Origin of the sequence: Bradyrhizobium sp. 41S5 (assembly GCF_011516665.3) — a bacterium.
In the GTDB taxonomy this organism is placed as follows: Bacteria; Pseudomonadota; Alphaproteobacteria; order Rhizobiales; family Xanthobacteraceae; genus Bradyrhizobium; species Bradyrhizobium quebecense.
Window position 1 is genome coordinate 4,798,691 of record NZ_CP083721.1, and the last position, 111,892, is coordinate 4,910,582.

Annotated in this window: 110 protein-coding genes, 2 tRNA genes and 2 pseudogenes (2 of these 114 cut by a window edge); 45 read left to right on the forward strand and 69 right to left on the reverse strand. The window is 64.5% G+C overall.

Annotation, left to right across the window (positions count from 1 at the left end):
• On the reverse strand, nt 1-708 hold the 5' portion of the coding sequence (locus tag HAP47_RS23395; RefSeq protein WP_173642576.1) for a polysaccharide deacetylase family protein. It extends 321 nt beyond the left edge of the window; only the first 708 of its 1,029 coding nucleotides appear in the window; its start codon is at nt 706-708; its stop codon lies beyond the left edge, outside the window.
• Between the two features lie 168 nt (nt 709-876).
• Between HAP47_RS23395 and HAP47_RS23400 the strand changes: the two genes are divergently transcribed.
• Entirely contained in the window at nt 877-2,070 is a 1,194-nt protein-coding gene (locus tag HAP47_RS23400; protein WP_173642575.1) for a GNAT family N-acetyltransferase, read from the forward strand.
• Nucleotides 2,071-2,073: 3 nt separating this feature from the next.
• Here HAP47_RS23400 and HAP47_RS23405 read toward each other — a convergent pair whose 3' ends face one another.
• The gene (locus HAP47_RS23405; protein ID WP_173642574.1) at nt 2,074-3,012 is read right to left on the reverse strand and encodes a LysR family transcriptional regulator; all 939 of its coding nucleotides are present in this window, start codon (nt 3,010-3,012) and stop codon (nt 2,074-2,076) included.
• 317 nt (nt 3,013-3,329) lie between these two features.
• On the opposite strand from HAP47_RS23405, the gene HAP47_RS23410 reads away from it, so the two are divergent.
• Entirely contained in the window at nt 3,330-4,667 is a 1,338-nt protein-coding gene (locus HAP47_RS23410; protein WP_173642573.1) for an MFS transporter, read from the forward strand.
• 86 nt (nt 4,668-4,753) lie between these two features.
• Here the strand turns inward: HAP47_RS23410 and HAP47_RS23415 are convergent, their stop codons facing one another.
• Nucleotides 4,754-7,087, reverse strand: a complete 2,334-nt coding sequence (locus HAP47_RS23415; protein WP_173642572.1) for a GumC family protein — start codon at nt 7,085-7,087, stop codon at nt 4,754-4,756.
• 175 nt (nt 7,088-7,262) lie between these two features.
• Between HAP47_RS23415 and HAP47_RS23420 the strand changes: the two genes are divergently transcribed.
• The 4 genes from HAP47_RS23420 to HAP47_RS23435 all read left to right on the forward strand — a co-directional run bounded on the left by HAP47_RS23420 (nt 7,263) and on the right by HAP47_RS23435 (nt 12,040).
• On the forward strand, nt 7,263-7,901 hold the full coding sequence (locus HAP47_RS23420) for a polysaccharide biosynthesis/export family protein (protein ID WP_173642571.1): 639 nt from the start codon (nt 7,263-7,265) through the stop codon (nt 7,899-7,901).
• A gap of 3 nt (nt 7,902-7,904) precedes the next feature.
• A complete protein-coding gene (locus tag HAP47_RS23425) occupies nt 7,905-9,044 on the forward strand; it encodes a glycosyltransferase family 4 protein (RefSeq protein WP_173642570.1) in 1,140 nt (379 codons plus the stop codon).
• 115 nt (nt 9,045-9,159) lie between these two features.
• Nucleotides 9,160-10,695, forward strand: a complete 1,536-nt coding sequence (locus HAP47_RS23430; RefSeq protein WP_173642569.1) for an undecaprenyl-phosphate glucose phosphotransferase — start codon at nt 9,160-9,162, stop codon at nt 10,693-10,695.
• 76 nt (nt 10,696-10,771) lie between these two features.
• Nucleotides 10,772-12,040: an O-antigen ligase family protein gene (locus HAP47_RS23435; protein ID WP_173642568.1), complete on the forward strand. Its 1,269-nt coding sequence runs from the start codon at nt 10,772-10,774 to the stop codon at nt 12,038-12,040.
• On the opposite strand, the gene HAP47_RS23440 is transcribed toward HAP47_RS23435, so the two are convergent.
• Nucleotides 12,012-12,506, reverse strand: a complete 495-nt coding sequence (locus HAP47_RS23440; RefSeq protein WP_173643160.1) for a MarR family transcriptional regulator — start codon at nt 12,504-12,506, stop codon at nt 12,012-12,014. The genes HAP47_RS23435 and HAP47_RS23440 overlap by 29 nt on opposite strands.
• A gap of 124 nt (nt 12,507-12,630) precedes the next feature.
• Here HAP47_RS23440 and HAP47_RS23445 point away from each other — a divergent pair, with 124 nt between their 5' ends.
• On the forward strand, nt 12,631-13,830 hold the full coding sequence (locus HAP47_RS23445) for an FAD-dependent monooxygenase (protein WP_173642567.1): 1,200 nt from the start codon (nt 12,631-12,633) through the stop codon (nt 13,828-13,830).
• 132 nt (nt 13,831-13,962) lie between these two features.
• Here the strand turns inward: HAP47_RS23445 and HAP47_RS23450 are convergent, their stop codons facing one another.
• The 3 genes from HAP47_RS23450 to HAP47_RS23460 form a co-directional block, all read right to left on the reverse strand.
• Nucleotides 13,963-15,138, reverse strand: a complete 1,176-nt coding sequence (locus tag HAP47_RS23450) for a saccharopine dehydrogenase family protein (RefSeq protein ID WP_173642566.1) — start codon at nt 15,136-15,138, stop codon at nt 13,963-13,965.
• 81 nt (nt 15,139-15,219) lie between these two features.
• Nucleotides 15,220-16,005 (reverse strand): DUF169 domain-containing protein, encoded by a 786-nt coding sequence (locus tag HAP47_RS23455; RefSeq protein WP_173642565.1) that lies wholly within the window; start codon nt 16,003-16,005, stop codon nt 15,220-15,222.
• A gap of 92 nt (nt 16,006-16,097) precedes the next feature.
• A complete protein-coding gene (locus tag HAP47_RS23460; protein WP_173642564.1) occupies nt 16,098-16,892 on the reverse strand; it encodes a YdcF family protein in 795 nt (264 codons plus the stop codon).
• A 66-nt stretch (nt 16,893-16,958) separates the two neighbouring features.
• On the opposite strand from HAP47_RS23460, the gene HAP47_RS23465 reads away from it, so the two are divergent.
• From HAP47_RS23465 to HAP47_RS23480, 4 genes are all read left to right on the forward strand, one after another.
• Nucleotides 16,959-17,900, forward strand: a complete 942-nt coding sequence (locus HAP47_RS23465; RefSeq protein WP_173642563.1) for an acetamidase/formamidase family protein — start codon at nt 16,959-16,961, stop codon at nt 17,898-17,900.
• An 87-nt stretch (nt 17,901-17,987) separates the two neighbouring features.
• Nucleotides 17,988-19,814, forward strand: coding sequence for an AMP-binding protein (locus HAP47_RS23470; RefSeq protein WP_173642562.1), 1,827 nt, complete (start codon nt 17,988-17,990; stop codon nt 19,812-19,814).
• A gap of 173 nt (nt 19,815-19,987) precedes the next feature.
• Complete coding sequence (locus HAP47_RS23475; protein WP_016844973.1) at nt 19,988-20,188, forward strand: hypothetical protein; 201 nt, start codon at nt 19,988-19,990, stop codon at nt 20,186-20,188.
• Between the two features lie 107 nt (nt 20,189-20,295).
• Nucleotides 20,296-20,775 (forward strand): GcrA family cell cycle regulator, encoded by a 480-nt coding sequence (locus HAP47_RS23480; RefSeq protein ID WP_173642561.1) that lies wholly within the window; start codon nt 20,296-20,298, stop codon nt 20,773-20,775.
• Between the two features lie 73 nt (nt 20,776-20,848).
• Here the strand turns inward: HAP47_RS23480 and HAP47_RS23485 are convergent, their stop codons facing one another.
• The 3 genes from HAP47_RS23485 to HAP47_RS23495 form a co-directional block, all read right to left on the reverse strand.
• Nucleotides 20,849-21,811 carry an SDR family oxidoreductase gene (locus HAP47_RS23485; protein WP_092114716.1) on the reverse strand — a complete coding sequence of 321 codons (963 nt, stop codon included), beginning with the start codon at nt 21,809-21,811 and terminating at the stop codon, nt 20,849-20,851.
• A gap of 493 nt (nt 21,812-22,304) precedes the next feature.
• On the reverse strand, nt 22,305-22,484 hold the full coding sequence (locus HAP47_RS23490; RefSeq protein ID WP_173643159.1) for a hypothetical protein: 180 nt from the start codon (nt 22,482-22,484) through the stop codon (nt 22,305-22,307).
• 440 nt (nt 22,485-22,924) lie between these two features.
• Complete coding sequence (locus HAP47_RS23495) at nt 22,925-24,460, reverse strand: porin (protein WP_173642560.1); 1,536 nt, start codon at nt 24,458-24,460, stop codon at nt 22,925-22,927.
• A gap of 451 nt (nt 24,461-24,911) precedes the next feature.
• On the opposite strand from HAP47_RS23495, the gene HAP47_RS23500 reads away from it, so the two are divergent.
• Nucleotides 24,912-25,424: a MarR family winged helix-turn-helix transcriptional regulator gene (locus HAP47_RS23500; RefSeq protein WP_173642559.1), complete on the forward strand. Its 513-nt coding sequence runs from the start codon at nt 24,912-24,914 to the stop codon at nt 25,422-25,424.
• A gap of 63 nt (nt 25,425-25,487) precedes the next feature.
• Here the strand turns inward: HAP47_RS23500 and HAP47_RS23505 are convergent.
• The 7 genes from HAP47_RS23505 to HAP47_RS23535 form a co-directional block, all read right to left on the reverse strand.
• A tRNA-Pro gene (locus HAP47_RS23505) sits at nt 25,488-25,565 on the reverse strand.
• 98 nt (nt 25,566-25,663) lie between these two features.
• Nucleotides 25,664-26,257, reverse strand: a complete 594-nt coding sequence (locus HAP47_RS23510) for a MerR family transcriptional regulator (protein ID WP_173642558.1) — start codon at nt 26,255-26,257, stop codon at nt 25,664-25,666.
• A 123-nt stretch (nt 26,258-26,380) separates the two neighbouring features.
• Nucleotides 26,381-26,716, reverse strand: a complete 336-nt coding sequence (locus HAP47_RS23515) for an integration host factor subunit alpha (protein ID WP_021079083.1) — start codon at nt 26,714-26,716, stop codon at nt 26,381-26,383.
• Nucleotides 26,717-26,846: 130 nt separating this feature from the next.
• Nucleotides 26,847-27,824: a beta-ketoacyl-ACP synthase III gene (locus HAP47_RS23520; RefSeq protein WP_173642557.1), complete on the reverse strand. Its 978-nt coding sequence runs from the start codon at nt 27,822-27,824 to the stop codon at nt 26,847-26,849.
• Nucleotides 27,821-28,882: a phosphate acyltransferase PlsX gene (plsX, locus tag HAP47_RS23525; protein WP_173642556.1), complete on the reverse strand. Its 1,062-nt coding sequence runs from the start codon at nt 28,880-28,882 to the stop codon at nt 27,821-27,823. The genes HAP47_RS23520 and plsX overlap by 4 nt, the downstream gene beginning before the upstream one ends.
• A gap of 325 nt (nt 28,883-29,207) precedes the next feature.
• The gene (locus tag HAP47_RS23530) at nt 29,208-29,795 is read right to left on the reverse strand and encodes a YceD family protein (RefSeq protein WP_173642555.1); all 588 of its coding nucleotides are present in this window, start codon (nt 29,793-29,795) and stop codon (nt 29,208-29,210) included.
• Nucleotides 29,792-30,343 carry a ubiquinol-cytochrome C chaperone family protein gene (locus tag HAP47_RS23535; protein WP_173642554.1) on the reverse strand — a complete coding sequence of 184 codons (552 nt, stop codon included), beginning with the start codon at nt 30,341-30,343 and terminating at the stop codon, nt 29,792-29,794. The genes HAP47_RS23530 and HAP47_RS23535 overlap by 4 nt, the downstream gene beginning before the upstream one ends.
• Nucleotides 30,344-30,534: 191 nt before the next feature.
• On the opposite strand from HAP47_RS23535, the gene HAP47_RS23540 reads away from it, so the two are divergent.
• Nucleotides 30,535-30,960 (forward strand): outer membrane protein assembly factor BamE, encoded by a 426-nt coding sequence (locus HAP47_RS23540; RefSeq protein ID WP_224924451.1) that lies wholly within the window; start codon nt 30,535-30,537, stop codon nt 30,958-30,960.
• 152 nt (nt 30,961-31,112) lie between these two features.
• Nucleotides 31,113-32,120 (forward strand): Bug family tripartite tricarboxylate transporter substrate binding protein, encoded by a 1,008-nt coding sequence (locus tag HAP47_RS23545; RefSeq protein WP_176396288.1) that lies wholly within the window; start codon nt 31,113-31,115, stop codon nt 32,118-32,120.
• Nucleotides 32,121-32,225: 105 nt separating this feature from the next.
• On the opposite strand, the gene HAP47_RS23550 is transcribed toward HAP47_RS23545, so the two are convergent.
• The 9 genes from HAP47_RS23550 to glyA all read right to left on the reverse strand — a co-directional run bounded on the left by HAP47_RS23550 (nt 32,226) and on the right by glyA (nt 40,809).
• On the reverse strand, nt 32,226-32,378 hold the full coding sequence (locus tag HAP47_RS23550; RefSeq protein ID WP_173642553.1) for a hypothetical protein: 153 nt from the start codon (nt 32,376-32,378) through the stop codon (nt 32,226-32,228).
• 167 nt (nt 32,379-32,545) lie between these two features.
• Nucleotides 32,546-34,666, reverse strand: a complete 2,121-nt coding sequence (locus HAP47_RS23555) for a sodium-translocating pyrophosphatase (protein ID WP_173642552.1) — start codon at nt 34,664-34,666, stop codon at nt 32,546-32,548.
• Between the two features lie 223 nt (nt 34,667-34,889).
• Complete coding sequence (gene thiL / locus HAP47_RS23560) at nt 34,890-35,891, reverse strand: thiamine-phosphate kinase (protein ID WP_173642551.1); 1,002 nt, start codon at nt 35,889-35,891, stop codon at nt 34,890-34,892.
• A gap of 135 nt (nt 35,892-36,026) precedes the next feature.
• Nucleotides 36,027-36,521 (reverse strand): transcription antitermination factor NusB, encoded by a 495-nt coding sequence (gene nusB, locus HAP47_RS23565; protein WP_173642550.1) that lies wholly within the window; start codon nt 36,519-36,521, stop codon nt 36,027-36,029.
• A gap of 2 nt (nt 36,522-36,523) precedes the next feature.
• Nucleotides 36,524-37,015 carry a 6,7-dimethyl-8-ribityllumazine synthase gene (gene ribH, locus HAP47_RS23570; protein ID WP_173642549.1) on the reverse strand — a complete coding sequence of 164 codons (492 nt, stop codon included), beginning with the start codon at nt 37,013-37,015 and terminating at the stop codon, nt 36,524-36,526.
• Between the two features lie 213 nt (nt 37,016-37,228).
• Nucleotides 37,229-37,837 (reverse strand): riboflavin synthase, encoded by a 609-nt coding sequence (locus HAP47_RS23575; protein ID WP_173642548.1) that lies wholly within the window; start codon nt 37,835-37,837, stop codon nt 37,229-37,231.
• Nucleotides 37,837-38,997, reverse strand: coding sequence for a bifunctional diaminohydroxyphosphoribosylaminopyrimidine deaminase/5-amino-6-(5-phosphoribosylamino)uracil reductase RibD (gene ribD, locus HAP47_RS23580; protein WP_173642547.1), 1,161 nt, complete (start codon nt 38,995-38,997; stop codon nt 37,837-37,839). The genes HAP47_RS23575 and ribD overlap by 1 nt, the downstream gene beginning before the upstream one ends.
• A complete protein-coding gene (gene nrdR / locus HAP47_RS23585; RefSeq protein ID WP_173642546.1) occupies nt 38,994-39,476 on the reverse strand; it encodes a transcriptional regulator NrdR in 483 nt (160 codons plus the stop codon). The genes ribD and nrdR overlap by 4 nt, the downstream gene beginning before the upstream one ends.
• A gap of 31 nt (nt 39,477-39,507) precedes the next feature.
• Nucleotides 39,508-40,809 (reverse strand): serine hydroxymethyltransferase, encoded by a 1,302-nt coding sequence (gene glyA, locus HAP47_RS23590; RefSeq protein ID WP_173642545.1) that lies wholly within the window; start codon nt 40,807-40,809, stop codon nt 39,508-39,510.
• Between the two features lie 599 nt (nt 40,810-41,408).
• On the opposite strand from glyA, the gene HAP47_RS23595 reads away from it, so the two are divergent.
• Entirely contained in the window at nt 41,409-43,682 is a 2,274-nt protein-coding gene (locus HAP47_RS23595) for a TonB-dependent siderophore receptor (protein ID WP_173642544.1), read from the forward strand.
• A gap of 206 nt (nt 43,683-43,888) precedes the next feature.
• Here HAP47_RS23595 and HAP47_RS23600 read toward each other — a convergent pair.
• Nucleotides 43,889-44,068 (reverse strand): annotated as a pseudogene (locus tag HAP47_RS23600) (tripartite tricarboxylate transporter permease); the annotation flags it as partial.
• 174 nt (nt 44,069-44,242) lie between these two features.
• Between HAP47_RS23600 and HAP47_RS23605 the strand changes: the two are divergent.
• Nucleotides 44,243-44,338, forward strand: a pseudogene (locus HAP47_RS23605) (helix-turn-helix domain-containing protein); the annotation flags it as partial.
• Between the two features lie 233 nt (nt 44,339-44,571).
• Here HAP47_RS23605 and HAP47_RS23610 read toward each other — a convergent pair.
• Nucleotides 44,572-44,814 carry a hypothetical protein gene (locus HAP47_RS23610; RefSeq protein WP_173642543.1) on the reverse strand — a complete coding sequence of 81 codons (243 nt, stop codon included), beginning with the start codon at nt 44,812-44,814 and terminating at the stop codon, nt 44,572-44,574.
• 488 nt (nt 44,815-45,302) lie between these two features.
• Here HAP47_RS23610 and HAP47_RS23615 point away from each other — a divergent pair, with 488 nt between their 5' ends.
• Nucleotides 45,303-45,527: a PRC-barrel domain-containing protein gene (locus tag HAP47_RS23615; RefSeq protein WP_231168344.1), complete on the forward strand. Its 225-nt coding sequence runs from the start codon at nt 45,303-45,305 to the stop codon at nt 45,525-45,527.
• Nucleotides 45,528-46,460: 933 nt separating this feature from the next.
• Entirely contained in the window at nt 46,461-46,778 is a 318-nt protein-coding gene (locus tag HAP47_RS23620) for a hypothetical protein (protein WP_173640771.1), read from the forward strand.
• Between the two features lie 790 nt (nt 46,779-47,568).
• Here HAP47_RS23620 and HAP47_RS23625 read toward each other — a convergent pair.
• From HAP47_RS23625 to HAP47_RS23640, 4 genes are all read right to left on the reverse strand, one after another.
• The gene (locus HAP47_RS23625; RefSeq protein ID WP_092114742.1) at nt 47,569-47,790 is read right to left on the reverse strand and encodes a hypothetical protein; all 222 of its coding nucleotides are present in this window, start codon (nt 47,788-47,790) and stop codon (nt 47,569-47,571) included.
• Nucleotides 47,791-47,810: 20 nt separating this feature from the next.
• The gene (locus tag HAP47_RS23630; RefSeq protein WP_050627401.1) at nt 47,811-48,041 is read right to left on the reverse strand and encodes a hypothetical protein; all 231 of its coding nucleotides are present in this window, start codon (nt 48,039-48,041) and stop codon (nt 47,811-47,813) included.
• Between the two features lie 186 nt (nt 48,042-48,227).
• Nucleotides 48,228-48,746 carry a transcriptional regulator LdtR gene (gene ldtR, locus HAP47_RS23635; RefSeq protein WP_018271925.1) on the reverse strand — a complete coding sequence of 173 codons (519 nt, stop codon included), beginning with the start codon at nt 48,744-48,746 and terminating at the stop codon, nt 48,228-48,230.
• Between the two features lie 665 nt (nt 48,747-49,411).
• The gene (locus HAP47_RS23640) at nt 49,412-49,873 is read right to left on the reverse strand and encodes a DUF6163 family protein (protein ID WP_176396287.1); all 462 of its coding nucleotides are present in this window, start codon (nt 49,871-49,873) and stop codon (nt 49,412-49,414) included.
• Nucleotides 49,874-50,080: 207 nt separating this feature from the next.
• On the opposite strand from HAP47_RS23640, the gene hemB reads away from it, so the two are divergent.
• The 3 genes from hemB to HAP47_RS23655 all read left to right on the forward strand — a co-directional run bounded on the left by hemB (nt 50,081) and on the right by HAP47_RS23655 (nt 52,746).
• Nucleotides 50,081-51,145 carry a porphobilinogen synthase gene (gene hemB, locus HAP47_RS23645; RefSeq protein ID WP_173642542.1) on the forward strand — a complete coding sequence of 355 codons (1,065 nt, stop codon included), beginning with the start codon at nt 50,081-50,083 and terminating at the stop codon, nt 51,143-51,145.
• Nucleotides 51,146-51,325: 180 nt separating this feature from the next.
• The gene (locus HAP47_RS23650; protein WP_173642541.1) at nt 51,326-51,883 is read left to right on the forward strand and encodes an RDD family protein; all 558 of its coding nucleotides are present in this window, start codon (nt 51,326-51,328) and stop codon (nt 51,881-51,883) included.
• Nucleotides 51,884-51,969: 86 nt separating this feature from the next.
• Nucleotides 51,970-52,746 carry an arginyltransferase gene (locus HAP47_RS23655; protein WP_092114746.1) on the forward strand — a complete coding sequence of 259 codons (777 nt, stop codon included), beginning with the start codon at nt 51,970-51,972 and terminating at the stop codon, nt 52,744-52,746.
• A gap of 11 nt (nt 52,747-52,757) precedes the next feature.
• Here the strand turns inward: HAP47_RS23655 and HAP47_RS23660 are convergent, their stop codons facing one another.
• Nucleotides 52,758-54,140, reverse strand: a complete 1,383-nt coding sequence (locus HAP47_RS23660; RefSeq protein WP_173642540.1) for an Nramp family divalent metal transporter — start codon at nt 54,138-54,140, stop codon at nt 52,758-52,760.
• A 121-nt stretch (nt 54,141-54,261) separates the two neighbouring features.
• On the opposite strand from HAP47_RS23660, the gene HAP47_RS23665 reads away from it, so the two are divergent.
• The 4 genes from HAP47_RS23665 (at nt 54,262) to HAP47_RS23680 (ending at nt 59,489) form a co-directional block, all read left to right on the forward strand.
• Nucleotides 54,262-55,392 carry a PspA/IM30 family protein gene (locus tag HAP47_RS23665; RefSeq protein ID WP_173642539.1) on the forward strand — a complete coding sequence of 377 codons (1,131 nt, stop codon included), beginning with the start codon at nt 54,262-54,264 and terminating at the stop codon, nt 55,390-55,392.
• The gene (locus HAP47_RS23670) at nt 55,389-56,051 is read left to right on the forward strand and encodes an OB-fold-containig protein (RefSeq protein ID WP_173642538.1); all 663 of its coding nucleotides are present in this window, start codon (nt 55,389-55,391) and stop codon (nt 56,049-56,051) included. Before HAP47_RS23665 ends, HAP47_RS23670 begins: the two co-directional genes overlap by 4 nt.
• 3 nt (nt 56,052-56,054) lie before the next feature.
• Nucleotides 56,055-57,806 carry a flotillin family protein gene (locus HAP47_RS23675; RefSeq protein WP_173642537.1) on the forward strand — a complete coding sequence of 584 codons (1,752 nt, stop codon included), beginning with the start codon at nt 56,055-56,057 and terminating at the stop codon, nt 57,804-57,806.
• A gap of 441 nt (nt 57,807-58,247) precedes the next feature.
• Nucleotides 58,248-59,489, forward strand: a complete 1,242-nt coding sequence (locus tag HAP47_RS23680; RefSeq protein WP_173642536.1) for an MFS transporter — start codon at nt 58,248-58,250, stop codon at nt 59,487-59,489.
• Between the two features lie 105 nt (nt 59,490-59,594).
• Here HAP47_RS23680 and HAP47_RS23685 read toward each other — a convergent pair whose 3' ends face one another.
• Entirely contained in the window at nt 59,595-60,848 is a 1,254-nt protein-coding gene (locus HAP47_RS23685) for an adenylate/guanylate cyclase domain-containing protein (RefSeq protein ID WP_173642535.1), read from the reverse strand.
• Between the two features lie 175 nt (nt 60,849-61,023).
• Here HAP47_RS23685 and HAP47_RS23690 point away from each other — a divergent pair, with 175 nt between their 5' ends.
• Nucleotides 61,024-61,215, forward strand: a complete 192-nt coding sequence (locus tag HAP47_RS23690) for a hypothetical protein (protein ID WP_173642534.1) — start codon at nt 61,024-61,026, stop codon at nt 61,213-61,215.
• Between the two features lie 140 nt (nt 61,216-61,355).
• Here HAP47_RS23690 and HAP47_RS23695 read toward each other — a convergent pair whose 3' ends face one another.
• The 11 genes from HAP47_RS23695 to rpoZ all read right to left on the reverse strand — a co-directional run bounded on the left by HAP47_RS23695 (nt 61,356) and on the right by rpoZ (nt 73,084).
• A complete protein-coding gene (locus HAP47_RS23695; protein WP_173642533.1) occupies nt 61,356-62,333 on the reverse strand; it encodes a cation diffusion facilitator family transporter in 978 nt (325 codons plus the stop codon).
• A gap of 115 nt (nt 62,334-62,448) precedes the next feature.
• Nucleotides 62,449-64,704 carry a DNA topoisomerase IV subunit A gene (gene parC / locus HAP47_RS23700; RefSeq protein ID WP_173642532.1) on the reverse strand — a complete coding sequence of 752 codons (2,256 nt, stop codon included), beginning with the start codon at nt 64,702-64,704 and terminating at the stop codon, nt 62,449-62,451.
• A 72-nt stretch (nt 64,705-64,776) separates the two neighbouring features.
• Nucleotides 64,777-65,526: a DNA repair protein RecO gene (gene recO, locus HAP47_RS23705; RefSeq protein WP_173643157.1), complete on the reverse strand. Its 750-nt coding sequence runs from the start codon at nt 65,524-65,526 to the stop codon at nt 64,777-64,779.
• Between the two features lie 175 nt (nt 65,527-65,701).
• Nucleotides 65,702-66,082: a hypothetical protein gene (locus tag HAP47_RS23710; RefSeq protein ID WP_173643156.1), complete on the reverse strand. Its 381-nt coding sequence runs from the start codon at nt 66,080-66,082 to the stop codon at nt 65,702-65,704.
• Between the two features lie 44 nt (nt 66,083-66,126).
• Nucleotides 66,127-67,050: a GTPase Era gene (era, locus tag HAP47_RS23715; RefSeq protein ID WP_173642531.1), complete on the reverse strand. Its 924-nt coding sequence runs from the start codon at nt 67,048-67,050 to the stop codon at nt 66,127-66,129.
• Nucleotides 67,043-67,864: a ribonuclease III gene (gene rnc, locus HAP47_RS23720; RefSeq protein WP_173642530.1), complete on the reverse strand. Its 822-nt coding sequence runs from the start codon at nt 67,862-67,864 to the stop codon at nt 67,043-67,045. Before rnc ends, era begins: the two co-directional genes overlap by 8 nt.
• Nucleotides 67,861-68,622 (reverse strand): signal peptidase I, encoded by a 762-nt coding sequence (gene lepB, locus HAP47_RS23725; RefSeq protein ID WP_173642529.1) that lies wholly within the window; start codon nt 68,620-68,622, stop codon nt 67,861-67,863. Before lepB ends, rnc begins: the two co-directional genes overlap by 4 nt.
• 282 nt (nt 68,623-68,904) lie before the next feature.
• Nucleotides 68,905-69,321 carry a holo-ACP synthase gene (acpS, locus tag HAP47_RS23730; protein WP_173642528.1) on the reverse strand — a complete coding sequence of 139 codons (417 nt, stop codon included), beginning with the start codon at nt 69,319-69,321 and terminating at the stop codon, nt 68,905-68,907.
• A complete protein-coding gene (locus tag HAP47_RS23735; RefSeq protein WP_173642527.1) occupies nt 69,318-70,091 on the reverse strand; it encodes a pyridoxine 5'-phosphate synthase in 774 nt (257 codons plus the stop codon). Before HAP47_RS23735 ends, acpS begins: the two co-directional genes overlap by 4 nt.
• Nucleotides 70,092-70,184: 93 nt before the next feature.
• Nucleotides 70,185-72,476, reverse strand: coding sequence for a RelA/SpoT family protein (locus tag HAP47_RS23740; RefSeq protein WP_173642526.1), 2,292 nt, complete (start codon nt 72,474-72,476; stop codon nt 70,185-70,187).
• A gap of 215 nt (nt 72,477-72,691) precedes the next feature.
• Nucleotides 72,692-73,084 carry a DNA-directed RNA polymerase subunit omega gene (gene rpoZ, locus HAP47_RS23745; protein WP_016844003.1) on the reverse strand — a complete coding sequence of 131 codons (393 nt, stop codon included), beginning with the start codon at nt 73,082-73,084 and terminating at the stop codon, nt 72,692-72,694.
• A 360-nt stretch (nt 73,085-73,444) separates the two neighbouring features.
• On the opposite strand from rpoZ, the gene HAP47_RS23750 reads away from it, so the two are divergent.
• A complete protein-coding gene (locus tag HAP47_RS23750; protein WP_016844002.1) occupies nt 73,445-74,077 on the forward strand; it encodes a LabA-like NYN domain-containing protein in 633 nt (210 codons plus the stop codon).
• Nucleotides 74,058-74,717 carry a uracil-DNA glycosylase gene (locus tag HAP47_RS23755; protein WP_173642525.1) on the forward strand — a complete coding sequence of 220 codons (660 nt, stop codon included), beginning with the start codon at nt 74,058-74,060 and terminating at the stop codon, nt 74,715-74,717. Before HAP47_RS23750 ends, HAP47_RS23755 begins: the two co-directional genes overlap by 20 nt.
• Nucleotides 74,718-74,758: 41 nt before the next feature.
• Here HAP47_RS23755 and HAP47_RS23760 read toward each other — a convergent pair whose 3' ends face one another.
• The 5 genes from HAP47_RS23760 to HAP47_RS23780 form a co-directional block, all read right to left on the reverse strand.
• Nucleotides 74,759-75,355, reverse strand: a complete 597-nt coding sequence (locus tag HAP47_RS23760; RefSeq protein ID WP_173642524.1) for a peroxiredoxin — start codon at nt 75,353-75,355, stop codon at nt 74,759-74,761.
• Between the two features lie 48 nt (nt 75,356-75,403).
• On the reverse strand, nt 75,404-75,877 hold the full coding sequence (gene smpB / locus HAP47_RS23765; protein WP_173642523.1) for an SsrA-binding protein SmpB: 474 nt from the start codon (nt 75,875-75,877) through the stop codon (nt 75,404-75,406).
• 1 nt (nt 75,878) lies between these two features.
• Nucleotides 75,879-76,292 (reverse strand): large conductance mechanosensitive channel protein MscL, encoded by a 414-nt coding sequence (mscL, locus tag HAP47_RS23770; RefSeq protein WP_173643155.1) that lies wholly within the window; start codon nt 76,290-76,292, stop codon nt 75,879-75,881.
• 84 nt (nt 76,293-76,376) lie between these two features.
• Complete coding sequence (dapA, locus tag HAP47_RS23775; protein WP_173642522.1) at nt 76,377-77,267, reverse strand: 4-hydroxy-tetrahydrodipicolinate synthase; 891 nt, start codon at nt 77,265-77,267, stop codon at nt 76,377-76,379.
• 245 nt (nt 77,268-77,512) lie between these two features.
• A complete protein-coding gene (locus tag HAP47_RS23780) occupies nt 77,513-78,139 on the reverse strand; it encodes a hypothetical protein (protein WP_231168345.1) in 627 nt (208 codons plus the stop codon).
• 4 nt (nt 78,140-78,143) lie between these two features.
• Here HAP47_RS23780 and HAP47_RS23785 point away from each other — a divergent pair, with 4 nt between their 5' ends.
• The 5 genes from HAP47_RS23785 to HAP47_RS23805 all read left to right on the forward strand — a co-directional run bounded on the left by HAP47_RS23785 (nt 78,144) and on the right by HAP47_RS23805 (nt 82,745).
• Entirely contained in the window at nt 78,144-80,078 is a 1,935-nt protein-coding gene (locus HAP47_RS23785) for a lytic transglycosylase domain-containing protein (RefSeq protein WP_231168346.1), read from the forward strand.
• A 250-nt stretch (nt 80,079-80,328) separates the two neighbouring features.
• A tRNA-Ser gene (locus HAP47_RS23790) sits at nt 80,329-80,422 on the forward strand.
• 462 nt (nt 80,423-80,884) lie between these two features.
• On the forward strand, nt 80,885-81,274 hold the full coding sequence (locus HAP47_RS23795) for a DUF3606 domain-containing protein (protein ID WP_231168347.1): 390 nt from the start codon (nt 80,885-80,887) through the stop codon (nt 81,272-81,274).
• Between the two features lie 375 nt (nt 81,275-81,649).
• Entirely contained in the window at nt 81,650-82,330 is a 681-nt protein-coding gene (locus HAP47_RS23800) for a hypothetical protein (protein ID WP_173642521.1), read from the forward strand.
• 133 nt (nt 82,331-82,463) lie between these two features.
• Entirely contained in the window at nt 82,464-82,745 is a 282-nt protein-coding gene (locus tag HAP47_RS23805; RefSeq protein WP_173642520.1) for a hypothetical protein, read from the forward strand.
• A gap of 177 nt (nt 82,746-82,922) precedes the next feature.
• Here HAP47_RS23805 and HAP47_RS23810 read toward each other — a convergent pair whose 3' ends face one another.
• A complete protein-coding gene (locus tag HAP47_RS23810; protein ID WP_371821648.1) occupies nt 82,923-83,147 on the reverse strand; it encodes a hypothetical protein in 225 nt (74 codons plus the stop codon).
• A gap of 353 nt (nt 83,148-83,500) precedes the next feature.
• Nucleotides 83,501-84,436 carry a DMT family transporter gene (locus HAP47_RS23815; RefSeq protein ID WP_231168348.1) on the reverse strand — a complete coding sequence of 312 codons (936 nt, stop codon included), beginning with the start codon at nt 84,434-84,436 and terminating at the stop codon, nt 83,501-83,503.
• Nucleotides 84,437-84,517: 81 nt separating this feature from the next.
• Between HAP47_RS23815 and HAP47_RS23820 the strand changes: the two genes are divergently transcribed.
• The gene (locus HAP47_RS23820; RefSeq protein WP_231168349.1) at nt 84,518-85,291 is read left to right on the forward strand and encodes an AraC family transcriptional regulator; all 774 of its coding nucleotides are present in this window, start codon (nt 84,518-84,520) and stop codon (nt 85,289-85,291) included.
• Nucleotides 85,292-85,309: 18 nt separating this feature from the next.
• On the opposite strand, the gene gcvA is transcribed toward HAP47_RS23820, so the two are convergent.
• Nucleotides 85,310-86,212, reverse strand: a complete 903-nt coding sequence (gcvA, locus tag HAP47_RS23825) for a transcriptional regulator GcvA (protein ID WP_210285376.1) — start codon at nt 86,210-86,212, stop codon at nt 85,310-85,312.
• Nucleotides 86,213-86,407: 195 nt separating this feature from the next.
• Here gcvA and HAP47_RS23830 point away from each other — a divergent pair, with 195 nt between their 5' ends.
• From HAP47_RS23830 to HAP47_RS23845, 4 genes are all read left to right on the forward strand, one after another.
• Complete coding sequence (locus HAP47_RS23830) at nt 86,408-86,914, forward strand: PaaI family thioesterase (RefSeq protein WP_173642518.1); 507 nt, start codon at nt 86,408-86,410, stop codon at nt 86,912-86,914.
• Nucleotides 86,911-88,173, forward strand: coding sequence for an MFS transporter (locus HAP47_RS23835; protein WP_231168351.1), 1,263 nt, complete (start codon nt 86,911-86,913; stop codon nt 88,171-88,173). The genes HAP47_RS23830 and HAP47_RS23835 overlap by 4 nt, the downstream gene beginning before the upstream one ends.
• A gap of 68 nt (nt 88,174-88,241) precedes the next feature.
• Nucleotides 88,242-88,964, forward strand: a complete 723-nt coding sequence (locus HAP47_RS23840; protein WP_173642517.1) for an AraC family transcriptional regulator — start codon at nt 88,242-88,244, stop codon at nt 88,962-88,964.
• Nucleotides 88,965-89,037: 73 nt separating this feature from the next.
• Nucleotides 89,038-89,802 carry a sulfite exporter TauE/SafE family protein gene (locus HAP47_RS23845; RefSeq protein WP_173642516.1) on the forward strand — a complete coding sequence of 255 codons (765 nt, stop codon included), beginning with the start codon at nt 89,038-89,040 and terminating at the stop codon, nt 89,800-89,802.
• 96 nt (nt 89,803-89,898) lie between these two features.
• Here HAP47_RS23845 and HAP47_RS23850 read toward each other — a convergent pair whose 3' ends face one another.
• From HAP47_RS23850 to gatC, 7 genes are all read right to left on the reverse strand, one after another.
• Nucleotides 89,899-90,165: a hypothetical protein gene (locus tag HAP47_RS23850; RefSeq protein ID WP_173642515.1), complete on the reverse strand. Its 267-nt coding sequence runs from the start codon at nt 90,163-90,165 to the stop codon at nt 89,899-89,901.
• Between the two features lie 1,518 nt (nt 90,166-91,683).
• Nucleotides 91,684-93,171, reverse strand: a complete 1,488-nt coding sequence (gatB, locus tag HAP47_RS23855) for an Asp-tRNA(Asn)/Glu-tRNA(Gln) amidotransferase subunit GatB (protein ID WP_173642514.1) — start codon at nt 93,169-93,171, stop codon at nt 91,684-91,686.
• Nucleotides 93,172-93,300: 129 nt separating this feature from the next.
• A complete protein-coding gene (locus HAP47_RS23860) occupies nt 93,301-94,662 on the reverse strand; it encodes a patatin-like phospholipase family protein (RefSeq protein WP_173643148.1) in 1,362 nt (453 codons plus the stop codon).
• A gap of 177 nt (nt 94,663-94,839) precedes the next feature.
• Complete coding sequence (locus tag HAP47_RS23865; RefSeq protein WP_173642513.1) at nt 94,840-95,121, reverse strand: hypothetical protein; 282 nt, start codon at nt 95,119-95,121, stop codon at nt 94,840-94,842.
• A gap of 3 nt (nt 95,122-95,124) precedes the next feature.
• Nucleotides 95,125-96,600, reverse strand: a complete 1,476-nt coding sequence (gene gatA / locus HAP47_RS23870) for an Asp-tRNA(Asn)/Glu-tRNA(Gln) amidotransferase subunit GatA (protein WP_173642512.1) — start codon at nt 96,598-96,600, stop codon at nt 95,125-95,127.
• Nucleotides 96,597-96,839: a hypothetical protein gene (locus HAP47_RS23875; protein WP_173642511.1), complete on the reverse strand. Its 243-nt coding sequence runs from the start codon at nt 96,837-96,839 to the stop codon at nt 96,597-96,599. Before HAP47_RS23875 ends, gatA begins: the two co-directional genes overlap by 4 nt.
• Nucleotides 96,840-96,862: 23 nt before the next feature.
• Nucleotides 96,863-97,150 carry an Asp-tRNA(Asn)/Glu-tRNA(Gln) amidotransferase subunit GatC gene (gatC, locus tag HAP47_RS23880; protein ID WP_092114784.1) on the reverse strand — a complete coding sequence of 96 codons (288 nt, stop codon included), beginning with the start codon at nt 97,148-97,150 and terminating at the stop codon, nt 96,863-96,865.
• Between the two features lie 373 nt (nt 97,151-97,523).
• Here gatC and HAP47_RS23885 point away from each other — a divergent pair, with 373 nt between their 5' ends.
• A complete protein-coding gene (locus HAP47_RS23885) occupies nt 97,524-97,700 on the forward strand; it encodes a hypothetical protein (protein ID WP_173642510.1) in 177 nt (58 codons plus the stop codon).
• A 68-nt stretch (nt 97,701-97,768) separates the two neighbouring features.
• On the opposite strand, the gene HAP47_RS23890 is transcribed toward HAP47_RS23885, so the two are convergent.
• The 3 genes from HAP47_RS23890 to HAP47_RS23900 all read right to left on the reverse strand — a co-directional run bounded on the left by HAP47_RS23890 (nt 97,769) and on the right by HAP47_RS23900 (nt 100,252).
• Nucleotides 97,769-98,083 carry an NIPSNAP family protein gene (locus tag HAP47_RS23890; RefSeq protein WP_173642509.1) on the reverse strand — a complete coding sequence of 105 codons (315 nt, stop codon included), beginning with the start codon at nt 98,081-98,083 and terminating at the stop codon, nt 97,769-97,771.
• Nucleotides 98,084-98,176: 93 nt separating this feature from the next.
• The gene (locus tag HAP47_RS23895) at nt 98,177-99,253 is read right to left on the reverse strand and encodes an NAD(P)H-dependent flavin oxidoreductase (RefSeq protein ID WP_173642508.1); all 1,077 of its coding nucleotides are present in this window, start codon (nt 99,251-99,253) and stop codon (nt 98,177-98,179) included.
• Nucleotides 99,254-99,271: 18 nt separating this feature from the next.
• Nucleotides 99,272-100,252, reverse strand: a complete 981-nt coding sequence (locus HAP47_RS23900; protein ID WP_173642507.1) for an NAD(P)H-dependent flavin oxidoreductase — start codon at nt 100,250-100,252, stop codon at nt 99,272-99,274.
• A 105-nt stretch (nt 100,253-100,357) separates the two neighbouring features.
• Here HAP47_RS23900 and HAP47_RS23905 point away from each other — a divergent pair, with 105 nt between their 5' ends.
• The 3 genes from HAP47_RS23905 to HAP47_RS23915 all read left to right on the forward strand — a co-directional run bounded on the left by HAP47_RS23905 (nt 100,358) and on the right by HAP47_RS23915 (nt 102,736).
• The gene (locus tag HAP47_RS23905; protein ID WP_173642506.1) at nt 100,358-101,248 is read left to right on the forward strand and encodes a LysR family transcriptional regulator; all 891 of its coding nucleotides are present in this window, start codon (nt 100,358-100,360) and stop codon (nt 101,246-101,248) included.
• 76 nt (nt 101,249-101,324) lie between these two features.
• Nucleotides 101,325-101,807: a Holliday junction resolvase RuvX gene (gene ruvX / locus HAP47_RS23910; RefSeq protein ID WP_173642505.1), complete on the forward strand. Its 483-nt coding sequence runs from the start codon at nt 101,325-101,327 to the stop codon at nt 101,805-101,807.
• Nucleotides 101,808-101,809: 2 nt separating this feature from the next.
• Entirely contained in the window at nt 101,810-102,736 is a 927-nt protein-coding gene (locus tag HAP47_RS23915; protein WP_173642504.1) for an AEC family transporter, read from the forward strand.
• 46 nt (nt 102,737-102,782) lie between these two features.
• Here HAP47_RS23915 and HAP47_RS23920 read toward each other — a convergent pair whose 3' ends face one another.
• The 5 genes from HAP47_RS23920 to HAP47_RS23940 form a co-directional block, all read right to left on the reverse strand.
• Nucleotides 102,783-103,994 carry an ABC transporter substrate-binding protein gene (locus tag HAP47_RS23920; RefSeq protein ID WP_173642503.1) on the reverse strand — a complete coding sequence of 404 codons (1,212 nt, stop codon included), beginning with the start codon at nt 103,992-103,994 and terminating at the stop codon, nt 102,783-102,785.
• A gap of 228 nt (nt 103,995-104,222) precedes the next feature.
• Nucleotides 104,223-104,594 carry an Imm1 family immunity protein gene (locus HAP47_RS23925; protein ID WP_173642502.1) on the reverse strand — a complete coding sequence of 124 codons (372 nt, stop codon included), beginning with the start codon at nt 104,592-104,594 and terminating at the stop codon, nt 104,223-104,225.
• A gap of 76 nt (nt 104,595-104,670) precedes the next feature.
• Nucleotides 104,671-105,441, reverse strand: coding sequence for a CPBP family intramembrane glutamic endopeptidase (locus HAP47_RS23930; RefSeq protein WP_173642501.1), 771 nt, complete (start codon nt 105,439-105,441; stop codon nt 104,671-104,673).
• A gap of 10 nt (nt 105,442-105,451) precedes the next feature.
• Nucleotides 105,452-107,095 carry an acyl-CoA dehydrogenase family protein gene (locus HAP47_RS23935; protein WP_173642500.1) on the reverse strand — a complete coding sequence of 548 codons (1,644 nt, stop codon included), beginning with the start codon at nt 107,093-107,095 and terminating at the stop codon, nt 105,452-105,454.
• Between the two features lie 24 nt (nt 107,096-107,119).
• Complete coding sequence (locus HAP47_RS23940; RefSeq protein ID WP_231168998.1) at nt 107,120-107,791, reverse strand: M15 family metallopeptidase; 672 nt, start codon at nt 107,789-107,791, stop codon at nt 107,120-107,122.
• A 331-nt stretch (nt 107,792-108,122) separates the two neighbouring features.
• On the opposite strand from HAP47_RS23940, the gene HAP47_RS23945 reads away from it, so the two are divergent.
• The 3 genes from HAP47_RS23945 (at nt 108,123) to plsY (ending at nt 111,206) form a co-directional block, all read left to right on the forward strand.
• Complete coding sequence (locus HAP47_RS23945) at nt 108,123-109,076, forward strand: aspartate carbamoyltransferase catalytic subunit (protein ID WP_173642499.1); 954 nt, start codon at nt 108,123-108,125, stop codon at nt 109,074-109,076.
• A gap of 4 nt (nt 109,077-109,080) precedes the next feature.
• Nucleotides 109,081-110,382 carry a dihydroorotase gene (locus HAP47_RS23950; RefSeq protein ID WP_173642498.1) on the forward strand — a complete coding sequence of 434 codons (1,302 nt, stop codon included), beginning with the start codon at nt 109,081-109,083 and terminating at the stop codon, nt 110,380-110,382.
• 227 nt (nt 110,383-110,609) lie between these two features.
• Nucleotides 110,610-111,206, forward strand: coding sequence for a glycerol-3-phosphate 1-O-acyltransferase PlsY (plsY, locus tag HAP47_RS23955; RefSeq protein ID WP_173642497.1), 597 nt, complete (start codon nt 110,610-110,612; stop codon nt 111,204-111,206).
• A gap of 115 nt (nt 111,207-111,321) precedes the next feature.
• Here plsY and HAP47_RS23960 read toward each other — a convergent pair whose 3' ends face one another.
• On the reverse strand, nt 111,322-111,892 hold the final stretch of the coding sequence (locus HAP47_RS23960; RefSeq protein ID WP_173642496.1) for an amidase. The gene runs 668 nt beyond the window's last position; 571 of the gene's 1,239 nt are visible here — the last part of the coding sequence; the start codon falls outside the window, past its right edge; the stop codon is at nt 111,322-111,324.

The window sequence follows — 111,892 nt, forward strand, 5'->3', positions numbered from 1 at the left end:
CGCATCGGCATCCCTGAGGCTCGACAGGGCGGAATAGTTCACCGTGGCGCTACCGAACGTCACGTTCGGATCAGCCGCAAGCTTCGCCAGATCCTGCCAGTCGAGCGACGCGCCGCGTGACAATTGCGCCGCATCGGCCGAATAGCGCCGGCCGAGATCGTTCACCGCATAGGACAGATCAGACGGCGACAGCTTGCGCAGCCAGCCGGACAGGAAGTCGAACAGCTCGTATTTGTCCGACAAGCTCGAGACCACGAAGTGTCGTTCCCTGCTGTCGATCATCAGGCTGATGCGGCTCTCGCGCGCGATGATGTCCTCGAGCACCAGCCACCACGCCGTGCCCACGCCGTCCGGGAAAGCCGTCGGCAGATAGAGGGTGAAGGGGACGCCGTGTCTGGCGAGCACGGGATAGCCATGTGTGACGATGTCCTTGGTCGCACCATCGAAGCTCAGGCAGACAAAGCGGCGGCGCTCCGGCAAGGTCACCGCGCGGCGGCAGGCCTCTTCGATCCCGACGATGTCGTACTTCCAGCGCTTCAGCGCGCGGATGGTGCGATCGAGGAATGCCGGCGTGATCTCCTGGGATTTCAGCGGCTGGAACCGGCCCCGGCGCGAAGGCCGGACGCGCGCGAAGCGCAGGATCACTCCGGCGCCCCCGGCCTCGTGTTCCCGCAGCCTGAAGGCGCCGCTGAAATAGGCGAGCTCCATCCGGGCCCGCCGCAAAATCCCGTTGTCCGGCGTCAATATCCCCGCCTCTGCCCGGCGGTTCCCACACCCCGCCGCGGCATTGTTATTACTCTTTGTTGACATTTCCCTGCGAAGGTCGGCCGCAGCCGAGACCTGTAAATCAATACCTTAAAAAATTTGGGCTCCGAAATGATCATGGCGGCGGCAGTTGAAGGCCAGACGGCGGGGACGCGACCATGGCCGAACGCAATCCGCGTCGCCGGCGTCGACATCTTTCATGACCTCACTGCGGCCGAGGCGACCTGGCGCAGTCTCGAGACACCGCAACACAGTTACACGCCCTATCAGCGCTTCGATTTCCTCGCCAACTGGCAGCGCCAGGTCGGCGAGCGCGAGGGCCTGCGGCCCTTCATCGTCGTCGCCCATGACAGCGAACGCTGTCCGCTGCTGCTGTTGCCGCTCGTCATCGAGTCTCGTCTGGGCGCGAACTGCGCGGGCTTCATGGGCGGCAAGCATGCGACCTTCAACATGGCGCTGTACGACAAGGACTTCGCCGCCAACGCAACCGAGGCCGACATCACGGCGCTGACCGGATCGATCGCCGAGCGGTCTCGCGTCGACGCGCTCGTGCTGTGTCAGCAGCCGCTGCGCTGGCAGGATCAGCCCAATCCGCTGGCGTTGCTGCCGCACCAGGCTGCGGTGAACGACTGCCCGCTGCTGGTGATCGAGCCCGACGCAGCACCGGCGGCGCTGATCAGCAACTCGTTCCGTCGCCGCCTCAAGGGCAAGGAGCGCAAGCTGCAGGCGCTGCCCGGCTACCGCTATCATGTCGCGGCCGACAGCGCCGACGTCTGCCGCCTGCTCGACTGGTTCTTCCGCGTCAAGCCGCAGCGCATGGCCGAGCAGAAGCTACCCGACGTGTTCGCCGAGCCCGGCGTCGAGCAGTTCATTCGCAGCGCCTGCCTCGCGCCGCGCGCCGACGGCAAGGGCTACGCGATCGACATCCACGCGCTGGAGTGCGACGAGGAAGTGATTGCGATCTTCGCCGGCGTCTCCGACGGTCATCGGTTCTCGATGATGTTCAACACCTACACGATGTCGGCCAATTCCAAGTTCAGCCCCGGCCTGATCCTGATGCGCGACATCATCGACCGCCATGCCGGCCTGAACTACCGCGCCTTCGACCTCGGCATCGGCTCGGACGAGTACAAGCGGCTGTTCTGCAAGGACGACGAAGCGATCGTCGACAGCTTCATTCCGCTCAGCCTGCGCGGCAAGCCGGCGGCGAGCGCGCTGTCGGCCATCGGCTGCGCCAAGCGCGCCGTGAAGCAAAATCCGGCGCTGTTCGAAATCGCGCAGAACCTCCGCAGCATGTTCCGCTGAGCCTCAGCTCGCCGCTTCACCCTGCTCAGCGCCGCCACTCGGTACGCCGAGCCGCCTCATCGCGTCGAACAGCAGCGCCGCGGCAGGTGACAGCGCACGCTTGCGCAGCTTGATCATGCCATAATTCTCCAACAGGAGCCGGTCGCGAAGACGCAGCATCTTGAACCGCTGCGGGTCGACCAGATCGAACACCAGCATGGGAACCGGCACGATCGCGTCGATGCCGGCGGCGATTCCAACCGAGGCAAAGAACGACTCGGTGTTGATGACCCGGCGCGGCGGCGTCACGCCGCGGCTCATGAACAGCCTCTCCAGCGCCTGGCGCATGAAGGACTCCCGCGGCTGGCAAATCCACTGCTGGTCGGCCATGTCCTCCAGCTCGATGGTCTCGCGGCCGGCCAATGGATGCTCAGCACGAACCAGCAGCACCGCCTCTTCTGCGCCGATCTCATAATAGTCGAATTGGCGGGGGTCGATGCCGGCCGGAATTCTGGCGACGACGAAGTCGAACTCGAGCGCGAGCAGACGCGTGATCAATGGCGGGCTGGTGCTGACATCGAGCGAGATGTTCACCCGGTTCAGCTTCTCGCCGAGATACTGGATCACGTCGACGACCAGGTCGATGCTGGGTTTGGCGACTGTTCCGACGGAGACGGTGCCGAGCTCGCCGGACTTGTAGCCCGCGAACTCGTCGGTGACTTGGTCGAGATCGGCCAGCACGCTCTTGCCGCCGCGAATCAGGATCGAGCCATAGGCGGTGGGCTCGACGCCGCGCGCCGTTCGTTCAAACAGGGGAACCCGCGCCAGCGCCTCGATTTCGGCGAGCATCTTCGATGCCGCAGACTGGGTGATGTTCAACCGCTCGGCCGCCAACTGCAGCTTGCGCTCATTGTCGAGAGCGACCAGCAGGCGCAGCTGGCGTAATTTCAGGTTATTGATCACGGCCTGCTACCATCCTGCCCGGCAAGGGCCTCTTCGTTCCGATTAGATCGGAACGGGGCGCCAGATTCTGTCTTGACGCGCTTTCTTTGCGCGAACCGGTGTCCACTTCGCTGGAAAACGCTCTGGGGTTCCCGCGCTTATACCGCGGTGCATCATGACAGTTTCGCCGTGGCTCCATTCCCAAATGCCATTAGTCACGCGGCTGTCGATTACACAACAATGAATGCAATACTTGCAAGGGCAAGGCGACGGACCGCTGCGGGTGCACCACCCCGGGCAGCGTGATTACCGTGCGCCAAAGCGAAAAACCGGAAGGGATGGGAACGATGAGCGACGATGTCGAGAAGCGCGCAATCGGAAAGATGATGCGGCGGCTGATCCCGTTCCTCATCCTGTGTTACTTCGTGGCCTATCTCGATCGCGTCAATGTCGGCTTCGCCAAGCTGCACATGAACACGGCGCTTGGCCTCAGCGAAGCCGCCTACGGGCTCGGCGCGGGCCTGTTCTTCGTCGGCTACTTCTTCTTCGAAGTGCCCTCCAACATCCTTCTGGAACGGTTTGGCGCGCGGCGCTGGATCGCCCGCATCATGATCAGCTGGGGCATCGTCTCGGCGGCATTCGCGTTCATCCCGCAGATGTCCGCGGCGAGCGGTCTCTCGAGCGAATGGATCTTCTACTTCCTTCGCCTACTGCTCGGCGCCTGCGAGGCCGGCTTCTTCCCCGGCATCATCTTCTATCTGACGCTCTGGTTCCCGACGATCTATCGGGCCCGCGTCATCAGCCTGTTCATGCTCGCGATCCCGATCTCGAGCATCATCGGAGCGCCGATCTCGGGCCTGCTGCTCAACCTGTCCGGAGGGGGTCTGACCGGGTGGCAGTGGCTGTTCATCTGCGAAGCGCTGCCGTCGGTCTTGGTCGGCTTCGCGGTGCTCGCCCTCCTGCCCGACTTCCCGCGTCAGGCGAGCTGGCTGCAGCCCGACGAGATCAAATGGGTCCAGAACACCCTTGAGTTCGAGCGGCAGAAGAAGGAAGCCGTGGAGCACATCTCGGTGTTGCAATCGCTCACCGACTCGCGCGTGCTGGCCTGCGCCTTAGTCTACTTCTGCCTCAACGCCGCCAGCTACGGCGTCGCGTTCTTCCTGCCCACCATCATCAAGGCATTTGGCGTCACCGACACCCAGACCGGCCTGATCGCGGCGCTACCCTTCGTATTCGGCGCGGTCGGCATGGTGCTACTCGGCCGCCATTCCGACAAGACTGGTGAGCGGCGCTACCATGTCGCCGGCGCACTGGTGCTGGCGGCTGTCGGAATAGGCCTGGCCGGACTGGTCTCAAGCCCGGTGCTGATCATCGGCCTGCTCTGCCTCGCGCAGATCGGCGTTTCGGCGGTGCCGCCGATGTTCTGGCCGATGCCGGCCAGCATTCTGAACGGCGCCTCGGCCGCGGCCGGCATTGCCGCGATCAACTCGCTCGGCAATCTGTCGGGCTTCGCGGGCCCGTTCGCGATGGGGTACCTGAAGGACCTGACCGGTGGATTCACCGCAGGCCTGCTGCTGCTCGCGGTCGTCGGATTGATCGGCGCGCTGGTCACGATCAGGCTGCGGATCGATCCGGTCCTCGAGCGATCAATGCGCGAGCCGATGATGGCGCACTGAGGCGCCATCACGAAGCATGTGAAGCGGCCTCCCGAAGCGAAGCGCGATGACGACCCAACTCGGTCCCATCGCACCTTGGAGGCTGGTCAGGCCGCCACGACGCGCGGACCCGCCACGACCGTTTCCGACGGCGCGCAGGGCTTGCTCAGCATCGTCACTTCGGAGAAGCCGACGGCCCTGAGCTGATCGACCATGGAGCGGCGGGCATCCTGCGCCATGCCGGCGTCGGGCACGACGACCGCTTGCGCCTTTGCAGTCAGCAGCTCGGCCGGCAGGTCGACAGCCGTGCCGGCGTCGAGCAGCACGTGGTCGTAGACCCGGAGCAGCGCGTCGATCGCAAGCGCCAGCCGCGGCGATTGCAGATGCGAGCGATCGAAGCCCGGACGCCCCGCGCTGACGATCTGAACCCGCGACTGCCGATCCTTGGTGATGATCTGCCCGAACGTCGCCTCGCCCTGCATCAATTCGGCAAGGCCGGGCGCGCCGGGATCGACCGTGGCCGCCGTCAGCGCCGGCGAGGACGCCACGAGATCGACCACCACGACCTTGGCCTGACGCGCCATCAGACGGGCCAGCGTCAGCGCGGTCAGTGTGACGCTCTCGGCGGCAGCCGGGCCGAGCACCGTGACCTTGTGGGCGGCGGGACCGGCCGCGACCAGACGCTCGGCCAGCTCATCGATCTCATTGGTCGTCCGGGCGGGCGCAGGCTGCGGCTCGCTGACGGCCGGCTCATAGGCAACTGCGGGGTCTGCCCTCAGATCAGGCTCGGGCGACAGGCTGGGCGCGAGCGGCGACGCGAGCTCAAGTTCAGGCGGCAGCGCCGGTGCCGGCTCGTCGACAGTTGCGGTCTCCATGACGGGTTCTCGGCGCCGGATCACTGCGGCGGCCGGCGCGAAGGCACGGCCCACCGCGCCGGGGGCGGAGATGCGCAGCAGCTCGCCGGTGATGATGATGCCGGACGACAGCAGCAGAGTCGCCAGCGTCGCGATCAGCACGATCGGCAGCTTCTTCGGATAGGCCGGCGTGTTCGAGACCGTGGCGCGCGAGATGATGCGGCCGTCGGTCGGCGCGGCCTCGATGTTCTCGCGCGCGGTCGCCTCGCGATACTTGGCGAGATAGGCTTCCAGCAGATCGCGCTGCGCCTTGGCTTCACGCTCGAATCCGCGCAGCTGGACGTCCTGGCTGTTGCTCGACGACGCCTGCTTCTTGGATTGATCCAGGCCCACTTGCAGCGCCTGGACGCGGCCTTCGGCGACGCGGGCGTCGTTGTCGAGCGAGCGCGAAATCTTGCCGGCTTCCTCGCGCAATTGGCGGTCGAGGTCGGCGATCTGCGCCTTCAGTTCCTTGATGCGCGGATGGTTGTCGAGCAGCGTCGAAGACTGCTCGGCGAGTTGTGCGCGCAGCGTGCCGCGCTGTTCGGCGAGCCGGCGGATCAGCTCGGAATTGAGCACTTCCGAGGCCTCGATCGGCTTGCCACCCTGAAGCATCTCGCGGATCAGGCGCGCCTTGGTCTCGGCATCCGCCTTCAGCGCGCGGGCATTGTTGAGCTGCGTGTTCAGCTCGCCCATCTGCTGGTTCGACAGCGGGATGTTGTTGGTGCCGACGAACAGGCTCGACTTGGACCGGAATTCCTCGACCCGCGAATCCGCTTCCGCGACCTTGCTGCGCAGCTTGTCGATCTCGCCCAGCAGCCAGCTGCTGGCCGACTTGGCCTGGTCCTGCCGCGCTGCCTGCTGCAGCACCAGATAGCCGTCGGCAATCGAGTTGGCGACGCGCGCCGCAAGCTCGGGATCCTCCGACTGGAATTCGATCACCATGACGCGCGACTTGTCGACCGCATAGGCCTGGAAGCGCTCGTAATAGGAATCAAGCACCCGCTCTTCCGGAGTCAGGCTGAACGGGTCACGGCCGATGCCGAACAGCGCCAACAGCGACTTCAACGGGGAAAAGCCCCGCAGCACCGGATCGAACTCGGGACGTTCGGCGAGCTTGTTCTTCATAATGATGTCGCGGGCGAGATCGCGCGACAGCAACAGTTGGACCTGGCTGGTCACGGCCTCGGCGTCGAGCGAGGCACGCTCGAGGTCGCGCTCGCCGTTCGGGCGCAGGAAGGCGTTCTCGCGATTGTCGATCAGGATTCGCGCTTCCGACTTGTAGCGCGGCGTCACGACGTTGACGGCGGCAAGCGACACCGCAAACACGATCACGGTCGGCACGATGATCCAGCTTCGCCTGCGCGCCAGCGCGCGTCCGAGCACATTCAGATCGAGATCTGTCGCCTCCGCCGGACGCGCCGGCTTCTCAGGAGCTGATATCGGCGAATCCGGCATCGCAACGGCTTCGGTGGCAACGGGCGCAGACTTCGGCAACGCCCGTTGCACCGCCGTTTCCTTGCCTCTACGCCAGAATGCAAAACGCATAACCAACTCCCGCGGACGCCGCGATTCCATCTCAATGGCGGCGATTACAGTCCATTAAGGTTGCTGCTGGGTTAATCGGCGCGGTTGACGGATGCGGCGGCCACCACCGCTCCGTCATCGTTTGTTAACCATGAGTACCGTTAATCGACGCCGTTATTGTTGCGGGATTCCTCACATGCGCGATCTGCGCGCTCCCCTCGTTTGTCTGATTGCTGCGCTCGCGCTGTCGGGCTGCATGGGCCGGACGTCGCCGGTTGCCGGCGACCCGGCCCTCGATTCGATGGCGTATGAGCAGCCAGCCTTCGCTGCTCCCGCGCCGATGGCCGTGGCCTATGCCGACCCCGCGCCGACCCGCGAGGCCTACAATCTCGGCCCCGGCGACAGACTTCGCGTCGTGGTCTATGGCCAGGAGGGCCTGACCAATTCCTATGCGATCGATGCGGCCGGCGCGATCACGATGCCACTGATCGGCTCGGTGCCGGCACGCGGCCGGACGCCTGCCAGGCTCGCCTCCGAGATTACCGCACGGCTGCGCAACGGCTTCATCCGTGAGCCATCGGTGGCGGTCGAGATCGAGACATACCGGCCGTTCTTCATCCTCGGTGAGGTCGCAGCCCCCGGCCAATATCCTTATGTACCCAACATGACGGTCGAGAGCGCGGTGGCGATCGCCGGCGGCTTCTCGCCGCGCGCCCGGCGCGACCAGGTCACTCTCACCCATACCGATGCATCGGGCGCCGGCCGCTTTATCGTTCCCTTGGGCACGCCGATCGGGCCCGGCGACACCGTCTTCGTCGGCGAACGCTGGTTCTGATCGATGGCACAGGGTCAAAATCAGGAACGGCTGCTTCGCATCCTGCATGTCGTCCGCGCCCCGGTCGGCGGCATCATCCGTCACATCCTCGATGTCGCCAACGGCCAGATCGAACGCGGTCACCATGTCGGCATCGTCGCAGACAGCCTGACCGGCGGCACGCGGGCTGACGCGGTCCTCGCCGAGATCGAGCCGCGCCTCAAGCTCGGTGTCCACCGGGTGGCGATACGCCGCGAGCCGCGTTTCGCCGACTTCACGGTCTGGGCGCATATCGCCGGCCTGATCCGGAAATTGAAACCCGACGTCGTGCATGGTCATGGCGCCAAGGCCGGCGCCTATGTCCGGCTGCGGCGGCGCTCGAACAAGGTGATCCGGGTCTACACGCCGCATGGCGGCTCGCTGCACTATCCGCTCGACACCTGGAAGGGCCGCTTCTACAGCCAGCTCGAGCGCACGCTGATGAACAGCACCGACCTGTTCCTGTTCGAGAGCGCGTTTGCCCGCGACACCTATCAGCGCACCGTTGGCAAGCCCTCAGGCCTCGTCCGCTGCGTCTTCAACGGCGTCACGTCGGAGGAATTCGAACCGGTCGCCAAGGCCGACGACGCCTCCGACGTGGCCTATGTCGGCGAATTCCGGCGCATCAAGGGCGCCGACCTCCTGATCGACGCGGTCGCCAAGCTGCGCGCCGACGGCAAGCCGGTGACGCTGACGCTCGGCGGCGACGGCGAGGAGTTCGAACGGCTCAAGGAGCAGGTGAAGCGGCTATCGCTCGGCGACGCCGTCCGCTTCATCGGCCACGTCAAGGCGCGCTACGGCTTCTCGAAGGGCAGCGTTCTCGTGGTGCCGTCACGGGGCGATTCGATGCCCTATGTGGTGATCGAGGCCGGCGCGGCGGGAATTCCGATGATCGCCGCCAATGTCGGCGGCATCCCGGAGATCTTCGATACCCATACCGACGCGCTGTTTGCGCCCAGCAACGCCAGCGCGATGGCCGACGCCATCAAGGCCGCACTCGACAATCCCGCCGCGACCGCGGCGCGCGCCGAGCAACTGCGCGAACGGATTTCCGAACATTTCTCGCAAAGCGCGATGGTCGAGGGCGTGCTGGCCGGCTATCGCGACGCATTTGCCAAACATTAACCATTTCTTGCACACGTAACCGTTTCTTCCGATTTGTCCCCTTAACTCACGTCCAGGGGAATTTCGCTGCTGCGCGCGGATGCTCATCTGCAAGCACAGGAATGGACGTGGACTCGTGGAACCGTTTAACGCACGCTCGATGCTGGATGCCGCTGCGTCTGCGACGGCCGCTCAGCCGCAGGTCGAACGCCGCCGCCGCCTGTCGCCGGCAGCGCTCGCCATTACCAACCAGAAAGTTCGCAGCGCCTACTCGCCGGTCGTGATCGCCGGCGTGGTTCGCCTTGCCGATTTCGTGCTGCTCAGCCTGGTCGGCGTCGGGCTCTATTTTGCCTATGTCAGGCCGCTCGCCATCCATTGGGGATATATCGCATCGATCCTCGGCATGTCGGCCGCGGCGGTGGTCTGCTTCCAGGCCGCGGACATCTACCAGGTGCAGATATTCCGCGGCCAGCTCCGCCAGATGACGCGGATGATCTCGTCATGGGCGTTCGTGTTCCTGCTATTCATCGGGGTCTCCTTCCTGGTCAAGCTCGGCGGCGAGGTCTCGCGGGTCTGGCTGTCGTCGTTCTTCTGCGTCGGCCTCGCGGTGCTGATCGCCGAACGGCTGGCGCTGCGCTCGATGGTGCGCGCCTGGGCGCATGACGGCCGGCTCGACCGCCGCACCATCATCGTCGGTGCCGACCAGAACGGCGAGAAGTTGATCGAGGCGCTCAATGCCGACGATGATTCCGACATCCACGTGCTCGGCGTGTTCGACGACCGCAATGACGCCCGCGCCATGGAGACCTGCGCCGGCTCACCGAAGCTCGGCAAGGTCGACGACATCGTCGAATTCGCCCGCCGCACCCGCGTCGACCTCGTGCTGTTTGCGCTGCCGATCTCAGCGGAGACCCGCATCCTGGAGATGCTGAAGAAGCTCTGGGTGCTGCCGGTCGACATCCGCCTGTCGGCCCATACCAACAAGCTGCGCTTCCGCCCCCGCTCCTATTCCTATGTCGGCAAGGTGCCGACGCTCGACGTGTTCGAGGCGCCGATCACCGACTGGGATCTGGTGCTGAAATGGCTGTTCGACCGCGTGGTCGGCGGCCTGGCCTTGCTTGCGGCACTGCCGGTGCTCGGACTGGTGGCGCTTGCGGTGAAGCTCGACAGCCCCGGGCCCGTGCTGTTCCGCCAGAAGCGCTTCGGCTTCAACAATGAGCGGATCGACGTCTACAAGTTCCGCTCGCTCTACCATCACCAGGCCGATCCGACCGCCTCCAAGGTGGTGACCAAGAACGATCCGCGCGTTACCCGCGTCGGCCGCTTCATCCGCAAGTCCTCGCTCGACGAACTGCCGCAGTTGTTCAATGTCGTGCTGAAGGGCAATCTCTCGCTGGTCGGCCCGCGTCCGCACGCCGTGCAAAGCAAGCTGGAAGGCCGCCTGTTCGACGAGGCCGTCGACGGTTACTTCGCCCGCCACCGCGTCAAGCCCGGCATCACCGGCTGGGCGCAGGTCAACGGCTGGCGCGGCGAGGTCGACACCGACGAGAAGATCCAGAAGCGCGTCGAATACGACCTCTATTACATCGAAAACTGGTCGGTGCTGTTCGACCTCTACATCCTGCTCAAGACCCCCTTCTCGCTGCTGACCAAGAGCGAGAACGCGTACTGAGATCGATTGCCCTCGCTGATGCTCCTCGCAACGACGAGCGTCAGATTATGTACCTGTTGCGTTGCGTGAGTATCCGATGGCCTATGCGGCGACAGCCGGGACGTCCCATTCCCCGACATCGGCGCCGCCAGGCGTGCTGGCGCTGCAGCGGGCGCTGGTGTGGCTCGCCGGCGCCTCGATCGCCATCGTGTTCATCGAACCGAGCCCGTATGAACTCGTCACGTTGACCGCCTGCGTGCTGTTCTTTGGTACGGGCCTGCGCATGCAGCTCGTGTTCATGCCGCTGTTGTTCGCGCTGATCGTGCTCAATGTCGGCTACAGCATCGGCGCGGTGCCGTTCATCGACAAGCCGGAAGTGGTGAACTGGGTCCTCACCTCCTGGTACATGGCCGTCACCGTCATCTTCTTTGCGATGGTGATGTCGGAGGATACCGAAGCGCGACTCGACATGCTGCGCCGCGGCCTGATCGTCGGCGCGATGATCGCCTCGCTTGCAGGCATCGCCGGCTACTTTCATCTGGTGCCCGGCGGCTATGATCTGCTGACGCTGTATGACCGCGCCCGCGGCACCTTCAAGGATCCGAACGTGCTCGGCGCGTTCCTGATCCTGCCGGCGCTGTTCACGTTGCAAAGCGTGGTCTCCGACCGCTTCGGCAAGGCGTTCCGCAACGCGATCGCCTTTGGCATCATCTCGCTTGCGATCCTGCTGTCGTTCTCCCGCGCCGCCTGGGGCGGCCTGATCGTCACCGCGGCCTTCATGCTGGCGCTGATGGTGTTCACCAGCCGCTCGCAGGCGCAGCGCTCGCGCATCATCGTGATGACCCTGATCGCCGCGATCCTGGCCATTGCGCTGATCGCGGTGCTGCTGTCGATCGGCTCGGTCGCCGACATGTTCAAGCAGCGCGCGAGCTTCGACCAAAGCTATGACGAAGGCCGCTTCGGCCGGTTCGGCCGCCACATCCTCGGCGCCCAGATGGCACTCGAATTGCCGTTCGGAATCGGTCCGCTGCAATTCCACACCTACTTCCCCGAGGACACCCACAACTCCTTCCTCAACGCCTTCATGTCGGGCGGCTGGATCTCGGGCATCTGTTATCCGGCCCTGGTGTTCGTCAGCGCGATCATCGGCTTCCGCTACGTCTACAAGCGGGTGCCGTGGCAGCGCGATTATCTGGCGATCTTCTCGGCATTCCTCGGCATCGTCGGCGAGAGCTTCATCATCGATACCGACCATTGGCGGCACTTCTGGCTGATGCTCGGCACGATTTGGGGCATGTACGCGGCGACCGAGCGCACCCGCGCGACACCGGCCGAGATCAGCGACGAGACTTCGGCGGCAGCTTGAGCTCGGCGCGTTGCTCCGGCGGCATGTCGATCACCGCCTTCAATGCTTCCGTCGCTTCCAGCACGCCCTTGTAGCCGTCATTGGCGAAGCGCAGCAGCAGCCGCAGTTCGTCGTCGGTGTAGCGGCTCCAGAGCTTGAGCATCGCCTCCTGCATCGGGACGTAGAACTTGCCGATCTCCGCCGCCCTTTCCTCCACCACCGAGATGAAGACCTTGCGGCGGTCGCTCTCGTCGCGCTCGCGGCGCACGTAACCCGCCTTCTCCAGACGATCGACCACGCCGGTGATCGCGCCGGTGGTCAGGCCTGTGACTTCGGCGAGACGCCCCGCGGTCACCCGCCCTTCGAGATGCAAGATATCCATGCATTCCATGTCGGAATTGGAAATTCCGGCCATGTTTGCAACGGCTTGGCCGTACATCACGCCCTGCGCGGATGACCGGCGCATCGCCTCCTCAAGTTCCTGCATCAGCGCCGTGCGCGACTTCCCGCTTGACAAGGCTGCTCCCATATCTTACTCACCTTATATCTTATCTTCTAAGATAATTAGCCACTGACCTTTCAGTACCCCATACGGATGCATGGAGCAAGGCATGACCTCACGTCCCCGTAAAGCTCTGATCATCGGCGCCGGCATCGCAGGTCCGGTGACCGCGCTGTTCCTGACCCGCGCCGGCATCGAGGCCGAGCTCCATGAAGCATGGCCCTACTCCACCGGGATCGGCGGCGGCTTGCAGATCGCACCGAACGGCATGCATGTGCTGGCGGAGCTCGGCCTTGCCGACGAACTGATCCGCAGCGGCTCGGTCGCGGAGTCGTTCGATTTCTATTCGCAGGCCGGCAAGAAGCTCGGCTCGCTCAATCAGAACATGCAGCAGCGCTTCGGCCAGCCCGCGGTGAACATGTGCCGTGCGACCTTGAACGAGACGCTGATCGACAAGGCCTGGGCCTCCAACGTCTCGGTGTTCTTCGAGAAGAAGCTGGTGAAGATCGAGGATCGCGGCGACCAGCCGGTCATCGCCTATTTCAACGACGGCACCACCGCCGAGGGCGATTTCGTGATCGGCGCCGACGGCGTGCATTCGGCGGTGCGTCGGCACGTGATCCCGGATGGCCCGACGCCGTTCGACGCCGGGCTGATCGGTTTCGGCGGCTTCGTGCCGCGCGTCGTGATCGAACGTCTGCCGATCGGCCAAAAGATCGCGTCGACGTTCGGGCAAAGCGGCTTCTTCGGCTATGGCCTGTGCAGCCCCGATCCGGAAACTGGTGCGATGTGGTGGAGCACGCAGCCCTCGCACGGCATGACCGCGGCGGCCTACCGACTGCAGAGCCAGGACGCGATCAGGCAGCATCTGCGCGATTTTCACGCCGGATGGCACGCGCCGATCCCCGAGATCATCGAGGCCGCCGAGAACATCGTGGTGACCGATACGCTCGACGTCGCGACGCTGCCGACCTGGTCGCGCAAGCGCACGCTCCTGATCGGCGACGCCGCGCACGCCACCAGCCCGCACGCTGGCCAGGGCGCGTCGCTCGCGCTGGAGGACGCGCTGCGGCTCGGCATGCTGATGCGCGACGGCCAGGAGCTCGGCCTGACGTTCCAGGCCTTCGAGCACGAACGACGCCCGCGCGCCGAGAAGATCGTGGCGATCGCCCGCCGCAACGGCAACAGCAAGCGCGAGTTCGGCCCGACCGGTGCCTGGCTTCGCGATCACATGCTGAAGCTGCTTCTGCCGGTGTCGTCGAAGGGCATGGACTTCATGTATGCCTACAACCCGCGCGCGGCGGCTTAAGCCCTCGCCGTCATCACCCGCGAAAGCGGGTGATCCAGTATTCCAGAGGCGGTCATTATTGAGCCGACGGGCCGCGGCGTACTGGATCGCCCGGACGAGCCGGGCGATGACACCGGGGTAAGCGGCGAAAACCTACTTCTCGACCTCAAACGTCAGCCCGGCGTGATCCACCAGGCGCTTGATCAGCTTGTGTTGCATCGCCGCTCCCGGCGTCCAGAAGCCGGCGGCGACGTCGGGCGTATCGCGCAACAGGCAGATCGCGCATTCCGAGATCATCTTCGAGGTCGAGCCGTAGCCCGGATCGCGATCGCCCTTGATGCCGGCGCGGACCATGCGGCCGTCGGGCGCGACCGCGAGATAGAGCAGATCGTAGCGGCCGTTCTCCCGCTCTTCCTTCGACGGTCCCTCGCCCGGCTTCGGCGCGCTGGGCCCGGTCTTCTCCGAATTCAGTGCCATCACGCGTTTTGCATTGGCTTCGCCCTTCTCGCCGGGACCGGTCAGGACCATCTCGTCGTAGACGAACTCCTTGCCGTAGGGAAAGCCCATCAGCATGTTGGAGCGATGGACGTTGCGCGTGTTGATCAGCGCCATCATGAACGGCGCGGCCCATGAGTGCAGGTCGTCCTCATAGGCCGGCTTGCTGCCGCGCGGCTGCTTCGGGCCCTCGAAGCCCGGCGTCAATGCAAACGGGTTGTTGAGGATCGCGACCAGGCTCAAGTCCTTGGCGACCGCATCGAAGGTTGCCTTGGCGCTCGCGGCCGTGCCGCCGGACAGCGTGCCGCGCATGTCGCGCACCCGGCCCTTGACGCGCTGTGCCGGCGCACCGAATACCCGCTTGGCTTCCTCCTGGACGAAGAAGGCGCCGAGTTCGAACGGCACCGAGTCGAAGCCGCAGGAGAACACGATGCGCGCACCGCTCGCCTTTGCGGCGGCCTCGTGCTTGTCGATCATCTGCCGCATCCAGATCGGCTCGCCGCAAAGATCGAAATAGTCGGTGCCGCTTTCCACGCAGGCCGCGATCAGCTCATTGCCATAGAGCTGATACGGACCGACCGTCGAGATGACCGACTTGGTCTGCGCCAGCATCGCCTTCAGCGATGCGGCATCGCCGGCATCGGCAACGATCAGCGGCGTGTCGGCGGGCGCGCCGATCGCATCACGGACCGAGGCGAGCTTGTCCTTGCTGCGCCCGGCCATCGCCCATTTCAGGCTGCCGTCGCGATAATGCGCCGCGAGATATTCGGCGACGAGCTGGCCGGTGAAGCCGGTCGCGCCATAGATGACGATGTCGAGTTTCGACGAGGACATGGATCGGGCTCCCTGCGCAGCAAAAATGGGCGCTCCTTTTGTCATCGCGGGCGCGGCGACGCAATCAGCTATTTCTTGCAGTTATTTCTTGGCATAGGACACGCCCATGCCGGCGCGGACGTCGGCTTGGATGCCGTAGGGCGCGATCGGGTAGCGCAGGCCGTTCTTGGCAAGCTGCTTCATCCCCGCGATCGCCTTCACCAGATAGGCAGGCGGCAGCGCCATCAGCATCTCCTCGTCGGGCACGCCGCCATAGCGGCGCTCGGCGAAGCACGGCAGCGACAGGCTCGGCTCGCCGGTCTTCAGCGCCCGTCCCCACGAGTCCGCGCACGCGGTTTCGCCGACCACGCCCCACTCGAACTTCTTGTAGCCGGTGTACTGCAGCCCGTTGATCAGGATGATCATCTGTCCCGGCGTCGCATAGACGAGGCAGATGTCGGGCGGATTGAGGCGTCCGCTGGTCAGCGGGCTCACAGCCATCGCCTGGTACCGACCGTAAGGCACCACGTCGAGCGCCTCCTGGCGCTTGCGTGCGTCTTCTGCCGTGCCGTGCCAGACGCCGACATAGTTCTCGCCGGCAAGCCACTTCTCGTCCTGCGGCGCGAGCCCGATCACCGCGCGGCATTGCGCGCCAACCAGATCATCGCCGGTGATGCCGACGGTCCAGCCGAGCCGCGAGGCCATGCTGACGATCTGGTCCGTGGTGTGGACCGCCGACGGGCGGCGGATCTTCGGGATCGCCTCCATCTCCTCGACGCGCGCGAACATCTTGATGCCGATGACCGTGGTCTTCAGCCGCAACAGGTTGTTCAGGTCGGCCACGATTGCGGAGAGGTCGAACTGTTCCGGCGGTGTCTGCTGTTGCATGGCGAAAACTCCCGTGATCGGCGGCTTGGCGCCGCCTGTTGATTTGATGTTAGCCGGATTGGCCGAGGGAAGCGACAAGCTCGTGGCTGACCTCAACGTGCGGCCGGTCCCGGCAGCAAATCGTCGGTCTTGCCCGCCAGATGATAGGCGACCAGCCCGATCCACTCCCGTGTGCCGAGATCGGTGCGCGACAGGCCGTCGATCGCAAGCGTCGCGAAACCCATGACATTGCCGACGCGCCAGTCGACCGGATAGGCCTCGACATTGAATCCCGCCTTGCGGAACAGCCCGACCGACCGCGGCATGTGATAGGCCGACGTCACGAGCAGCCAGCGCTCACCCGGCTTGGGATCGACCAGCGCCTTGGAGAACTCGGCATTCTCCACCGTGTTGCGCGAGCGGCGCTCGATGGTCAATCGCGATTTGGCAATGCCGAGACTCTCGAACATCTCGGCGGCGTAGTCGGCTTCGCGCGCGTCGTTCGAGATCAGGTTCGCGCTGCCGCCGGTGAACACGAGGCGCGCGTTCGGATATCTGCGCGCGAGCGCCGCCGCCGCGATGACGCGATCCGCCGCAGTGCGCACCACCGGCGTGCCATGCGCAACCGACAAATCGGCATCGATCGAGCCGCCGAGCACGATGATGCCGTCGGGCGCGCCGCGCGAGGCGTCCCATGGCGGGAAGCGCTGCTCCAGGACGGAGATCAGGACATTGCCGAGCGGCGAGAAGCCGCAGATCGCGAGCAGCAGCAGCGAGCCAGCCATCAACCTGCGGCCAAGCCGAGCAAACCGCGTCAGCAGCAGAACAGCGCCGATCACGCCGATACCGATCAGGAAATTGATCGGCAGCAGTATGATGCCGAGCGTCTTGGAGAGCACAAAAAACAAGCGAAGCCTCTGCGAAGTTCTGCTACAGCGTCATACGCTGACCGAAGCGCAATCAAAAGCCGTCACATGACCCATCATCATCTGAAATCCAGTCCCGAAACCTGCCATTGGGGCTTCTTCGAAGCAAAGCTGAAACCGGTCCTGACCATCGCGAGCGGCGACGAGGTCACGATCGAGACCGTCAGCGGCGGCCCCGACGTGGTGCCGGACCGCGGCAAGTTTTATGTGCCGCCGGAGCTCGACGACATTCATGCGAAAAGCGAGCGGATGGTGCCCGGGCACATCCTGACCGGCCCGATCGCGGTCAGCGGCGCCGAGCCCGGCGACGTGCTCGAGGTCGATATTCTCGACGTCCAGTTGCGGCAGGACTGGGGCTACAATCTGATCAAGCCACTGTCCGGCACCCTGCCCGACGACTTCCACGAGACCCGCATCCTCAACATCCCGCTCGATCGCGCGCGCATGGTCGGCCGCATGCCGTGGGGGCTCGACCTGCCGCTGAAGCCGTTCTTCGGCGTGATGGGCGTGTCGCCGCCGCCGGCCTGGGGCCGCATCTCCTCGCTGATCCCGCGCGCGATGGGCGGCAATCTCGACAACAAGGAGCTCGGGGCCGGCGCCAAGCTGTATCTGCCGGTGTTCGTGCCGGGCGCGCTGTTCTCCTGCGGCGACGGCCATGGCGTGCAGGGCGACGGCGAGGTCTGCGTCACCGCGATCGAGACCGCGCTCACCGGCCGCTTCCGCCTGACCCTGCGCAAGGATCTCAAGCTCGCCTATCCGCGCGCCGAGACCGCCGACCATTACATGACCATGGCGATGGATCCCGATCTCGACCAGTGCGTAGTGCGGGCGCTGCGCGACATGATCGTGCTGCTCGGCGAGAAGCGCAATCTGTCGCGCGAGGACGCCTATACGCTGTGCAGCCTGGCTGCCGACCTCCGCGTCACGCAAACGGTCAACGGCTCCAAGGGCATTCACTGCATGATCGCCAAATCGGTCGTTCACGGCTGACGTCCGGTCGATAAGCGGCACTTGTGTTCCGCAAGCGCGGCTCGATACAATCCCCGTCCCAACGAACAAAAATGGACGGGGACGGACATGCTCAAGGACAGGCTTTCGCCGGCCGACGAGGCTGCGCGCGACAAGGAGATGCAGGAGACGCTCGCCGCCTGCCCGCGCATCCTCGATCTCATTGCCCGTGGTCCGCAGGGCGCGCCTGAGGCGGAAGCCGCGATCTATCTGCGTTCGCCGCTCGATCCCAATCCGGTCGTGATCTCGAACGATCATCTGATGGGCTGCATCAAGGCCGCCGAGACCTATTTCCGCAGCCAGGGCATCGGCAAGGACGACGCGGTCGCCGTCCTGCTCCCGGCCTGCCCCGCGACCGTGGTCGCGATCTTCGGCGCAGCCGCCTGCGGTGTCGCCGAGCCGCTCAATTTGCTGTTCACACGCGAGGCGATTGTCGCGCAGCTCAACGCCATCAAGGCAAAATTGCTGCTGGCGCCGCCGCCGGGCATGCCGGGCGGGCTCTATGAGCGGGTCGAAGGCTTGCAGCGCGAGGTGCCGTCGCTCCAGCGCATCGTGATCGTGCCGCTCGACGGCAGCATCGCGTTCGACGGCGAGGTGCTGCGGCCCGATCCTGCGTGGCGCGACGACTACGGCAAGTCCACGGACATGAGCGAGGCCGACCGCGTCGCGGTGATGCTGCCGACCGGCGGCACAACAGGTCATCCCAAGGTGGCGCGACTCACCAACCGCGCGATGGTCGCCTCCACCGTGTCCTCACGCATGGCACTCGATTTCCATCGCGGCGAGCGCGCGATGATCACGCTGCCGCTGTTCCATGTCGGTGGCTTGTTCTGCACGACGGCCAATTGCCTTTCCGCCGGCACGACGATTTTCATCCCCGGCCCGGCTGGCGCCCGCGATCCGGCGCTGATCACGCATTTCTGGAAGATCGTCGAGAAATACCGCGTCAACATCTCCGGAAACGTGCCGACCACGCTCGGAGCGCTGGCCGACATCCCGGTCGCGGACAGCGACATCTCGAGCCTCCGCGTCACCGCCACCGGGGCCTCGATCTGCCCGCCGGAAATCGAACGGCGTTACCTCGCGACCTGGGGCGGTGCCTGCGTCCAGCAGCTCTACGGCATGACCGAGCTCGCCGGCGCCATCACGCACGACGTGCACGGCGTGAAGCCGCGCGCCGAGAGCGTCGGCACCCGCAATCCGCTGGTCGAGCTCGCGATCCTCGACGGCGACAAGCTGCACACCGGGCCGTGGCCCTCGCCGGTCGGCGAACTCTTGACCAGGGGCCCGCAGGTGTTCGCCGGTTACGTCGACAAGAAGCAGACCGAAGAGGCGTTCCGCGACGGTTGGCTGCGCACCGGCGACATCTGCCGGATCGACGCCGACGGCTTCGTCTACATTCTGGGCCGCGCCAAGGACGTCATCATCCGCGGCGGCCATAACATCGACCCGCGGGCGATCGAGGATGCCGCGCTGGCGTTTCCGGGCGTGGCGCTGGCCGCGGCCGTCGGGCGTCCCGACGCCTATGCCGGTGAAGTGCCGATGCTGTTCGTCTCGGCGCAGCCCGGCGCCCATATCGATCCGAACGCGCTCGCCACCTTCGTGCAGGACAACATCCTGGAGCCACCGGCACGGCCGCGCATGGTCTCAGTGATCCCGGAGATGCCGGTCACACCGGTCGGCAAGATCTTCAAGCCGAAGCTGCGCGAGATCGCCGCCGGCGAGGCCGCGCGCGAGCTGCTGGTACGGGAAGGCTTGTCCGGCGAGGTCAGTGTCGAGGCCATCACCGACCCCTCCCGCGGGCTGTACCTGAGCGTGAGCGCGCCTGCGGAGAAGGCCGAAACGGCTGAGCGGCTTCTCAAGAAGTTCCCAGTCAAGGTCGAGTTACGATCCTAACACGCTCATTTATCTAACAAATTTTACATCGGCGGCGCGTCGGAACCAGCTTCCGGCGCGCGCGAGCGTACGCGTCCAGTTTCACAGCTCATGGCTTGACGGACTGCCATATCTCTAAATAGACTCTAAATAGATACTTTTCAGTACATGCGTTCAGGGTTAAGCGTTTTCTCATGGCTACAGAAAAGGCCGAAACCGACCGCGTCCCGGTCACGTTGGCACTCTCGACCATTGGTTACCTCGAGAAGCTGGTGAGACAGGGCACCCACGGCACGAGCGTCCCGGGCGTCGCACGGACATTGATCGAGGAAGGCATTCGGCTCGCCATCAAGGACGGGTTGCTTGCAATCCGCGACAACGGACGCACGCCCTGAGAGCATGATCCGGAAAAGTGGAAACCGGTTTTCCGAAAGGATCATGCTCAGGAACCAGGGGCGTGCGTGCCGGCGCGGCGGTTCAACACAGAACGTGGAACCGTCAGATGATTACCATCGAACCGAATCTTCAGCCTACCTGGACGCCGGAGCGCGTCGACCAACTCAAGATCTACTTTGAAGCCGGTCTCTCCTGCCGCGACATCGCCGTCAATATCGGCGTGAGCCGCAATGCGGTGATCGGCAAGCTGTCGCGGCTGAACCTCACGCGCACGACGCCGGACGAACGCCGGGCAAGGCGGAAGAAATCCACCGCGCACGCCGCGCAACGGGCGACCGCGAAGCAGCAGCTCCGGTTGCTGCAGGCGGCCTACGAACAAGAGCCCGACGATGCGCCTATCGTCAGCGCCAACAACTGCTCGCTCTTCGAGCTGAGCGAGCAACGTTGCCGCTGGCCGATCAGCACGCCCGGCGCCGATGATTTCTGCTTTTGCGGCAACACGCCGCTCGGCGGCATGCCCTATTGCTCCGGGCATTACCGCCTTGCGTATCAGGCGGGATCACGCCAGCGCGCGATGCGCGGGTAGCGTTTCGCGCGACGCGCACCGCGTCAAAACGGGAAGCAGGTCCGGTTCTGATCCATCAGAACCGGACCGCTGATCACCCGACCTTCCAGCCGGTCGCCGCCACGATGCCCTGGTAGAACTCCGGCGTATAGGCCTGCTCCGGGGTCTTGCGCACGCGCTCGTCGAGCAGATGCGCGTCGTCGCCGACCAGGATACGCCAGCGATCGGCCTTCACGCCGTCGAGGATGATCTTGGCGGCGGCAGCCGCCGAGGTCGGTGCCTCGTCATGGAAGATGCGAGCGCGGTCGAGCGCGAGCTGCTGGATGTCGGCATCCGACATCTTGGCGACGTCGATGCCCTGCCCTTGCAGACGCTGCCGGACCTGCTTGAGCTCGTCGGGATTGAGCTGGTCGGCGCCATTCTGCACCTTGCGCGAGTTCGACACGATCGAGGTGCCGATGTGACCGGGCATCACGACCGAGCATTTGACATGCGGCGCGTTGAGGCGGAGATCGTTGATCATCGCCTCGGTGAATCCCTTCACCGCGAACTTCGCCGCGCTGTAGGCGGTGTGCGACACACCCATGCCGACCGACGCCCAGAAGCCGTTGACGCTCGAGGTATTGACGATGTGCGCCTCGTCTGCCTTCACTAGCAGCGGCAGGAAGGTGCGAACGCCGAGATAGACGCCGCCCCAGCAGATGTTGAAGGTGCGCTCCCACTGCTCGCGCGTGTTGGTGAACAGGCTGCCGCCACCGCCGATGCCGGCGTTGTTGAACAGCAAATGGATCTTGTCGGTCGCCTGCTGCTCGATCAGCTCATCGCGAAAACGCTTGTAGTGATCCTCGATCGAGACGTCGGCAACGTGGGTGGTGATGCGCAGGCCCTGCGGCAGCTTCTCGACCTCGCAGAGCCGCTTGGTCTCGGCCATCGCCTCGGCCGAGACGTCGCACATCGCGACATTGCATCCTTCAGCAACGAGCTGCCGCGCCAGCTCGCGCCCCATGCCCGTGCCGCCACCGGTGATGACGGCAATCTTTCCGGCGAAATCCTTCATGTGAGATCCGTTCCTTCCTTGATTCTTCTTGCCCTGCTTGTTCTTGGTTCGGCTGGAGCGCGGATCGCAGCCCCAGCCGCTTGGCTGCGGCACTCTACATCACCGAATTATCGCGCAGCAACGGCGCCCGCCCTTCACGCGCAAGTGTGCCGCCAGCAGCAGATCAAGGCAGCCGTCGCTGCAACGACATCATTCCGCGTAGCGAACAATCCGATGTCGACAAGCGGAGACAACGATCGTGCAGATCCTGAACAGATTGGTCGCAACGACGCTGATGGCGATCGCGGCCGGCATTGCCGCTGCAGCCGCTGGCGCCGAGGCCACACCGCCGAAGCCGACAGCTCACGCTGATCAGATCAGACGGGCGCAGAAGCGGCGTGGCACAATACATCGTCATCACATGCGCGCTCTCAGATGCCGGGATAATGTCGCTCGATCTCGAACGCTTCTCCGCGCCCCGTGACGCCAGGTCGGAGCGCGGGACCGCTCCGCGCTATTCGGCCGTCTCAATCCGCACAGGCGCGCGCCGCCGCAGAACGCCGCCGGCGACGCTCAAGGCAAGCTTGAGCAGGCCGCGCCACGAGAAGTCGATGACCACCTCATGGTGCCGCAACCCCTTGCCGCCTTTCACCAGCCCGAGATCCCGGATCAAGCAGTAATGGCCGCTGCTCATCCGAGCCAGGCGGCTGTTCTTGAAGCGTCCCATGAATGACGAGAATGCACTGCGGATCGATTCCGTCAAATCTTGACGACATCGAATCGATGAGACGGTGCGGCCCCTGCTGCGAGCAGCTGTTTGCGACGGCTGCGCGCGCGGCACGATCGTCGAAGGCGGCCTGCGCCTTGAATCAAAAACCTCCGGCAGGGCATTGCCGGAGGTTTGGGAGGCTTAGCATGAGCTAAGAGCCATCATTCAATGTGTTGGCCGCCATCTATATAGTTTAGTAGATCAGGTAAGTAAATAAATTTGCCGCGAATGAATCGCATGGCACGTCTTCGTTGTTCGCCTGGACCGAAATGACGCAGCCAAGCGTCCGCTACCTGCTCCAGTCGAAGAAAAACCCCGGCAGTTGCCTGCCGGGGTTCTGTAGGACGTGATCAGATCAACCGGTATTACCAGTTGCGCTGAGCGCGGAAGAGCATCTGGACAGTGTCCTGATCCTTCAGCTCGTAGGTCGCGACCGGCTTGCCGATACCAGCCGAAGAGGTGGTGATCGTGCCGGCATACTTCTGATCGAGATGGACGTAGGTCACGTCGGCCGAGAAGGTCAGGTTCTTGACCGGGGTCCAACGGGTGATCACGCCGATCTGCGCGATGTTGTAGTCGGGGTTGCAGCTGGTCACGCCAGCGCCGCCACCGAAGGCGGTGCGGAACGTGCCACCGACGCCGCCAACGCCGCAGATGAGCGACTTGGCCGTGTCGTTGTACATGACCGCAGCGTAAGCACCGTAGATGCCGGTGTTCCAGTAGGGATCCCAGTTGTGGGTGTACGCACCGCGCATACCCCACGTCTTGATCGACTGCTGCTGACCGCCGGGGCCGAACACCGTGTCAGGCGCAGTGCCGAAGCCGACGCTGCCATACGCACCCGGGAGGTTCGAACCGCTGTAGATCGCGACCGAGCTAAACTGGCTGGCCAGTTCCTGGATGTTGTAGCGGGTCGCACCGTCGGTGTAGACGCCCTGGATGTTGATGGTGTCGCCGGGTCCGGTCGGGATGTTCTTGATCGACAGGGCCAGTGCACCAGCCCAACCCCACTTGTCGTCGGGATGACCGGTCAACTCGGTGCCGCCGTAGTAGGCAGCATGGTTGTCATGCGCGGCGACCGACGCCTGGAAGATACCCCAAGCCTGGTCGACCTTGAGCGCAGCGACGAAGTCCGGCGCGACCGTGCCGGCATAGTCGCTCGAACCGTAAGCGCCACCGACGCCGAGGTTGTTCACGCCAGCCTGCATGTACGCAACCTGGTCCTGTGCCGACAGGGCCAGCGACACGCCGTTGCCGAACTGCGCGGTGTAGGTGAACTGGTTGATGCCGTTGGTGGTGCTCACGCCACCGACGAGACCGTCGTAGTTGTTGCCCGGATAACCGTTCCAGGGAGCAGCGAACTGCGAGACCGCCTTGCCCATGGTGAAGCCGGCGAACTGGATGAAGGCGTAGTAGACGCCGACCGTACCGGCAGCAACGCCACCAGAGCCAGCGTTGTTCGGCGCAGCAGCGCTGCCGATCGCCGAATAGACCGACGAGCCATTGCCCTGACCGGTGTAGGTGTCCGAGGTCCAGGTGAACACCGCATCGAAATAGGTGCGGACCACGCCGTACTCGGTCGCGGTGCGCGTATCGATGTTTAAGTCTTCACGCGAACGCCAGGTGTAGCCGTTGGTGAAACGGTTGTTGGCACCGCTGGCGCCGTTGACGTTCGGGCCGTAGACGCTGTTGCCATTCACAACGACGTCGGCACGAACGAAGCCGCCCAGCTTGATGCAGGTGTCGGTGCCGGGGATGTAGTAGAAGCCCGGACCATAAAGCGAGCAAACCTTCACGTATTCGACCGCTTTGGCCTTAACGGGAAGATCGGCCGCCTGTGCCCCGCCGACCGCGACCAGCGCAGCGGCCGAGCCCAGAATAAGGCTCTTCGCCAATTTCATATCAAACCTCCAAGTTGCTCATATGCGTAGAGTCCGGGTCGCGAGCGCCCCGTGATCCTCCCGCATTGTCCAAGACCGTTTTCCCCAAACCTCGCACCCTCAGATCAATCTGTGGTGCGACGGACTTGAACGATCACCGCAACGGGACGATCGAGATTCCCCTACCGCCGGGTTCAATATGCATGGGCGAGTTGCCCAATCAAAATAGTTTATAAAGTCAGGAATGCGAATGCGGCCACACTGTGTCTCGCCGGCAACGCTCGACTTAAGCCCCTTACGTGCATGGGCAAATTTGTCGCACCCCCAATAGCCGAACCGTCACATACGCATCATAATTGCTTTACGTTCACTTGCCTTCCTGAGCGACTTACTAGAAAAAAAGTCCCGCCGACGCGGGAATCAAGAAATAAATCAGCACAAAGCTGAGTCGGCACCTAGGGAAGGGGAAGCTGTGTCAGTGACCAGGAAGGATCAGGCGCGCCTGCGCGCCATCGAGAATCTCGACATCATCAAACGCTTTACGCTCGAGATCTCGTCCATCAACTCGCATCTCGAACGGGTCCGCCAGCTCTGGGGCAAGGCGCTTGGCGTCAGCGGTCCGCAATGGATGATCCTGATCGCGATCTCGGACCTCGACAAGGATGACGGCGTGCCGATCAACGTGGTGTCGAAGCTGCTGCATGTCGATCCGTCGTTCGTGACCACGCAGTCCAAGCTGCTCGAGCAGAAGGAGCTGCTGCGCCGCGCGCCCTCTCCGGCCGATGCGCGCGTGGTCCGCCTGTCGCTGACCGACAAGACCCGAAAGCATCTGGCGGGTCTCTCCGGCCAGCACAAGGCGTTCAAGAAGACCGTGTTCGAGGAATTCAGCGAGCCCGAACTCGCCGAGTTCACGGCCAAGCTTGCGATGCTCAACAACCGTCTGGAAAAGGCCTGCCTGATCGCCGCGATGGATTTCGAGACCTGACGGTTGCCGCATCGGGCGGCAAGCAATGCCCGAATGCTCTCAAAAATCGCATGCTTTGAAAAATGGTCGGAGCGAGAGGATTTGAACCTCCGACCCCTAGTCTCCCAGACTAGTGCGCTAACCGGGCTGCGCCACGCTCCGATGCCGTTCCATTAGCTGCGATCCTGCGTTCGCGCAAGGCGGAGCAGGCCCTTTAAGCGCTGCAATCCGGCCCCGGTTCCCATGGCAGCTTCCTTGGCTCAGCCGTCCTTCATCGCCGCATCGATCAGCTGCCGGCAGGCGACCAGCTCCTGCAGCACGCGTTCGAGCCGCTCCCGATCGACTGGCGGAACGGTCGGGCGCACCGGCGGCGCAGCCGACGCCTTGCCCGGGTGGGCGTGCGCCTTGTAGGTCGACAGGATCGGATCCACGTCGGGATCGACGAATCGGTAGTCGATTCCCCCCTCGTCGCCGTCGCCCTCCTCGCCGTCGAAATCGAGGCCGTCATTGCTCTCGAGATCGTCGGGCTCGGCCATGCTGTTGCCGACCGCCTCCTCGACCGCGCCGAACGAGACGGCGGCGGTCTGGTCGGCGATGCCCTGCACCGACTTGATGCCGTGCTCTTTCAGGATCCGCTGCACGCCGCGGATGGTGTAGCCCTCGCCGTAGAGCAGGCGGCGGATACCCTTGAGCAGGTCGACGTCGTCGGGGCGATAATAGCGGCGTCCGCCGCTGCGCTTCATCGGCTTGATCTGCGCGAAGCGCGTTTCCCAGAATCTCAGCACATGCTGGGGAATATCGAGCTCATCTGCGACTTCGCTGATGGTACGGAACGCATCCGGCGCCTTGTCCAAATGCCCGCTCCTCTGGCTTCAATGCCTGGAGCCCTTTCCGTTCCGATCGAAACGGAGCTCCGGATTCTGGTTTTGGCGCGTTTTCTTCACGCGAACCGGGTATCCACTTCGCTTGAAAACGCGCTAGTCGGCCTTGCTGCCGTCGCCATTGGTGACGGCATGGCCATTGATCCGCTGCTTCAGGATCGCCGACGGCTTGAACACCATCACACGCCGCGGCGAGATCGGCACCTCGGTGCCGGTCTTTGGATTGCGCCCGATACGCTGGCCCTTCTTGCGCACCATGAAGGAGCCGAATGAGGACAGCTTCACCGTCTCGCCCTTTTCCAGGCAATCGGTGATCTCCTTCAGCACCAACTCGACAAACGCCGACGATTCCGTGCGCGACAGACCTACCTTTTGGTAGACCGCCTCGCACAAATCGACGCGCGTCACTGTTTTTCCGGTTCCTGTGGTCATCGCCTGCCCCGCACTCTCGGCGAACAATTTCTTGACTGAAATTAAAAGCTTAGCGCGCAATGGTCAACAGCGACCAGCATCCGGGCGCAGGAAAGATGCCGGCAACCTGCCGATACTCTTTGACGATGCGCTACCAGCGCACGAGCGCCGAGCCCCAAGTGAAGCCGCCGCCCATCGCCTCGAACAGCACAAGATCGCCCTTCTTGACGCGTCCGTCCCTCACGGCGACCGACAGCGCGAGCGGGATCGAGGCCGCCGAGGTGTTGCCGTGCTTGTCGACTGTCAAGACCACCTTCTGCGGCGCAATATGCAGCTTGTGGGCCGAGGCATCGATGATTCGCTTGTTGGCCTGGTGCGGAATGAACCAGTTGATGTCGTCGGCGGTAAAGCCGGTGGCGTTGAACGCATCGACGATCACATCGGTGATCATGCCGACGGCGTGCTTGAATACCTCGCGGCCTTCCATCCGGAGATGGCCGACCGTCTTGGTCGAGCCGGGACCGCCATCGACGAACAGCTTCGACTTGTGGCGTCCGTCCGAGCGCAAATGCGTCGTCAGCACGCCGGGATCGTCGGTCGTGCCGGAATGCTGCTGCGCTTCCAGCACCACCGCGCCGGCGCCATCGCCGAACAGCACGCAGGTACCGCGGTCATTCCAGTCGAGGATGCGCGAGAAGGTTTCGGCGCCGATCACCAGGGCCCGCTTGTGGGCACCGGCGCGCAGGAAATTGTCCGCGGTGGTCAGCGCAAAGACGAAGCCGGAGCACACCGCCTGCAGATCAAACGCGACGCCGTGGTTGATGCCGAGCCCGTGCTGGACAGCGACCGCGGTCGCCGGAAACGTGTTGTCGGGGGTCGAGGTCGCCAGCACGATCAGGTCGATCGACTGGGGGTCGATCTTGGCATCGGCGAGCGCGGCGCGCGCGGCATTGATGGCGAGATGCGAGGTGAACTCGTCATCGGCGGCGATGTGCCGCTCGCTGATGCCGGTGCGCTGCACGATCCAGTCATCGGACGTGTCGATTCGGCTCGCCAGTTCGGCATTGGTCAAAACCCGCTCCGGCAGATATGAGCCGCAGCCGAGCACTACCGAACGTATCGCAGTCACGAGACAGCCTCCTGCGCGGTCGGCGCCTTTACCAGGGCGCCGCCATCGCGGTTGAGCATCTGATTGATCTTGGTGAGGAGATCGTAGTGGGCCATCTCATAGCCAACATCCACCGCATAGGCAAAGCCTTCCGCGTTGATGCCGCCATGGCTCTTGACCACCACGCCGTTCAGGCCGAGCAGCAGGCCGCCATTCGACTTGTTGGGATCGAGCTTGTCGCGCAGCTTCTGGAACGCGCCGCGGGCAAACAGATAGCCGATCCGCGCCAGCCAGCTCGACGACATCGCCTCGCGCAATAGCGTGAACATCTGGCGCGCGGTGCCCTCGGCGGCCTTGAGCGCGATATTGCCGCTGAAGCCTTCCGACACGATCACGTCGGCGAGCCCCTTGCCGATCGCATCGCCCTCGACAAAGCCGATATAGTTGAACTGGGGCGCGTTCATCGCGCGCAGCATCTCGGCGGCCTCGCGGATTTCCCCATGCCCCTTGATCTCCTCGGACCCGATATTGAGCAGGCCGACGGTCGGCCGTTCGAGGTTGAACAGCACGCTCGCCATCGCGCTGCCCATCACCGCCAGCGTCGCCAGATGGCGGGCGTCGCCGCCGATCGAGGCTCCGAGATCGAGCACCACCGAATCGCCTCGCAGCGTCGGCCACGCCGCAGCGAGCGCCGGGCGGTCGACGCCCGGCAACGTCCGCAGATTGATGCTGCCCATCGCCATCAGCGCGCCTGAGTTGCCGGCGGAGACCGCAACGTCGGCCTCGCCGTGCTTCACCGCATCGATCGCCAGCCACATCGACGATGCCCTGCGGGTCCGCCGCAGCGCCTGGCTTGGCTTCTCGTCATTCTTCACCGCGACGTCGGTATGGATCACCTTCGATACCGCCTTCAGCGCAGGATGTTTCGCAAGCTCCGGCTCGATCTGGGCCCGGTCTCCGACCAGCAGGAATTCGCTGTCGGGATGACGGCTCAACGAGATCGCGGCGCCGGGAATGACCACCGATGCGCCGACATCGCCCCCCATGGCGTCAAGCGCGATTCGAACCTTATGAGGCATGAACGTCCCGGAAGCCTGCTCTCCCACAGCCCTTCAGATGAAGACCGCGAGCTTGAAGTCACCGCCGTCAACGGCGCGCGGCGAAACGCCGGGCCGCGACAATAGCGTGTCCGCGGTCCGACACAACCTCTTGACCACAAACAAGCGAGGCGCGGAACCGTCACGCAACACATCAAGACATAACAGAAATACATGATATTTCAAACTATTATGACACTTACTTGAAGTAACTGGGAACATCCCTCGCGCAGGCCTGCAGGCAAGCCATCCCCTCAAATGTTGGAGCTGGCTGCCCTCAAGTTTCGTCGGCTTGCCTCAACTCCCCTCAACTTCCCTTGGGCTTCTTGCCATCAGCCTTTTCCTTCAGCGCCTTGAGCGCGGCAAAGGGGTGATTTTCCGGATCAGGCGCTTCAACCCCCTGTTCAAAGACCGCACCCGCCTTGCGCGGATAAGGGTCTATGCCGAGAAACAACGCATCGGTGGCGAGACGGCCGATGTCGATGAAGCCGCCGACGATCGGCTCCGGCGGGTCCGGGGTCTCCTCATCGCCCTGCTCGGCGTCGTCGACGAGGTCGGCCATCTCCGGGATCTGCTCGGGCGGCGCGAACACCACATCGATCGGCTCGTCGATCTCGTTCTCGATCGGATCGAGCGTCACCACGCAGATCTGCCCGACCCTCGCCCAAACCCGGCCGGTGACGTGGCAGCTGCCGTCGCGCTTTGGCTGCAGATCGAACGCCGCCCGCGCAGAGACGACCTCGCGCAACTCGCCGACCTCGGCGATCGCCTTGCGCGTCGCCTCGTCGGCCACGATCTCGCGATGCAGCCCGGTATCCGGGATCTGCGCGATGTTGACGAGAACGCGCCAAGGGTCTCGCGCGGCATCGGGCCGTCCTGTGCTGCCGCCGCTCATGCCGTGGTCCTCGCAGCCTGCGGTGCCGGGAAGCGCCATGCCCCCTGGGTCAGCGCCGCGAGGTCCGCGCGAGCCAGCACCGCGATCGCCTCTCTGGCATAGACGGCCAGTTCGCGGGCCTTGTCGACGTTCTGACCATTGAGGATGTTCTTGCAGAGCGCCTGGGCCAGGGCCTCGTCGCTGTCGGTCAGCGCCAGATCATAGGCCGCGGTGCGGCCGTAGAAGGCCTCGCCGAACGCCTGCATCCGCTTCGGCACCGTGAGATCGCCGACGCCCATTTCCCGGAGATTGTCGTCCATGTCGATGCAGAAATGATCGAACAGGGCCTGCGACAGCCCCACACCGCCTTCCGCGGATTTCAATCGCCGCAGCACCAGCCACAGATGCATCAGAATCAGGTCAAACCGGCCATTAACCGTGTCCGGAACGCCCAAGTCACGGTAAAACAACGGTTCTCGCGCCTGCGTCACGATCATGCCATAGATGGTCTCAATGGTGCTGCGCGCGGGCACCCGGGGTCTTCTGAAGTGATTGAACGGCCAAAGCATGACGGGTTCCGGCTGCCGGCCCCCCAAAGAACGCCTGTTGAGGGTTCGCCCATTGGAGTTCGGCATGATTGCAATTCATTGAGCTGCCCGGTACGTCAATGCTCCGGCCGATGCAAGGGGACGGATCAGTTCCGCCGATGAACCACACTCTTCCAAGACAGTCTCGCACGGCTTCCGCGCGCGGTTTCTTCATGCGCTTCCGCGCCATCGCGGTCGTTGGTCTGTTCTGCGCCGCCGCGCTCGGCGGCTGCGCCGGCGAGCAATTCCAGAAGGGCTACATCCTGCCCGACGGAGCGCTCGAGCAGATTCCGATCGGCGCAAGCCAGGATCAGGTGCTGATCGTGCTCGGCACCCCCTCGACGGTCGCAACGCTGGACGGCGAGGTGTTCTATTACATCTCGCAGCGGACCTCGCGGCCGGTTGCCTTCATGAACCAGCGCGTGGTCGACCAGCGCGTCATCGCGGTCTATTTCGACAAGAACCGCCAGGTGCGCCGGCTTGCCAATTACGGTCTGAAGGACGGCAAGATCTTCGACTTCGTCAGCCGGACCACGCCGACGTCGGGCCAGGAAATGTCCTACCTGACACCGCTCTTCAAGCTGCTGAGCTTCAACTAGAGCATGATCCGGACAAGTGCGAAGCGGTTTTCCGAAAAGATCATGCTCAAAAAATAAGTCCTGAAGGACTGCGCCAGTTTGTCGCTTGCCCCACGGGCAAGCGGTCCCCTACGCTTGCTCGCAAACAAGAAGCCTGAGCAGGGGGTAAGCGCGTGAGTGCCAAGAGACTTTCCCGTCGTACGCTATTGTCGGGCACGACCGCATTGTCTGCGGCGGCGATCCTGCCGCGTGCCAGTCTCGGTGCCGGCGACTGGCGACCGTCCGAGACGGTCCGGATCGTCGTGCCAGCGGCGGCCGGCGGCTCGACCGACGTGATGGGGCGGCTGCTGGCGGCGCATTTGCAGCCGCTCTGGGGCCAGTCGGTCGTGGTGGAGAATCGCTCCGGCGCCGGCGGCACCATCGGCACATCGGAGGTCGCGCGCAGCAAGGGCGACGGCCACACCATCCTGATCGGCAATCCCGGCCCCAACGCGATCGCTTTCAGCATCTTCAGGAACCTGACCTACAAGGCCGACCAGTTGCAGGCGGTCTCCAACATGATCCGGATCCCGAACATCGTCTCGGCGCATCCGTCGACCGGCATCAAGTCGATCCCCGAATTGATCGCCTATCTGAAGAAGAGCCCCGACAAGCTCACCTACGGCTCGTCCGGCACCGGGCAAAGCCCCCACCTCACCGGCGCCTGGTTCCTGCAACTCACCGGGCTGAAGATGACGCATGTGCCGTTCCGCGGCGCCGGCCCCGCGCTGCAGGCCGGGCTCGCCGGCGACATCCAGATCCTGTTCGACAATCTCTATCCGTCGCTGCCGCAGGTGCAGGACGGCAAGCTGAACGGGCTCTGCGTCACCACGGCCGAGCGCAGCGAGTCCGCGCCCAATCTGCCTGTGATGCGCGAGGGCGCGCCGGAGCTCGCCAAATTCGACGTCGCCTCATGGTTCGGCGTGTTCCTGCCGAAGACGGCACCGGCGCCCGTGGTCGACGAGCTGAACCGCCAGATCAAGGCGATGCTGGAGCGCGATGACGTCAAGAGGAACATCAGTGGCATGGGCGCCCGCGCCGACTACGGCACACCGCAGCAATTCTCCGATTTCGTCAGCGCGGAGACCACGAAGTTCGCCGCCATCATCGAGAAGGAAGGCTTGCAGATGGAGGTCAAGTGACGGCGCAGCCGTCATTCCGGGGCGATGCGAAGCAATTGCGCACCTGTGGTTCGGTCCTGCGGACCGCCTCGGAATGACAGGAAGAGCACGGTGCGGCTCATGCTACTATGACTTGTTGATCTTCTTGATCTTGGCGTCGGTTGCTTCCATCGACATCGCCAGTTCCAGGATCGCCTGCGACAACAGCTCGATGGCCTCCTTCTGATCCTGCGACTTGGAGGCGCGGAGCGCATAGTTCCGTGCGGATGAGAGCGACATCGATTGATCTCCGTGTTGTTCGCGTCAGGTTGTCGGCGGATCTCGTTGGCGGAAAGCCGATCAGTTCGGCAGTACACCGAACCAAGTCCCTGCAAAACAAAAACCCCGCGGCTTGCACCGCGGGGTTTTGCATTCGTTCGTTTCGCGCCGCTCGGTGCGCCAAGAACTTAGTGCGCCAGAATCGCCAGCAGCAGCAGCGCCACGATGTTGGTGATCTTGATCATCGGGTTGACCGCCGGGCCCGCCGTATCCTTGTAGGGATCGCCGACGGTGTCGCCAGTCACCGCGGACTTGTGGGCGTCGGAGCCCTTGCCGCCATAGTGGCCGTCCTCGATGTACTTCTTGGCGTTGTCCCAGGCGCCGCCGCCCGAGGTCATCGAGATCGCGACGAACAGGCCGGTGACGATAACGCCGAGCAGCATGGCGCCGACCGCGGAGAACGCCGCCGATTTGCCGGCCGCGCCGCCGCCCGCGATCGCATAGATCACGAAGTAGACGAAGATCGGCGACAGCACCGGCAGCAGCGACGGGATGATCATCTCCTTGATCGCTGCCTTGGTCAGCAGGTCGACCGCCTTGCCGTAGTCCGGCTTGTCGGTGCCCTGCATGATGCCGGGCTTCTCGCGGAACTGACGGCGCACTTCTTCAACGATCGCGCTGGCGGCACGTCCCACCGCCGTCATGCCCATCGCGCCGAACAGATACGGCAGCAAGCCGCCGAACAGCAGACCGACCACGACGTAGGGGTTGTTGAGCGAGAAGTCGGGATTGACCCCCTTGAAGTAGACGTGGTTGGCGGAGTCGCTGATGAAGAATTTGAGGTCCTGATTATAGGCCGCAAACAGCACCAGCGCACCGAGACCGGCGGAGCCGATCGCGTAGCCCTTGGTCACCGCCTTGGTGGTGTTACCGACCGCGTCGAGCGCGTCGGTCGACTTGCGCACTTCCTTGGGCAGACCCGCCATCTCGGCGATGCCGCCAGCGTTGTCGGTGACCGGGCCGAAGGCGTCGAGCGCGACGATCATGCCGGCGAGCGCCAGCATGGTGGCAGTTGCGATCGCGATGCCGAACAGTCCGGCCAGGCTGTAGGTGATCAGGATGCCGGCGATGATGACGAGCGCGGGGAGCGCGGTCGCCTCCATCGAGATCGCGAGGCCCTGGATCACGTTGGTGCCGTGACCAGTAACCGAAGCCGCCGCGATCGACTTCACCGGACGGTAGTCAGTGCCGGTGTAGTATTCGGTGATCCAGATGATCAGGCCGGTGACGACGAGACCGACCACGCCGCACTCGAACAGCGCCATGCCGGTGTAGTCGACGCCATCGAGCTTGCCGAAGCCGATCAGCCAGTTGATCACGGCCGCGACGCCGACCAGCGACAGGACGCCGGTGGCGATCAGGCCCTTGTACAGGGCGCCCATGATCGACTGGCTGGCGCCGAGCTTGACGAAGAAGGTGCCGATGATCGAGGTGATGATGCAGATGCCGCCGATCGCGAGCGGCAGCGTCATCATGTTCAACAGGATCGGTGTCTTGGCGAAGAAGATCGCCGCGAGCACCATGGTGGCGACCGCGGTCACCGCATAGGTCTCGAACAGGTCCGCCGCCATACCGGCGCAATCGCCGACATTGTCGCCGACGTTGTCGGCGATGGTGGCCGGGTTGCGCGGATCGTCCTCCGGGATGCCGGCCTCGACCTTGCCGACGAGGTCGCCGCCGACGTCCGCACCCTTGGTGAAGATGCCGCCGCCGAGACGGGCAAAGATCGAGATCAGCGAGGCGCCGAAGCCGAGCGCCACCATGGCGTCGACCACGGTGCGGCTACCGGCTTCCAGCCCCATGAACTTGACCAGCACGATGAAGTAGATGGTGACGCCGAGCAGCGCGAGACCGGCAACCAGCATGCCGGTGATCGCGCCTGCCTTGAAGGCGAGCTCGAGGCCGCCGGCAAGCGAGGTGGTCGCCGCCTGCGCGGTGCGGACGTTGGCGCGCACCGATACGTTCATGCCAATGAAGCCGGCCGCACCCGACAGGATGGCGCCGATCGCAAAGCCGATCGCCACCAGCAGGCCAAGGAAGTAGGCCAGCACCACGAAGATCACGATACCGACCATGCCGATCGTCGTGTATTGCCGCCGCAGATAGGCTTGTGCGCCCTCGCGCACCGCGCCCGCGATTTCCTGCATGCGGGCATTGCCCGCATCCGCGTTCAAGACCGACTGCGTCGCCCAGATCGCGTAGACGATGGAAAGCGCCCCGCAGAGCACAATCAACCATAAAGCTGTCATTGAATGTTGCCTCAGATCCTTGATGTAACCCCCGCGCCTTCCTTGTGCCGCTAGGGGGCGGCAGGCGCTTATTTTGCGAGGACAATCCTCCCCAAAAACGGATTGCCTCAAATCGGGCGCGACCTTGCCAAAATCGTTACCGCTGTGCAACGCCACCTACGGCCGAAAACGCCGATATCGGCAGCAATTTAGAGGGAAAGTCGGCGCGTTTCGGCCGGACGTTCTAGAAATGGCTGTAGGACAGCCGCTTCAGCGCCAGTTCCCTGCCCTGTCCGTCGAGAAAGCTTGGCGGTGACAAGCCTGCAATGAGGCCGCCGATGGCGGTGACCGCGACCTTGGCCTGCCGTGCCTCGCGCACAAAGGCGTCCGCGCGATCGCCCGGGACCGCGCACAAGAGCTCGTAGTCATCGCCGCCGGCCACCAAGGTCTCGACACCGATCGTCTTGCGCACGAGCAGCCTCGCGGCCGCAGGCGACAATGGGATGCTCGGCACATTGATCACGGCCGTCACGCCACTGGCTGCGCAAAGCTTGGCCAGGTCGCCGGCGAGACCGTCGGACACGTCCATCGCCGCGCTCGCGTAGTTGCGGACGGCCTTGGCAAGGGCGTTGCGCGGCTGCGGAACTCGGTAGCGCGCCGCAAGAAAATCCCGGCCGGCGGCATCGTCGGCCAGTGCCGCCGCAACCGGACCGCCTCGGAGCACATCGAGGCCGAGCGCGGCATCCCCGATCGTACCGGTCACGAACACGCGGTCGCCGGCCTTTGCGCCTGCGCGGTGCACCATCTTGCCCTGAGGCAGTCGCCCGAACGCGGTGATCGAGATCATCAGCGGCCCCGGCGTCGCCACCGTGTCGCCGCCGAGCAGCGGGCAGCCGTAATGGCCGGCGTCCTCACCGAGCGCTTGGGCAAACGGCTTGAGCCAGGCCTCCTCGGCGTGGCGCAGCGCCAGCGTTAGCACGAAGCCGGCCGGTATCGCGCCCTTGGCCGCGATGTCGGACAGGTTCACCCGCAGCGCCTTCCGCGCCAGCGTGTCGGGCGGATCGTCGGCAAGGAAATGCACACCCTCGACGATGGCATCGGTGGTGACGACGATGTCCTCGCCGGCCGCTCTCAGCGCGGCGGCGTCGTCGTCGAGCCCGAACGCACCCGGGTCGGTCGCAAGCGGCTTGAAGAAGCGCGCGATCAGGGAGTCTTCGCCGGATGGACCGTCCTGACGCTCTGCCATATCGCGCGCCTTCCCCTCCGCTGTCATCGCCCGGCTTGACCGGGCGATCCAGTACGCCGCGCAAGCTGTTGGTGCCAATCACCGCCGCGTATTGGATCACCCGCATGCGCGGGTGATGACGGCGGAATACGTGGTTCAGCCCCGCACAAACTCGTCGCCGCGGAACTGACGTGCGATCTGGTCGAGCACAGCGTTGACCATGCCGGTCTCGTCCTTCTCGACAAAGGCGTGCGCGACGTCGACATATTCGGAAACCACCACGCGGCCCGGCACGTCCCGGCGATGCTCGAGCTCGTAGGACCCTGCCCGCAGCACCGCGCGCAGGATCGCGTCGATCCGCTTCAGCGGCCAGCCCTTCGACAGCGCTTCGTCGATCAGCGGATCGAGCTTGGCCTGGTCGCGCACCACGCCGGAGACGACGTCGCGGAAGAACGCGGCTTCCGCCGGCAGGTATTTCTCGCCCTCGACCTCGTTGCCGAGCCAGTGGCTCTCGAACTCGGCGAAGATGTCGTTGATGCCAGCGCCGCCAATGTCCATCTGGTACAGCGCCTGCACGGCGGCGAGCCGTGCAGCGCCGCGCCGGTTGGCTTTCCTGTCGGGGGCTTTCGCAGGCTTCTTGTTGTTAGCCATGGTCAGGCCTTTGCCAGGCGGCGTTTGATCCGCAGCATCGCGATCGCCGCGCGCGCGGCGTCGCCGCCCTTGTTCAACTCGCTGGCGCGCGCCCGCGCCCAGGCCTGCGCCTCGGTGTTGACGGTGAGGATGCCGTTGCCGAGCGGGAATTTCCGGCTCACGGCCAGATCCATCAATCCACGCGAGGACTCCTGCGAGACGATCTCGAAATGGATGGTGTCGCCGCGCACCACGCAGCCGAGCGCGATCGCCGCGTCATAGGGCTTGCCGTTCGCCGCCGCGGCATCGATCGCAATTGCGATCGCGGCCGGAATTTCCAGCGCGCCCGGCACCGTGAGCACGTCATGGGTCGCGCCGGCCGCCTTCAGCTCGGCGAGCGCGCCTTCCAGCAGCGCATCCTGGATATCGTCATAAAACCGGGCCTCGACGATCAGCACGCGTGCGCCGGTGATGTCGGTCTGGTCCTTCAGGGGTGCGCGCCGCGCGTCAGCCATTGCAATACCAATCGGAACCTGGGGAGGAGTTGTGCTGCGTTTTAGGCGCAGCGGACGGTAAAGCCAAGGGCAATACTGGCCCGGATGTCACCGCGATCAGCCCGATTTTTCAGGTCGGCTTGGCGTGCAACGCATGGGCCATCCGGCCGGAAGCCACCCGAGGTGAACAGGCAGATAAGGACGTCTGTCTCGGCCGCAATGCCGAGGCCGGGGCTATTTCATCTCCGACAGCCGCGCGGCATAACGGGCCATCAGGTCGACCTCGATATTGACCTCGCTGCCGGCCTTCCAGCCGCTCAGGGTCGTGACCGAAAGCGTATGTGGAATGATCAGCACCGAAAAGGTGACGTCGTCGACCGTATTCACGGTCAGCGACACGCCGTCCAGCGTGATCGATCCCTTTGCCGCGATGAAACGCGCCAGTTCGCGACTGGTTCGCAGCTCGAAGCGCGCCATGTCGGGCAGATCGTCGCGCTTGACGATGGTCGCGATCCCGTCGGCATGCCCGGCCACGATGTGCCCGCCGAGTTCGTCGCCGATCTTGAGCGCGCGTTCGAGGTTGAGCCGGCCGCCCTGCGCCCAGTGCCTGGCGGTGGTCATGCCGAGCGTCTCGGCCGCAGCATCGACATCGAACCAGGTCTTGCCGCCAGCCGTGCCCGAGGCGACCACGGTGAGACAGACGCCATTGCACGCGATCGAGGCGCCGTCGGCGATCGTGGTCTGGTCGTAGTCGCAGGCAATCCGCATCCGGTGCAGTTGCCCCTGCGCCACCGGCTTCAGGCTTACGATCTCACCGATATCGGTAACAATTCCGGTAAACATTACGCACGCTCGTAGATCATGAGACTGTCGTTATCGAGGATTTCGCTAGCACGAACCCGGAAAGCGGGCGACTGCGTGATTGCGGCAAGCGGCATTGCGTCCAGCGCGGGAACGCCATCGGCACCGATTGGTTCAGGTCCGCGCAACAGCCAGATTTCATCGACAAGGCCGGCTGCCACGAAAGAATTTGCCACGCGTGCGCCGCCCTCGACCATCAGCCGCGTGATGCCCTTCTCGGCCAGTGCATGCAACACCGCCGGCAGATCGAGCCCCGGCTGCGCGCTGGACGCAACGCGGATCACCTCTGCCCCGGCAGCGCCCAGCTTCGTCGCGGCCGGCGCCTCGGCAAGATCCGATGTCATCACCCAGAGCGGCGTCTCGCGCGCCGAATGCACCAGGCGGCTGTCGCCGGAGATCCGCAGTGCGCGATCGAGCACCACCCGCACCGGCGAGCGCGCCGCCATGCCGGGCAACCGGCAGGTCAGGAGCGGATCGTCGGCCTTCACCGTGCCGATCCCGACCAGGATCGCATCGCTCTGCGCGCGCAACAGATGCACGCGCCTCTGCGAAGCCTCCCCGGTAATCGCTACCGGCTTGTGGCCACCCGCTGCAATCTTGTCGTCGGCGGACACCGCGAGCTTGAGGATCACGTGCGGGCGCTTGTCCGTGATACGGCGGAAATGGCCGCCATGGTCGCGCGCGGCCTCCGCCGCGCACAGTCCGACATCGACCGCGATCCCTGCAGCGCGCAGTTTCGCGTGCCCCTTCCCGCCGACATCCGGATTGGGATCCTCGATCGCCGAGACCACGCGGGCAAGCCCGACCGCGACGATGGCATCCGCGCAAGGCGGCGAGCGGCCGAAATGCGAGCAGGGTTCGAGCGTGACATAGAGCGTGGCGCCGCGCGCCGCGTCACCCGCGCGCCTCAATGCCTCGACCTCGGCATGCGGGCGGCCACCGGGCTGGGTCCAGCCGCGGCCGACAATCACGCCATCCTTGACAATGACGGCGCCGACCGCCGGATTGGGCCAGGTGCGCCCAAGCCCGCGGCGGCCGAGCGCGAGCGCAAGCTGCATGAAGCGCAGATCGGCGGCCTTTGCCGTTTCCTTTGCCTCTTTGGCCTTCTGCCCGAGCTGCTCTTCCAGAATGCGGAAGATCATTTTCGCAACGTCGCGATCCGCGGGTCCTCTTCGCCGGTCAGCTCGTCGAGCACGGCCTCAAAGTCCTTGGCCTCGCGGAAATTCCGATAGACCGAGGCGAAGCGCACATAGGCGACGTCGTCGAGCTGGCGCAGATGCTCCATCACGATCTCGCCGATCGCCTCCGAGGAGACCTCCGCCTCGCCGCCGCTTTCGAGTTCGCGGACGATGGTGGACACCATCTTCTCCACCCGCTCGGACTCCACCGGGCGTTTGCGCAATGAGATCTGCAGCGAACGCACCAGCTTGTCGCGGTCGAACGGCACGCGGCGGCCATTGCGCTTGATCACGGTCAGCTCGCGCAGCTGCACCCGCTCGAAGGTCGTGAAGCGGAAGTTGCAAGCGATGCAGACGCGCCGCCTGCGGATAACCGCGGAGTCCTCGGTCGGACGCGAGTCCTTGACCTGCGTATCGAGAGAATTGCAGCTCGGGCAGCGCATCCGATGGGACCTCTAACAGCGACCCTGTACTTTACTGGTAGATCGGGAAGCGATCGGTCAGCGCCTTGACGCGTTCCTTGATCGCGGCCTCGACCAGCGGCGCCTTGCCGTCCGGCGACTGCGCCAGCGCGTTCAGCACTTCCGCGATCATACCACCGACCTGCTTGAACTCGGCGACGCCGAAGCCGCGGGTGGTCGCAGCCGGCGTACCGAGACGCAGGCCCGAGGTGACGAACGGCTTCTCGGGATCGAACGGGATGCCGTTCTTGTTGCAGGTGATCGCAGCGCGCACCAGCGCCTTCTCGGAGATGTTGCCCTTCAGTCCCTTCGGCCTGAGGTCGACCAGCATCAGATGGTTGTCGGTGCCGCCGGACACGATGTCGAGGCCGTGGCCGCGCAGCGTCTCCGCCAGCGCCTTGGCGTTCTCGACCACGTTCCTGGCGTAAATCTTGAAGTCCGGCCGCAGCGCTTCGGCGAACGCGACCGCCTTGGCGGCGATGACGTGCATCAGCGGGCCGCCCTGCAGGCCGGGGAAGATCGCCGAGTTCAGCTTCTTGGCGAGCGTCTCGTCATTGGTGAGGATCAGGCCGCCGCGCGGACCGCGCAACGACTTGTGGGTCGTCGTGGTGGTGACGTGGGCATGCGGCACCGGCGAGGCATGCACGCCGCCGGCGACGAGGCCCGCGAAATGCGCCATGTCGACCAACAGATACGCGCCCACAGAATCTGCGATCTCGCGGAAGCGCTTGAAGTCCCAGGCGCGCGAATAGGCCGAGCCGCCGGCGATGATCAGCTTCGGCTTGACCTGCTCGGCCTGCTTCTGGACTTCGTCCATGTCGATGATCTGGTCCTCGCGGCGCACGGTGTAATGCGCGGCCTTGAACCACTTGCCCGACATGTTGACCGGTGAGCCATGGGTGAGATGGCCGCCGGCGGCGAGGTCGAGACCCATGAAGGTGTCGCCGGGCTGCAGCAGCGCCAGAAACACCGCCTGGTTCATCTGGCTGCCGGAGTTCGGCTGGACATTGGCGAAGCCGGCGCCGAACAGTTTCTTGGCGCGCTCGATCGCCAGGTTCTCGGCGACGTCGACCCACTCGCAACCACCATAGTAACGCGCGCCCGGATAACCCTCCGCGTATTTGTTGGTCATCACCGAGCCCTGCGCCTCCAGCACCGCGCGGCTGACGATGTTCTCGGAGGCGATCAGCTCGATCTCATGGCGCTGCCGACCGAGTTCGCCCTTGATCGCGGCGGCGATCTCGGGATCGGCCTCGGCAAGGGTTGCCGTGAAGAAGGAATCGGGCGCGGAAGCAGTCTTGGAGGACGAGGTCATCGGCGAAATATCTCCACCGCCGCAAGCCTTTACACTGGATGCGGACGGTCACGAGTGGCGGTCGAAGCTGGTTTCAGAGGGTTATCACATCACCCCAAAATGGCCAAGCGGTTGCGGTCCCCGGCGGTCAATTATGCCAGATATGGTGGGGATGGCGGGGATTGCCAGCGGGCGGGGCCGGCCCGCCCGCGGCTCGGTTTCGCCCCCTCCGCTGGGGTATAGCGGCGTCGGCCGGCCGGGGTGACCTCGCGCCCCCCTTCGCGGTCGCGCGCCCGCCTGGGGCTGACGCCTCAAGTCGAGCAGCGCCCTCGAGTTTCGCCAGTGCCAATCCCCCAATCACGTTTCACTCAATTTACCCGACGTCCGTCTCTCTCGATCATCACGAGATGATTTTGAATCGCTCGATCTTTGAATCGTTCAACACTGGATCGATTCAAGCCTCTCACGCGATGCGTGCAATTGTGCGTCGTACTCCGTTGTCTCTCAGTCACACACACCGGCTTTGCGCACAGCTTCGATACATTCTAATGGCGCGCGGGCTGTCCGCGAAATTCACCGTGATAACGACGCCGAAGAAATCTTCTCTTTGGGGGCGTTGAATGACGGACGGACGGATTCGGCCGCAGCGGTTTGCTGCTTCGGCTCTGGTGGTGCTTTCGGTTGCGGGCGCGGACGAGGTCTTCGCGCAGACGCAATTGCCGTCCGTGACGGTCGATGCGCCGCACCGGCAAGCGGCGCGGTCGCAGCAGCCTTCGCAACGAACCACGCGCGCGCGCAGCGCCTCGCGCCGCGCAACAGTTGCGCCCGCGGGAGCGCAGCCACAGGCCGCACAGCAGGCCGCAGGCGGCGGCGGACACGAGCGCGCCAACGGCCCGGTCACCGGCTATCTGGCGCGGCAGAGCGCCAGCGGCACCAAGACCAGCACGCCGATCATCCAGACGCCGCAATCGGTGACGGTCATCAGCGCCGAGCAGATCCGCGACCAGAAGATCGTCAGCAAGTTCGACGAAGTGCTGCGCTACACGCCGGGCGTCATCGGCGGCACCTACGGCGCCGATTTCCGCAACGACTGGTTCATGATCCGCGGCTTCCCCGCGCAGAACGAGTCGCTGTTCCTCGACGGCCTGCAGCTGTTCTACACCTCCTATGCGAGCTGGAAGCTGCAGCCCTTCAATCTCGAGCGCGTCGAGGTGCTGCGCGGTCCCTCCGGCATCCTGTATGGCGGCTCGGCGCCGGGCGGCCTCGTCAACGCGGTGAGCAAGCTGCCGTCCGCCGAGCCCATTCGCTACATCGAGACCGGCGTCAACAATTTCGGCAACGCCTATACCCAGTTCGATATCGGCGGCGCGGCGGCCCAGCCCGGCGGCGGCCAGGTGCAGTATCGCCTGGTCGGCCAGGCCCAGGGCGGCGACACCCAGACCGACTATGTCTACGATAACAATTTCTTCTTTGCCCCGTCGGTGACCTGGCGGCCCGACGCCGACACCAGCCTCACCGTGTTTGGCATGGCCTCGCACAGCAACACCCGCGCGCTGAACTTCCTGCCCTATGTCGGCACCGTCACCAGTGCGCCGTTCGGCCGGATTCCGATCAGCCTGTTCGTCGGCGATCCCAGCGTCGACCAATTCCGCCGCGATCAGGAGATGGTCGGCTACCAGTTCCAGAAGAGCGTGACCGACAACGTCGACTTCCGCCAGAACGCGCGCATGGCGCATGTTGACGTCTATTACGCCGGCCTCTACGGGCTCGGCTACGCGACGACGCCGGCGGCGGCCGACATCACCCGCGGCAATTTCTACACCCGCGGCATCGCCACGCAGCTCAACCTCGACAATCAGCTCGAATATCGCTTCTCAACCGGCGCGCTGCAGCACACCGCGCTGGTCGGCGTCGATCTGAAATATTACGGCATCGACGACCGGCAGGGTTTTGGCATGGGCACGAATCTCAACGTGTTCAATCCGGTCTACAGCAACAACCTGCCGTATGGCGGCCCGCTGTATCAGAACGCCTATCTCTCCCAGGGCATGGCCGGACTCTACCTGCAGGATCAGGTCAAGCTCGATCGCCTGACGATCGTGCTGTCGGGGCGCCAGGACTGGGTCGACCTCACCAACGACAACCGGATCGGCGCTTCCCAGGGCCGCGACGACAGCAAGTTCTCCGGCCGGGTCGGCGCGATCTACAATTTCGACAGCGGTGTTGCGCCCTACGTCTCCTACATGACCGGCTACAATCCTGTCATCGGCACCGATGCCGCCGGCCAGTTGCTGCTGCCGGAGACCTCCGAGCAGACCGAGGTCGGCGTCAAGTACGAGCCGGTTGGCCTCAACGCGCGGTTCGGCGTCGCGCTGTTCGACCTCAAGCGCAAGAACGCGCTGACCACAGATCCGAACAACACGCTGTTCCAGACCCAGAATGGCGAGGTCACCTCGCGCGGCGTCGAGCTCGAGGCGGTGGCGAACATCACGCGGGATTTCAAGCTGGTGGCGAGCTACACCAACTACGAGCTGTTCGTCAGCAAGGACCTCAATCCCGCGCTGATCGGCACCATGCCGACCAACACCCCGCGGCAGCTCGCCTCGGTCTGGACCGACTACACCTTCCGCGACGGCCCGCTGAGCGGCTTCGGCTTCGGCGGCGGCGTCCGCTATGTCGGCGCGTCCTTTGCCGACACCGCGAACACCGCGCGCGTCCCGGGCGTCGTGCTCGGCGACCTCGCCTTGCACTACGAATGGGACAACAACTGGCGCGCGGCGATCAATGTCGTGAACGTCACCGACAAGATCTACGTCGCGAGCTGCGTGACCATCAATTCCTGTTACTACGGCGATCGCCGGCGCATCACGGCAAGCCTCGCCTACAAATGGTGAGCGCACCGCGAAGCATTTCGTTCACAAATCCATCATTTGAGACAGAGAGGCGGCGTTCGGCCGCCTCTCCATTCTTGACCATCGTCAGGGTGGTGTCAGCATATCGCGCTAGGTTCGCGCCGCGGCTACACTTGCCGCGCCCAGACTGGCCCGCTCCGAATTGCGAGCCCCGGAGCGGGCCTTTTACGGTCTGGTGATGACGCGCCCTAAGCTTCATTCGCCTTGAACCGCCCGAGTCCCCAAAGCACGAACGGTACAAGCAGCGCGAACAGCGCGATGCCAAACAGCACAGCCGACATCTAGCTTTCCAGCAGCATGGGATCGCCGAGACTGATCGCCAGCGCGCGGCGCAAATCGCTTTTGGCGATCGGCCGGAGGCGCAATCCGGGAGCTGAAATCGACTCTTGCGGCTCCCTTTCGTCCAGCAGAGTGCCCTGTCCTATTTCCGGATGCTGCTTGATTGGAACGCGGCACCACCGAACGCATGGTTGGCGGACGGCCGGTTCTTGCGACCCTTGGGTTCACGACAGAAGTGCAACACCTGCTAGGGTGTTGTGGCGATGGGACAATGTTATGGCCAGCTCAGCCTTGAAGAGCGCGTTGAGATTTACCGCCTGCATGCAGGCGGTAAATCTCAAAACGATATTGCGTCTGCGCCTCGAGCCTGGACGGCATTACGGCACAAACACGAGCTGCCTTAGATCTACGGGTAGACAGCGGTAGGCCAAGCGCGCGTTATCAGCTATTGCCTGATTGAAATAGACGCATATTTGCGTTCGCCCGGTGCCTAGCAAGCATCGGGTTTTTCGGCGCCATGTGACCCCACTCCAGAGGCTCGTTGCGTTCAGGCGGTTTGGTATCGGCCGCCCAATATGGCGGACGAGCCAGACTACCGCTCCCGATCGCTTTCGGCCTTGTTGGCAGCCTTCAATTTTCCTCGGATATAGTCGGCGATATCGCCAACCTCGTCCCGCATGGCCTCTTCCGTGATGCCTTGCGCCTCGGCGCCGGCAATGAGCCGCCGCGCCAATTCCTCGACGTCCTGCGACGCGCCGGCAGTGCTGGGCTGCTCGGCCGCGTGGACGCTGTTCTCCACCCAAAAGTCGATATATTCGCGCGCGGCTTCGGTCATCTACCCATACCTGTACGCCAGCCTTACTCCGGGTGACTAGCGGCCTTCAATGGATTTCCGGTCTTGCAGACTGGTTCTTTCGTTCCTGGTCGGTCGACCCGTAGTCCGGTCGCTCCCAGTGCTGCGTGCCTGGCTCGCGATAGACCCTACCACCAGGAGCGACATCGCGAAGGGTTCGGACTGAAATCGACCCCAGCTTCGGGCCGCTCTTGTTTTCCAACCGAACAGGGCAAAGCAGTGAAGCCACTACGGCGACTGTTGTCTGACGATCAGATGGCGCCGAGCATAGCGGCTGGCTCGGCTCCAGGAACCTTCGCCATTTTTTTTCGTTTCCGTCGGTCAACATTACAGAAGGCGAGGAGTCCTCTTATGAAAAAGTTTGCTATCGGCTGCATCTTGGCTGCGGCGTTCGCTACCGCTGCGCATGCGGCGACCACAAGCAGAATGTCTATGATCCGAAGGAATCGAAGATCGGGACGATCGACGACGTGCTTGTCGACAAGGCAGGCAAGGTGACCGGCCTCGTCATCGGCGTCGGCGGCTTTCTCGGCGCCGGCGAGAAGGACGTGATCGTGCCGTACACGGCCGTCAAATCGCAGAAGAAGGACGACAAGTGGTGGCTCACGCTCGACGAGACCAAGGACAGTCTGAAGGCTGCGCCGGGCTTCAAGTACGATCGGGCCAGCACGACCTGGACGCCTGAGAACAAGTGACACCGAAAGTCCGTCTGCTCGGCGGTGCATTGCCGATCACGCAGTCGGACGAGCAAAGCGGAAACACCAGCCCCAGCGCATTCCCGCGCTGGGGCTTTTGCTTGAGCCTCCAACTTCGCCGCAGCCGGGTGAACAAGACGCAGTGAAGCTGGATACCCGCGTTGATGACGATACCGCCAGCGGAAGATAACGAACACGAGACAACCGACCAACCAGCCCTTGGGCGTGTTTGGCTTTCAAGATTGCTTGCTTGATCCGCAAACCAACGATCCCCGGGCGCCGGAGGTTTCACAGCGCCGGGGATCGCTACTCCCGGAGGGCTTGGGGGCAAAGGCCGGGAGCTGCGAGTTTACTCTGTCGATTTTCGTTGGTTCCTCGACAGAACAAGGGCCACGGACCGTCAGGGATCAGCGGCTCTGCTGGGTGTCGATCCGTTTGGATATGTGTCCCTCGCCGCTGCTCGGGCCGCATGCATTTCAGTTTTGACTTCGTAGCGACGGCGCGAAGCCCGCCAATATGACGGCGCATCGCATCGACCGTCGCTTTGCCAGGAACCGGAACGGCAAGCTCAGAGTTGTCGTCATAGTCCGGGAGCGCGGAGAGACTTCCGTCCCGGCAAATTTCAATTCGGAAAGCCAGGTCGCTTCATTCATTCGCGCTCGCATCGCGAAGGGACGGTCGTGCATGCCGACGAAGCGGCATCATGGGATAATTGACATGAGCGTTTCGAGATCAAGGGAATCAACCATCAGGCGGCATACAGCCTCGATGGCGCGCGCACTGACTTGGCTGAAGAATACCTGCCCCGCCTATGACGTGCCGGGACCGGAACTCACCGCCACATCGCCGGTGCGCATCTCCACCGATACGCGCCGGAGTGCCCCTGGCGTGAGGACAACCGCCCGATCTCGAACCGGGATCAGGTGAGCCGGATTGCCGGTGAGCTGGCGCGCGGCAACGCTCTTCCCGCGCCAGGGAGCGAAAGAACTTCGCGACCGTGCCGGGCAACTTGCCGCTGGTCGAAACCGTGACGCGCTACTCCAGCGAGCGCAGCATAATGAAGCCGCCGCGCAGATGTCGGAATGGCTGATGTCCCAGGTCAACGGACGCCCATCTAGGAGGGCGACGATGCAGGCGAACCATCACCGCAACCATCACCATTTCGACGGCGTGGAGCTTGCCTTTGTCTGCGCCGCGGTGGTGTCGCTGCTGGCCCTGCTCGCCAGCGTGGCATGGCTCCTGCTGCGGTGAGCAATCGAATCGAAAAGGACCGTCACACGGGCGGTCCTTTTCTGCCGGTTGGAATGGATCTGTAAAAACTCAAAAGTTAAGAAATGCTCTGCAAATAAAGGTAGTGCCAGCAGAGTTGTATTACGACCAGCCTGGCTTCCGATGAAATCCGGGGCAGTACGGTGTTCCGGCGACGGAACCAGACGGGCGGCGTTTCCGGACACACAGAGAGCGCAGAAACCAAGCCGCGTGCTTGCAGGGCCCCCTCCCCGAGAACCGACGTGCGGCGCCGGGGAGAGCACGAAATAAGCCGTAACCCATCGCGCAGGGAAAGCTGGATTGCTCCGGTTACACCTATGGTCCTACCCCCGAACTTCCTATTATTGCTCGGGCCCCATGGGTGCGATCGGCACCCGGCTTTCCCTGCGCCCTGCGAGAAAGGGCCTAATGAAAAGCAAAGCTCGGACGAGACGCGCCGCGAGAAAGCGGACGTATGGCTCGCAGGCGGTCCAACAAACGCGATGTCGTCCCGGCGAAGGCAGGGCCCCACAACCACCGAAGATGATTGTTGCGCGACGCTGGGGCCTCAGCCCTCTTCAACAACACGACCGTGTGGCTATGGGTCCCTGCCTTCGCAGGGACGACGATTGGGATCTAGGCCACGCAACACACTCAGTGTCGTCCCGGCGAAAGCCAGGACCAATTACCCAGATCTCGATCGTTGCGCGACGCTGGGGCCCCAGCCTGCCTCAACAACACAATCCAGTGGTTGTGAGTCCCTGCTTGCGCGGGGACGACAGAAAAGTACGCTTTACAACCCGGTAAACCCGGCCTTCACATGGTCGGTGCTGCCGTCGAGCTGGCGCAGATAGGTCAGCCCGCACACGGTCAACCGATGCGTATCGCGCTCGCCCGCCTCGAACAGCGTCTGCACGTACTCTGTCACCTTCGCCCGTGCTTCGTCGCTTGCAGCGGACGTGCGGTTGAGCAGCAGATCATACGTCTGCATGATCCGATCGATCGCGGCTTCCATTGATGTCTCCGGGTTGACGCTCAGGCGACCACCAGCGTCTCGGCCTCGAACTTCGCGATCGCCTTGTTGGCGAGGCGGAGTCGGTTCAGCTCACCGCGCTGGAACAGCTTCACGATGATGCCGAGCAGGCGCTCATTGGTGGCGAAAGTGTCGGGAATGGCGCCGGATTTGCGCAGATAATTCGAGGCGATCGCGTAGGCGTCACCGACGACCTCGACGTTCAGCACCTCAATCCCACGTTCGACCAGCATATCCCTGCCTCTCCGTTGGCTAACGGATAAGCCGCAAGGAACGCCTTGGTTCCTCGCCGGGACCGGTTTATTTTCGCAAGTGCAGCATGAAAAGCGCATCGGCCGGGCATGACCGATGCGCTGACTGGAGGGAGGCTGCCGGTCTTCTGGGCGGCCGGCTTGGCCATCAGGCGAAGAGAGGGAGGCTCAGAGGCGATACAGGATCTGGTCGGTCCAGAAGCGCTCGAGGCGGTGCAGCGACTTGTTGAGGCTCGCGAACTCCTCGTTCGAGATGCCGCCGACCTGCTCGACCGTCTTGACGTGCTTCTGATAGAGCGCATCGACGATCTTGCGGACTTCCTGGCCCTGCGGGGTCAGACGGATGCGGACCGAGCGGCGATCGACGCGCGAGCGCTGGTGATCGAGGAAGCCGAGCTCGACGAGCTTCTTCAGATTGTAGGAAACGTTGGAGCCGAGATAGTAGCCGCGGGTGCGCAGCTCGCCGGCGGTCAGTTCCTTGTCACCGATATTGTAGAGGAGCAGCGCCTGCACCGAGTTGATGTCGGCGCGGCCACGACGATCGAATTCGTCCTTGATGACGTCGAGGAGCCGACGATGCAGCCGCTCCACCAAAGTCAGGGCTTCGAGATAGAGCGGCTGCACCGGAGCTTGACCGGTAGCGCGATCAGCGGCATCTGCCGCCGTTGTCGCAACGGCTTTCATCATGACACTTCCCCTGTTTGTCGTTTTTATCGACTTTATTTCGACGAAACTTGTGTCCCGCCTGATAGGTCCAACGTAAGGGGGCCGTTTGAATATCCGCTTAAATAAGAGAATAAAGAGATCATGAATTTAAGACAGTGAATCGTGGATTAAGCCCATGGATCAAGGACTTTTCGCAACTGTTCATTGACGGTGGCGGGCCGTTGTTCACGCTTCGTGTGCCTCACCTGTCACATTCGGAAACAGCAGCGTCTGAATTCGAAACGGTGGCGTAACGGGTATGAGGGAACCCTTTACGGTGACCGATCGGTTACCGGAAAATTCTTCGAAAATTTTATGGGAGTGCATCGGGGCGGGACGCGCGTGGTGCGCGCAAGCGGCCGCCGTTCGTCGCCGCAGCCAGATCGGTTCCGCCGTCGACCCGCGCAAAGCCGGCCGGCACACGCGCCGAGATCCGGTAAAATGGGTCCCGACGGCAGGTCCCGCAAAGGCGCTGCCGCGGTGGGACGCCTTAAATGGGGATGCGATCTGCGGCATCCACGTAGCAGAACCAGTGACGCTGTCTTCTCGTTGCGCGCACGACTGCGATATTTTGCCAGTTACCGTGAGCCAATCGCCGCGCTGTCGCAGCCAGGCAACAGTGCATCAAGCCATTGCAGCGTGCGGGCCTATGGCGGGCGTTCGCGCGCCGACATCCAGGCCAGCGCAAGATAGGCTGCGAGCATCAGGGCCTCGAGCCCGACCACGGTGAGGCTGCCGCCATAGATGCCGGGAAACATCAGCTCGATGACCGCCATCGACACCACCGTGGTCAGCCAGACCACGGCGCCCCACGGCGTCGCGAGCCAGAGCCCGACGGCGGCGACGAGCTCGATGACGGCGAAATAGATCGTGGCGGTCTGCCAGGCCATCGACTGGTTCTCGAAGGCCTCCTCCTCACCGCCGACGAAGCCCGTCACCTGGGCCCAGTGATAGAGGCCCTTGGCGACCGAGACGACGGCCATGATGCGCAGGAAGATGACGAGGCGCCGCGTCCACGCATTGTCGTCCGGCTCGATCCGGTCTGACGAGATCGCGGCCACCGAGATGGCGTTATCCCGCGCCTGATCGCGTGCAGAGGTGTCAGACATCCGAATCGCCGAATGGCGGCTGCAAAATGGGGTTCATGGCGCAGTCTTGGCCCGCCGGGGGCCCAAAATCAATCGCCCTTGCGGCAAATCAAGGGCGCCAAGAGTGCAACAGGGGTGCAATAGCGGCGCAATGACGGCGCCCCTGACAGGTGCTAGAAGCACACTTATATCAGGTCTAGACCAGCCGTCCGTCGAGGAGAACAAGACATGGCGATCAAATTCGGGCGCCCGATCGAACTGCGCGATACGCCGCGGCGCCAGACTGATGCCCTCGCCTCCCCCTCGCTCGACCTTACGATCCGGATGCGCCGCAATCGCAAGTCGGAATGGGCCCGCCGCCTGGTGCGCGAGAACGTGCTGACCACGGACGACTTGATCTGGCCGATGTTCGTGGTCGATGGCCACAACACCCGCACGCCGGTGGCCTCGATGCCCGGCGTGGAACGGCTCACGGTCGACCAGATCGTTTGCGACGCCGAGCGCGCCGCAAAACTCAACATCCCCTGCATCGCGCTGTTCCCCTTCACCGAGCCGGCCCTGCGCGACGAGCAAGGCTCGGAAGCGCTCAACCCCGACAACCTGGTCTGCCAGGCGGTGCGCGCGATCAAGAAGGAGTTTCCCGACATCGGCGTGCTCTGCGACGTGGCGCTCGATCCCTTCACTAGCCATGGCCATGACGGGCTGATCGAGGGCGGCAAGATCCTCAACGACGAGACGGTTGCGGTGCTGGTGAAGCAGGCGCTGACCCAGGCCGAGGCCGGCTGCGACGTGATCGCGCCGTCGGACATGATGGATGGCCGGATCGGCGCGATCCGCGAGGCGCTCGACGACAACGGCTTCGGCGACGTCCAGATCATGTCCTATGCGGCGAAATATGCTTCCGCCTTCTACGGCCCGTTCCGCGACGCGATCGGCTCGGCCAAGACGCTGACCGGCGACAAGCGCACTTATCAGATGGACAGCGCCAATTCCGACGAGGCGCTGCGCGAGGTCGAGCTCGACATCGCCGAGGGCGCCGACATGGTGATGGTGAAGCCGGGCATGCCCTATTTAGATATCGTCCGCCGCGTGAAGGACCATTTCGCGATGCCGACCTTCGTGTACCAGGTGTCGGGCGAATACGCGATGATCGCAGGCGCCGCCGCCAATGGCTGGATCGACGGCGAGCGCGCGATGATGGAGAGCCTGGTCGGCTTCAAGCGCGCCGGCGCCGACGGTATCCTCACCTATTTCGCGCCGCGGGCCGCCGAGAAGATCAAGGCGGAGAGCTGAGCCAAACCTCCCTCCCCGGTGCAGCACCAATGGTTTGCTGTGCCACCGCCATGCTTGCAAAGATGGCATAGACCAGCCGCCGAATCGCCGGAATATTTCGGCTAGTTAATGTTCGCGCAGCCTTGGCAGGCACACCTCGTGCTCCCATGTCCTGCGCGGGACTTTCATCGGAGGTTGGTCATGTCCGACGGCAATGACGGTGGCACCTGGCGCAGGGAAGCCTGGCGCAACGACGGCGGCGTTCCCCCGCATGCGTTCGATCCGTTGATGCAGCCGGAGCTGTTCCGCGGCGTGCTGACGCGGCGCGTGTTCGCGTTCCTGATCGACCTCTTCGTGCTGTCGGTGCCGGTGATCCTGGCGGTGATCTTCATTGCGGTGTTCGGCCTCGTCACGCTCGGTCTCGGCTGGGCGCTGTTCTGGCTGGTGTCGCCGGCCTCGATCGTCTGGGCGATCGTCTATTACGGCGCCTCGATCGGCGGCCAGCACTCGGCGACCATTGGCATGCGGATGATGGATCTGGAACTGCGCACCTGGTACGGCGCACGCGGCTATTTCGTGCTCGGCGCCACCCACGCGGTGCTGTTCTGGGTGACGATCTCGTTCCTGTCGCCGCTTGTGCTGCTGGTCGGACTCCTCAACGGCCGCCGCCGGCTGCTGCACGACATCATCCTCGGAACCGTCATTATCAACAGCTCGGTCCGGACCCTGGTCACCCCGGCTGCTCGGACCTCCTATTAGGCCCGCCTAAACCAATTGACCGTTAGCCTCCGGGGGGCGATGCTAACTCGGCTGCCTGTATTGTATGTGGAGCCCGACGATCAGACGTGACCCAGCACTCGCGTGATACCCCCCAGTTCTATCTGACGGCGCCCTCGCCCTGCCCCTATCTGCCGGGCCGGCATGAGCGGAAGGTTTTCACGCATCTGGTCGGCGACAAAGCAGGCGATCTCAACGACTTGCTGACCCATGGCGGCTTCCGCCGCAGCCAGTCGATCGCCTATCGCCCGGCCTGCGACGCCTGCCGGGCCTGCGTCTCGGTCCGGGTGGTCGCCAACGAATTCCGCCCCTCCCGCAATTTCCGCAAGGTGCTGGCCCGCAACGCCGACATCATCGGCGAGCAGCGCACGGCGGTGCCGACCTCGGAGCAATATTCGGTCTTCCGCGCCTACCTCGACCGCCGCCACCGCAACGGCGGCATGGCCGACATGACCGTGCTGGACTACGCAATGATGGTCGAGGACAGCCATGTCGAGACCCGGATCATCGAGTACCGCAAGCGCAATGCCGACAGCGCCATCACCGGCCGCGGCGATGAGCTGATGGCGGTGGCGCTGACCGACGTGCTTAGCGACGGGCTGTCGATGGTCTATTCGTTCTTCGAGCCGGGGCTTGAAGCCCGTTCGCTCGGCACCTTCATGATCCTCGACCACATCGCCCGCGCCCGCCGGCAGGGCCTGCCCTACGTCTATCTCGGCTACTGGATCGAGGGCTCCAAGAAGATGGACTACAAGGGCCGCTTCCTGCCGCAGCAGCGGCTCGCGCCATCGGGCTGGCTGCGCGTCGACGCGTCAGGCGAGGCGCTTGCCGAGCCGCAGGACTAGCGGGTTTTCGGTCAGACGCTCCAGGTGCCGAAGATCGTATCGATCAGCAGCTTCACGTTCAGGATCACGATCAGGCCGGCGACGATCCATGCTGCCACCGCAACGGGGCGCGAAATCGCGAACGCACCCATCTTGCGCTTGTCGGACACGAAGCGCACCAGTGGGATCACCGCGAACGGCAGCTGCATCGACAGCACGACCTGGCTGAACACGAGCAGCTGCGCGGTGCCGCTCTCGCCATAGAGCGCGGCGACCACGATGACCGGAACGATCGCGATGCCGCGGGTCACCAGCCGCTGCAACCAGTCGGGCAGCTTGAGATCGAGAAAGCCCTGCATCACGATTTGGCCGGCCAGCGTTGCCGTCACCGTCGAGTTGAGACCAGACGCCAGCAGCGCCACGGCAAACAGCGTCGAGGCGATGCCGAGCCCGAGCAGCGGCGACAGCAGCTCGAAGGCCTGGTCGATCTCGGCGACGTCGGAATGGCCGCTCTTGTGGAAGGTCGCGGCCGCCAGCACCAGGATCGCGGCATTGACGAACAGCGCCAGCATCAACGCGATGGTGGAATCGGTGGTCGCCCATTTGATCGCGTCGCGCCGGCCCGCCTCGGTGCGCGGATAGGCGCGGGTCTGCACGATCGATGAATGGAGATAGAGGTTATGCGGCATCACGGTGGCGCCGATGATGCCGATCGCGATGTAGAGCATCTCCGGGTTGGTGACGATCTCGCGCGACGGCATGAAGCCGCCGATCACGCCGGCAATCGGCGGCGCGGCGGCGGCGATCTGGACGCCGAAGCAGACCGCGATGACGATCAGGAGCGCAATCACAAAGGCTTCGAGGAAGCGGAAGCCGCGATTCATCAGGAGCAGCATCAGGAATGCATCGAGCGCCGCCAGCAGCGCGCCGCCGATCAGGGGAATGCCGAACAAGAGCTTCAGCGCGATCGCGGTGCCGATCACTTCGGCGAGGTCGCAGGCGATGATCGCGGCCTCGCAGGCGAGCCACAGCAGCAGATTCACCGGCCGCGAATAGGTAGCGCGGCAGGCCTGCGCCAGGTCGCGATCGGTCGCGATGCCGAGCCGCGCCGCGAGCGCCTGCAGCAGGATCGCCATCAGGTTGGAGAGCAGGATGACCGACAGCAGCGTGTAGCCAAACTTCGACCCGCCCGCGAGATCGGTCGCCCAATTGCCGGGATCCATATAGCCGACCGAGACCAGATAGCCCGGCCCGGCAAAGGCCAACAGCCGCCGCCACCACAGGCCGCCGGTCGGGACCGCAACGGTGGCATTCACCTCCGGCAGGCTGCGCGCATGCCCGGCATCGCCCCGCCAGCCACCTGACACGGTATCGGCAACAGAAACGGGAGACATTTGCGGGGTGCGAGCGTCCATCTGAGAAGGATGGCCGATCTCTCCCATTATTGCAACTCATTTGCAACTGCATCTAGGCTCACGAAAATGATACCAGCTATCTGCCTTGTAAAGTACTGAGGAAGTGCTTTACGTTAGATGCATGATCAAGCTGCCCGTCGAGACGCCAACCGCAACGCTGCGCTACGCCCTCGCCCCCGACCCGTCGGGCATCGAGGCGATCGAGGCGACCTTTGCGGCCTATGACCGAATGATGGCGATCCTCGCCGAGGTCGCGCCCGTCGGCGCGAACCTGGTCTCGCTGCACGCCCAGGCCTACGAGAAGATCCGCAAGGAGACGGGGCTGCCCGCGCGACTTGTGACGCTCGGCCTGCGCGACCGCGCCAACTACATCGCAGGCGCCGCCGTCCGCCGGATACCGCTCGACGACAAGTTGTTTGCAATCAAGGGCCCAACTTCACTGACCGTTAGCACTGTCAGCGGGCGCGTCTTGGTGCCGTTCGACGTGCCGGGATATGCCTCGGGCTGGGAAAGCCCCTTCCCCGCGCATTTGATCTCGGATGGACGCGGCTACGAAATCCACATCGCCGTCAAATCGAAATCAGCACAACCGGAGGAGAAGACCATGCTTCACGAAGGTATCCTTGCGCGCATGGGCCGGCTTCTTGCCGCCATTGCAAGCCAGACCATCGACAACGTCGAGAGCAACAACAAGGTCGCCCTGGTCAAACAAGCGATCCGCGAGATCGACGCCGGCGCCGACGAAGCGCGCTATGCGCTCGGCAAGTCGCGCGCCGAGGAATTCCGTTTGAAGAGGCGCCGCGAAGAACTGGATACCGAAACGGCGAACCTCAACGAGAAGATCCGTCTCGCACTTGCGGAAAGTCGCGAGGATCTCGCGCGCGCCGGTGTCGCACGGCAAATTGACCTGGAGTCGCAGGTGATCGCGCTGGAACGCGCGATGGATTTCATCGAGCTCGAGATCGACGAGCAGACCAAGGCGCTGCAAGCCATGCTCGGCGCGCGGCGCGAGGCAGAGGCGCGATTGGCCGATCTCGAACAAAGTCTGATCCGCGAGGCCAAGGACGAAACCAGCCGGGGCCCATCGACGACCAATACATTGAGTGCCGAACGCGCCATGGCGGCGATTGCCCGGGTCACCGGTGTCCCCGCCTCCAGCGTGCTCGGCGACAAGGAGCTTGACGAACTCGATCGCCTGCACCGCGAAAAGGAAATCGCGGCGCGGCTTGAAAGGATCAAGTCAGAAAAATGAGTGCAGTTGGCGACATTCTGCTCGCCCCGGACGTGCGGCCCTTCGCGGTCGCGGCTGCGATCATGGTGGCACTTGGCGGTATCGAGCTGCTGACCACCATGGTCGGACTTTCGATCAGCGAACTCGTCGGCAAGGATTTCGCGGTCGAGGCCGAGAGCCACAACGCTCTCAGTGGCCTGTTTCTCTGGATCAACGCCGGGCGGCTTCCCCTCCTGATCCTGATCCTCCTGATTCTCGGCATATTCTCGATCGGAGGCTTCCTGCTTCAGGGACTGGCGCATGCCGCAGGCACCGCCATCCCGGTCTCGATTGCGGCGGTGGTGGCTGCCGCCGGCAGCGTCCCCGTCATCAGAAATGCGAGCCGCGGCCTCGCCCGCATCATTCCGCGCGACGAGAGCTATGCGGTCAACGACAGCGACTTTGTCGGCAAGGTCGCAACCGTGTCGGTCGGCCCGCTCGATCAGGGCCTGCCCGGCAGGGTCCGTCTCAAGGATGTCTTCGGCAACTGGCACACCGTGTCGGCGCGTGCCAGCGCGGAGTCCGAGGCATTGCCGGTCGGCGCCAGCGTGCTGCTGGTCGACCGCGACGCCAAGGGCTTCATTGCGATTGCCGCTCCTTCCGAGCTCGTCGAACAACAACGATCTTCCAATAGGGCATAACACATGTGGGAACTTGCTGTACCCGTCGTTATTGGCGTCATTGCCATTCTCGTTATCGGTCTGCTCTTCGCAAAACTCTACAAGCGCTCGACGCGCGATGAGGCCTATGTCCGCACCGGCCTCGGCGGCCAGAAGGTGGTGCTCGACGGCGGCTCGCTCGTGCTGCCGATCTTCCACTCCACGGCCGCGGTGAACCTGAAGACGTTGCGGCTCGAGGTCGCGCGCGGCGGCCCCGATTCGCTGATCACCAAGGACCGCATGCGCGTCGACATCGGCGCCGAGTTCTATCTGCGCGTCAAACCCGACTCTTCGTCGATCGCGCTGGCCGCGCAGACGCTCGGCAACCGCACCAATGACGCGGCCGAGCTCCGCGAGCTGGTCGAGGCCAAGTTCGTCGACGGCCTGCGCTCGGTCGCCGCGACCATGAACCTCGAGGAACTGCAGGAGCAGCGCGCAACCTTCGTCAAGGCGGTGCAGGACGCGGTCGGCGCCGACATCCAGAACAATGGTCTCGAGCTTGAATCGGTGTCGCTGACCCGGCTCGACCAGAGCGACATCAAGCACTTCAACCCGAGCAATTTCTTCGACGCACACGGCCTCACCACGCTGACCAAGATCACCAAGGAGCGTGAGCAGGAGCGCAACCAGATCGTCCGCACCACCGAGGTCAATATCGCGCAGCAGGACCTGGTGGCGCGGCAGACCACGCTGACGATTGAGAGCACCAAGCGCGAAGCCGAGCTCGCCCAGCAGCGCGACATCGCCAACAAGACCGCCGCGATGCGCGCGCAGACCGCGCAGGTCGAACAGACCGCGTTGCAAAACGAAGCCGAATACCGCATCCAGCAGGAGCTCGCGGTCGCCAACAAGCAGACCGAGGCCAACCAGGCCCGCGACACCCGCAAGATCGAGGCCGATCTCGCCGTGAAGCGCCGCACCACCGAAACCGACCGCGAGCTGCAGATCGTGGCGCAGGAGGCCGCGATCGCGGTCGCCACCAAGAGCAAGGAGCAGTCGGAAGCCCAGACCATCGCCGAGACGGCACGCGCCCTTGCGATCGCAGCCGAGGAAAAGGTCACTACCGCCCGCGCCACCGAGGTCGCCGAGCGCGACAAGATCATCAACGTGATCGCGGCGCGCAAGGTTGCCGAGACCAACGCAATGCCGATCACCGTTATGGCGGAAGCCGAAAAACAGGCTGCGGCCAACAAGGCCGAGGCCACCAACGTGCTGGCGAAAGCCGACGCCAACGCAGCCACCACCCGCGCCGCCGGCGTCAAGGCGCTCGGCCAGGCCGAAGCGGAAGTCGCGACGTTGAAGGCGGAGGCGCGCAACAAGCTGAGCGCTGACATGATCGCCTACGATCTCAACCTCGCGCGGATCAACGTGATCCCGAGCGCGCTCGCCGAGGCGGTGAAGCCGATCGAGAAGATCTCCGACATCCGGATCTTCGATACCGGCAGCATGCTCGGCCGCGGCGGCAACGGCCATGCCAACGGCAATGGCGGCCTCGGGCTCGGCGACGGCCTCGCCGCGCAGTTGCTGTCGGTCTCGGCGTTCAAGCCGATGATCGACAAGATTCTCTCGGAGGCCGGCTTCCCGGCCGGCCCCGACGCGCTCACCAGCCTGACCAGCGCGCTGGCGCAGCGCAAGACGGAGGTCGTCGAAACACCGGCAGTGAGCGTCGAAAGCGCGCCAACCACTCTGGTCGGGACCATCACCGGCCAACTTACTCCGGCTGCCAAACCGCTGTGAAGCGGTCGGACGGCAAATGCGCTTCACCTCTCCCGCTTGCGGGCAGGGCAATCGCATATGGCAAAAAATTCGGTTGTTCCGAGGAAACGGGCAGAATCGTTCTGCATTCGATTCCACTTCGTTCGCGATCCGATTCAGTTTCGGGCTGCATCTCCGAGCCATATGCGATTGCCCTGCGCTTGCGGGGGAGGTCGGATCGCATCGAAGATGCGATCCGGATGGGGCTCTCTCCACGATGCGACTCGCGGATAGGCTCCCAGCCTGACCCTCCCCCCGCAAGCCGGAGAGGGAATGCACGTCCGATGCGGTTGCCGAGCGAAGCCAATGAAAAGCCCGCCTCTCACGGCGGGCTTTGTTTTGGCGTTGTCGGGAAACGGGTGGGATCGGGCGTCTTCCAACCACACACTATGGCCAGATCGAATGTGCCTCAAGGATTCTGCCATGTCCGCCGATACGCCGCGCCTGCCCGCCACCTTCAATCGCCTGGCCTGGTCCAACCTCGCCGCGCAATCGGCCGAGCAGATCGCGCTTGCGGCCGCGCCCATCGTCGCCGTGCTGGTGCTCGGCGTCGGCGAAGGCCAGACCGGCCTGTTGCAGACCGCACTGACGCTGCCGTTCATCCTGTTTGCGATTCCCGCCGGTCTGCTGGCCGACCGCGTGTCGCGGCGCTGGGTGATGGCGGGCTCCGAGGCGCTGCGCGCCGCGGCCCTTGCCGCGATCCTGCTGTTGCTGTGGTTCGGCGCGATGACCTTGCCGCTGCTCGCCTTGCTTGGCTTCATCGCAGTCTGCGGCACCGTTGCCTATAGCGTCGCAGCTCCTGCGCTGGTCCCGTCCCTGGTGACCTCGCAGCAATTGCCGGCCGCGAATGCCCGTATCGAACTTGCCCGCACCGTCGCTTTCGCCGGCGGACCCGCGCTTGGCGGCGTCCTGGTCGGCTGGGTCGGCGCTGCGCCCGCATTCGGCTTTGCCGCGGCGCTGTCGGCGATCGCGGTCGTCCTGCTCGCGGGCATCTACGAGCCGGCACGCCAGCCTGCCCCGCGACGTCATCCGATGCAGGACATCAAGGAAGGCGCGGCCTTCGTGATGCATCACGCCTTGCTGCGGCCGGTGTTCATCACCCAGCTCATCTTCAACACTGCGTCCTTCCTGCTGCTCGCCGTGTTCGTGCCCTATGCGGTGCGCCATCTCGGGCTCAGCGCCACCGGCGTCGGTACGACGCTTGCAATGTACGGCGTCGGCATGATGGTCGGCGCGCTGTTCGCAACCCGTGTGATGAAGCGGCTGGCGTTCGGCACCGTGATCGGGCTCGGCCCGGTCACCGGCCTCGTCGCCTCACTCGTGATGGCGCTAACCACCTGGATTGCGACGCCGCTGCTCGCGGGCCTCGGCTTCTTCCTGCTCGGCGTCGGCCCGATCCTGTGGGTGATCTCGACCACCACGCTGCGGCAGTCGGTGACGCCGCCGTCGCTGCTCGGCCGCGTCTCCGCGATCAACATCATGAGCTACGGCGCCCGCCCGCTCGGCTCCGCACTCGGCGCCGTCGTCGGTGGCCTCTACGGCGCCGAAGCCTGCCTTTATCTCGCGGCCGCGATCTTCGCTGCCCAGGCGCTGGTGATCCTGATGTCGCCCGCGGTGTCGCTCAGGCGCCAGCCCGACATGGTCGGCGAACCCGCGCGATGCTGAACCGCCCCTCACGTCATTGCGAGCGAAGCGAAGCAATCCATTCCCCCGCTTGTGGGAACATGGATTGCTTCGTCGCTGTGCTCCTCGCAATGACGGGGAGAGAGATCAGCTCGCCAGGTACCGTTCATATTTGCCGCCGACGACCTCGTCGACGGTAACGGCCGGATCCAGCGTATAGAGATCCTGGGCATGGCTGATGCCGCGCAAGACGAAGCGGCCGGTGGAGACCAGATAGTTGCGGCCGGCGGCGTCGATGCCGGTGCGGAAATCGGTCGAGGTCAGCAGTTCGCGGTCGACCGAAGCGCACATCGAGGCGATCCGGCTGACCTCGTTGACGGCGGGCCCGACCACCGTGAAGTCCAGCCGGTCCTCGCTGCCGATATTGCCATAGAAGACCTCACCGACATGGAGGCCGACATAGGCCGTGGTGGTCGGCCGGCCCTCGTTCTCGCGGCGATCGTTCAGCACGCGGATGTTATGGCGGAATCTGTACTCGGCGCGCAACGCCGCGCGCCTGGCGCTTGCCATTTTCTCGCTGGTGAACATCGCCAGCACGCCGTCGCCGATCAGTTTCAGCACCTCGCCACCGGCATCATGGATCGCATCGATCGAGGCCTGCGCGTAGTCGTTGAGGAACGGAATGATCTCGTCCGGGCCGATGCGCTCGCTGATCGCGGTCGAGCCGCGCACGTCGGAATACCACAGCACGGCCTTGATCTTCTCGGTGATGCCGCGCTGCATGCGCCCGCGCAGCACCTGCTCCGCCGTCTCGCGGCCGAGATAGACCCGTCCGAGCGTGCGGGCGATCTCGACCTGGGCGGCCGACTTGATCGCGAGCCCGAGCACCGGCACCAGGTCGCGCAGCGCCGACATATGGTTCTCGTCGAAGCCGTCCGAACGGCGGGTGGTGTAGTAGGAGTAGAAGCAGTCCATCTCGCCGATCGTGCCGGCCTCGCCGAAGCGGTGCACGAACGCGGCGAAATGCTTGTGGCCCTTCTCGGCGAGGTCGCCGATCATCGAAAAATCGTGCGAGCCGTTGAGATCGATCACCATCTCGTCATGGCCGTTTTCGAGCATGTGATGGAACGCCGACCGCCGCCAGTTCTGGCTGGCCTCGCCGCTGCTGGTCGAGCCGTATTCGAAGATGTCGGCCTCGTTGCTCTCGCCGTCGTTCCAGCGGAAGCCGCGTCCCTCGAAGATCGGATGCAGGGTGTCGATGAACACGATCGCCCGCGACAGCGGCATGCCGGCGGCCCGGCAGCGCTCGCAGAAACCGCGCAGCAGGTCGTTTTCCGGCAGCCCGGTCAGACCCTGTCGGACCAGCCAATTCATGAGGCGCAAACGGGGCGTCAGTTCCATGCGTCGGATTATGCCGGGCAATTGGTGCGGGAGGAAGGGCTGGTCGTCGCGTGACAGATGCGGACGCCAATGCAGCATTGCAAGGCCGCCGCGCCCACCATTTTCGGGCGGAACGACGCCACCGAATGCCGGCGATTCCGCTTCCCTTTGCCCCGGCCTTCGCGCAAAAGAGCGCATGGATAACGACGCCGGCCAGCCGAACCCGATCCGACGCCTCATGCGATGGGCGATCACCCCACCGCAATCCTATGGGGTCTATCTGGCCGGCATCATCCTGGTCTATACGCTGTCGTTCTACGCCGGCACGATGAAACCGAAGCACACGCCCGCCCCGCTCGTGACCGCGCCGTCCGCCCCGCACAGCTGATCAGGCCGGTTTGGTCTCCGACGTCGCGATCCTGATTCCAGCGAACACCGCGATCCGACCGACGACCAGATTGGCGCCGATCATGAAAGATGCGGACATGAGTCCATTGATCGAACGCGAGTGAACCCCGCCGCCGGGGGCTAGACCATTTCCGCCGGCGCCAGCCGGCAGGTCTCGCTGCTGATCTCAACCTGCAGGGTCGCGTGGTGGATGCTGAATCGCTCCGACAGCTCGGCGCAGACCCGATGCAGGAAGACATCGTCATGTCCGCCGGGCCGCACCAGGTGTGCGGTCAACGCCGTCTCGCTGGTGCTCATCGCCCAGATGTGCAGGTCGTGCACCTCGGTGACGCCCTCGAGCGCGCCGAGATAGTCCCTCACCCGCTTGAGATCGATGCCCCTCGGCACCGCGTCGAGCGCGAGGTTGACGCTGTCGCGAGCAAGCTCCCAGCCGCTCAGCAGCACCACCACGGCGATGACCAGGCTGATCGCCGGATCGAGCCACTGCCAGCCGGTCGCCATGATCAGCAGCGCGGCGATCACGACGCCGAACGAGACTCCGGCGTCCGCCGCCATATGCAGATAGGCGCCGCGGATATTGAGGTCGCTGTCGCGGCCGCGCATGAACAACAACGCCGTGCCGCCATTGATCAGGATGCCGAGCGCCGCGACCCAGACCACGGTCCAGCTTGCCACCTCGGCCGGCTCGCGGAAGCGGTTGATCGCCTCGACCGCGATGCCGCCGACCGCAATCAACAGCAGCCCGGCATTGAACAGCGCCGCCAGGATCGAGGCACGGCGATAGCCATAGGTGTGGGTGTCGGTCGGGCGCCTGCCGCCCAGCCACGCCCCGCCCCAGGCCAGCAGCAGCGCGATGACGTCGGAGAGATTGTGAACGGCGTCGGAGACCAGCGCCAGCGAGTTGGCGGAATAGCCGAAGATCAGCTCGGCGATGACGAAAGCGGTGTTCAGCGACGCGCCGACCGCAAAGGCCGTACCGAAACTGTCGGGCGCGTGGCTGTGCCCAGCGTGCGAATGCCCGGCGTGTGCGTGCCCGGCATGAGAATGTCCGTAAGAATGACCGCTGTGGTCATGGTCGTGGTCGTGATTGTGCGCCATGGCAACCGTCGCCCGATATCGTCGGCGACGGTTATAGCCCGGCGAAATGTGGATACTATCACACCGCGGCTGTCGAACGGCGGGTTACGGCTTGCGCCTAACCCGCCCACCGCAACTACTCCACGCCGCGATTGAACTTGTTCGACTTCGGCAGGCCATGGGCGAGCCGGCCGGCGTCGGCGCGGTTGCCGCGCCAGTCGGCCAGTTCCTTCAAGGTCATGCTGTGCTCACGGCCGGCGGAGTCCTTCCAGGTCAGGCCGGCCTTGGCATCGAACACCGCGACATCGGACAGTTCCGAGCTGCTGTATTTCTGCAGCCGGACGCCACGGCCCCGCGCCATCTCCGGCACCTGGTCGAGACCAAACAGCACCATCTTGTGGTTGGTGCCGATCACGGCAACGGTGTCGCCGTTCACGGTGGTGATCGCACGGGCCTCGTTCGGCATCTCGACATTGAGCACCTGCTTGCCCTTGCGGGTGTTGCCGACGCAGTCCTCTTCCTTGACGACGAAGCCCTGGCCCTCGCTGCTCGCGATCAGGAATTTGCGCTCGCCCTTGTTGACGAACAGCGAGATGATCGCGGCGTCCTGCTCGAGGTCGATGAACATGCGGATCGGCTCGCCATGGCCGCGGCCGCCCGGCAGCTTGGCGACATCGAGCGAGTAGAACTTGCCGTTCGTCGCGAACAGCAGCAGCTTCGAGGTGGTCTCGGCAAAGAACGAATGCTCGAGCTTGTCGTCGGTCTTGAAGGCGAGCCCCGACAGATCCTCGACGTGGCCCTTCAGTGTCCGCACCCAGCCCTTCTCGGAGATCACGACGGTGCACGGCTCACGCTCGACCAGGGCTTCCTCGATCGCGGCGAGGTCATGTTCGGGCGCATCGGCGAAGGTGGTGCGGCGCTTGCCGAGCGGGGTCTTGGGCCCGAAGATATCGCGGACCTTGCGGACCTGATCGCTGACCTTGGCCCATTGCTCGGTCTCGGAGCCGAGCAGGCCCTCGATTCCCTTCAGCTCCTTGCGCAGCTCCTTGTCCTCGGTGCGGATCTCCATCTCCTCCAGGCGGCGCAGATTGCGCAAGCGCATGTTCAGGATGGCATCGGCCTGGACGTCGGTGAGGTTGAAGGTCTTCATCAAGACCGGCTTCGGCTCGTCCTCGGTGCGGATGATCTTGATCACCTTGTCGAGGTTCAGGTAGGCGACGAGGTGGCCGCCCAGCACTTCCAGCCGGTGCTCGATCTGCGTCTTGCGGAAATTCGAACGGCGGACCAGCACGTCGCGCAAATGGTCGAGCCATTCGCGCAGGCACTCGGCAAGGCCGACCACCTTCGGGATGCGGCCCTTGATCAGCACGTTCAGGTTCAGCGAGATCTTGCTTTCCAGCTCGGTCAGCCGGAACAGCGACTCCATCATCAGCGCCGGATCGACGGTCCGGGATTTCGGCTCGATCACGAGGCGAACGTCCTCGGCCGATTCGTCGCGGACATCGCCAACCAGCGGCAGCTTCTTCTCGTTGATGAGTTCGGCGATCTTCTCGACAATCCGCGATTTCTGCACCAGCCACGGGATCTCGGTGACGACGATCACCCAGGTGCCACGCGCGCCCTCCTCCTGGGTCCAGCGCGCGCGGGTGCGGAACGAGCCGCGCCCCGTCGTGTAGGCCTCGACGATCGCTTCCTTGGAATCGACGACGATGCCGCCGGTCGGAAAGTCCGGGCCCTTGACCCACTTCAGCAGCGCCTTCGACTTGGCGTCGGGCTTCTCGATCAGATGCAGCGCGGCGTCGCAGAGCTCGGCGGCGTTGTGCGGCGGGATCGAGGTCGCCATGCCGACCGCGATGCCCTGCGCGCCGTTGGCGAGCAGGTTCGGGAAACCGCCCGGCAGCACCACCGGCTCTTTCGACTGGCCGTCATAATTGGGGCGGAATTCAACACCGTCCTCGTCGATGCCTTCGAGAAGGAGCCGCGCGACCTCGGTCATGCGGGCTTCGGTGTAGCGGTAGGCGGCCGCATTATCGCCATCGATATTGCCGAAATTGCCCTGACCGTCGACCAGCGGGTAGCGCGAGGAGAAATCCTGCGCGAGGCGCACCATGGCGTCGTAGATCGCCTGGTCGCCATGTGGATGGAACGAGCCCATCACGTCGCCGACGATCTTCGCCGACTTCTTGAACGCCGCGCGCGGGTCGAGCCCGAGCAGGTCCATGCCGTAGAGGATGCGCCGGTGCACAGGCTTCAGCCCGTCGCGGGCATCCGGCAGCGCACGATGCATGATGGTCGAGAGCGCATAGGCGAGATAGCGCTCCTCGAGCGCATCACGCAGCGGCACCTCGTGAATTTCGGCCGGCTTTTCCGGCGGTACCTGTCGTTTTCCCATGGGGAGGCGTTAAACCTTGGCGGTGAATCGGGCAAGCCGCGAATTACCGGGAATTTAGGGCCCGAATTGGCCTTACGGAACCGCCGTTCGGCTTCGCGGCCTGGTCACGGCGTTGATAAACCCGTCGCGGGCATCGGAATGGCCCTGACCGCGGGGCTCCAGCACGTGGCGGAGCAGGAACAGACCGGTGATCTGGAAACCGTCGCGCAAGTCCTGCTCCGACCAGCTGTTGGCGCCGCTCTCGCCTTCGCGCAGGAACGCCGGCAGCGGCAACAGCCGGTCGCGCCACGGCTCGCCGGCGGCGCGGGACACGGCGCCGCCGGATTTCGGCGACACGTAGATCAGGTCGGAGGTCTCTCCGGTCGCCGCGCAGTTTTCCAGATCGAGCCCGAAGCCGAGTTCGGTCAGCATCGCCAGCTCAAACCGGATCAAGTGGACCGCCGCGACGCCGGCATCGTCGAAATCGTCGAGCGTCCCCTGCAGCATCTCGTAGATGTCTTGATGCGGATCGCGCTCCGGCAGCAGCCGCGCCAGCGCCGCCAAATGCGTCACGCCATAGACCGCGTGCGACGAAGCGAGCAGCGTCGCCGCCCGCAGCCGCGTGCCCTCCAACGCATACATGCCGAGATGCTCGTCGAGCCGCGCCCGCCACACCGCCGTGACGCTGTTGCCGGGCTGCAGCAACGGGCGCATCCGCGAGCTGGCGCCACCGCGCACCAGGCCGAGATGGCGGCCGTGCTCCCGCGTCAGCAGCTCGACGATGGCGGAGGATTCGCCATGCCGCCGCACGCCCAGCACGATGCCTTCATCGGTCCATTCCATGTGCAACAGATTATAGGATTCAGTTGGACGACGCAGCAATTTGCATCGTCATTCCGGGATGCGCCTCTTGGCGCAGGCCACAGATGCGCAATTGCGCATCGGGAATCCACACCCCGATGGTGGTTATGGATTCCGGGCTCACGCTTCGCCTGCCCCGGACGGCCGAGGCTGTCCGCTACGCGTTGAACCAGCCCCGCGCGTCGCCGGTGAAGGAATAATACAGCCCAGCCGTGGTCAGGATGCAGGACACCACCTCGATGGCGCTGTCGAGCTCCAGCCCCTTCTCGCCGATTACCTGCACCAGCGAGATCACCGACAGCACCAGCATCGCGGCGAGCGCCCAGCGCGGCCAGTTCTTGCGGTGCTGCGCGGCAAGCCGGACGAAATACACCAGCAGGAGGATCATGCAGCCGGCGGTCAAGGTCTCGCCGGTGATCATCTGATCGGTTCTCACGTCGGTCGGCGTGCGGTCCTGGAACGCCACCGACAACGCGTCGAGCGTCAGCGACAGATAGAGCAGCACCTCAAACCACAGCACATTTCTGGGCACGTTCATTGCTTTGGGCACGCTCATTGCTCTGGGCACATTCAGGCGCCGGCTCATTCCTTGGGGAAGTCCAGCCCCATTTCCTTGTAGCGGTCGGGATCGTCGCCCCAATTCTCGCGCACCTTGACGAACAGGAACAGGTGCACGGGAACGCCCATGATCTCGGCGATCTCGGCACGCGCCTGCGCGCCGATCGACTTGATGGTGGCGCCGCCCTTGCCGAGCACGATCTTGCGCTGGCTCTCGCGCTCGACGAAGATCGTCTGCTCGACGCGGATCGACTTGTCCTTGCGGTCGGTCCAGCTGTCGGTCTCGACCGTCGACTGGTACGGCAATTCCTGATGCAGATGGCTGTAGATCTTCTCGCGGGTGATCTCGGCCGCCAGATGCCGCATCGGCGCATCCGACATCTGGTCCTCGGGATAGAGGAACGGTCCCGCGGGCACCAGCTTGGCCAGCGCCTGGCGCAGATCGTCAACGCCATCGCCCGACAGCGCCGAGATCATGAAAGTGTGCTCGAAGCGCATCCGCTCGTTGGCGGCCTGCGCCAGCGCCAGCAGCTTCTCGCGCTGCACGAGGTCGACCTTGTTCAGCACCAGGATCTTCGGATGCGCGACGGTTTCGAGCTTGGCGAGGATCGCATTGGCCTCCTCGTCGATGCCCGACTTCGCATCGAGCAGCACACAGACGAGATCGGCGTCGTGGGCGCCGCTCCAGGCGGTCGACACCATGGCGCGGTCCAGCCGGCGCCGCGGCGCGAAGATGCCGGGCGTGTCGACCAGGATGATCTGCGCGTTGCCCTCGATCACGATGCCGCGGATCAGCGCGCGCGTGGTCTGCACCTTGCGCGAAACGATGGTGACCTTGGAGCCCACCAGCGCATTGACCAACGTCGACTTGCCGACATTGGGCGCACCGATCAGCGCGACGAAGCCACAGCGCGTCGCGTCCCCCTGCCCTTTGGCTTCGTCAGTCATTGGTACCGACGCCTTCACGCTCGATCATCGCGGATGCTGCTGCTTTCTCGGCCGCGCGCTTGTTGCCGCCGAGGCCCTCGGCGGAGGCCAGGCCCGGCAGGTCAACCGCAACGCGGAATTGTGGATCGTGGTGCGGGCCGGTGCGTTCGACCTCGCGGTAGACCGGCGTCGGCAATCCCTTGCCTTGCGCCCATTCCTGCAACACGGTCTTGGGATCGCGCAGCGGCCGGCGCAGCTTGTGCATCCGTTCCGTCCAGTTGCGCTCGACGAACTGGCGCGCGGCCTCGTAGCCACCGTCGAGAAAGATCGCCCCGATCACCGCCTCGCAGATATCGCCGAGCACGGATTTGCGCAGCCGCGCGCCCTCGACCGCCTTCACCATGCCGAGCTTGATGTCCTCGAGAAGCCCGAGCGACTTGGCGACGTCGGCGCAGCTTTCCTTGCGCACGAGATCGGCGAGCCGCTTCGACAATTCGCCCTCGTCGGCCTTCGGAAATGCGCGGAACAGCATGTCGGACACGATCAGCCCGAGCACGTGGTCGCCGAGGAATTCCAGCCGCTGGTAGCTGTCGGCGCGGTTGCGGGTGGCGGGCTTCAGCGCGGAGACGTGGGTGAACGCGGTGGTCAGCAGCGCGGCATCCGAGAACGTATACCCGATACGCGCCTCGGTGCCGGCGATCGCGGCCTTCTCTTCGGCCGCCTTGGCAGCCTTGCTGCGCCGCTTCTTCGGCGCGGCCGTGCTTTCGGCGGCGGGCGTCTGGCTCGGCTCGCCGATGGGCGCTTGGTCGTTGATGGCTGCGGTATCGTCGTTCATCGCACGATGGAGAATAGGCGGTTCCACCGCACGGCGAACGGCCAGCGCCAGATCATCCAGGCCTGCTCGCCCTCGGCGATCGAGAAGAAGATCATTTGGGCACGCCCGATGATGTTCTCGAACGGCACGTAGCCGACCTGCGACAGGAAGCGGCTGTCGGTGGAGTTGTCGCGGTTGTCGCCCATCATGAAGAAATGCCCGGGCGGAACGGTGTAGACGATAGTGTTGTCCATGTAGCTGTTGTCGGTGCAGTCGAGCGACTCATAGCTGACGCCGTTCGGCAGCGTTTCCTTCCAGCGCTTGACCCGCGCGGTGGCATCCGCCGAGCCGCAGGGATCCTCGCCGACGAAATCGCTCAGCCGCTCGCGCTTGATCGGCTCATTGTTGATGTAGAGCAGCCCGTTCCGGACCTCGATGCGGTCGCCCGGCAGTCCGATGACGCGCTTGATGTAGTCGGTGGAGTCATCCCGCGGCAGGCGGAACACCACGATGTCGCCGCGGTTCGGCTCCGAGCCGAAGATGCGCCCCGAGAAGATGTTCGGCGAGAACGGGATCGAATAATGGCTGTAGCCATAGGAATATTTCGAGACGAACAGGTAGTCGCCGACCAAGAGCGTCGCCTTCATCGACCCCGAGGGGATGTTGAACGGCTGGAACAGGAAGGTGCGGATGACGAGCGCGATCAGAAGGGCATGGATGACGACGCGGATGGTCTCGCCCAAGCCGCTCTCAGATTTGGTCCCGGTGGTCGCGCTCATTGCTTTCCCAATTCCCGCGGGCCCTGATGCCCACGCGGTGGCAGAACGTTCTCTCCACGCGAAGCGTTCGACCCCCGCGTGAGGAAAATGGCCTTGATTCTGATCTTGAGGGCAAATTCCGGCCTAAACCTGGAATCCGCGTCTCGCTCGATACCCTGCGGCGTTTTAGACGGTTGTTCGCAGGGGCGCAATCAATCGCCGCCTCAAAACTTCGCAATTCATTGAAATGTCAATGATTTTTTAGTTTGCTGAAGTTTTCTGGCAAATTCCGGCGCCGCCCGCTCATCTGGCGGGAGCAACCGCCGAAATTATGACGAAGGCCTGTGCCAGCGGCCAATCGTCCGTGATCGAAAGGTCGATCTGCGCCTGCATGCCCGCGGGTGTCAGCTCCTGGAGCCGAGCCAGCGCCCCGCCGGTAAGCTGCATCGATGGCCGGCCTCCCGGCAGGTTCACCACCCCCATGTCCTTCCACCACACCCCGCGCCGGATACCGGTGCCGAGCGCCTTGGAGCAGGCCTCCTTCGCGGCGAACCGCTTGGCGTAGGTTGCGACCACCATCTTCTCGCTATTGGCGCGGCGCATCGCCTTGGCGCGCTCGGCGTCGGTGAAGATGCGATCGAGGAAGCGCTCGCCGTGCCGCTCGATCACCTTCGCAATCCGCGTGATGTCGATCAGGTCGGAGCCAATGCCGATGATCATGCGCTGACGGCACCTTGCGCCCTGGCACGGCCGCGGTCCATCGCCGCACGCATCTCGCGCACCGTGGCGGCGATGCCGACGAACAGCGCCTCGCCCATCATGAAGTAGCCGATGTTGAGCTCGCGGATTTCGGGCAGCGCGGAAATCGTCTCCGCCGTCTCATAGTCGAGCCCGTGGCCGGCATGGACCTCGAGCCCGGCCGCCTGCGCGAGCTTGGCGCCGGCGACGATGCGCTTCCACTCGGCCTCCGCCTTGTCCTTGTGACCATCGACCACGGCGTCGCACCAGCCGCCGGTGTGGATCTCGATCACGGGCGCCTTCAGCTGCGCGGCCATCTCGATTTGCCTGGGATCGGCGGCAATGAACAGCGAGACCCGGATGCCGGCATCATTGAGCCGCGCGATGAGCGGCGCCAGCGCATTGTGCTGGCCGACCACGTCGAGGCCGCCTTCGGTGGTGAGTTCCTGGCGCCGTTCCGGCACCAGGCAGACCGCATGAGGCTTGGTGGCAAGCGAAATCCGCAGCATGTCGTCGGTCGCCGCCATCTCGAAATTCAGCGGCTTGGATATCTCGGCCTTGAGCCGCGCCATGTCCTCATCGCGGATGTGACGGCGATCCTCGCGCAAATGCGCGGTGATGCCGTCGGCGCCGGCCTCGATCGCGGCAAGCGCCAGCCGCACCGGATCGGGCCGCGCCCCGCCCCGCGCATTGCGCAGGGTCGCGACGTGATCGACATTGATACCGAGACGGAGGGGAGCAGCCTTTGACATGTCTCTAACCTGCAATTCTAGCCTGTCATGCGCGGGCATAGCCGTCCGAAGGAAGGCGGCGCTTCCGCTCGCCTATGCCCTGCGCATGCATCTTTACCCATTGACGCGTTCGACCCGTGCAACGACGGCCTTGGCGCGCAACTGCGCGATGATAGCGCTGAGATGCTTGAGGTCATAGACCTCAAGATCGATGGTCAACTCCGTAAAGTCGGGCGATTGGCGCGACATGTGGATGTTGTCGATATTGCCGTCGTGCTCGGCGATCACGGTCGCAATCTGGGCGAGGCTGCCCGGCTCGTTGACATTGTGGACCAGGATGCGCGCGGGGAATCGCTGCGGCATGGTCTCGTCGATGTCCCAGCGCACGTCGAGCCAGCGCTCCGGCTCCTCCTCGAAATCCTTCAGCGCCGGCGACTGGATCGGATAGATCGTGATCCCCTCGCCCGCCGTGACGATGCCGACGATCCGATCGCCCGGCACGGCGCCGCCGTTCGGCGCGAACTTCACCGGCAGGTCGGAATTGATGCCGCGCACCGGGATCACCGAAGTGGCGCGCGCCGGATGCGGCGGGGTCTGCGTCTTCAGCTTGGCGGCGAGCCCCTTCTTGGCGCCATAGCGTACCAGCCGCTCTTCCTTGTAGTCGGGATACATCGCGCGCGCGACGTCGGAGGCCTTGATCTCGCCGCGCCCGACGGACGCCATCACGTCCTCGATCGAGGTGCGCGCGAGCCGCGGCAAGGCGCCCTTCAGCTTGTCGTCGGCATATTCGATCTTGGCGCGGGCAAACAGGCGGTCGACGATGCGGCGGCCGAGGCCGGCATACTGGTCGCGCACCGCATCGCGGGTGGCACGCCGGATCGCGGCGCGCGCCTTGCCGGTGCGGGCCAGCGCTTCCCAGGCCGACGGCGGCGCCGACTGCGCCTTAGAGGTCAGCACCTCGACCTCGTCGCCATTCTGCAACTCCGAGGACAGCGGCGCGAACTTGCCGTTGATTTTGCAGCCGACCGCGCTGTTGCCGACGCCGGTGTGCACGGCATAGGCGAAATCGATCACGTTGGCGTTGCGCGGCAGCGCGATCAGCTTGCCCTTCGGCGTGAAGCAGAACACCTGGTCGTGGAACAGCTCGAGCTTGGTGTGCTCGAGGAATTCCTCGGGATTGGAGCTCTCCGAGAGGATGCCGATGGTGTGGCGCAGCCAGGCGAAAGCGTTCGACTCGTGCTTCAGCCGCTCATGCGGCGAGCCCGCCCCTTCCTTGTAGAAGGCATGCGCAGCGATGCCGAACTCGGCGATCTGGTTCATCTCCTCGGTGCGGATCTGCAGCTCGACGCGCTGCTTGCCCGGTCCGATCACGGTGGTGTGGATCGACCGGTAGTCGTTCTGCTTCGGTGTCGAGATGTAATCCTTGAAGCGGCCCGGCACGACCGGCCAGGTGGTGTGGACAATGCCGAGGGCGCGGTAGCAGGCGCCGACATCGTCGAGGATGACGCGGAAGCCATAGATGTCGGAGAGCTGCTCGAAGCCGACCGACTTGCGCTCCATCTTGGTCCAGATCGAAAACGGCTGCTTGCGGCGGCCGAACACCCGCGCGGTGATGCCGTTCTTCTGCAGGTTCTTGGAGAGCTGGGTTTCGATCTCGCCGATCAGGTTGCGGTTGCGCTCGGCCAGTGAATCGAGCCGCTGCTTGACCACCGCATAGGCCTCGGGATCAAGCACGAAGAACGACAGGTCCTCCAGCTCCTCGCGCATCTCCTGCATACCCATGCGGCCGGCCAGCGGCGCATAGATATCCAGCGTCTCCTCGGCGATGCGGCGGCGCGAGGCCGGCGGCACGAATTCCAACGTGCGCATGTTGTGCAGGCGGTCGGCGAGCTTGATCAGCAGAACGCGGACGTCGTCCGCGATCGCCAGCAGCAGCTTGCGCAAATTCTCGGCCTGCTTGGCCTCGCGCGACACCAGCTCCAGCCGCTTCAGCTTGGTCAGGCCTTCGACCAGCGCGCCGATCTCATGGCCGAACACATGGTCGATCTCGGCCCGCGTCGCCTCGGTGTCCTCGATCGTATCGTGCAGCAGCGCCGCCACGATCGTGGCGTCGTCGAGCTTGAGATTGGTGAGGATCGCGGCGACCTCGAGCGGATGCGAGAAATAGGGATCGCCGGAGGCGCGCGTCTGCGTACCGTGCGCCTTCATGGCGTAGACATAGGCGCGGTTGAGCAGGTCTTCGTTGGTGTCGGGGTTATAGGACCGGACGCGCTCGACAAGGTCATATTGTCGCATCATTCGGGTGCGCGGCTTGGCCGGCCTCTCCGCCGCGGACGACGCCGGCGCGACCGCGACCGTTTCGGTTGCAGCCTGCATCTGGATGGAACTGCGGCGTCGATACGCCATGAACTCGCTGCCTCTCGCGGGACCGGAACGTCCCTTCTTCCTCAATCTAGTGCGCTTTCGAACGAAGCAGCACCCCGCGCGGGGCCCGGAACCATTCAATTTCCCGCGCCCGCATAGGACGCACCGTAACAGCAAAATTGTCAACAAAAGCAAAGGCCCGGAGCAATGTCCGGGCCTTTGGCAAATTGATCCGAGATGTGAGCCGAATGACGAGCCTACTCGTCTTCCTCGGGCTGCTCTTCCGGGGGCGCCAGACCCTCGAGGCCCTTCAGCAGCTCTTCCTCGGTCATGCGCTCGACCGCGACCTCGGTGTCGTCGGCATCGACGCTGGCACCGGCGGAGCCGATCAGCGGCACGGTGTCCGGCTCGGGCTCGTCGACCTCGACGAACTTCTGCAGGGAGTGCACGAGTTCCTCTTTCAGGTCCTCCGGCGATATCGTCGAATCGGCGATCTCCCGCAGCGAAACGACCGGGTTCTTGTCGTTGTCGCGATCAACCGTGAGTTGCGATCCCGACGAGATCATCCGGGCACGATGCGCAGCCAACAGGACGAGGTCGAAACGATTGTCGACCTTATCAATGCAATCTTCGACGGTGACGCGAGCCATCTCGAGGCGCTCCGTGGTAAAAGGGACCGAACATGTAGGTTATGAGGGTTAGTTATAGGGCTAGCCCCCGTTTCGCAAGGCAAAATTTGTGATTTGCCTTCCCAACAGGCTCTGATAACCCCCTCTGCCGGGGCCAGAAGGGCCGGAGCGTCTGACGACATGGCTAGGTTGCTGTCCCAGACAAGTAAATCTCTTCATTGCAATGTCAAAGGTCTAGGCTTTTTGCCCTCGCCTCACCATAATTGCGGTGGTGACTGTCGTGGGGAAAGATTCACAGAACTTTAGGCAGCAACGCCGGAAATTACGCGCGGTTGATCACCGCCGCGCTAAGAACACTAACAACCACGCGAGAACACTTTGATGTCGTCACCTGTTTCCAACAAGATCGCGCTCTTCATCGATGGAGCCAATCTTTACGCAACCGCAAAGACGCTCGGCTTCGACATCGACTACAAGCGCCTTCTCAAGGAATTCCAGAGTCGCGGCACCCTGCTCCGTGCGTTCTACTACACGGCGATCATCGAGGATCAGGAGTATTCGTCGATCCGTCCGCTGATCGATTGGCTCGACTACAACGGCTACACCGTGGTCACCAAGGCGACCAAGGAATTCATCGACGCCAGCGGCCGCCGCAAGGTGAAAGGCAATATGGACATCGAGCTCGCCGTCGATGCCATGGAGCTGGCCGAGCACATCGACCAGATGATCCTGTTCTCCGGCGACGGCGACTTCCGCTCGCTGGTCGAGGCCGTGCAGCGCCGCGGCGTTCGGGTCACCGTCATCTCCACGATTGCGAGCCAGCCGCCGATGATCGCCGACGAGCTCCGCCGCCAGGCCGATGTCTTCACCGACCTCGTCGAGCTGCAGTCCAAGCTCGGCCGCGATCCGTCCGAACGTCCGGCCCCGCGCGAACCGCGTCACCACTCCCCGCAATTCCTGCAGCGCGCGACCACGATGGCCCCCCGGGGAGCCGATGACGATTTCGACGAGTAATCTCGTCGCCGCAGCTACGCGCCCCGACAGCAACTGTCAGCTCTGTGTCAGGCTGGCCGATTTTCGCGCACAGGCCCGTACACTCCATCCGGACTGGTTCAACTCGCCGGTGGAATCGTTCGGCGATCCGAATGCGCGGCTGTTGATCGTCGGGCTCGCGCCAGGCATGCAGGGCGCCAACCGCACCGGCCGTCCCTTCACCGGCGATTACGCCGGCGATCTGCTCTACGCGACCTTGATCGAATATGGCTTCGCCAGCGGCGTCTATCAGGCGCGGCCCGACGACGGCTTGAAGCTGGTGGACTGCCGGATCAGCAACGCGGTGCGCTGCGTGCCGCCGCAAAACAAGCCGCTGCCGGCCGAGATCAACACCTGCCGGCAATTCCTCCGCGCCACCATCGCCGCGATGCCGAAGCTGCGCGCGATCGTGCTGCTCGGGCGAATCGCACACGAATCAACGTTGAAGGCGCTGGATGTTCGTCTGGCTGCGGCGCCCTTTGTGCACGGCGCCGTGCATAGCGCCGGAACATTCAAACTCTACGACAGCTACCACTGCTCGCGCTACAACACGAACACCGGCGTGCTGACGACCGACATGTTCCGCAAGGTCTTCGCGAGCGTGCGGAAAGAGCTCGGCTAGAACCCTTCTCCCGAAATCCACTTTGCGAACCGGTATCCACTTCACTTGGAAGCGCTCGCATCCTTCCGCGGATTGGCCTGCAGCCATTCCAGCACGTCGCCGGCGTTCCGATCAGGCGGGAACACCGGATAGAACACGTGCGTGATGCACGCATCGTCGATGATAAGCGCAAGCCGCTTGATCAGCGTCAGGCCCGCCACCGACATCGTCGGCAATCTCAGCGCGCGCGTCAGTTCCAGCGCTTCGTCGGACAGCACCGGGAACGGCAGATGCAGGCGCGACGCCATCTCGGTCTGGTACGCATTGCTCTGCGTCGACAGCCCGAAAACCTGGGCGGCGCCGGCCGCCTTCAGGTCGGCGAACAGGTCCCGGAAGGCGCAGGTCTGCGGCGTACAGCCGCGGGCCCCCGGGATCATGTCCCAATCGTCGACCAGCCCGATCTTGCCGGGCTCGCCGGTTCGCGGATAGGCGAACACCACGGTGCGGCCCTCGAGCGCCGACAGCGCCACCGAGGTGTCGTCGGTGGCGCGCAGCCTGACCGACGGGATCGTCATGCCGGTCAGATGCGCCGCGCCGCCATCGTCGGTGGGTGCCGGGATCTTGCTCCAGTCGACGTCGGTGAGGCTGCTCTGGTTCATCGGACCAATCTCCATCCGCCGTCGTCGCAGTGGCGGCGCTCTGACACCCTAGCCCCGCGCCCGCATCAGGCGGCCCTTCTCGCGGCCCCAGTCGCGCTTCTTCTCGGTCTCGCGCTTGTCGTGCAGCTTCTTGCCCTTGGCGACCGCGAGCAGCAGTTTGGCACGGCCGCGCTCGTTGAAGTACAGCTTCAGCGGAATGAGCGTCATGCCCTCGCGGTCGACCGCGCCGAGCAGCTTGTTGATCTGCTTGCGATGCAGCAAGAGCTTTCGCGGCCGCTTCGGCTCGTGGTTGAAGCGGTTGGCCTGCAGATATTCCGGGATATTGGCGTTGATCAGCCATATCTCGCCGTTCTTGGAATCCGCATAGGACTCCGCGATCGTGCTCTTGCCGCTGCGGATCGACTTCACCTCGGTGCCGGTCAGCGAAATGCCGGCCTCGACCGTATCCTCGATGGCGTAGTTGAAGCGGGCCTTTCGGTTTTCAGCGACAACCTTGATCGGACGTTCGTTCTTGTCGGCCACGTTAGCCCTTCTTGAGGAGGTCGCGGATTTCCGTCAGCAGCACGACCTCGTCGGACGGCTTCGACGGCTCGGCAGGCTTGGCCTCTTCCTTGCGCTTGAACTGACTCATGAGACGGACGACCATGAACAGCACGAAGGCAACGATCGCGAAGTTGATCGTCAGCGTCAGGAAGTTGCCCCAAGCGAGCACCGCACCTTGCTTCTTGGCATCGGCGAGATTTGTTGCGGTGACGTTTTTCGACAGACCAATAAAGTAATTAGAGAAGTCGAGGCCACCGATAGATCCGATGATCGGCATGATGATGTCGCCAACCAGCGAAGTCACGATGGCACCGAAGGCGCCGCCGATGATGACGGCGACGGCAAGGTCGACGACATTGCCCTTCATCGCGAAATCACGGAACTCCTTGAGCATTTGGGAGCCCTTCTGTTCAGCGTCACGTAGCGCCATGGCGGTCACTTCCAAAATCTGGCTGCGATCGGGTTAGGTTGAAGAGCTTCAGTTGATCAGGCCGGCATGCACCATGGCGCTGCGGACGGCCTGGCGGGTCGATTCAGAGACCGGCACCATCGGCAAGCGCAGCTTCTCGTCCAGCTTGCCGAGCAGCGACATCGCATACTTCACCGGCGCCGGATTGCTCTCGATGAACAGATTGGTGTGCAGCGGCATCAGCTTGTCGTGGATCTTCAGCGCCGTGGTGACATCGCCCTTCTGCCAGGCGGTCTGGAACTCCGAGCACAACCGCGGCGCGACGTTCGAGGTCACCGAGATGCAGCCGTGACCGCCATGCGCCATGTAGCCGATGATGGTCGCGTCCTCGCCCGACAGTTGATTGAAGTCCTCGCCCATCGCGGCGCGCTGCTGCGACACCCGCACCATGCTCGCGGTCGCGTCCTTGACGCCCGCGATGTTCTTCAGCTCGAACAGCCGCGTCATGGTGTCCACGGACATGTCGATCACCGAGCGCGGCGGGATGTTGTAGATGATGATCGGAATGCCGATCGCATCGTTGATCGCCTTGAAGTGCTGGTACATGCCTTCCTGCGTCGGCTTGTTGTAGTACGGCGTCACGACCAGCACCGCATTGGCGCCAGCCTTCTCCGCGTGCTCGGCGAGCTCGATCGCCTCCTTGGTCGAATTCGAGCCGGCGCCGGCGATCACGGGCACCCGGCCCTTGGCCTCCTCGATGCACCACTCGACCACACGCTTGTGCTCGTCATGGCTCAACGTCGGGCTCTCGCCCGTGGTGCCGACCGGCACCAGGCCGTGCGTGCCCTCGGCGATCTGCCAGTTCACGAGACTGCGGAATGCCGCCTCATCCACCGAGCCGTTTTTGAAGGGCGTCACCAAGGCAGTGAATGATCCCCGGAATTTTGTCTTGGCTGCCATGGACTTCCTCCAAACGCTTCAGGCTAAAGGCTAGGTCGACGGACCCTTGTTATTGTCGTGCTTCACGTCCGTGCAACCGGCACCCGGTTGATGCGAAACGCCATGAAAGGCAATTCATATCGGGTCTGACCGGCAGGCGAAAGGGTCGTACCGAACCTATTCCCAGCCGGTTCCAGCCGCGATTTTGCCGTTGTGCTGGCGCAAACAGCCGCACCGGCAGGCTTCTTAGTATTTTGTCTACGTTTTCAATCAAATAAGAACCCATGGCCCAACCGACCAGATGATTCGGGGCCGCAGAGGACTTCTGTGATCCGTTCCGCCCGCGCAGGCACTTTGCGATCGACGGCGCTGGCGACGAGCCTGGCGCTCGTTGTCGGCTTGGCCGCCATCACGGCCGATGCATGGGCCGCCGAGGATGCTCCCGCCGCGAAGCCGGCTACCCACGATGCGGCCTCCAAAACGGCCGCCTCGAAGAATGCGGCATCGAAGACGGCTGCTTCCAAGACCGAAGCTTCCGAGACCGGAGCTTCCAAGACCGGCTCCTCGAAAGCGCATACTTCAAAGCCAGCTGCAGCCAAGAGCAGCGAGACCAAAACCGGCCAAGACAAGACGACTTCTTCGAAGTCCGGCACTGCGAAGACCGACGGCGCCAAGGCCGCGCCTTCCAAGACCGACGCTTCGAAGGCCGCCGCGTCAAAGAGCAGCACGTCCAAGACCACTACGACGAAGCCCATTGCGGCAAAGACCACTGCATCGAAGCCCGCTTCTCCTGCCGCAACCGGAAGCCTCCCGAACAAGCCGGCGCCCGTCCGTGCCGCCGCCCCCGCGCTGGTTCCGGCGACCCGCCAGCATGCCGCGCCGATCGCGCGCAAGCCGGTGCTGCCTGCGGCCGTGGCCGCGACGTCGTCGACGTCGCAGTCCGACAAGGAGGCGCTTGCGAGCGTCGTCGAGCTGCTGCGCAAGCGCAAGCCGGCGGACGCCACCGAGGCCGAGGCCTCGATCTCCGATCCGGTTGCGCGCAAGCTTGCCGAATGGCTGATCCTGCGCAGCGAGGACAATGGCGCCTCGGTCGAGCGCTACCGCGCCTTCCTTGACGCCAATACGAGCTGGCCCTCGCAGACCTTCCTGCGCCGCCGCATCGAGGCATCGCTATGGGACGACCATCGCGACGATTCCGCGGTGTGGGCCTGGTTCCAGAATGAATCGCCGGTCTCGGCCAAGGGCCGGCTCGCGCTCGCCAAGGTGATGATCGGACGCGGCGACCGCGGCAATGCCGAGCGGCTGGTGCGCGAGGCCTGGCGCAACGACGGAATGAGCGAGGACACCGAAACCACCGCGCTCGATCTGTTCGGCTCGTTCCTGACCGCCGGCGACCACAAGGCGCGCATGGACACCATGCTCTACGGGACGGACAACGAGGCCGCCGGCATCCGCGCGGCCAGGCGTCTCGGTTCCGGCTATCTGGCGCTCGCCAAGGCGCGCATCGCGGCCAACCGCAAGGGCTCGAACCTGCGCGCGCTGCTCGAAGAGGTGCCGCGCGAACTCTCCGGCGACACCGGCTATTTGTTCGCCAAGATCCAGCTGCTCCGCCGCGAGGAGAAATTCACCGAAGCCGCGCAGCTGATGCTGAGCGCACCGAAGGACGCCGCGCGGCTCTTCAACGTCGACGAATGGTGGGTCGAGCGCCGCCTGCTGGCGCGCAAGATGATCGACGTCAACGAGTTTCGCACCGCATATCTGATCGCGCGTGATGCGGCGCTGCCCGCCCGCGACATCTACAAGACCGAGCAGGAATTCACCTCGGGCTGGATCGCGCTGCGCTTTCTCAACGACCCCAACCTCGCCGCCCAGCATTTCGCGCGGATCGGCGTCGGCAGCGCCAACCCGACCGCGCTGGCGCGTGCCGGCTATTGGCAGGGCCGCGCCGCCGAAGCCGCCGGCCGCGGGCAGGAGGCGCGCGCAGCCTACGCGCGCGCAGCCGAGCAGTCGACCAGCTATTACGGCCAGCTCGCGCGCGCCAAGCTCGGCCTGCCGCAGATCGAATTGAACAGCGCGCCGCGCGGCCGCGGCGCCGATCGGCTGGAAATCGTGCGCGCGGTCGGACTGCTCTACGAAATCGACGCGCGCGAGCTCGCGATCCCGATCTTCGGTGACATGGGCGACAATGGCGATCCGGAAGCGCTGGCCGGCCTCGGCGAGCTCACCGCGCGCCACGGCGATGCCCGCGGCATGCTGCTGATGGGCAAGGCCGCGCTCAATCGCGGACTGCCGTTCGACCATTACGCCTACCCGGTGAACGGCATTCCATCGTTCCGCCAGGTCGGACCGGAGGTCGAGCAGAGCGTCGTCTATGCGATCGCGCGCCAGGAGAGCGCGTTCAATCCGGCGGTGGTGTCGCCCGCCCAGGCCTACGGCTTGATGCAGGTGACGCCGGACGCCGGACGCTATGTCTGCAAGCGCGCCGGCATCGGCTTCGACCTCAACCGGATGAAGACCGACCCGGTCTACAACGCGATGCTCGGCGCGGCCGAGCTCGGCGGTCTGCTCGAGGACTATCGCGGCTCCTACATCCTGACCTTCGCCGCCTACAATGCCGGCCGCGGCAGCGTGAAGAAGTGGATCGAGCGCTACGGCGACCCGCGCGATCCCAAGGTCGACGCGGTCGACTGGGTCGAGCTGATTCCGTTCTCGGAGACGCGGAACTATGTCCAGCGGATCATGGAGAACCTGCAGGTCTACCGCGCCCGCTTCGGCGGCGGCACCAGATTGCAGATCGACGCCGACCTGCGCCGCGGCGCTAGCGTGGAATGAGCCGGCGCGGCCGGTTTTCAACAGTCTTGCGAGGGGGCCACGGTCAGCACCCACAGACCTTCATATAACTTATTGTTATAGCTTGCATTTCCTGCATTCACCCGAGCCATCGCACCGGAACCGGCGCGCAGTATAAAGGCTCAGCGCCCGCTCCCGGGCCGCCCGCGGCGGAGCTGCCACCAAATCACCTTGCCGCAAACTGAATCTGCCGCTTGCGGCTTAGCGCCCTCTCGGGCATATCGGCGCCATTGGAGACGTGGCCGAGTGGCTGAAGGCGGCGGTTTGCTAAACCGTTATAGGCTTGTAAAGGCCTATCGAGGGTTCGAATCCCTCCGTCTCCGCCAGCCAACCTTTCGGATCTTGACCAGGACGGCCTGTACGGCGTCTGCCGATCGAGTGCCGCTGATATCCGACCTATCTCGCTCGCTCCATGGTTCGCTAGCCGCCAGAGCCTCCTGGCTCGAACCGATAGTCACCTCCGCGTGAACGAAACATCATTCCGGGTGCGTCGAAGCGAGCGCGAAACAAACCGCGCACAGCATGCCTGTGTGCTTTTGATCACCTGAATATTTCCGGAGTAAAGCCATGCAGCAGGACAGCGGCATTCAATTCCAGGATGTTGACCAGGTTTTGCGTAACGCCCAGCTTCGCCGATCCGCCGATCTAGGTCCCACGTTACGGCAGCACTTCTCATCCAAGGCAGGCAGGCTCGCCATCGCAACTTCGCTGGCTTGCATGGTTGTTGTGCTGGCGATCGTTGCCGCCCCACGGCCCGTCTCGAGCGCTGCGCTTGGCAGCGATTGGCAATGCAGCAAGGCAGCGTTTGTCTTGACGACCTGTCGTCAAATCGACCCCACGCACTCTTAGCAAGCGGTCTCGTCGTTCAGGGAACGTTGCTCCTGGCCCGGCGTTGCGTGGGTGGCGACGGTATGCGCCCGAGAGCAACCGGTCCCATCGTCGACCGATCGACGTCGACGCAATGCCGCAACATCGCGAGCAACATGTCCTTTGCGAGCCAAGTTCCCATGAACAAACGCAGGCAAACGTATCTTCGCAATTCGCTGGATCTGCGCGACAAGGTCCAGGTCAAAGTATTGAGGAAGCGCCTCAAGGTCTCCGATCAACAGTTTGCTTCAATCGTTCGAAAATCGGGACCCTCGATCGCCGCCATCACCAAGGAAGCAAAGGTGATCTGACCCTACATGTCGAAGGGACGGAGTCGCGACGTCAATTGGCTGGCGAAACCATCTATCCGGCGACGCCGTAGCTCGACAGCCGGCCCATTCTTCCGTTTTGGTACCGCGGGCCGGCTGAGGCCGTTCGGTCCATCCCGGTCACGAACGGCCTCACGTTTGAGTCCATCAATGAAATGCATCAGCGGCTACGCGATCGATAGACGAGCCTTGAGGCTTGAGGTGATTGTGGCGGCTGGCGTAGCCACGGACGAGGGTCGGAGCCGAGGTGGAAGTCGCAGCTTCCCCTCGGCCTGATTATTTGGCATCAAATAATCATGAAGCCCGCACGAAATATCCGCCGGCTGGTCGAGATCGGGCTGAAGGCGAAGAAATAAGATGGATGGCCCGAGTCGCGGTCTCAGGTTAGCGGTCTGCTTCGCACTGGCCATTGTCCTGCCTGCTGCTCAGACGCCGCCAACAGTGCATCCGCGGGACGCGCGTCGTGTTGTTGACAAGGAATGTCGCGATGTCTTGCCCGCGCAGGCAAAGATACAGGCATGCCTCAACCTGCTGAGCGATCGACGACTGTCGACAGCCTATATTGCGCCGATCAACAGCGAAATATCGAGCACCTTCCAAGGCCTGCGCGACTACGACAACGCCATCAAATACAAGAAGGTCGAAATTGAACGCGCGCAGAGCGCGGCCAAGCAGCCTGCTTCTTCGGCCGAAGCACTTCCTGCAAGTTTCGGCGCGATGTCTCAACGGTACACGGAGCTCGGAACGCTCCAGGCGCTCAATCGCCTGGCCAACATCGACAGTCAATCGGATGAAGCGCGCCGAGGCGCCACTGAGGAGCAAAGCAACTACACCATGGCGCTTCAGTACAACCCGATGAACTACAGGGCATATCGATACCGGGCTGAAATTCACAGCCTGTTCTGCGATAGCGCGTCTGCCTCTCAGGACATGGATGCAGCGGTCAGGTTTGCTGAACAATCCGGAGATCAGAACGCCGCTCGAGACTACAGGCGCGTCGCGCTAAGCGCTTGCATTCCAGCTTGGCGCAGAGAATAGCGAGACCCATCAGACTTACGCCGCGACCGTATTCTTACGGACCCGCTCCTGGCAGGCGACTTGCGCTGTATCCGTGAATAGTTCGGCGCCGGCTGTTTCCGGTGTACCGAACTCGGACATTCGGAGCACGCACATGAACATGCATCATCGTTTTGAGACAGCTCGCGCAAGCACCGGACGAGAGTCGACGGTCAGGAAGATGCTGTCCGATCTTGTCCTGGCCTGCCAGCAGATCGAAGCCGACATTGCGACCGAAGAAGCGCGCGCGGGAATTCATGACCAATCGGACGCAAGGTATCCAATTTTGGCAAGGTCGCTCAATGAGCGGTATGACAATCTCAAGGGAACCATCGCCACACTCGAAAAGCGTGTCACTGAGCGATCTCAGCACAAATTGGTCACCGATGCAGCATAGCGCGATCCTTCGACCAACCTTCTGTTCGATGGAAGAGGCATCCCTCCGTCCCTGCCAAGCAAAGGGGGACCGCGAGAAGCAGGCCCCTGCCTCCTGACTACACCCCGAAGCACAGCCGCTTGCCGTCGTTCGGCAGGCAGCGTGATCGACGTGATGCAGCCGCGGCGCTGACCGACGTCAGCCGCTGCCGCGCGTGGATGGATCGAGATTTCGGTTCTCGCCGGGCGGGATCGGGCCGAAGCCGGGATATCTGTATCCGCCAGGCACGACCACCTCTTCGCTCGGACGGATGATGAGGTGCTGTCGCATGTGCCGGTGATGCGCAGTAGCCGCGTCGGCAACCGCACTCCACAGGATCACAAGAAGCAACGTCAAGACCAAGGCAACACGCATGGCGATCACTCCGTTTCACCGAACAAGTGACCGGCGACTGCGGCGTTCTATTTTGCCCCGGCCTTTCACATGTGATCAAAACCGCGAGATCGCCGATGTAGAGCCTGCGCGTGATCACGCAGCGTGAGCCTACCCGCCGGACGGCGTACGCTCAAGCTGGGCGACGACAATGTCCCCCTCCAAAGTAGTTCGCGATGAAGACCCTGTCGCAGAAGGCCGAATAGAACACGGCCGTTGGACTCCAGGCAGGCAGTTCGACGTCGATCTCAAGCCGCACCGCGGTGCAGTTATGCGGGCACGATGTCGCGACGCCAGCCCCGCGAGAAATAGATCAGACATCGCTTTGACGATAGGTCACATGCTCAGGCGCGCTGCGCGCGCAACAGCGGCCGCGGAAAGGCCTGCGCGCAGGCGACGCCGAGCAGCGCGAGGCCGCCGCCGATGACGTGAAACGTCCTGACCGGCTCACCCAGCATCACGATCGCGGCCGCGGCCGTCAGCACCGGCAACAGGTTCATGAAGATCGCGCAGCGGTTCGGGCCAAGCTGCGCGACCCCGCGGATCCAGAGGAACGGCAACACCACCGAGGCCAGCGCGCCGGCATAACCGATCAACGGCCAGGTCTCGGCGTTGACCTGCCGCAACGGCGCCGGCGTCGCGAGGAACGCGGGAAACATCACGGCCAGCGCGCACAGCGCCTGCATGTAGGTGGATTGCCATCCAGTGATCGGCAAATTCCAGCGCTTCAGGAGCACGCCGTACAGCGCGTAGACGATCGCGGCTAGCAGCATCAGTGCGTCGCCCGCATGCACGCCGTTCTGCAGCAGCGACGACAATTCGCCGCCGCTGACGAGATAGACGAGGCCTGCGAACGACAGCGGCGCGCCGCAGACCATGCCAAGCGTCGGCTGCTCGCCGAGCAGCGCGGCGCTGAGCGCGACCGTCAGTAGCGGCGTCAGCGCGGTGAACACGGCCATATTGGTCGCAGTCGTGGTCTCGGCCGCGAGATATGACAGGCTCTGGAACAGGCACATCGCAAGGAAGCCGAGAATCGCGAGCGGCCCGAGATGCGGCCAGATCGCGCGGCGATTGCGCCAGGCGGCGCGTGCCACGAACGGAGACATCAGCAGCACCGCGACCAGCAGGCGATAAAAGGTAATCGCCTGCGGACCGATCGTGTGGGCCGACAGACGCGAGACAATGACGTTGCCGGCCCACAGCACGATGGCAACGAAGGGATAGAGAAGTGCAGCATTCTTCCTGAGCATGACCTGGCAGCGCATTGGTGAAGGACGCACCAGCAACTACCTGTCGCGCCGAAGTCCGTCTCACGCTAGAATGACTTCACCTAGCGAGATTGGGACATGCGAGACTAAGACGTGTTGGACGAGCTGATCACAAGGCACCTCGATTATCACGCCACGGCGCGGCCGATGGCGGCGATGGAGATCGACTATCCGAGCGGCACATCGACCGGCCTGCATGCGCATCCGCGCGGCCAGCTGCTCTATGCGATCGAAGGCGTGATGATCGTGCGCTGCGCCGAGGGCACCTGGGTGGTGCCGCCCAATCGCGCGGTGTGGCTGGTGGCCGGTCTCGCGCACGAGGTCCGGATGTGCGGAGCGGTCAAGATCCGCACCGTGTTCGTGGACAGCGACGCGGCTCCCGATCTGCCGCAGACCAGCTGCGTGTTCACGGTCTCACCGCTGCTGCGCGAATTGTTCGTCGCCGCGATGGGTGTGCCGATGGATTATGCGCCTGCGACGTCCGACGAGCGCCTGATGCGCGTGCTGCTCGACCAGCTGCGCGAAATCGATGTGCTGCCGCTGCATCTGCCGATGCCGCGCGACGAAAGGCTCGCGCGGGTCTGCTCGGCGCTGGTGGCCCGCCCGGACGATGCCTCCACGGCGGAGCAATGGGCGCGCCGGCTGAAGCTGACGTCGAAGACGATCCATCGTCTGTTCTCGCGCGAAACCGGCATGACGTTCGGCGAGTGGCGTCAGCAGGCCCGCCTGCTGTTCGCGCTGGAACGCCTCGCGCGCGGCGCGCGGGTGGTCGATGTCGCTCTCGATGCCGGCTACGCCAGCCAGAGCGCCTTCACCGCGATGTTCCGCAAGCACTTTGGCGTGCCGCCGAACGCCTTCTATCGATAAAGCGTGGCGGCGAGATAGCTAGCGGTCCCCAAGTGCCGACTGCGCCACCGGTCCCAATATCCATTCCCTGAACGCCGCGATCTTCGGAAGCCCCTGCCGGTTGTCGGGGCAGACGAGATAATACGCGAACTCCTCCAGATGCGCGGTCGCGAGCAGCTGGATCAGTTCGCCGCTCTCGATCTCGCTTGCGACCATCGCCGCCGGCAGCAGGCCTGCACCCTGGCCGGTCAACACGGCTTTCAGGAGGAGACCGCTGTCGTCGAACGAAGGGCCGCGCGGTGTGCGCACCTCCGTGATGCCGTTGGCCTGAAACCACAGGCTCCACCCCTTGCGATCGGCATCATGCACCTGCGGCCAGCCCGCAAGTTCACCAGGGGATGCCGGCCGCCCGAGACGTGCAACCAGCGACGGCGAGGCGACCGCCACCATCTCCACCGTGACGACGCGGTCGCTGCGCATCCCCGGATAGCGGCCGAGACCGTGGCGCACCGCGACGTCGATTCCGCTGCGCGAGAAATCGACCAGCGTGTTGCTGGTGACGATCTGCAGATCGATCTCGGGATGCGCGCCCTGAAACGACGCCATGCGCGGCACCAGCCAGGCCGACGCAAAGAACGGCGTGACGCTCACCGTCAGCGTACCGACGTCGACCGACGCAGCGACGCGGCGCGAGGCCTCCGCGATCTGGCGAAACGCATTGCGGATCGACGGCAGATAGTCGCGCCCGGCGTCGGTGAGATAGATGCCGCGCGGCACCCGCTCGAACAGCTTGACGCCGAGATGGGCTTCCAGCGTCTTGAGCATCTGGCTGACCGCGCCCGGTGTCACGCACAGCTCCTCGGCCGCGAGCTTCACCGAGAGATGGCGGGCGGCGGACTCGAACGCCTTGAGCGCGTTCAGGGGTGGAAGCCGGCCCTCCATGATTTAGATTTTCTAATCTCAATTGCACAACAAATTTGGTTTGCCAACGAGGCCCTCGCGGCACTTAATCAGCGTATCGTAACGCCGAGAGCCGCGTCAACTCAGAGAAGTCCGGGCCGATAAAGTTAGATTTTCTAATCTTTTGCTGCGGCTCACGACGGCGACTCCGGTTCCCTGATGGAGCCAGGACAGGACATGACCGAGGTCCCAAACAAACTCGCCCTGCACGGGATCGGTGCAGGCAGCGATACCATCCAACGCATCGACCGCATCAACGCGTCGCAACCCGGCAGCCTGCCCGGCCTGCTGGACTTTCAATGGCTCGAAGCCGAACGCGGCCTCATCCGCGGCCGCTTCGAGATTGCCGCGAAGCACTTCTCGCCGCACGGACTCTTGCACGGCGCAAGCATCGTCGCGCTGGCGGATACCGCGTGCGGCTTCGGCTGCCTCGCCTCCCTGCCGGACGGCGCGATCGGCTTCGCGACCGGCGAGTTGAAGACGAACTTCATCGGTGCCGCGCGCGAAGGCGGCGTCAGCTGCGAGGCGCGCCTCGTTCACGCCGGGCGCACGACCCAGGTGTGGGATGCCGAGATCCGCAGCGAAGCGACCGGCAAGGCCATCGCGCTGTTTCGCTGCACGCAGATGCTGCTCTATCCGACGGCCAACGCCGGCGGCGGCGCACCACGGGGAGAACGATCATGAGGAACGCCGTCATGCACGCCGGTTATCAGAGAGCAAAGCCGTTCTACGGCTGGTATGTCGTCGCAGCCGCCTTCGTCGTGACGTTCGTCGGCTTCGGCAGCGCCTACACGTTCTCGTCCTTTGTCGAGTCGTTGCAGCGGGAGTTCGGCGCCTCGCGCGGCTCGGTCTCGCTGGTGTTCTCGTTTGCGGGCTTCCTGTATTTCGGCCTCGGTATCGTCTCCGGCCCGCTTGGCGACCGCTGGGGCGCACGCAGGCTCGCTGGCCTTGGAATGGCGCTGGTCGGTCTCGGCATGGTGCTGGCGGGACAGGCGCAGACCATCCTCCAGGTCTATGCCGCCTACAGCATCGGCATCGGTGCCGGCGTCGGTTGCGCATACGTTCCGACCTTGGGCGCCGTGCAACGCTGGTTCGTCAGGCGGCGCGGTTTTGCGTCAGGCCTCGCCGTCAGCGGGATCGGGGTCGGCACACTGGTGATGCCGCCGCTCGCGACCTGGCTGATCACGAGCCTCGGCTGGCGCGACGCCTACGTCGTGTTGGGCGTCGTCGCTGCCGTCGCCGGGATCGGAGCATCGCTCCTGATCGCCGACGATCCGCGCCTTCATGGCACCGGACCGGATGGCGATCCGCTCGAAGCAGTCTCGGGCGCGACGCTCCGTCACGGCGTCTCGATCCGCGGCGCGGTCAAGACCGCCCGCTTCGCCGGCCTCTATACGGCCTGCCTGATCAGCGCGTTCGGGGTATTTGTGCCCTTCGTGCACCTGGTGCCGTTCGCCGTCGACCATCAGGTGGCGCCGACGCTCGCGGTGCTGCTGCTTGGGATGATCGGCGTCGGCAGCACGGCCGGCCGGTTCTTCCTCGGCGGCATCGCCGACCGGGTCGGCCGCGATGCATTCCTGATCGCGATGTATCTCGGCATGGCCGTCTCGCTGGCGATCTGGGCGATCGCCGGCAGCTTCTGGTCGCTCACGGTCTTCGCGCTGCTGTTCGGCGTGTTCTATGGCGGCTGGGTGGCTATCCTGCCTGCTGTCGTCACCGATCATTTCGGCGGCCGCAATGTCGGCGGCATCATCGGCATCCTCTACACCAGCGTCGCTGTCGGCACGCTGCTGGGTCCAAGTGCTGCCGGCTTCGCGTTCGACGTCAGCCACAGCTACTTCATCCCGGTGGCGATCAGCGCGGCCGCCAACCTCGTCGCCGCCCTCATCGCCGTCGCGACGATGCGAACGGCCTCGCCGATGGCTTCAGTCGCGCAGCGTTGATGTCCCCATGACGATGAATGGCCTCCGTGCTACGCTCGGGGATCACCCACCCGCCGGTTCGAGCCTCTGTGAGCACTCGGTTCGCCATGACCAATGCCTGGAACTACCGGCGCGCCGCCAACGATGACATCGTCGAGCTGGCGTCGTGGCGCGGCGCCGGCTCGCTCGCCCTCAGGCCGCACTTCCATGACGAGAGCCAAATCGTGCTGGTGATGTCAGGATCGCGCGCCTTTCGCATCGACGGCGCGACCGTCACCGTATCTGCGGGCCACGCCGCGCTGATCCCGGCGGGAATGCTGCACGCACCGATGGCGACACCGGGCGCGGAGACGGTTTGCCTGAATGCCTATGTTCCGGCCGGCCGCGCCTGCTCGTCGCTCCGGATCATCAATGTCGGAGACCGCTGGCGGAGCATCGACGAGATATCGCCCGAGCACATCCGCGAGATCGCCAACGACATCCGGTCGCGCGAGCCGTCCCGCCCGGCCGGGTGCATCGATAGGGCGAAGTTCGGCTCGGCCTTGACGAAGAGCGTCGAGCCGATCGGCGCGATTGCCGCCAGCTTCGGACGAAGCCGCGAAGGGTTCAGCCGCATGGTGACGCGCGAGCTCGGCGTCGCGCCGCATACCTTCCGCCTGCTCGTTCGGCTCAATGTTGCCCGGCAGTTGCTGCGCGCCGGCGAGCCGATCGCAGCCGTTGCGGCCGATGCGGGCTTCTCCGACCAGAGCCACCTCACCCGCCTGTTCCGCCGCACCTTTGGCGCGACACCGGGCGTCTACTGGCGCGATTGAAGCGGCGTCACAGACGTTCCAGACCGGCCGGCGCTCGGCCCGCTAGCCTGCTCACCCTGCAAAGGGGTGAAGGATGGATACCGGAACAAGTCTTCTGCTGCTCGCAGCCGGTGGCGCGGGAGGCGTCATCAACGCATTGGCGGGCGGCGCGACGCTCATCACCTTTCCGGCGATGCTCGCCGCAGGCTTGCCGGCCGTCATCGCCAATGCGTCAAATGCGGTGGCGATCTCGCCGGGGCATTTGATCGCAGCCCTCGCCGATCGCGACAAGCTGCCGCCGCCGACGCGGCGCACGATCAGTTTCGTCGCCGTCTCCACGGTCGCAGGCGCGGCCGGTGCCGGCGTCCTTTTGCTGCTTCCCGAACGGCTGTTCGTCCTGCCGGTGCCGGCCCTGATCGCATTCGCAACGCTGCTGTTTGCCTACGCGCCACAGATCCAGGGATGGACCGTCGGACACCAGAAGGCAGCGGCACTGCCATCGACCGGCGCGAGCAGTGCTGTGCTCGGATTGGCATGTGTCTATGGAGGGTTCTTCGGTGCCGGGCTCGGCGTCATCCTGACCGCGGTGCTGTCGATCACGGAACCCAACGACATCAGGGCGATCAAGGCATTGAAGAACCTGCTGGCGACCTGCGTGTCGCTCGCCGCCACATTGATCTTCATCGTACAGGGAGCGGTGCGGTGGCCGGAGACCTCTGTGATGCTGCTCGGCGCCATGGTCGGCGGCTATGCCGGAGGCCACCTGATCCGGATCCTGCCGGCTCGCATCGTCCGGCAGTTCGTCATCGCCGCCGGAGCGCTGATGTCCGCGATCTACGCAGCGCGCTACTGGCTCTAGATGGAGCGAGGGAGCCGAGGCTCCCAGCTCGAGCTGTGCGTTTTCGAGCGAAGTGGATCACCGGTTCGCGTGAAGAAAACGCGTCAAAACGAAAGCTCAGTGCGTCGTCATCCAGGCGCGGGCTTCGCGCTGGGCGGCAGCGATCTCGACGTCGGACATCTGCTCGGCGACTTCGCGGCGGTGCGACATGGCGTCGGTACGTCCCTTGAGCGCCGCCAGGTTGAACCATTTGTGCGCCGCGACGAGGTTGACCACGCCGGAGCGGCCGCTCGCCCAATACATGCCGCGCTCGAACAGCACGTCCTGGATTGCAGTCGCAGCAACCGGGACAGCGCCTTCCTGATCGATGACTCCCTGAAACATTGTCGTCGTTCCCCTTTTTGTTGTTGGCCGCCCTCCCCCGAGCGCGGCCCCCGTCCACTGTTAAGCTACCCTGTCATCCCCGGGCTGATCCCTGGGATCATGCCCCGCGCCGATCACTGGGATCACCGCGTGCCGTTTGCCGGCTTGTTGGGATGATCATGGCCCATCAAATTTGAAGAGCGGTTTAAGTATCGCGATGAACGGGATGTAAATCGGGCCCGCCCGGCACGTTCCGCGGAATCGCAGAAGTGCCTGTGCCGCAGGCATTTCCGGGTATTCGTGAACGCCTGGTTTACCCTGGTGTTTCGGACAACGATAACCATCGCGGACAATGGCCGCGGGCGCCGGCCTGGTCCCGGCTGCCGAACGGATGTGATCAGTCGATGAGTTGACGGCGCGCTGGCAGGTCTGCGGACGGTCCACGGAGCCGCGGTACGGTCGCGCGCGCAAAGGAACGCGAGGCCGTAAGGCCCGACGTCGATCCAGAAAATGGGATGTGGGAAGTGAATGCCGGGCGCGGACTGCGCGGGCCGCCGGAACGAGGGGGTCGGCGAACACGTCAGGACCAGATTTCAGCTCGGCATTGTCGCCGGTGAAATTGCGGAACCAAGCGGGATCCGCACCGAACGAAGAAATCTCTGTTTCTTCTGCCGGACCGCTTTTGGGAAGGTTGCCCTCTCCGAAATTCGATCCAGCCGTTTGACCTGATGTCTCGCCGACACCCTCTTTCGTCAGCCAGAGCCTTGGGGTGGGATGTGCCTCTCAGCAGTCCGTCCGCTGGCTCTCGCGACGTGCCGGCATCAAGCCGCCGGCAATCCTCTCAAGGCGAGAGGCTTACTTCTTCTTGGCGACCTTGCGGGTCTTCTTCGCAGTCTTCTTCACTGCGCTCTTCGCCTTCTTCGCCTTCTTTGCCTTCTTAGCCATGTTGCCCTCCAGTATGTGAGATGGCTCTCGCTGCGTGCACTCGGGAATCGATATGCACTACTTCCCGAATACACCAACAGACCGAAAAAAACAGTGTCCCGCTTAAGGAAGTGTTGACGTAGCGGTGGCAGTGCGCACGGCGCGCCTCATCGATCAAATCGGCATTGCGTTCGCGCGACGATGCAAGAAATGCAGCAACGGCCGACATCGGCATTTGTCAACGTTGCAGGAAACGCCTGTATTGCAGGCACTTCTTGAATTCGCATTCGAACGATCGACGCGCGATCGTCATCGCGTTGAGTCGCAAGCCGTGACGAAAAGCGGCGCGTCGCGAACGCCGAGTCGTAATTTTTGGCAACGAAAAAATTTTCGTGGGTAAGACCGCTTTTGCCTCGTTTGAGGTCACCCGGACCGGTTTCGCGAACGAATCGCAGCTTCGGCGATTCGGCGCCGACGGCGTCAGTGCGACCGTCGAGGGAGGGTGTGAGGCAGGATCACGCCGCGTTCACGCGCGCGCGACGACGCCGGTGGTGACGGCGCGAGAGCTGATCCGACTGGATCATGCGCCAAGGACAACATCATTGTCCTGTTCGTTCAGATGCCGAGCTTGGATTTCAAGAGCTCGTTGACCGCCTTCGGGTTCGCCTTGCCGCCCGACGACTTCATCACCTGACCGACGAACCATTGAAGAGCCGCAGGCTTCGCCTTCGCCTGCTCGACCTTGTCGGGATTGGCCGCGATGATGTCGTCGACCACCTTCTCGATCGCGCCGAGGTCGGTGACCTGCTTCATGCCGCGCGCCTCGACGTGCGCGCGCGGATCGCCGCCCTCCCGCCAGACAATTTCAAACAAGTCCTTGGCGATCTTGCCGGAAATCGCTCCCTCGCCGATCAGATCGACGATCGCGGCGAGTTGCTCCGCCGACACCGGCGAGGCTGCGATCGCGACGCCTTCCTTGTTGAGGCGGCCGAACAGCTCGTTGATCACCCAGTTGGCGGCAAGCTTGCCGTCGCGCGCCTTGTCGGCAAGACGAGCGAGCACCGTCTCGTAGAACTCCGCGCTCTCGCGCTCGGCGACCAGCACGCTCGCATCATAGGGCGACAGGCCGAAGCCCGTAATAAAACGGGACTTCTTCTCGTCCGGCAGTTCCGGCAGCTGCGCCTTGAGTTCGTCGACGAAGGCCTGGCTGAATTCGAGCGGCAGCAGATCGGGATCGGGGAAGTAGCGGTAGTCGTGCGCCTCTTCCTTGGAGCGCATCGAGCGCGTCTCGCCCTTGTTCGGGTCGAACAACCGGGTTTCCTGGTCGATCGAGCCACCGTCCTCGATGATCTCGATCTGGCGCCGCGCCTCGTATTCGATCGCCTGGCCGATGAAGTTGATCGAGTTCATGTTCTTGATTTCGCAGCGGGTGCCGTACGCGGTCTCGCCGTAACGGCGCACCGAGACGTTGACGTCGGCGCGCAGACTGCCCTTCTCCATGTCGCCGTCGCAGGTGCCGAGGTAGCGCAGGATCGAGCGCAGCTTGGTGACGTAGGCCTTGGCCTGCTCGGCGTCGCGGATGTCAGGCTTCGAGACGATCTCCATCAGCGCGACCCCGCAGCGGTTAAGGTCGACATAGGACATCGTCGGCGACTGATCGTGCAGCAACTTGCCCGCGTCCTGTTCCAGATGCAGCCGCTCGATCCCGATCGTAACGCTGCGGCCGCCATCGAGCTCGAGCACCACCTCGCCCTCGCCGACGATCGGCGACTTGTACTGGCTGATCTGGTAGCCCTGCGGCGAGTCAGGATAGAAATAGTTCTTGCGATCGAACACCGAGCGCAGGTTGACCTTCGCATTCAGCCCGAGACCGGTGCGCACCGCCTGGCGGACGCACTCCTCGTTGATCACGGGCAGCATGCCCGGCATCGCGGCATCGACCAGCGAGACGTGGGAGTTTGGCTCGCCGCCGAACGCGGTCGACGCGCCGGAGAACAGCTTCGCGTTCGAGGTGACCTGGGCATGGACCTCCATGCCGATCACGACCTCCCAATCGCCGGTGGCGCTCTTGATCAGCTTGTGAGGGGCGGCAGATGCGGTCATGGATCTCGGTTTCCGGATAAGTGATATCTGGGATGGATTGGGCTTCGCGCAACCGATCGCGCCAGTCAAGCCGCCTTGCAATCCGCTTGCAGCCCCCTTGCGGCCCGTAGCGGCGCATTGGGGCAGAGATCAGAGCCCGCGCCGGAACTGCTGATAGGCCTTGCTTGAGCGCAGCGCGTCCGCGCCGCCCGTGATCAGCTGGTCGACCTGCTCGGCCGGCAGCGAAAGCCGCGTCGGGATGGCGTTCAGGATGCCGGCACGCTCCGGTCCGAGCCGGTCGAAGCCGAGCCGCTCGACATAGATCGCAACGTCGCCGCACTTCCAGCCGGCGCCGACGCCGAGCCTGGTGCGATCCGCCGCCGACAGGCCGCAGCGCCAGTGCTTCAGTTTGCCGGACCAGTCGCTGGCGAGCGCCGTGAAGGCGGCGTAGCTCGAGCGCACGCTGGCATCGATCGCGGTGTCGGCAGCCGCGGACACCAGCTCGACGCCACTCGGCCCTTCGAGCGTCTGTACGAAATCGCCGGAGATGCCGCGGCCGGCATCGACCACCAGGAACAGGATGCGCCTGAGCTTGGCCGCCTGCCGTTCGCTCAGCGGCTCGTAGGGGCGTTGCGCGGCGAGCAGGCCGATGCTCAGCCCCGACAGACCGTAATTGTCGACGAGGCCGCCATCGAGCAGCTTGACGTAGCGCATCGAGCCGTCGCGGTAACGCGCCTGGGCCTCGGCATAGGAGCGCAGCAGCGGCTGCGCGTTCGGATCGTTGCGCACCCGATCGAGCCAGGGCGGCAGCGGCGCGGCGCAGCCGCCGGGATAGGTTTGCAGCACAATCGGCGCGAAGGCCAACGGCACCGCAGCAGATGCCGCCACCGCTTCGGCGACACGATAGGAGCGGATGTCGCTGCACAGCGCATCGAACGACGTCTTGCCGAACACGAACGGCGTGCGGTTGTAGATGTCTGACGCGTTGATCCACACCCGCGGCCGGCGGTCGTCCGGCAATGCCTCGAACCGCGCGCCGTCGAACAGGTTTTGATCGAGCCAGTCGGTGAACTGGCTGTCGTTGACGCCGCCGCCCAGCGCGCGCCCGATATTGCCGAGCGAGATCCTGGTCTTCAGTCCCTCCTCGGCATTGCGCAGCAGGAAGCGTTCGCGGAAATCGTCGAGCGCCGTGCGCCGCTTCAATCCGAAATAAGCCGCGGTGACCGATCCGCCGGAGACGCCGGACACGAAGTCGACGCGGTCAAGCAGCGTCTTGGTGCCGGCGGCATTGGAACGCACCCGGTCGAGCTCTTCGAGCACGCCGAACGAAAACGCCGCCGCGCGAGTGCCGCCGCCGGAGAACGACAGCGCAAGCAGCAGATCGTCGTCATAGCTTGGAATATCGCTGACACCGTTGGTGTCGGCAGCCGCGGCGCCGAGCGGCACATTGCCCGGAAGATTGTAGACGGTTGCGCAGCCGGCAAGGCTCACCGCCACCGCAGCCACCAGCAACGCTGACAGCCATCCCCCTATGCCCGACCTACACACGAATACTCTCTTTGCCGCTGGCCCCCGCCCGGTTCCACCAGCCTATCACGGCCAATCTGGGCGGCGGCATGGCGGCCGAAACAGGGTTAATGCTCGCGGGGCCAAGACACTGCACAAGACACCGCACCTGGCACCGGTTGTTCAGACCAAAAGTGCGGAAACGATCCGCTCCCACTCGGCCTCTACGGTATCGTTCGCGACGGGTTGGCCGGCCCGGCGATACCAGTAGCCGGCGTTCCCGAGGTCGCCTTCGACGCGATGCAGATAGGCGTGCACCCAGGCCGAATTGGCGTCGCTCTCGTCTTGCACGATGCGGTGCGCCTGGTCCCAATCGCCCTTCCTCGCCCACCACAGCGCGGCGAGCGGCGGCGACAGCGCCGCATCAGGCACAGCGTCAGCGAGACTGGCGCGGAAATCCGCCATCGCTCACCACCATCTTGGCGCCGCGAACCGGCCGGCCGCCTGCTCGATCACCTCGCCGAGCGAGAACAGCGTCTCCTCGTCGAACGGACGGCCGATCAGCTGCAGGCCGAGCGGCAGGCCTTGCGTGTCCTTGCCCGCGGGCACGGCGATGCCCGGCAGGCCGGCCATGTTCACGGTCACCGTGAAGATGTCGTTGAGATACATCTCGACCGGATCGGCGCCGCCCTTCTCGCCGATGCCGAAAGCCGCCGACGGCGTCGCCGGCGTCAGGATCGCATGCACGCCCTTGGCGAAGCAGTCCTCAAAATCCTTCTTGATCAGCGTCCGCACCTTCTGCGCACGCAGATAATAGGCATCGTAGTAACCGGCCGAGAGCACGTAGGTACCGATCAGCACGCGGCGGCGCACCTCGTCGCCAAACCCATCGGCGCGGGTGTTCTCGTACATCTCGATGATGTTCTTCGCCGGTTCGCGCAATCCGTAGCGCACGCCGTCGTAGCGGGCGAGGTTCGACGAGGCCTCCGCCGGCGCCACGATGTAATAGGCCGGCAGCGCGTATTTGGTGTGCGGCAGCGACACCTCGACGAGCTCGGCGCCCGCGGCCTTCAGCCACTGCGCGCCCTCGCTCCAGAGTTTCTCGATCTCGGCCGGCATGCCGTCGAGCCGATACTCCCTGGGAATGCCGACCTTCATGCCCTTCACGGACTTGCCGATCGCGGCCTCGTAATCCGGCACGGCGACGTCGACTGACGTGGTGTCCTTGGGATCGTGACCGGCCATCGAGCGCATCAGGATCGCGGCGTCGCGCGTCGTGCGCGCGATCGGGCCGGCCTGGTCGAGCGAGGATGCAAACGCCACGATGCCCCAGCGCGAGCAACGGCCATAGGTCGGCTTGATGCCGACGGTCGCGGTGAACGCGGCGGGCTGGCGGATCGAGCCGCCGGTGTCGGTCGCGGTCGCGCCCATGCAGAGCAGTGCCGCCACGGCCGACGCCGAGCCGCCGGACGAGCCGCCAGGCACCAGCGCGGTGTTGGACCCTTCGCGCCGCCACGGGTTGGTGACCGGGCCGAAGCACGAGGTCTCGTTCGACGAGCCCATCGCGAACTCGTCATTGTTGAGCTTGCCGAGCAGCACCGCGCCGTCGCGCCACAGCTGCGAGGTCACCGTCGACTCGTAAGGCGGAATGAAATTGCCAAGGATCTTCGAGCACGCCGTGGTTCGGATATCGCGGGTCGCAAACAGGTCCTTGATGCCGAGCGGGATGCCGGCCAGCGGGCCGCCCTCGCCTTTGGCAATTTTCTCGTCGGCCGCCCTGGCCATTTCGCGGGCGCGTTCCGGTGTCTCGAGCACATAGGCATTGAGCACGCGCGCGCCTTCGATCGCGGCGAGATGCGCATCGGTCAGTTCGCGGGCGGTGAAAGACTTGCTCGCCAGTCCCTCGCGGGCCTCGGCGATCGTCAGCGATGTCAAATCGGTCATTTATTGATCGGGCTGCAGAAGAACGGAGACAGGGTCTTGTCGTTGGCGGGATCGTCCTGCCGGGGGCTCATATTTCTCTGGGCATTTTCCTTGGCGCGTGCGGCATCGAGCGCCTCGAGATGGTCGAGCACCGCGTCCATCGCCGCATTGGGGTCGGCGACCTTCCCCTTGCGCTCCATCGCATCGAGGAAGTCCATATAAGCCTTGTAGGCCTTCTCATCGTCGCAGAGCAGACACATCGGGACCGTCCCAGAACAGAGAACTACTCGACCACCTTCGGCACCAGGAAGAAGTGGTTGGTCGTATCAGGCGCATTGCGGACGATGTCGTCGGCGATCTCGCCGTCATTGACCACGTCGGCGCGCTTCTTCATCTCCATCGGCGTCACCGAGGTCATCGGCTCGACACCGTCGATATTCACCTCCGACAGCTGCTCGACAAAGGCCAGCATCGCGTTCAGCTCGCCCTGGAGATGGGGAACTTCGGCGTCGCTGACCGCGATCCGCGCCAGATGCGCGATGCGGCGGACGGTCGTGGCGTCTACAGACATTATATAGGGCCCCAGATCCCAAAGGTCAGTCTAAAGGTCAGCCCGCCGTATAGCAGAGGCCGGTTTTGCGCCGCAACCGCGCGAATCCCTCAGCCCCGGGGCTTCGGCACCCTGCCGGGCACCCCAGCGAGACATTCCAGCGCGCATTGAGGCCGCAAAAGCCTGCGACGAAACCACTTTGCGGCTGCCACGAAGTGGTGGCGAAACATTCAGGGCGCCTACTCCGTCCAAATAGAAAACTTCGGAGTGCGTCATGCAAACGCTGGAAAGCCGCCCCCGGCCGGAGGGCTGGGATCCTGCCCTGTGGTCGATCGGCACGGTGCTGGGGATCGCGATCCTTTACGTCGCCTGTCTGGTCTGAGCGAGGCGAACGATGGCCATGTCCCAGGCAAAAGCTCTGCAGGAAAAGGCCGAGATGTTCGAGCGCCGCGCCGAGAGCGCCGAGGACCCGATCTCCCGGCAACATTACAAGGAAATGGCCGCGCATTATCGCAGGCTCGCGACCGAGCATCTTGAGATCAGCCGGAGCGAGCCCGCGCGTCAGGCCTGAGACAGAGTTCCCATCCGGGCCAGTGCAGCGCCAGCCGGCGTCGGAGCGACCCGGCCTGCCGCGGTCGGCTAAGCCGGCTTCGGAAGCAATGGCCGAAAGAACGACCGTTCATAGCGGACGAAGCAGCGCGTCTCCCTCGCGAAGGCGACGGCCTTCTGAACGTCGGGATCGAGCGCTGCGTCTTTGCGGTACTGTTCGTAGGCCGCAAGGCTCGGAAAGCTGAAAATCGCCAACGCGACGTCGCTGGCGCCCTCGGACGGCAGGAAATAGCCGTGATGAGTGCCGCCAAACCGCGGCACCAGCTCCAGCCACATCGCACCATAGGCCTCGAATTCGGCGAGCTTGTCCGCACGAACTTCGTATCGCAGATAGCAGGTGATCATGCCGTGGTGCTCCTGCGCCAATTGAACTGCCGCCTCTCGATATCCGAGGCGGCAGTCCGGGCATACACCGAAATTGCGGGGACGGAGGTGAAATCAACCCGCCATCTTGCCCATCCGCGCCAGTGCGGCGCCGGCCAGCGCGCGGGTCAACTCGGCGGCCGGCATTTCCTTGCCCATCCGCACCGCCTGCCCGGCCCAGAGGTTGGTGAAATCGACCTTGCCCTGTTTTTCGGCAGCCACCTTCAGCGGCCCGAGGGCGGTCGCCGCGTGCGGAAACGCTGGCGCGTCCGGTGAGATCGGGCCGACCTCGCGCATCACGCGGTTGGCGACACCCCGCGCCGGGCGGCCGGTCATCACATTGGTGATCACGGTCGATTCATCGCTCGCCTGCGCCAGCGCCACGCGGCCCGCCGCGCTGACCTTGGATTCCGGGCAGCGCAGGAACGCGGTGCCGATCTGCACAGCGGATGCGCCGAGCGCAAAGGCCGCGGCGATCCCGCGTCCGTCCGCGATGCCACCGGCCGCGACGACCGGCACCTTCACCGCATCCACCACCTGCGGCAGCAGCGAGAACGTGCCGGGCTGCTCGGCGATATCATCGGTCAGGAACATGGCGCGATGGCCGCCGGCGTCGGCGCCTTGCGCGATGACGACGTCGGCACCGTTCTCCTCGAGCCAGATCGCCTCCTTCACTGTCGTCGCCGACGACATCACGATCGCGCCCGCGGCCTTCACCCGCTGCAACAGTTTTGGCTCCGGCAGGCCGAAATGGAAGCTAACGACCTCGGGCTTCAGCTCCTCGACCACGGCGCAGAATGCCGCGTCGAATGGCGCGCGGTTCGCCGCGTTGATCGGCGCATCCGGATCGAGGCCGTGTTCGCGATAGTAGGGCCCGAGCCGCTGCCGCCATTGCGCCTCGCGCGCCGGATCGGCGTCGACTGCCTCGTGGCAGAAGAAGTTGAGGTTGACCGGCGCGGACACGCGCTGGCGGATGATGTTGACCTGCTCACGCACCTTCTCGGCCGAGAGCATCGCACATGGCAGCGAGCCAAGCCCGCCGCCCTGCGCCACCGCGATGACGAGCTCCGCATCCATCACGCCGGCCATCGGCGCCAGCACGATCGGGAATTCGGTCTTGAAACGATCGATCAATCGACGGTCCGGCCACATGGTTTGTCTCGCGCTTGTTCAGGATAAAGAGGAAAGAGAGTTGCGCCGGCCCTGCAGCGACTGCTCGGCCTCGGCGACGATGCGGCCGACGATCTCGGCCGCGGGCGCAATATCGTGGATCAACCCGACCGCGCTGCCTGCAATCACGGCTGCGATGTCGAAATCGCCGCGCATTCTAGCCTCCGCATATTCGGCGGCAACCTGCTTCAGGTTCTGCATCATTTCAACTTCTCGCCCGATCCAACGCCGCATCTGATCGTTGACGAGACAGCGTCCGTTGAACGGTGCCGGCCAAACATTGTTGCGCGAGAGATCGAAGATAATGCTGCGCACGGTCTCGCCGCTCCGGGCTGCGCAGACCCGGCGTTTCGCCTCCTCGGCGATGTCGGCCTCCTGGCTCGCATAGAAGCGTGTGCCCATCAGCACGCCGGAGGCACCGAGCATCAGCATCGCGGCGAGGCCCCGGCCGTCCGCAATGCCGCCGGCGGCGACCACTGGCACGCGCCCCGCGGCGAGATCCACGATCGCCGGCACGATATCAAGCGTGGTGCGCGATGCTCCGTGACCACCCGCCTCCGTCCCCTGCGCGACCAGGATATCAGCACCAGCCTCCAGCGCCTGCCACGCCATCTCCTCCTCCTGCACCTGGCAGATCAGGAGCGCGCCCGCCTGCTTGATCCGGGGACTGAACGGCCTCGGGTCACCGAACGACAGCATGATCGCACGGGGCCGTGCGTCCAGCGCGATATCCAGCAGCTCCGGCTGCTTGGCCAGACTCCAGGTGATGAAGCCGATGCCGAACGGCACGGCCGATTGCCGAAGCTTCGCCGTTTCCTGTTCAAGCCAGCTTCGGTCGCCGTAGCCGCCGCCGAGAATGCCGAAACCACCGGCGTCACTGACCGCCGTGACGAGCCGTACCCCGGAAACAAAATCCATTGGCGCGAGAAGGATCGGCTGACGAATACCCAAGAGCGCAGACAGCGGCGTCTCGATCGGCACGGCTCCCTCCCTGGATGATGGACATCCAGACTAAGGCAGCCTAACATTCTTGGAAAATGAATACTAGAGAACGCTACCATCTCTGAAATGAAACGGTGGTCCCAGATGGAATTGACCGACCTGCTCACCTTTTCCACGGTCGCCCGGCTCGGCGGCATCACCCGGGCCGCCGACGAGCTGAACACCGTGCAGTCCAACGTCACCCAGCGCATCAAGGCGCTGGAGGCCGAGATCGGCACCGCGCTGTTCGAGCGTCACAGCCGCGGCATGTCGCTGACCGGCGCCGGCCGCCGCCTGTTGCCCTATGCGCAGCGCATGGCGGCGTTGTCGCGCGAAGCCGTGCTCGCCGCGCGCGACGATGGCGAGCCGAAGGGGCCGCTGTCGATCGGATCGATGGAGACCACCGCCGCGGTGCGGCTGCCGACGCTGCTTGCCGAGTTTCATCGCCGCTATCCGGCGGTGCGCCTGACCTTGCGCACCGCGCCGACCGCCGACCTCGTCGGCGCCGTGCTCGACGGCTCGCTCGATGGCGCCTTTGTCGCCGGTCCGATCGAGCACGCCGAACTGTCAGCGACATCAGCCTTCACCGAGGAGCTGGTGCTCGTCACCGCGCAGCGCTGGAAATCGCTCGCCGCCTTGCGCGCCGGCACGCCGGAGTCGGGGCCCACTGCGCTCGTGTTCCGCACCGGCTGCACCTACCGGCAACGCCTCGAACAGGTGTTCACCGAGTTCGGCTGGCCGTCGGCGGCGCGCTTCGAGCTCGGCACGCTCGACGGCATGGTCGGCTGCGTCGCCGCCGACATGGGCGTGACGCTCCTGCCGCGCGCCGTGGTCGAGCGCGACCACCTCCAGAGCGACATCAAGATCCACAAGCTCAATCCGCAGCATGCGCATGTCGAGACGCTGTTCATCCAGCGCCGCGCCGCGCACCAGTCCAGCGCATTGCGGGGACTTGCCGCGTGCCTTCAGGGAGACGACCGGGTGATCGCCGCCTGATCCGCGTTTTCGCATGGACGGCCGCTCGGCGCCGGGCTTTGCCTCGGCGCGCGGGTGCGTGCTAAGCGCTAGCGCCATGCCCGCCCCCATCCTTCCCCTGATCGAAGCCGCGCCGCACTGGCCTGACCGCGGCGCGCTGGTCGGCCTCGACCTCGGCACCAAGACCATCGGCGTTGCCGTCTCCGATCCGGACCGACGGCTTGCGACCGGCGTCGAGACCATCCATCGCAAGCAGTTCAAGGCGGACGCGGCGCGGCTGTTCGCGATCGCGGCCGAGCGCAATGCCGTTGGCTTCGTGCTGGGCCTGCCGATCAACATGGACGGCAGCGAGGGACCGCGCGCGCAGTCGACCCGGGCCTTTGCCCGCAACCTCGCAGGCCTCACTGCGCTTGCGATCGGGCTGTGGGACGAGCGGCTCTCGACCGCCGCGGTCGAGCGCGAGCTGATCGGCATGGACGTGAGCCGCGCCCGGCGCGCCGAGGTGATCGACGAGCACGCTGCGATCTTCATCCTGCAGGGCGCGCTCGACCGGCTGGCGAAGCTGCGCGGAGACCGCTGACGATGGCCGTGGTGATCGCGGCGCTGTTGCCGGTGTTTTTGCTGATCGTGCTCGGTTTCATCCTGAGACGCACGCTGATGCGGCTCGACACCCAATGGCACGGGCTGGAGCAGCTCACTTACTACGTGCTGTTCCCGGTGCTTTTGGTCCAGACGCTGGTCAAGGCCGATCTGACCAAGGTGCCAGTTGCCGGCGTCGGCGGCGCGCTGCTGCTCGCCGCGCTCGTGATGTGCCTGCTGTGCCTTGCGCTACGCGGCCCGCTCGCCCGCGCCGGGGTCGACGGCCCTGCCTTCTCCTCGATCTTCCAGGGCGCCACCCGCTGGCAGACCTATGTCGCGCTGTCGGTGTCGGGCAATCTCTATGGCAAGGTCGGACTGGCGGTGGCCTCGGTCGCGATGGTCGCGATCATTCCGCTGGTCAACGTCTTCAGCGTCGCCGTGCTGGCGAAATATGCCTCATCCGGGAAGCGGTCCGCGGGCGCCATCGCGATGACCATCGTGAAGAACCCGCTGATCTGGGCCTGCGTCATCGGGCTCGCCATCAACGTCGCGCAGGTCCCGCTGCCGAAGATCTGGCACGACGTCGCCGACGCGCTCGGCGGCTCGTCGCTGGCGATCGGCCTGCTCGTCACCGGCGCCGGACTGCACCTAGAAGGCATCTTCCGCCCTAGTCTTGCCGCCAGCGTCGCGCTGGTCCTGAAGCTGGTCGCGATGCCCGTGCTCACGGTCGCGCTCGCGGTGTGGTTCGGCGTCACCGGCGCCGATCTCGCCATCGTCGCGGCCTGCGCCGCGGTGCCGACCTCGCCGTCCGCCTATGTGCTGGCGCGCCAGATGGGCGGCGACGCGCCGCTGCTCGCCCAGATCATCACGCTGCAGACGATTTTGGCCGCGATCACGATGCCGATCGTGATTGCCGCCGTTGGGCCGTAGCGTGCGGCATGCGCTTGCGCTGGCCGGCTCGTTGCGCTGATCGCCTCTATTTTCCGGACGATCCGGTGAACGCCGTATCGAGCACATCGCCGATCGGCTGCCAGCTGCGGCCATCAAACTGCAGCAACCGCAGCTGCTCCACCGGTCGGAACTGCGCGGTGTTGATCTTGATGCCCGGCAGTAAGGCGGATGCCTGATAATCCCTGAGCGCCGCAGCCTGCTTCATGACGTTTTCACGCGACAGATCGTTGCCGCATTGCCTGAGCACGTGGACCATCGTTTCGGCGGCGGCATAGCCGTAGACTGCGGCAGCGTCGTCCTTGCCGCCGGCTTTCGTAAACTTGTCGAGGAAGCTGCGCCAGGCGCCCTGATCTTCCCTCCAGGCCGGATCGCTCGCATCCTTCAGGAAGGCGGCGGTGATGACGCCGGTCGCATTCTCGGTGCCGGCCGGCTTGAGCACCGTCTCGATCGATGACGCCATCTGGTTCACGATGAACACCGGCCGCCAGCCGTGCTCGGCCGCAGCCCGGATCACCTTCGAGGCATTTTCCGGCACCCCGGCAAACACAAAGACTTCCGCCCCCGATTGCTTCAGGATCGATATGTGGCCGTCCAGATGCTGATCGTCGACATCATAGGCGATGTCGACCCTGATGTTGTGGGCGACGTCACCCAGCCCTTGCACCAATCCCTTGAACAATTCCCGGCCGAACTGGTCATTCTCCCAAAGCGCCACGATCTTCTTTCCGGGATAGAAAGCCTGGATGTAATTGGCGTAGATGCGCCCCTCCTCGCGATACGAGGGCTGCCAGCCCATGGTCCACGGATAGACCGACGGCTCGCTGAAGTCCTGATCGCCGGAGGCAACAAAAAGCTGGGGGACCTGCCGTTCGTTGAGATACTTCCGCACGGCGAGATTCTCCGGCGCGCCGAACGAACCGAACATCAAGAGCACATTGTCGGTCTCGACGAGAATGCGCGTGAGGTCCATGGCGTTGGAAACATCCGACAGATCGTCATAGGACATGAAACGGATCTTGCGGCCACCGATGCCGCCGCGTTCGTTGATCATCTCGAAATAGGCGGCTTCCGCCTTGCCGATCTGGCCGAAAATCTCGAGCGCGCCGCTGTACGGCATCAGATTGCCGATGCGGATTTCGGTGTCCGTAACGCCCTGGTCGCGCACCTGCTGCGTGATGGCACCGAGCGACGCCAGCGCGACGACGCTGGCCAAGAGTGTTCGGATCAACGTAGCCATGGGAAGAGCTCGCACGACGGCAGCCGCCGCTGCCTAGTTTTGGGCCGGCCCGCGCTCATTCATTGATCTAGATCATAGCACTCGAGGAGAGCGCCGGCATCCCTTCTGTCAGCCGTCCGACGGGCAGCGACGCACCACTGCTTGTTCCGGATCATCCCGCTGAGGACGATTACCATCACGATGCCGATCGTGATGGTCGCAGTTGGGCCTTAGGGCGTGGAGCGTACATCAGGCCTTTTGCCAAGAAACGAATTCAGGACGAGCGCCATCGTTGACGAAGAAGTATGCGATTGCCTTGTAGCACTGCTCCAGATCGACGCACCAAGAGAGCGGATGCTCGTCGACCTGGCCGTTTGCCAGCCGGTAGGCGACGAGCTGCCCCCTATTATCTTCGCTCTTGGTGACAAAGCCATCGTCACCGCTAAAGCGTAGATACATGAGCCAAGCATGCTCTCCATTGCGAAGCATCGCGATGGCTCGGCCGCTTGGCGCTGACAACCACAACTCGAACTGCTGCTCCTCGTGAAACCGATCTAACGCAGGACCTAGCTCTTCGACTGAGCCAACTACAGTGTCAGCCGCGTTAAAGGTTACGTTCATGAAACGTCTGTCACGTAGCAGCTAGCCTCAACGTCGTACCGAATCCAAGCCCAACGTCTGCAGACACATCGGCCAATCAACCCGCCAGCCACCAGGTCTGGAGCGTCGCCGCGAAATTGTTCAGCCCGTGCAGCAGGATGGTGAGCCAGGTCGAGCCGGTGCGGAAGCGCAAATAGCCGAACAGGAACCCGATCGACAGCACCTCACAGAGGAAGAACCAGTCGTACTGCAGGTGCATCACGGTCCAGACGATCGACGACAGCAGGATGGCGCCATAGGGGCCGAGCCTGGATTCCGACCAGCCGCGATAGAGCCAGCCGCGCGCGAACAGTTCCTCCCACAGCGGCGCGGCCACGGCGAAAGCGATCACCAGAAGCCACAGCGCGCTTTGCTCCTGCGCCGATTTCAGCACGTCGCCCATGAAGCCCGGCGTCACCTCGCGGCCGGCGGCGCGGGACACCATGTCCCAGGCGCCGACCAGCACACCGAGCGCGACGACGCCGATGATCACGTTCTTCCACGAGGTCCCGCGCAGCCCGAGGTAATCGGCGAACGGAATCCCGGTCCGGCGGATCGCGAACCACAGCACCAGCAGCACCATCGGCAAGCCGGCAAGGACCGAGAGCGAGATCGTCAGACCGTCGGCGACCACATGGGTGATGCCGGCCGCCGACAGTTCTCCGCCCTGCGCGATGATGCGGTAGACGATAACCGCGACCTGGCCGAGGAACATCGCCGCGAAAATCAAAAGCCCCCACAGCGCGGTGCCCCAGAATTTCCAGACCCGCGGCGGGCGTGATGTCGGTTCGAGAGCCGACGGCGGAGTATCGGGATTGAGTGCGTCCATCAGCAAACCTTCATGGCAGCGCCCGCGCCAGCAGCGCGCGCTGATCGGCATCGGAGAGGTCCACCGCGCCGTACATGCCGGCGTGGCGTTCGGCAAGCCGTGTCGCCGCGAACAGTTCGGCATTCCCCGGCGAGACCTGGTTGAGCGCCGCGGTGGCGGCCAAGAGCGCCAGCTTCTCGACTGCAAGCCGTGCGATGCGCTCGCTGTCCGGGCGGCGGAACGATTGTCCGATCGACGCAATAGCCTCAGCAGCGCCCGGCAGGCCCCTGGTCTCGTCGGCGAGCGTACGCAGCACGGCGAGCGCGGCATCGGCCTCGCGGCCGAGCGCGCGCAACACGTCGAGGCACATCACGTTGCCTGAGCCTTCCCAGATCGCGTTGACCGGCGACTCCCGGTAATGGCGCGCCAGAATACCCTCCTCGACATAGCCATTGCCGCCGAGGCACTCCATCGCCTCGTAGAGGAAGCCGGGCGCGCTCTTGCAGGTCCAGTATTTGATCGCCGGCGTCAGCAGCCGCATATAGGCGGCCTCGCCCCTATCGGTTGGCGCGCGATCGAAGGCGCGGCAGAGCCGCATCACCAGCGCGATGGATGCCTCGACATGCAGCGCCATGTCCGAGAGCACCGCCTGCATCAGCGGCTGGTCGGCGAGATGCTTCTGGAACACGCTGCGATGCCGCGCGTGATTGAGCGCATGCGCCAGCCCCGAGCGCATCAGGCCGGCGGAGGCGATCGCGCAATCCTGCCGCGTCAGCTGCACCATCTGGATGATGGTGCGGATGCCCTTGCCCTCCTCGCCGATCAATTCGGCATGAGCACCGTGGAATTCCACCTCCGAGGAGGCATTGGAGCGGTTGCCGAGCTTGTCCTTCAGCCGCTGGAAGTGGATCGCATTGACCGTGCCGTCGGGCGCAAAGCGCGGCATGAAGAAACAGCTCAGGCCCTGCTCGGCCTGCGCCAGCACCAGGAACGCGTCGCACATCGGCGCCGACATGAACCATTTGTGCCCGGTGATGCGCCAGGCGTCGCCGGCGCGCTCGGCGCGCGTCATGTTGGCGCGCACATCGGTGCCGCCCTGCTTTTCCGTCATGCCCATGCCGAGCGTCATGCCGCGCTTGGTCCACCATGGCGCAAAGCTGGGGTCGTAGGCGCGCGTAACAATGACCGGCATCGTCTTCGCCAGAATGTCCGGCTGCGAGGCCAGCGCCGCGACCGAGGCCCGCGTCATCGTGATCGGGCAGAGGTGACCGGTCTCGACCTGGGACGCGATATAGAACCTTGCCGCGCGCACCACCTCGGCGGCCCCGCCGGCCGGCTTTCCGTCGGCGGTCCAGGTCGAGTTGTGTACGCCGGCATGGGCCGAGTGCGCCATCAGTTCGTGATAGGTCGGATGAAACTCGACCTCGTCGCGGCGATTGCCCCTGGCATCGAAGGTTCGCAGTTTCGGCGTGTTCTCGTTGGCGAGCCGGCCGCGCTCAGCCATGGCGGCCGATCCCCAATGCTTGCCGAAATCGGCCAGCTCTGCGCTGGCCGTCGCCCCGCCATTGGCGGACACTGCGGCAACCAGCGGAACGTCCGCTGTGAAGAGGTCGACGTCCTCAAAGGGCGGCGACTGGTTCAGCACTTCGTGGGTGGTAAAGGATGCCTGCGTCATGGGCGTGGCTCGACCTGTCAGGAATCAATTGCGGCGCGACGCGATCGGGAAATCATAGGCTGGTCCGCCCGCCCCCGGCAGCGAAAAGTGCCACCACTCCTTCGAATAGTTCACAAATCCCTGCCCGGCCATCGCCGCGACCAGCCTCGTCCGCCAGCGCTTCTGCGACTGCGTGATGGCCCCTGAGGCGGTGTGGCCCTTGGCATCGGAGCAGTCGTAACCGGTCCCCATGTCGACGCTGCCCTCCGGAGCCCGCGCTGCGGCCGGCGCGGTGCAGTCGGCATAATCCTTGGCCGGATCGAACTTGCGCGAATTGTCGGTGCGAAGATCGACCAGCGTGAGATCGACCGCGGCGCCGGTCGAATGACCGGAATGGGTGGCGATGTAGCCGAGACGGAACAGATCCGCCTTCGAGAAGGCCGGGTTGTAGCGCCGCTCGGCGGCGGTCTCCTTGCCGTTCCTCGACCACGCCACCATGTCGGCGACCGCGCGGGCCGGCCGGTAGCAATCGAACATTTTCAGCGACAGACTTTGCCGCGCCAGTTCCTGCTGCACGGCCTTGAGCCGCATCCCCACCTCCCGCTTCACCACGCATTCAGCCGCGCCATAGCCCGCGATCGGCCGCCCCATGAAATTATTGGAGGTCGCATAGCGGATGTCCTGGATGATGGTCGGATCGATGTCGCGCAGGAACATGAAGTCGCCGGGCAGGCTCTGAGCGAAGGCAGACGAGATCGACCCCGAGATCAACTCGATGGCCAGCAATGCGATCACGGCAATTTTCACAGTCCTTGCTCCGCTGTCCTGGCCGCATTGCCATCCAAGGCACCACCTCGCCTATGCTCCGGCCGAGGCCGCTCGTCCACGTCTTGTTCCGGTAAAACCAGCAAAAGCAAGGCGCGGACAGCTTGCAATAGGCCCGGGCATGATGGCGGAGAAACCCAGCCCCATCTTACTCGGGGAAAACTCCTCCCGGCCCTCTTCGCGCTTGCCCCACCGGCCATCCGCGCCTATAGCTCTCGCTTTAATGACCCCATCATTGAAATCGACCTTTGTCCTCGGTCACCGGCATCTGCTGGGCATCGAGGGCCTTTCCGCTGACGACATCACGGGCCTGCTCGACCTCTCCGAGGAGTATGTCGAGCTCAACCGCCAGGTCGACAAGAAACGCGCCAGTCTGCGCGGCCGCACCCAGATCAATCTGTTCTTCGAGGCCTCGACCCGGACCCAGTCCTCGTTCGAGATCGCCGGAAAACGCCTGGGCGCCGACGTTATGAACATGTCGGTATCATCGATGTCGACCCGCAAGGGCGAGACCTTGATGGACACCGCGGTGACGCTGAACGCGATGCATCCCGACATCCTGGTGGTGCGCCACCACGCCTCCGGCGCGGTCGAGCTTTTGGCACGCAAGGTTGACGGTTCCGTGATCAATGCCGGCGACGGCGCCCACGAGCACCCGACCCAGGCGCTGCTCGACGCGCTGACCATCCGCCGCAACAAGGGTCGGCTCGAGGGGCTGACGATCGCGATCTGCGGCGACGTGCTGCATTCGCGCGTGGCGCGTTCCAACATCTTCCTGCTCAACACCATGGGCGCCCGCGTCCGCGTGGTGGGCCCCTCCACATTGCTGCCGCGCGGCATCGAGCGGATGGGCGTCGAGGTTGCGCGCGACATGCGCGAGGGGCTGAACGGCGCCGATATCGTGATGATGCTGCGGCTGCAGCGCGAGCGCATGAACGGCTCCTTCGTGCCGTCGAGCCAGGAGTATTTCCACTATTTCGGCCTCGACCAGAAGAAGCTCGCTTACGCCAAGCCCGATGCGCTGGTGATGCATCCCGGCCCGATGAACCGCGGTGTCGAGATCGACACTTTCGTCGCCGACGGCGCGCAGTCGCTGATCCGCGAACAAGTCGAAATGGGTGTGGCGGTGCGCATGGCAGTGCTCGAAGCGCTCGCCCGCAACCTGCCGAACGCGTGACGCCATGCTGACTGACCGCCGCCCCATCCTGCTCGCCAACGCCCGCGTCATCGATCCGTCCCGCGACTTCGACGGTCCGGGCGACGTCCTGATCGCCGACGGCGTGATCCGTGACGCCAAGCGCGGTATCGGCGCCGCCGGCGTCCCCGAAGGCACCGACATCGTCAATTGCGCCGGCAAGATCGTCGCCCCCGGCCTGATCGACATGCGCGCCTTCGTCGGCGAGCCCGGAGCCAGCCACCGCGAAACCTTTGCATCCGCCAGCCAGGCCGCGGCCGCCGGCGGAATCACCACCATCATCTGCCAGCCCGACACCTCGCCGGTGATCGACAATTCGGCGACCGTCGACTTCGTGCTGCGCCGCGCCCGCGACACCGCGATCGTGAACATCCACCCGATGGCGGCACTGACCAAGGGCATGCAGGGCCAGGAGATGACCGAGATCGGCCTGTTGAAGGCCGCCGGCGCGGTCGCCTTCACCGATGGCGACCGCAGCGTCACCAATGCCCAGGTGATGCGGCGCGCGCTGACCTATGCTCGCGATTTCGACGCGCTGATCGTGCATCACACCGAAGACCCGCATCTGGTGGGCGAAGGCGTCATGAACGAGGGCGAGTTCGCCACGCGGCTCGGGCTCGCCGGGATCCCCACCGCCGCCGAGGCGATCATGCTCGAGCGCGACATGCGGCTCGCGGCGCTGACCGGCGGGCGCTATCACGCGGCCTCGCTGACCTCGATCGAGTCGCTGGAGATCCTCAAGCGTGCCCGCGACAACGGCCTCAACGTCTCGGCCTCGGTCTCGATCAACCATGTGACGCTGAACGAGAACGACATCGGCCCCTACCGCACCTTCCTCAAGCTGGCGCCGCCGCTGCGCACCGAGGAGGACCGCAAGGCGCTGGTCGCAGCCCTCGCCTCCGGGCTGATCGACGTCGTGATGAGCGATCACAATCCGCAGGACGTCGAGGTCAAGCGGCTGCCGTTCGCGGAAGCGGCGAGCGGCGCGGTCGGCCTGCAGACCATGCTGCCGGCGGCGCTGCGGCTGATCCACAATGGCGAGATGGAATTCAGGACGCTGATCCGGGCGATGTCGACGCGGCCGGCGGAACTGCTCGGCCTGCCCGGCGGCACGCTGCGCGCCGGCGCCCCCGCCGACGTGATCGTGATCGACGCCGACACCCCCTGGGTGCTCGACCGCGACGACCTCAAATCGCTGTGCAAGAATACGCCGTTCGACGACGCCCGCTTCTCGGGCCGCGTGACGCGGACCATCGTCGGCGGACGGACGGTGTACGAACACGTCTGAAATTGGCGTGGAACTCAGTGCGCCGCAAGTTGCGACATTGCTTCCATCGTCGTTCCAACGACGATGGCCGCGACGTAAACCACAAAGAAAACCTGCTCCAGCCGCCTGCGAACAGAAGCCATGATAAGCTCCCTCATTTCCAAGGCCATGGTGCGGATTGATGGTTAAAATTTCGTTGACTGGATTGTCCAAGATGGACCGAACCGACCGTCCGGGGAACCACCGCGATGTCTGCTGACGCGCTGCTGCTCGCCGCCTTCCTGATCGGCTATCTCCTGGGCTCGATCCCGTTCGGCATGATCCTCACCAGGCTCGCCGGCACGCAGGATCTGCGCACCATCGGCTCGGGCAATATCGGCGCCACCAACGTGCTGCGCACCGGCCACAAAGGCCTCGCCGCGGCGACGCTGATCGGCGACATGCTCAAGGGCACCATCGCCGTCATCATCGCAGGCACCATCGACGGCCCGAACGCGGCGATGCTGGCGGCGCTGGGCGCGTTCCTCGGCCACCTGTTCCCGGTCTGGCTCAAATTTCGCGGCGGCAAGGGCGTCGCCACCTATATCGGCGTGCTGCTCGGCCTGTTCTGGCCGGCGGCGCTGATCTTCGCCGTGATCTGGCTCGGCACCGCCTATACCACGCGCTACTCTTCACTGTCGGCGTTGATCGCCGCGTTCGTGACGCCGCTGTTCCTGTGGTGGTTCGGCCACAACGCGCTCGCCTCGCTGTTCGCCGTGCTGACGCTGCTGCTGTTCTACACGCACCGCGAGAACATCAAGCGGCTGCAGGCCGGCACCGAAGGCAAGATCGGCGAGAAGAAGTGACCCTTCGTCATTCCGGGACGCGCCTCTTGGCGCGGACCCGGAATCCGTCACGCCGCATGTGTTGCGGAGGGATGGATTGCGGGCTCTCGCTTCGCGAGCCCCGGAATGACGGCGGTTATTTCCTGAGCGCACCTTCCACGAAGCTCGCCGCCGCCAGCGCTATGGCATCGCTGCCAAAGCCCGCGATCACGGTCACGCCGACCGGCAATCCGCCCTCGGCAATCAGCGTCGGCACGTTGACGCAGGGCACGCCCATCAACGTCCAGAGCCGGTTGTAACGGGGATCGCCGGTCGAGGCCAAGCCGTTCGGCGCGGCACCTGGTGCCGACAGCGTCAGCAGCACATCGACCTCGCCAAAAATCGCGGCGAGCGCCTGCCGCGCGCGCAGCGTGACGTCCATCGCCGCATCATACTCGGCGGGTGTGCCGCCCTTGCTTTCGTCGAGCCGGCCGCGCAGCAGTGGCGGCATCGCATCGTAGTTCTGCCCATACTCCCAGGCAAACGACTGATGCGCCTCGAACTCCTGCACCACAGGATGAATCTGCCACGCCTCCGCGATGATCTCGGGCATCGCGAGTTCGCGCACGGTGGCGCCCGCCAGTTCCGCCGCCCGCGCGGCCTTCTGCAATGCCTCCGCGCCGGATGGTTCGGGCGCGCCGGCAAATGCCTGCGTCACGACGCCGATG

Excerpts from the sequence above, each read along its gene's own strand:
- HAP47_RS23400 (WP_173642575.1), top strand. The coding sequence starts at position 877 with ATGATCATGGCGGCGGCAGTTGAAGGCCAGACGGCGGGGACGCGACCA.
- HAP47_RS23410 (WP_173642573.1), top strand. The coding sequence starts at position 3,330 with ATGGGAACGATGAGCGACGATGTCGAGAAGCGCGCAATCGGAAAGATG.
- HAP47_RS23415 (WP_173642572.1), bottom strand. The coding sequence starts at position 7,087 with ATGCGTTTTGCATTCTGGCGTAGAGGCAAGGAAACGGCGGTGCAACGG.
- HAP47_RS23420 (WP_173642571.1), top strand. The coding sequence starts at position 7,263 with ATGCGCGATCTGCGCGCTCCCCTCGTTTGTCTGATTGCTGCGCTCGCG.
- HAP47_RS23425 (WP_173642570.1), top strand. The coding sequence starts at position 7,905 with ATGGCACAGGGTCAAAATCAGGAACGGCTGCTTCGCATCCTGCATGTC.
- HAP47_RS23435 (WP_173642568.1), top strand. The coding sequence starts at position 10,772 with ATGGCCTATGCGGCGACAGCCGGGACGTCCCATTCCCCGACATCGGCG.
- HAP47_RS23440 (WP_173643160.1), bottom strand. The coding sequence starts at position 12,506 with ATGCAGGAACTTGAGGAGGCGATGCGCCGGTCATCCGCGCAGGGCGTG.
- HAP47_RS23445 (WP_173642567.1), top strand. The coding sequence starts at position 12,631 with ATGACCTCACGTCCCCGTAAAGCTCTGATCATCGGCGCCGGCATCGCA.
- HAP47_RS23450 (WP_173642566.1), bottom strand. The coding sequence starts at position 15,138 with ATGTCCTCGTCGAAACTCGACATCGTCATCTATGGCGCGACCGGCTTC.
- HAP47_RS23455 (WP_173642565.1), bottom strand. The coding sequence starts at position 16,005 with ATGCAACAGCAGACACCGCCGGAACAGTTCGACCTCTCCGCAATCGTG.
- HAP47_RS23465 (WP_173642563.1), top strand. The coding sequence starts at position 16,959 with ATGACCCATCATCATCTGAAATCCAGTCCCGAAACCTGCCATTGGGGC.
- HAP47_RS23470 (WP_173642562.1), top strand. The coding sequence starts at position 17,988 with ATGCTCAAGGACAGGCTTTCGCCGGCCGACGAGGCTGCGCGCGACAAG.
- HAP47_RS23475 (WP_016844973.1), top strand. The coding sequence starts at position 19,988 with ATGGCTACAGAAAAGGCCGAAACCGACCGCGTCCCGGTCACGTTGGCA.
- HAP47_RS23480 (WP_173642561.1), top strand. The coding sequence starts at position 20,296 with ATGATTACCATCGAACCGAATCTTCAGCCTACCTGGACGCCGGAGCGC.
- HAP47_RS23485 (WP_092114716.1), bottom strand. The coding sequence starts at position 21,811 with ATGAAGGATTTCGCCGGAAAGATTGCCGTCATCACCGGTGGCGGCACG.
- HAP47_RS23490 (WP_173643159.1), bottom strand. The coding sequence starts at position 22,484 with ATGAGCAGCGGCCATTACTGCTTGATCCGGGATCTCGGGCTGGTGAAA.
- HAP47_RS23495 (WP_173642560.1), bottom strand. The coding sequence starts at position 24,460 with ATGAAATTGGCGAAGAGCCTTATTCTGGGCTCGGCCGCTGCGCTGGTC.
- HAP47_RS23515 (WP_021079083.1), bottom strand. The coding sequence starts at position 26,716 with ATGACCACAGGAACCGGAAAAACAGTGACGCGCGTCGATTTGTGCGAG.
- plsX (WP_173642556.1), bottom strand. The coding sequence starts at position 28,882 with ATGCCTCATAAGGTTCGAATCGCGCTTGACGCCATGGGGGGCGATGTC.
- HAP47_RS23530 (WP_173642555.1), bottom strand. The coding sequence starts at position 29,795 with ATGAGCGGCGGCAGCACAGGACGGCCCGATGCCGCGCGAGACCCTTGG.
- HAP47_RS23535 (WP_173642554.1), bottom strand. The coding sequence starts at position 30,343 with ATGCTTTGGCCGTTCAATCACTTCAGAAGACCCCGGGTGCCCGCGCGC.
- HAP47_RS23540 (WP_224924451.1), top strand. The coding sequence starts at position 30,535 with ATGCGCTTCCGCGCCATCGCGGTCGTTGGTCTGTTCTGCGCCGCCGCG.
- HAP47_RS23550 (WP_173642553.1), bottom strand. The coding sequence starts at position 32,378 with ATGTCGCTCTCATCCGCACGGAACTATGCGCTCCGCGCCTCCAAGTCG.
- HAP47_RS23555 (WP_173642552.1), bottom strand. The coding sequence starts at position 34,666 with ATGACAGCTTTATGGTTGATTGTGCTCTGCGGGGCGCTTTCCATCGTC.
- thiL (WP_173642551.1), bottom strand. The coding sequence starts at position 35,891 with ATGGCAGAGCGTCAGGACGGTCCATCCGGCGAAGACTCCCTGATCGCG.
- nusB (WP_173642550.1), bottom strand. The coding sequence starts at position 36,521 with ATGGCTAACAACAAGAAGCCTGCGAAAGCCCCCGACAGGAAAGCCAAC.
- ribH (WP_173642549.1), bottom strand. The coding sequence starts at position 37,015 with ATGGCTGACGCGCGGCGCGCACCCCTGAAGGACCAGACCGACATCACC.
- HAP47_RS23575 (WP_173642548.1), bottom strand. The coding sequence starts at position 37,837 with ATGTTTACCGGAATTGTTACCGATATCGGTGAGATCGTAAGCCTGAAG.
- ribD (WP_173642547.1), bottom strand. The coding sequence starts at position 38,997 with ATGATCTTCCGCATTCTGGAAGAGCAGCTCGGGCAGAAGGCCAAAGAG.
- nrdR (WP_173642546.1), bottom strand. The coding sequence starts at position 39,476 with ATGCGCTGCCCGAGCTGCAATTCTCTCGATACGCAGGTCAAGGACTCG.
- glyA (WP_173642545.1), bottom strand. The coding sequence starts at position 40,809 with ATGACCTCGTCCTCCAAGACTGCTTCCGCGCCCGATTCCTTCTTCACG.
- HAP47_RS23595 (WP_173642544.1), top strand. The coding sequence starts at position 41,409 with ATGACGGACGGACGGATTCGGCCGCAGCGGTTTGCTGCTTCGGCTCTG.
- HAP47_RS23610 (WP_173642543.1), bottom strand. The coding sequence starts at position 44,814 with ATGACCGAAGCCGCGCGCGAATATATCGACTTTTGGGTGGAGAACAGC.
- HAP47_RS23625 (WP_092114742.1), bottom strand. The coding sequence starts at position 47,790 with ATGGAAGCCGCGATCGATCGGATCATGCAGACGTATGATCTGCTGCTC.
- HAP47_RS23630 (WP_050627401.1), bottom strand. The coding sequence starts at position 48,041 with ATGCTGGTCGAACGTGGGATTGAGGTGCTGAACGTCGAGGTCGTCGGT.
- ldtR (WP_018271925.1), bottom strand. The coding sequence starts at position 48,746 with ATGATGAAAGCCGTTGCGACAACGGCGGCAGATGCCGCTGATCGCGCT.
- HAP47_RS23640 (WP_176396287.1), bottom strand. The coding sequence starts at position 49,873 with ATGTCTGACACCTCTGCACGCGATCAGGCGCGGGATAACGCCATCTCG.
- hemB (WP_173642542.1), top strand. The coding sequence starts at position 50,081 with ATGGCGATCAAATTCGGGCGCCCGATCGAACTGCGCGATACGCCGCGG.
- HAP47_RS23650 (WP_173642541.1), top strand. The coding sequence starts at position 51,326 with ATGTCCGACGGCAATGACGGTGGCACCTGGCGCAGGGAAGCCTGGCGC.
- HAP47_RS23660 (WP_173642540.1), bottom strand. The coding sequence starts at position 54,140 with ATGGACGCTCGCACCCCGCAAATGTCTCCCGTTTCTGTTGCCGATACC.
- HAP47_RS23665 (WP_173642539.1), top strand. The coding sequence starts at position 54,262 with ATGATCAAGCTGCCCGTCGAGACGCCAACCGCAACGCTGCGCTACGCC.
- HAP47_RS23670 (WP_173642538.1), top strand. The coding sequence starts at position 55,389 with ATGAGTGCAGTTGGCGACATTCTGCTCGCCCCGGACGTGCGGCCCTTC.
- HAP47_RS23675 (WP_173642537.1), top strand. The coding sequence starts at position 56,055 with ATGTGGGAACTTGCTGTACCCGTCGTTATTGGCGTCATTGCCATTCTC.
- HAP47_RS23680 (WP_173642536.1), top strand. The coding sequence starts at position 58,248 with ATGTCCGCCGATACGCCGCGCCTGCCCGCCACCTTCAATCGCCTGGCC.
- HAP47_RS23685 (WP_173642535.1), bottom strand. The coding sequence starts at position 60,848 with ATGGAACTGACGCCCCGTTTGCGCCTCATGAATTGGCTGGTCCGACAG.
- HAP47_RS23690 (WP_173642534.1), top strand. The coding sequence starts at position 61,024 with ATGGATAACGACGCCGGCCAGCCGAACCCGATCCGACGCCTCATGCGA.
- HAP47_RS23695 (WP_173642533.1), bottom strand. The coding sequence starts at position 62,333 with ATGGCGCACAATCACGACCACGACCATGACCACAGCGGTCATTCTTAC.
- parC (WP_173642532.1), bottom strand. The coding sequence starts at position 64,704 with ATGGGAAAACGACAGGTACCGCCGGAAAAGCCGGCCGAAATTCACGAG.
- recO (WP_173643157.1), bottom strand. The coding sequence starts at position 65,526 with ATGGAATGGACCGATGAAGGCATCGTGCTGGGCGTGCGGCGGCATGGC.
- HAP47_RS23710 (WP_173643156.1), bottom strand. The coding sequence starts at position 66,082 with ATGAACGTGCCCAGAAATGTGCTGTGGTTTGAGGTGCTGCTCTATCTG.
- era (WP_173642531.1), bottom strand. The coding sequence starts at position 67,050 with ATGACTGACGAAGCCAAAGGGCAGGGGGACGCGACGCGCTGTGGCTTC.
- rnc (WP_173642530.1), bottom strand. The coding sequence starts at position 67,864 with ATGAACGACGATACCGCAGCCATCAACGACCAAGCGCCCATCGGCGAG.
- lepB (WP_173642529.1), bottom strand. The coding sequence starts at position 68,622 with ATGAGCGCGACCACCGGGACCAAATCTGAGAGCGGCTTGGGCGAGACC.
- acpS (WP_173642528.1), bottom strand. The coding sequence starts at position 69,321 with ATGATCATCGGCATTGGCTCCGACCTGATCGACATCACGCGGATTGCG.
- HAP47_RS23735 (WP_173642527.1), bottom strand. The coding sequence starts at position 70,091 with ATGTCAAAGGCTGCTCCCCTCCGTCTCGGTATCAATGTCGATCACGTC.
- HAP47_RS23740 (WP_173642526.1), bottom strand. The coding sequence starts at position 72,476 with ATGGCGTATCGACGCCGCAGTTCCATCCAGATGCAGGCTGCAACCGAA.
- rpoZ (WP_016844003.1), bottom strand. The coding sequence starts at position 73,084 with ATGGCTCGCGTCACCGTCGAAGATTGCATTGATAAGGTCGACAATCGT.
- HAP47_RS23750 (WP_016844002.1), top strand. The coding sequence starts at position 73,445 with ATGTCGTCACCTGTTTCCAACAAGATCGCGCTCTTCATCGATGGAGCC.
- HAP47_RS23755 (WP_173642525.1), top strand. The coding sequence starts at position 74,058 with ATGACGATTTCGACGAGTAATCTCGTCGCCGCAGCTACGCGCCCCGAC.
- HAP47_RS23760 (WP_173642524.1), bottom strand. The coding sequence starts at position 75,355 with ATGAACCAGAGCAGCCTCACCGACGTCGACTGGAGCAAGATCCCGGCA.
- mscL (WP_173643155.1), bottom strand. The coding sequence starts at position 76,292 with ATGCTCAAGGAGTTCCGTGATTTCGCGATGAAGGGCAATGTCGTCGAC.
- dapA (WP_173642522.1), bottom strand. The coding sequence starts at position 77,267 with ATGGCAGCCAAGACAAAATTCCGGGGATCATTCACTGCCTTGGTGACG.
- HAP47_RS23795 (WP_231168347.1), top strand. The coding sequence starts at position 80,885 with ATGCAGCAAGGCAGCGTTTGTCTTGACGACCTGTCGTCAAATCGACCC.
- HAP47_RS23800 (WP_173642521.1), top strand. The coding sequence starts at position 81,650 with ATGGATGGCCCGAGTCGCGGTCTCAGGTTAGCGGTCTGCTTCGCACTG.
- HAP47_RS23805 (WP_173642520.1), top strand. The coding sequence starts at position 82,464 with ATGAACATGCATCATCGTTTTGAGACAGCTCGCGCAAGCACCGGACGA.
- gcvA (WP_210285376.1), bottom strand. The coding sequence starts at position 86,212 with ATGGAGGGCCGGCTTCCACCCCTGAACGCGCTCAAGGCGTTCGAGTCC.
- HAP47_RS23830 (WP_173642518.1), top strand. The coding sequence starts at position 86,408 with ATGACCGAGGTCCCAAACAAACTCGCCCTGCACGGGATCGGTGCAGGC.
- HAP47_RS23835 (WP_231168351.1), top strand. The coding sequence starts at position 86,911 with ATGAGGAACGCCGTCATGCACGCCGGTTATCAGAGAGCAAAGCCGTTC.
- HAP47_RS23845 (WP_173642516.1), top strand. The coding sequence starts at position 89,038 with ATGGATACCGGAACAAGTCTTCTGCTGCTCGCAGCCGGTGGCGCGGGA.
- HAP47_RS23850 (WP_173642515.1), bottom strand. The coding sequence starts at position 90,165 with ATGTTTCAGGGAGTCATCGATCAGGAAGGCGCTGTCCCGGTTGCTGCG.
- gatB (WP_173642514.1), bottom strand. The coding sequence starts at position 93,171 with ATGACCGCATCTGCCGCCCCTCACAAGCTGATCAAGAGCGCCACCGGC.
- HAP47_RS23865 (WP_173642513.1), bottom strand. The coding sequence starts at position 95,121 with ATGGCGGATTTCCGCGCCAGTCTCGCTGACGCTGTGCCTGATGCGGCG.
- gatA (WP_173642512.1), bottom strand. The coding sequence starts at position 96,600 with ATGACCGATTTGACATCGCTGACGATCGCCGAGGCCCGCGAGGGACTG.
- HAP47_RS23875 (WP_173642511.1), bottom strand. The coding sequence starts at position 96,839 with ATGTGTCTGCTCTGCGACGATGAGAAGGCCTACAAGGCTTATATGGAC.
- gatC (WP_092114784.1), bottom strand. The coding sequence starts at position 97,150 with ATGTCTGTAGACGCCACGACCGTCCGCCGCATCGCGCATCTGGCGCGG.
- HAP47_RS23885 (WP_173642510.1), top strand. The coding sequence starts at position 97,524 with ATGGCCATGTCCCAGGCAAAAGCTCTGCAGGAAAAGGCCGAGATGTTC.
- HAP47_RS23890 (WP_173642509.1), bottom strand. The coding sequence starts at position 98,083 with ATGATCACCTGCTATCTGCGATACGAAGTTCGTGCGGACAAGCTCGCC.
- HAP47_RS23895 (WP_173642508.1), bottom strand. The coding sequence starts at position 99,253 with ATGTGGCCGGACCGTCGATTGATCGATCGTTTCAAGACCGAATTCCCG.
- HAP47_RS23905 (WP_173642506.1), top strand. The coding sequence starts at position 100,358 with ATGGAATTGACCGACCTGCTCACCTTTTCCACGGTCGCCCGGCTCGGC.
- ruvX (WP_173642505.1), top strand. The coding sequence starts at position 101,325 with ATGCCCGCCCCCATCCTTCCCCTGATCGAAGCCGCGCCGCACTGGCCT.
- HAP47_RS23915 (WP_173642504.1), top strand. The coding sequence starts at position 101,810 with ATGGCCGTGGTGATCGCGGCGCTGTTGCCGGTGTTTTTGCTGATCGTG.
- HAP47_RS23920 (WP_173642503.1), bottom strand. The coding sequence starts at position 103,994 with ATGGCTACGTTGATCCGAACACTCTTGGCCAGCGTCGTCGCGCTGGCG.
- HAP47_RS23925 (WP_173642502.1), bottom strand. The coding sequence starts at position 104,594 with ATGAACGTAACCTTTAACGCGGCTGACACTGTAGTTGGCTCAGTCGAA.
- HAP47_RS23930 (WP_173642501.1), bottom strand. The coding sequence starts at position 105,441 with ATGGACGCACTCAATCCCGATACTCCGCCGTCGGCTCTCGAACCGACA.
- HAP47_RS23935 (WP_173642500.1), bottom strand. The coding sequence starts at position 107,095 with ATGACGCAGGCATCCTTTACCACCCACGAAGTGCTGAACCAGTCGCCG.
- HAP47_RS23940 (WP_231168998.1), bottom strand. The coding sequence starts at position 107,791 with ATGTTCCTGCGCGACATCGATCCGACCATCATCCAGGACATCCGCTAT.
- HAP47_RS23945 (WP_173642499.1), top strand. The coding sequence starts at position 108,123 with ATGACCCCATCATTGAAATCGACCTTTGTCCTCGGTCACCGGCATCTG.
- HAP47_RS23950 (WP_173642498.1), top strand. The coding sequence starts at position 109,081 with ATGCTGACTGACCGCCGCCCCATCCTGCTCGCCAACGCCCGCGTCATC.
- plsY (WP_173642497.1), top strand. The coding sequence starts at position 110,610 with ATGTCTGCTGACGCGCTGCTGCTCGCCGCCTTCCTGATCGGCTATCTC.